The 113,053-nt window shown below is 69.2% G+C and carries 105 protein-coding genes and 1 tRNA gene (1 of these 106 cut by a window edge); 37 read left to right on the top strand and 69 right to left on the bottom strand.

All coding sequences use genetic code 11. The features are described from left to right. The 3 genes from ASF22_RS04380 to ASF22_RS04370 form a co-directional block, all read right to left on the bottom strand. Window positions 1-415 carry the 5' portion of a hypothetical protein gene (locus ASF22_RS04380; RefSeq protein ID WP_056261900.1) on the bottom strand. 92 nt of this gene lie to the left of the window's left edge, so the window shows 415 of its 507 coding nt (coding positions 1-415); the start codon lies at window positions 413-415; the stop codon falls past the left edge of the window. A gap of 128 nt (window positions 416-543) precedes the next feature. After that, a complete protein-coding gene (locus tag ASF22_RS04375; RefSeq protein WP_244472899.1) occupies window positions 544-1,011 on the bottom strand; it encodes a DUF192 domain-containing protein in 468 nt (155 codons plus the stop codon). An 85-nt stretch (window positions 1,012-1,096) separates the two neighbouring features. Continuing rightward, window positions 1,097-1,714, bottom strand: a complete 618-nt coding sequence (locus tag ASF22_RS04370; RefSeq protein ID WP_056174832.1) for a cold-shock protein — start codon at window positions 1,712-1,714, stop codon at window positions 1,097-1,099. Window positions 1,715-1,891: 177 nt separating this feature from the next. On the opposite strand from ASF22_RS04370, the gene ASF22_RS04365 reads away from it, so the two are divergent. Next, window positions 1,892-2,908: a heparan-alpha-glucosaminide N-acetyltransferase gene (locus ASF22_RS04365; protein ID WP_056261820.1), complete on the top strand. Its 1,017-nt coding sequence runs from the start codon at window positions 1,892-1,894 to the stop codon at window positions 2,906-2,908. Between the two features lie 4 nt (window positions 2,909-2,912). Here the strand turns inward: ASF22_RS04365 and efp are convergent, their stop codons facing one another. Continuing rightward, window positions 2,913-3,479, bottom strand: coding sequence for an elongation factor P (efp, locus tag ASF22_RS04360; RefSeq protein ID WP_056174827.1), 567 nt, complete (start codon window positions 3,477-3,479; stop codon window positions 2,913-2,915). A gap of 187 nt (window positions 3,480-3,666) precedes the next feature. Between efp and epmA the strand changes: the two genes are divergently transcribed. The 3 genes from epmA to ASF22_RS04345 are packed head-to-tail and all read left to right on the top strand — an operon-like array spanning window position 3,667 to window position 6,662. Then, window positions 3,667-4,716 (top strand): EF-P lysine aminoacylase EpmA, encoded by a 1,050-nt coding sequence (gene epmA, locus ASF22_RS04355; RefSeq protein WP_056261896.1) that lies wholly within the window; start codon window positions 3,667-3,669, stop codon window positions 4,714-4,716. Beyond that, a complete protein-coding gene (locus ASF22_RS04350; protein ID WP_056175085.1) occupies window positions 4,713-5,762 on the top strand; it encodes a lysine-2,3-aminomutase-like protein in 1,050 nt (349 codons plus the stop codon). Before epmA ends, ASF22_RS04350 begins: the two co-directional genes overlap by 4 nt. A 48-nt stretch (window positions 5,763-5,810) precedes the next feature. Beyond that, a complete protein-coding gene (locus ASF22_RS04345) occupies window positions 5,811-6,662 on the top strand; it encodes a YdcF family protein (protein ID WP_056261818.1) in 852 nt (283 codons plus the stop codon). Here the strand turns inward: ASF22_RS04345 and ASF22_RS24715 are convergent. The 7 genes from ASF22_RS24715 to ASF22_RS04310 all read right to left on the bottom strand — a co-directional run bounded on the left by ASF22_RS24715 (window position 6,605) and on the right by ASF22_RS04310 (window position 12,101). Beyond that, window positions 6,605-6,880, bottom strand: a complete 276-nt coding sequence (locus ASF22_RS24715; RefSeq protein WP_056175082.1) for a DUF3253 domain-containing protein — start codon at window positions 6,878-6,880, stop codon at window positions 6,605-6,607. The two genes, ASF22_RS04345 and ASF22_RS24715, sit on opposite strands and share 58 nt — an antisense overlap. 188 nt (window positions 6,881-7,068) lie before the next feature. Further along, entirely contained in the window at window positions 7,069-7,791 is a 723-nt protein-coding gene (locus ASF22_RS04335; RefSeq protein WP_056174824.1) for a DUF599 domain-containing protein, read from the bottom strand. Between the two features lie 90 nt (window positions 7,792-7,881). After that, window positions 7,882-8,160, bottom strand: a complete 279-nt coding sequence (locus ASF22_RS04330; protein WP_056261815.1) for an acylphosphatase — start codon at window positions 8,158-8,160, stop codon at window positions 7,882-7,884. Between the two features lie 13 nt (window positions 8,161-8,173). Then, complete coding sequence (locus ASF22_RS04325; RefSeq protein ID WP_056261812.1) at window positions 8,174-8,605, bottom strand: gamma-glutamylcyclotransferase; 432 nt, start codon at window positions 8,603-8,605, stop codon at window positions 8,174-8,176. A gap of 13 nt (window positions 8,606-8,618) precedes the next feature. Further along, window positions 8,619-10,622: an acetyl/propionyl/methylcrotonyl-CoA carboxylase subunit alpha gene (locus ASF22_RS04320; protein ID WP_056261809.1), complete on the bottom strand. Its 2,004-nt coding sequence runs from the start codon at window positions 10,620-10,622 to the stop codon at window positions 8,619-8,621. A 196-nt stretch (window positions 10,623-10,818) separates the two neighbouring features. Beyond that, window positions 10,819-11,256 carry a hypothetical protein gene (locus ASF22_RS04315; protein ID WP_056261806.1) on the bottom strand — a complete coding sequence of 146 codons (438 nt, stop codon included), beginning with the start codon at window positions 11,254-11,256 and terminating at the stop codon, window positions 10,819-10,821. Between the two features lie 209 nt (window positions 11,257-11,465). Continuing rightward, window positions 11,466-12,101: a L,D-transpeptidase gene (locus ASF22_RS04310; RefSeq protein WP_056261804.1), complete on the bottom strand. Its 636-nt coding sequence runs from the start codon at window positions 12,099-12,101 to the stop codon at window positions 11,466-11,468. A 208-nt stretch (window positions 12,102-12,309) separates the two neighbouring features. On the opposite strand from ASF22_RS04310, the gene ASF22_RS04305 reads away from it, so the two are divergent. Further along, window positions 12,310-13,239 carry a histone deacetylase family protein gene (locus ASF22_RS04305; RefSeq protein WP_056175080.1) on the top strand — a complete coding sequence of 310 codons (930 nt, stop codon included), beginning with the start codon at window positions 12,310-12,312 and terminating at the stop codon, window positions 13,237-13,239. 91 nt (window positions 13,240-13,330) lie between these two features. On the opposite strand, the gene ribB is transcribed toward ASF22_RS04305, so the two are convergent. The 4 genes from ribB to ASF22_RS04285 all read right to left on the bottom strand — a co-directional run bounded on the left by ribB (window position 13,331) and on the right by ASF22_RS04285 (window position 17,956). Beyond that, the gene (gene ribB, locus ASF22_RS04300; RefSeq protein ID WP_056261802.1) at window positions 13,331-14,407 is read right to left on the bottom strand and encodes a 3,4-dihydroxy-2-butanone-4-phosphate synthase; all 1,077 of its coding nucleotides are present in this window, start codon (window positions 14,405-14,407) and stop codon (window positions 13,331-13,333) included. Window positions 14,408-14,457: 50 nt separating this feature from the next. Beyond that, complete coding sequence (gene aroC, locus ASF22_RS04295) at window positions 14,458-15,561, bottom strand: chorismate synthase (protein WP_056261798.1); 1,104 nt, start codon at window positions 15,559-15,561, stop codon at window positions 14,458-14,460. Window positions 15,562-15,644: 83 nt separating this feature from the next. Then, window positions 15,645-16,736, bottom strand: coding sequence for a catalase family protein (locus ASF22_RS04290; protein ID WP_056261795.1), 1,092 nt, complete (start codon window positions 16,734-16,736; stop codon window positions 15,645-15,647). 80 nt (window positions 16,737-16,816) lie between these two features. Continuing rightward, window positions 16,817-17,956, bottom strand: coding sequence for an anhydro-N-acetylmuramic acid kinase (locus ASF22_RS04285; protein ID WP_200927094.1), 1,140 nt, complete (start codon window positions 17,954-17,956; stop codon window positions 16,817-16,819). 113 nt (window positions 17,957-18,069) lie between these two features. Here ASF22_RS04285 and tyrS point away from each other — a divergent pair, with 113 nt between their 5' ends. Then, entirely contained in the window at window positions 18,070-19,347 is a 1,278-nt protein-coding gene (gene tyrS, locus ASF22_RS04280) for a tyrosine--tRNA ligase (protein ID WP_056261792.1), read from the top strand. Window positions 19,348-19,371: 24 nt separating this feature from the next. Here the strand turns inward: tyrS and ASF22_RS04275 are convergent, their stop codons facing one another. After that, window positions 19,372-22,821 (bottom strand): DUF3971 domain-containing protein, encoded by a 3,450-nt coding sequence (locus tag ASF22_RS04275; RefSeq protein ID WP_056261789.1) that lies wholly within the window; start codon window positions 22,819-22,821, stop codon window positions 19,372-19,374. A gap of 138 nt (window positions 22,822-22,959) precedes the next feature. Between ASF22_RS04275 and ASF22_RS04270 the strand changes: the two genes are divergently transcribed. Both ASF22_RS04270 and ASF22_RS04265 read left to right on the top strand, forming a co-directional pair. Beyond that, window positions 22,960-23,427, top strand: coding sequence for a peroxiredoxin (locus ASF22_RS04270; RefSeq protein ID WP_056261787.1), 468 nt, complete (start codon window positions 22,960-22,962; stop codon window positions 23,425-23,427). Window positions 23,428-23,539: 112 nt separating this feature from the next. Then, a complete protein-coding gene (locus tag ASF22_RS04265; protein ID WP_056261784.1) occupies window positions 23,540-24,796 on the top strand; it encodes a M23 family metallopeptidase in 1,257 nt (418 codons plus the stop codon). Window positions 24,797-24,818: 22 nt separating this feature from the next. On the opposite strand, the gene prfB is transcribed toward ASF22_RS04265, so the two are convergent. Then, a protein-coding gene (prfB, locus tag ASF22_RS04260; RefSeq protein WP_156368860.1) for a peptide chain release factor 2 occupies window positions 24,819-25,947 on the bottom strand; the annotation gives its coding sequence in 2 pieces (ribosomal slippage) (window positions 24,819-25,877 and window positions 25,879-25,947; 1,128 coding nt in all). 165 nt (window positions 25,948-26,112) lie between these two features. Here prfB and ASF22_RS04255 point away from each other — a divergent pair. Beyond that, window positions 26,113-26,475, top strand: coding sequence for a DUF2809 domain-containing protein (locus ASF22_RS04255; RefSeq protein ID WP_056261891.1), 363 nt, complete (start codon window positions 26,113-26,115; stop codon window positions 26,473-26,475). Here the strand turns inward: ASF22_RS04255 and ASF22_RS04250 are convergent. From ASF22_RS04250 to ASF22_RS04235, 4 genes are all read right to left on the bottom strand, one after another. Beyond that, window positions 26,463-26,780, bottom strand: coding sequence for a hypothetical protein (locus ASF22_RS04250; RefSeq protein ID WP_244472897.1), 318 nt, complete (start codon window positions 26,778-26,780; stop codon window positions 26,463-26,465). The genes ASF22_RS04255 and ASF22_RS04250 overlap by 13 nt on opposite strands. Window positions 26,781-26,922: 142 nt before the next feature. Beyond that, complete coding sequence (locus ASF22_RS04245) at window positions 26,923-27,135, bottom strand: hypothetical protein (protein ID WP_056261778.1); 213 nt, start codon at window positions 27,133-27,135, stop codon at window positions 26,923-26,925. 172 nt (window positions 27,136-27,307) lie between these two features. Beyond that, window positions 27,308-28,555, bottom strand: coding sequence for an LL-diaminopimelate aminotransferase (locus tag ASF22_RS04240; RefSeq protein WP_056261887.1), 1,248 nt, complete (start codon window positions 28,553-28,555; stop codon window positions 27,308-27,310). 186 nt (window positions 28,556-28,741) lie between these two features. After that, window positions 28,742-29,089 (bottom strand): hypothetical protein, encoded by a 348-nt coding sequence (locus ASF22_RS04235; RefSeq protein ID WP_082483511.1) that lies wholly within the window; start codon window positions 29,087-29,089, stop codon window positions 28,742-28,744. A 148-nt stretch (window positions 29,090-29,237) separates the two neighbouring features. Here ASF22_RS04235 and phaC point away from each other — a divergent pair, with 148 nt between their 5' ends. Continuing rightward, window positions 29,238-31,040 carry a class I poly(R)-hydroxyalkanoic acid synthase gene (gene phaC, locus ASF22_RS04230; protein ID WP_056261773.1) on the top strand — a complete coding sequence of 601 codons (1,803 nt, stop codon included), beginning with the start codon at window positions 29,238-29,240 and terminating at the stop codon, window positions 31,038-31,040. A 744-nt stretch (window positions 31,041-31,784) separates the two neighbouring features. Here phaC and ASF22_RS04225 read toward each other — a convergent pair. After that, on the bottom strand, window positions 31,785-33,104 hold the full coding sequence (locus ASF22_RS04225) for an outer membrane protein transport protein (RefSeq protein WP_056261769.1): 1,320 nt from the start codon (window positions 33,102-33,104) through the stop codon (window positions 31,785-31,787). Between the two features lie 378 nt (window positions 33,105-33,482). On the opposite strand from ASF22_RS04225, the gene ASF22_RS04220 reads away from it, so the two are divergent. Both ASF22_RS04220 and bioB read left to right on the top strand, forming a co-directional pair. Then, on the top strand, window positions 33,483-34,367 hold the full coding sequence (locus ASF22_RS04220; RefSeq protein ID WP_056261767.1) for a fumarylacetoacetate hydrolase family protein: 885 nt from the start codon (window positions 33,483-33,485) through the stop codon (window positions 34,365-34,367). Between the two features lie 58 nt (window positions 34,368-34,425). Further along, window positions 34,426-35,448, top strand: a complete 1,023-nt coding sequence (bioB, locus tag ASF22_RS04215) for a biotin synthase BioB (protein WP_056261765.1) — start codon at window positions 34,426-34,428, stop codon at window positions 35,446-35,448. A 31-nt stretch (window positions 35,449-35,479) separates the two neighbouring features. Here the strand turns inward: bioB and ASF22_RS04210 are convergent, their stop codons facing one another. From ASF22_RS04210 to ASF22_RS04195, 4 genes are all read right to left on the bottom strand, one after another. Then, a complete protein-coding gene (locus ASF22_RS04210; RefSeq protein WP_082483509.1) occupies window positions 35,480-36,928 on the bottom strand; it encodes a HAMP domain-containing sensor histidine kinase in 1,449 nt (482 codons plus the stop codon). Window positions 36,929-37,275: 347 nt separating this feature from the next. After that, on the bottom strand, window positions 37,276-38,082 hold the full coding sequence (locus ASF22_RS04205; protein WP_244474196.1) for a VTT domain-containing protein: 807 nt from the start codon (window positions 38,080-38,082) through the stop codon (window positions 37,276-37,278). 199 nt (window positions 38,083-38,281) lie between these two features. After that, the gene (locus ASF22_RS04200) at window positions 38,282-38,683 is read right to left on the bottom strand and encodes a hypothetical protein (RefSeq protein ID WP_056174784.1); all 402 of its coding nucleotides are present in this window, start codon (window positions 38,681-38,683) and stop codon (window positions 38,282-38,284) included. Between the two features lie 105 nt (window positions 38,684-38,788). Then, window positions 38,789-39,661, bottom strand: a complete 873-nt coding sequence (locus ASF22_RS04195; RefSeq protein ID WP_244474195.1) for a hypothetical protein — start codon at window positions 39,659-39,661, stop codon at window positions 38,789-38,791. A gap of 265 nt (window positions 39,662-39,926) precedes the next feature. On the opposite strand from ASF22_RS04195, the gene ASF22_RS04190 reads away from it, so the two are divergent. The 4 genes from ASF22_RS04190 (at window position 39,927) to ASF22_RS23595 (ending at window position 44,133) form a co-directional block, all read left to right on the top strand. Continuing rightward, a complete protein-coding gene (locus tag ASF22_RS04190) occupies window positions 39,927-40,937 on the top strand; it encodes an LLM class flavin-dependent oxidoreductase (RefSeq protein ID WP_056261760.1) in 1,011 nt (336 codons plus the stop codon). Between the two features lie 246 nt (window positions 40,938-41,183). After that, window positions 41,184-42,215 carry an aspartate-semialdehyde dehydrogenase gene (locus tag ASF22_RS04185; RefSeq protein ID WP_056174782.1) on the top strand — a complete coding sequence of 344 codons (1,032 nt, stop codon included), beginning with the start codon at window positions 41,184-41,186 and terminating at the stop codon, window positions 42,213-42,215. Between the two features lie 759 nt (window positions 42,216-42,974). Beyond that, the gene (locus tag ASF22_RS23600) at window positions 42,975-43,376 is read left to right on the top strand and encodes a hypothetical protein (RefSeq protein WP_156647600.1); all 402 of its coding nucleotides are present in this window, start codon (window positions 42,975-42,977) and stop codon (window positions 43,374-43,376) included. 64 nt (window positions 43,377-43,440) lie between these two features. Next, entirely contained in the window at window positions 43,441-44,133 is a 693-nt protein-coding gene (locus ASF22_RS23595) for a hypothetical protein (RefSeq protein WP_156647599.1), read from the top strand. 83 nt (window positions 44,134-44,216) lie between these two features. Here the strand turns inward: ASF22_RS23595 and glgB are convergent, their stop codons facing one another. From glgB to ASF22_RS04140, 7 genes are all read right to left on the bottom strand, one after another. After that, complete coding sequence (gene glgB, locus ASF22_RS04170; protein ID WP_056261750.1) at window positions 44,217-46,511, bottom strand: 1,4-alpha-glucan branching protein GlgB; 2,295 nt, start codon at window positions 46,509-46,511, stop codon at window positions 44,217-44,219. Further along, window positions 46,512-49,769: a maltose alpha-D-glucosyltransferase gene (treS, locus tag ASF22_RS04165; RefSeq protein ID WP_056261747.1), complete on the bottom strand. Its 3,258-nt coding sequence runs from the start codon at window positions 49,767-49,769 to the stop codon at window positions 46,512-46,514. A gap of 169 nt (window positions 49,770-49,938) precedes the next feature. Beyond that, window positions 49,939-53,322 carry a maltotransferase domain-containing protein gene (locus ASF22_RS04160; RefSeq protein ID WP_056261744.1) on the bottom strand — a complete coding sequence of 1,128 codons (3,384 nt, stop codon included), beginning with the start codon at window positions 53,320-53,322 and terminating at the stop codon, window positions 49,939-49,941. Window positions 53,323-53,492: 170 nt separating this feature from the next. After that, window positions 53,493-58,400 carry a malto-oligosyltrehalose synthase gene (locus ASF22_RS04155; RefSeq protein ID WP_056261740.1) on the bottom strand — a complete coding sequence of 1,636 codons (4,908 nt, stop codon included), beginning with the start codon at window positions 58,398-58,400 and terminating at the stop codon, window positions 53,493-53,495. Then, window positions 58,400-60,211, bottom strand: a complete 1,812-nt coding sequence (gene treZ / locus ASF22_RS04150; protein WP_056261739.1) for a malto-oligosyltrehalose trehalohydrolase — start codon at window positions 60,209-60,211, stop codon at window positions 58,400-58,402. The genes ASF22_RS04155 and treZ overlap by 1 nt, the downstream gene beginning before the upstream one ends. 185 nt (window positions 60,212-60,396) lie before the next feature. After that, entirely contained in the window at window positions 60,397-62,493 is a 2,097-nt protein-coding gene (gene glgX, locus ASF22_RS04145) for a glycogen debranching protein GlgX (RefSeq protein WP_056261736.1), read from the bottom strand. A 76-nt stretch (window positions 62,494-62,569) separates the two neighbouring features. Continuing rightward, on the bottom strand, window positions 62,570-63,991 hold the full coding sequence (locus tag ASF22_RS04140; protein ID WP_056174763.1) for a trehalose-6-phosphate synthase: 1,422 nt from the start codon (window positions 63,989-63,991) through the stop codon (window positions 62,570-62,572). A gap of 382 nt (window positions 63,992-64,373) precedes the next feature. On the opposite strand from ASF22_RS04140, the gene ASF22_RS04135 reads away from it, so the two are divergent. The 7 genes from ASF22_RS04135 (at window position 64,374) to ASF22_RS04105 (ending at window position 68,972) form a co-directional block, all read left to right on the top strand. Next, window positions 64,374-64,967, top strand: a complete 594-nt coding sequence (locus tag ASF22_RS04135) for a hypothetical protein (RefSeq protein WP_244474198.1) — start codon at window positions 64,374-64,376, stop codon at window positions 64,965-64,967. Between the two features lie 10 nt (window positions 64,968-64,977). Further along, window positions 64,978-65,373 carry a phage holin family protein gene (locus ASF22_RS04130; RefSeq protein WP_056174762.1) on the top strand — a complete coding sequence of 132 codons (396 nt, stop codon included), beginning with the start codon at window positions 64,978-64,980 and terminating at the stop codon, window positions 65,371-65,373. After that, window positions 65,370-65,765: a DUF3618 domain-containing protein gene (locus ASF22_RS04125; protein ID WP_056174760.1), complete on the top strand. Its 396-nt coding sequence runs from the start codon at window positions 65,370-65,372 to the stop codon at window positions 65,763-65,765. Before ASF22_RS04130 ends, ASF22_RS04125 begins: the two co-directional genes overlap by 4 nt. A gap of 47 nt (window positions 65,766-65,812) precedes the next feature. Next, window positions 65,813-66,511 carry a hypothetical protein gene (locus tag ASF22_RS04120; RefSeq protein ID WP_082478810.1) on the top strand — a complete coding sequence of 233 codons (699 nt, stop codon included), beginning with the start codon at window positions 65,813-65,815 and terminating at the stop codon, window positions 66,509-66,511. A 100-nt stretch (window positions 66,512-66,611) separates the two neighbouring features. Further along, window positions 66,612-67,334 carry a 5-oxoprolinase subunit PxpB gene (gene pxpB, locus ASF22_RS04115; RefSeq protein WP_056261733.1) on the top strand — a complete coding sequence of 241 codons (723 nt, stop codon included), beginning with the start codon at window positions 66,612-66,614 and terminating at the stop codon, window positions 67,332-67,334. Beyond that, entirely contained in the window at window positions 67,331-68,380 is a 1,050-nt protein-coding gene (locus tag ASF22_RS04110) for a biotin-dependent carboxyltransferase family protein (RefSeq protein ID WP_056261730.1), read from the top strand. Before pxpB ends, ASF22_RS04110 begins: the two co-directional genes overlap by 4 nt. A gap of 40 nt (window positions 68,381-68,420) precedes the next feature. After that, complete coding sequence (locus ASF22_RS04105; protein ID WP_056261727.1) at window positions 68,421-68,972, top strand: alpha/beta hydrolase; 552 nt, start codon at window positions 68,421-68,423, stop codon at window positions 68,970-68,972. Here ASF22_RS04105 and ASF22_RS04100 read toward each other — a convergent pair. From ASF22_RS04100 to ASF22_RS04065, 8 genes are all read right to left on the bottom strand, one after another. After that, a complete protein-coding gene (locus tag ASF22_RS04100; RefSeq protein WP_056261725.1) occupies window positions 68,956-70,014 on the bottom strand; it encodes a TIGR01620 family protein in 1,059 nt (352 codons plus the stop codon). The two genes, ASF22_RS04105 and ASF22_RS04100, sit on opposite strands and share 17 nt — an antisense overlap. Before the next feature lie 7 nt (window positions 70,015-70,021). After that, complete coding sequence (locus ASF22_RS04095; RefSeq protein ID WP_056261722.1) at window positions 70,022-71,461, bottom strand: YcjX family protein; 1,440 nt, start codon at window positions 71,459-71,461, stop codon at window positions 70,022-70,024. Window positions 71,462-71,561: 100 nt separating this feature from the next. Then, window positions 71,562-72,743 carry a hypothetical protein gene (locus tag ASF22_RS04090; RefSeq protein ID WP_244474197.1) on the bottom strand — a complete coding sequence of 394 codons (1,182 nt, stop codon included), beginning with the start codon at window positions 72,741-72,743 and terminating at the stop codon, window positions 71,562-71,564. A gap of 156 nt (window positions 72,744-72,899) precedes the next feature. Then, window positions 72,900-73,424 carry a histidine phosphatase family protein gene (locus ASF22_RS04085; protein WP_056261717.1) on the bottom strand — a complete coding sequence of 175 codons (525 nt, stop codon included), beginning with the start codon at window positions 73,422-73,424 and terminating at the stop codon, window positions 72,900-72,902. 10 nt (window positions 73,425-73,434) lie between these two features. Then, window positions 73,435-74,415 carry an aldo/keto reductase gene (locus ASF22_RS04080; RefSeq protein ID WP_056174745.1) on the bottom strand — a complete coding sequence of 327 codons (981 nt, stop codon included), beginning with the start codon at window positions 74,413-74,415 and terminating at the stop codon, window positions 73,435-73,437. 79 nt (window positions 74,416-74,494) lie between these two features. Then, window positions 74,495-74,806, bottom strand: a complete 312-nt coding sequence (locus tag ASF22_RS04075; RefSeq protein ID WP_056261714.1) for a type II toxin-antitoxin system RelE/ParE family toxin — start codon at window positions 74,804-74,806, stop codon at window positions 74,495-74,497. Further along, window positions 74,796-75,095, bottom strand: a complete 300-nt coding sequence (locus tag ASF22_RS04070; protein WP_056261875.1) for a type II toxin-antitoxin system ParD family antitoxin — start codon at window positions 75,093-75,095, stop codon at window positions 74,796-74,798. Before ASF22_RS04070 ends, ASF22_RS04075 begins: the two co-directional genes overlap by 11 nt. Window positions 75,096-75,175: 80 nt before the next feature. Then, window positions 75,176-76,027 (bottom strand): MoxR family ATPase, encoded by an 852-nt coding sequence (locus ASF22_RS04065; protein ID WP_056174741.1) that lies wholly within the window; start codon window positions 76,025-76,027, stop codon window positions 75,176-75,178. Window positions 76,028-76,142: 115 nt separating this feature from the next. Between ASF22_RS04065 and ASF22_RS04060 the strand changes: the two genes are divergently transcribed. Together ASF22_RS04060 and ASF22_RS04055 are read left to right on the top strand one after the other, a co-directional pair. Beyond that, the gene (locus ASF22_RS04060) at window positions 76,143-76,445 is read left to right on the top strand and encodes a hypothetical protein (RefSeq protein ID WP_056174739.1); all 303 of its coding nucleotides are present in this window, start codon (window positions 76,143-76,145) and stop codon (window positions 76,443-76,445) included. After that, the gene (locus ASF22_RS04055) at window positions 76,442-76,888 is read left to right on the top strand and encodes a PIN domain-containing protein (RefSeq protein WP_056261711.1); all 447 of its coding nucleotides are present in this window, start codon (window positions 76,442-76,444) and stop codon (window positions 76,886-76,888) included. Before ASF22_RS04060 ends, ASF22_RS04055 begins: the two co-directional genes overlap by 4 nt. Before the next feature lie 6 nt (window positions 76,889-76,894). On the opposite strand, the gene ASF22_RS04050 is transcribed toward ASF22_RS04055, so the two are convergent. Beyond that, complete coding sequence (locus ASF22_RS04050) at window positions 76,895-77,545, bottom strand: hypothetical protein (RefSeq protein ID WP_056174735.1); 651 nt, start codon at window positions 77,543-77,545, stop codon at window positions 76,895-76,897. Next, a complete protein-coding gene (locus ASF22_RS04045; RefSeq protein WP_056261709.1) occupies window positions 77,542-78,762 on the bottom strand; it encodes a hypothetical protein in 1,221 nt (406 codons plus the stop codon). Before ASF22_RS04045 ends, ASF22_RS04050 begins: the two co-directional genes overlap by 4 nt. Window positions 78,763-79,009: 247 nt before the next feature. Between ASF22_RS04045 and ASF22_RS04040 the strand changes: the two genes are divergently transcribed. Further along, window positions 79,010-80,887 carry a cation:proton antiporter gene (locus ASF22_RS04040; protein ID WP_056174731.1) on the top strand — a complete coding sequence of 626 codons (1,878 nt, stop codon included), beginning with the start codon at window positions 79,010-79,012 and terminating at the stop codon, window positions 80,885-80,887. Between the two features lie 31 nt (window positions 80,888-80,918). On the opposite strand, the gene ASF22_RS04035 is transcribed toward ASF22_RS04040, so the two are convergent. Beyond that, entirely contained in the window at window positions 80,919-81,092 is a 174-nt protein-coding gene (locus tag ASF22_RS04035; RefSeq protein WP_056094491.1) for a metallothionein, read from the bottom strand. Between the two features lie 175 nt (window positions 81,093-81,267). Here ASF22_RS04035 and ASF22_RS04030 point away from each other — a divergent pair, with 175 nt between their 5' ends. Then, complete coding sequence (locus tag ASF22_RS04030) at window positions 81,268-81,519, top strand: hypothetical protein (RefSeq protein WP_056174729.1); 252 nt, start codon at window positions 81,268-81,270, stop codon at window positions 81,517-81,519. A 75-nt stretch (window positions 81,520-81,594) separates the two neighbouring features. Here the strand turns inward: ASF22_RS04030 and ASF22_RS04025 are convergent, their stop codons facing one another. Both ASF22_RS04025 and ASF22_RS04020 read right to left on the bottom strand, forming a co-directional pair. Then, entirely contained in the window at window positions 81,595-81,969 is a 375-nt protein-coding gene (locus tag ASF22_RS04025) for a DUF6481 family protein (protein WP_056174727.1), read from the bottom strand. A 205-nt stretch (window positions 81,970-82,174) separates the two neighbouring features. Beyond that, window positions 82,175-82,384, bottom strand: a complete 210-nt coding sequence (locus ASF22_RS04020) for a cold-shock protein (protein ID WP_056174725.1) — start codon at window positions 82,382-82,384, stop codon at window positions 82,175-82,177. Window positions 82,385-83,175: 791 nt separating this feature from the next. On the opposite strand from ASF22_RS04020, the gene ASF22_RS04015 reads away from it, so the two are divergent. Further along, window positions 83,176-85,113: an autotransporter assembly complex family protein gene (locus tag ASF22_RS04015; protein WP_244474194.1), complete on the top strand. Its 1,938-nt coding sequence runs from the start codon at window positions 83,176-83,178 to the stop codon at window positions 85,111-85,113. Beyond that, window positions 85,113-89,480 (top strand): translocation/assembly module TamB domain-containing protein, encoded by a 4,368-nt coding sequence (locus ASF22_RS04010; RefSeq protein WP_082483507.1) that lies wholly within the window; start codon window positions 85,113-85,115, stop codon window positions 89,478-89,480. The genes ASF22_RS04015 and ASF22_RS04010 overlap by 1 nt, the downstream gene beginning before the upstream one ends. A 22-nt stretch (window positions 89,481-89,502) precedes the next feature. On the opposite strand, the gene ASF22_RS04005 is transcribed toward ASF22_RS04010, so the two are convergent. After that, window positions 89,503-89,691: a hypothetical protein gene (locus ASF22_RS04005; protein WP_056261706.1), complete on the bottom strand. Its 189-nt coding sequence runs from the start codon at window positions 89,689-89,691 to the stop codon at window positions 89,503-89,505. Window positions 89,692-89,840: 149 nt separating this feature from the next. On the opposite strand from ASF22_RS04005, the gene ASF22_RS04000 reads away from it, so the two are divergent. From ASF22_RS04000 to ASF22_RS03985, 4 genes are all read left to right on the top strand, one after another. Further along, a complete protein-coding gene (locus ASF22_RS04000; protein WP_056174719.1) occupies window positions 89,841-90,338 on the top strand; it encodes a peptide deformylase in 498 nt (165 codons plus the stop codon). A 44-nt stretch (window positions 90,339-90,382) separates the two neighbouring features. Then, window positions 90,383-90,874, top strand: a complete 492-nt coding sequence (locus ASF22_RS24485) for a hypothetical protein (RefSeq protein WP_200927093.1) — start codon at window positions 90,383-90,385, stop codon at window positions 90,872-90,874. Further along, window positions 90,871-91,173, top strand: a complete 303-nt coding sequence (locus ASF22_RS03990; protein WP_056261703.1) for a hypothetical protein — start codon at window positions 90,871-90,873, stop codon at window positions 91,171-91,173. The genes ASF22_RS24485 and ASF22_RS03990 overlap by 4 nt, the downstream gene beginning before the upstream one ends. Window positions 91,174-91,288: 115 nt before the next feature. Further along, complete coding sequence (locus ASF22_RS03985; protein WP_200927091.1) at window positions 91,289-91,555, top strand: hypothetical protein; 267 nt, start codon at window positions 91,289-91,291, stop codon at window positions 91,553-91,555. 64 nt (window positions 91,556-91,619) lie between these two features. Here ASF22_RS03985 and ASF22_RS03980 read toward each other — a convergent pair whose 3' ends face one another. The 10 genes from ASF22_RS03980 to ASF22_RS03935 form a co-directional block, all read right to left on the bottom strand. Beyond that, window positions 91,620-91,829, bottom strand: coding sequence for a hypothetical protein (locus ASF22_RS03980; RefSeq protein ID WP_056174713.1), 210 nt, complete (start codon window positions 91,827-91,829; stop codon window positions 91,620-91,622). 190 nt (window positions 91,830-92,019) lie between these two features. Continuing rightward, window positions 92,020-92,694: an HAD family hydrolase gene (locus ASF22_RS03975; RefSeq protein ID WP_056261697.1), complete on the bottom strand. Its 675-nt coding sequence runs from the start codon at window positions 92,692-92,694 to the stop codon at window positions 92,020-92,022. A gap of 122 nt (window positions 92,695-92,816) precedes the next feature. After that, window positions 92,817-93,101 (bottom strand): hypothetical protein, encoded by a 285-nt coding sequence (locus ASF22_RS03970; protein WP_056175060.1) that lies wholly within the window; start codon window positions 93,099-93,101, stop codon window positions 92,817-92,819. 197 nt (window positions 93,102-93,298) lie between these two features. Next, window positions 93,299-93,748: a DUF2934 domain-containing protein gene (locus tag ASF22_RS03965; protein ID WP_056261696.1), complete on the bottom strand. Its 450-nt coding sequence runs from the start codon at window positions 93,746-93,748 to the stop codon at window positions 93,299-93,301. A 73-nt stretch (window positions 93,749-93,821) separates the two neighbouring features. Then, window positions 93,822-94,082 (bottom strand): hypothetical protein, encoded by a 261-nt coding sequence (locus tag ASF22_RS03960; RefSeq protein ID WP_056261692.1) that lies wholly within the window; start codon window positions 94,080-94,082, stop codon window positions 93,822-93,824. A gap of 47 nt (window positions 94,083-94,129) precedes the next feature. Further along, window positions 94,130-94,534: a hypothetical protein gene (locus ASF22_RS03955; RefSeq protein ID WP_056174705.1), complete on the bottom strand. Its 405-nt coding sequence runs from the start codon at window positions 94,532-94,534 to the stop codon at window positions 94,130-94,132. Continuing rightward, window positions 94,531-94,935, bottom strand: coding sequence for a hypothetical protein (locus ASF22_RS03950; protein ID WP_056174703.1), 405 nt, complete (start codon window positions 94,933-94,935; stop codon window positions 94,531-94,533). Before ASF22_RS03950 ends, ASF22_RS03955 begins: the two co-directional genes overlap by 4 nt. 236 nt (window positions 94,936-95,171) lie before the next feature. Then, the gene (locus tag ASF22_RS03945; RefSeq protein ID WP_056174701.1) at window positions 95,172-95,618 is read right to left on the bottom strand and encodes a hypothetical protein; all 447 of its coding nucleotides are present in this window, start codon (window positions 95,616-95,618) and stop codon (window positions 95,172-95,174) included. Window positions 95,619-95,659: 41 nt separating this feature from the next. Further along, a complete protein-coding gene (locus ASF22_RS03940; protein ID WP_056261690.1) occupies window positions 95,660-96,922 on the bottom strand; it encodes a methyltransferase in 1,263 nt (420 codons plus the stop codon). Beyond that, window positions 96,919-97,665, bottom strand: a complete 747-nt coding sequence (locus ASF22_RS03935) for a TlyA family RNA methyltransferase (RefSeq protein WP_056174697.1) — start codon at window positions 97,663-97,665, stop codon at window positions 96,919-96,921. The genes ASF22_RS03940 and ASF22_RS03935 overlap by 4 nt, the downstream gene beginning before the upstream one ends. Before the next feature lie 244 nt (window positions 97,666-97,909). Here ASF22_RS03935 and ASF22_RS03930 point away from each other — a divergent pair, with 244 nt between their 5' ends. Next, entirely contained in the window at window positions 97,910-99,463 is a 1,554-nt protein-coding gene (locus ASF22_RS03930; RefSeq protein ID WP_056261688.1) for a CYTH and CHAD domain-containing protein, read from the top strand. A gap of 10 nt (window positions 99,464-99,473) precedes the next feature. On the opposite strand, the gene rlmB is transcribed toward ASF22_RS03930, so the two are convergent. Further along, window positions 99,474-100,271 carry a 23S rRNA (guanosine(2251)-2'-O)-methyltransferase RlmB gene (gene rlmB / locus ASF22_RS03925; RefSeq protein ID WP_056261685.1) on the bottom strand — a complete coding sequence of 266 codons (798 nt, stop codon included), beginning with the start codon at window positions 100,269-100,271 and terminating at the stop codon, window positions 99,474-99,476. A gap of 336 nt (window positions 100,272-100,607) precedes the next feature. Here rlmB and ASF22_RS03920 point away from each other — a divergent pair. Further along, window positions 100,608-100,682: transfer RNA gene (locus ASF22_RS03920), tRNA-Glu, on the top strand. A 256-nt stretch (window positions 100,683-100,938) separates the two neighbouring features. On the opposite strand, the gene ASF22_RS03915 is transcribed toward ASF22_RS03920, so the two are convergent. The 10 genes from ASF22_RS03915 to ASF22_RS03870 all read right to left on the bottom strand — a co-directional run bounded on the left by ASF22_RS03915 (window position 100,939) and on the right by ASF22_RS03870 (window position 109,759). Beyond that, on the bottom strand, window positions 100,939-102,222 hold the full coding sequence (locus tag ASF22_RS03915; RefSeq protein ID WP_056261680.1) for a phosphatase domain-containing protein: 1,284 nt from the start codon (window positions 102,220-102,222) through the stop codon (window positions 100,939-100,941). A gap of 1 nt (window position 102,223) precedes the next feature. Then, window positions 102,224-102,523 (bottom strand): hypothetical protein, encoded by a 300-nt coding sequence (locus ASF22_RS03910; protein WP_056261677.1) that lies wholly within the window; start codon window positions 102,521-102,523, stop codon window positions 102,224-102,226. A 1,068-nt stretch (window positions 102,524-103,591) separates the two neighbouring features. After that, complete coding sequence (locus ASF22_RS03905) at window positions 103,592-103,837, bottom strand: hypothetical protein (RefSeq protein ID WP_056261676.1); 246 nt, start codon at window positions 103,835-103,837, stop codon at window positions 103,592-103,594. 731 nt (window positions 103,838-104,568) lie between these two features. Then, entirely contained in the window at window positions 104,569-104,847 is a 279-nt protein-coding gene (locus tag ASF22_RS03900) for a hypothetical protein (protein ID WP_082483505.1), read from the bottom strand. Between the two features lie 230 nt (window positions 104,848-105,077). Further along, on the bottom strand, window positions 105,078-105,518 hold the full coding sequence (locus ASF22_RS03895; RefSeq protein ID WP_156630222.1) for a BA14K family protein: 441 nt from the start codon (window positions 105,516-105,518) through the stop codon (window positions 105,078-105,080). A gap of 200 nt (window positions 105,519-105,718) precedes the next feature. Then, window positions 105,719-106,102 (bottom strand): CsbD family protein, encoded by a 384-nt coding sequence (locus tag ASF22_RS03890; protein WP_056261673.1) that lies wholly within the window; start codon window positions 106,100-106,102, stop codon window positions 105,719-105,721. A gap of 66 nt (window positions 106,103-106,168) precedes the next feature. After that, on the bottom strand, window positions 106,169-106,372 hold the full coding sequence (locus ASF22_RS03885; protein WP_056174681.1) for a CsbD family protein: 204 nt from the start codon (window positions 106,370-106,372) through the stop codon (window positions 106,169-106,171). Window positions 106,373-106,440: 68 nt separating this feature from the next. Beyond that, window positions 106,441-107,361: a hypothetical protein gene (locus ASF22_RS03880; protein ID WP_056261671.1), complete on the bottom strand. Its 921-nt coding sequence runs from the start codon at window positions 107,359-107,361 to the stop codon at window positions 106,441-106,443. Between the two features lie 128 nt (window positions 107,362-107,489). Further along, window positions 107,490-107,993, bottom strand: coding sequence for a CsbD family protein (locus ASF22_RS03875; RefSeq protein WP_056174677.1), 504 nt, complete (start codon window positions 107,991-107,993; stop codon window positions 107,490-107,492). Between the two features lie 305 nt (window positions 107,994-108,298). Continuing rightward, a complete protein-coding gene (locus ASF22_RS03870) occupies window positions 108,299-109,759 on the bottom strand; it encodes a PAS domain S-box protein (protein ID WP_056261668.1) in 1,461 nt (486 codons plus the stop codon). A gap of 205 nt (window positions 109,760-109,964) precedes the next feature. On the opposite strand from ASF22_RS03870, the gene ASF22_RS03865 reads away from it, so the two are divergent. Next, window positions 109,965-110,639: a sigma-70 family RNA polymerase sigma factor gene (locus ASF22_RS03865; protein ID WP_056261665.1), complete on the top strand. Its 675-nt coding sequence runs from the start codon at window positions 109,965-109,967 to the stop codon at window positions 110,637-110,639. Window positions 110,640-111,393: 754 nt separating this feature from the next. Here ASF22_RS03865 and ASF22_RS24595 read toward each other — a convergent pair. Continuing rightward, on the bottom strand, window positions 111,394-111,972 hold a 579-nt coding region (locus ASF22_RS24595; protein ID WP_244474193.1), incomplete at its 3' end, for a Crp/Fnr family transcriptional regulator. Between the two features lie 235 nt (window positions 111,973-112,207). Between ASF22_RS24595 and ASF22_RS03850 the strand changes: the two genes are divergently transcribed. Further along, window positions 112,208-113,017, top strand: a complete 810-nt coding sequence (locus tag ASF22_RS03850; protein WP_056261658.1) for an IS5 family transposase — start codon at window positions 112,208-112,210, stop codon at window positions 113,015-113,017. Window positions 113,018-113,053 lie beyond the last annotated feature (36 nt).

Genomic DNA, 113,053 nt, shown 5'->3' with positions numbered 1-113,053 from the left:
CGCTCCGCTTGCGCGCATCCGCCTGCTTGTTGCGCGTATCCACCTGCTTGCGGCCCTTGGGGCGGAGCACATCGCCGAGGGCCACGAAATCGTCGGCTGTTTTCGCGGGACCCTGGCCGGCCTTCAGACCGAAGCCGGTCGCAAAGGAGGCACTGAGACCCGCGTCCCGGGGGATCTCGAAGGCGCTGAGCGCCGCGAGGAACGCTTCACGGAACGGAAGGGCTCGGCACCAGCTCTTTTCCGAAAGGTGAAGCGGCCATTCCCACAGGTCGCCCCGACGCATGCCGAGCAGATCGCGGGCGATGAAATAACCGCTGGGGCGATGCTCCAGTCCTTCCGGCGAAACGCTCCATTCGGCGTTCTCGAACGGGGCTTCGGCGGTGACGCGGGTCTCGTCCAGATGCCGGCTGATCATGATGTCCCCCATCGGCGCCACGCGAATCACCCGGTCGGTGATGGGCGCGTCGTTTAGAACAATGAGGGAACATTGGCTCGAATCGAATCAAGCGTCAAGCGATGTTCTTGTTGTGTTCGATTGAGGCGTCAGGGTTTACGGAACAGGGGATGCTCGACACGGTCACCGGCGTGGATGCCGAGCCGCGCGGTGGTGCCGGCATTGAGCTCGAGCACGGACAGGACCGGCTCGCCGGAGGGAATGACCTTGGTCGAGAGCGGTTCGGTGTTCTGCGCGACGCGGGCAACGGATCCATCCTGGCGGATGAAAACCATATCGAGGGGCAGGTAGGTGTTCTTCATCCACATGGCCACGGGGGCGACGGCCTGGAAATCGAACAGCATGCCGTGGTCCGGCGCCATGGTGCGGCGATACATCAGTCCGCGCGAACGGTCGGCATCCGTGCGCATCACCTCCACGGCGAAGGCGTGGCGCCCGTTCCGGGATGCGATGGTGAGGGGTTCGGTCGGACCGGAGGCCGCGTCCTGCGCGGGTACGGCCTGAAGGCCCGAGCCGAGGAACAGAACGGCGCAGAGCGCACGCAGGAAGGCGGGCATATTCGACAACGCGGTACTCATTCGTCGGTGGCAAAATCTTCGGTGGGACGATCGTCGATCGAAGGTTCGTCGGTGGCGGGCGGTGTCAGTGCGAGGCGGGCAGCACACCGTCGGGAAAGCGGACTTCCGCCGCCATCTTGCCCTTAGAGCCGTCGCCGTAGCGGACGAGAACGGTCTCGCCGGGCTTGAGTTCGGCGATGCCGTAGCGACGAAGCGTCTCCATGTGCACGAAGATGTCGGGCGTGCCGTCCCCTCGGCTGAGGAAGCCGAAGCCGCGCAGGCGGTTGAACCACTTCACCACGGCCGTCTCGAGTCCGCTCGTCGGCGTGACGCTCACATGGGTACGCGGCATCGGCAGTTCGGACGGGTGCAGGGCGGTGGATTGATCGAGGGAGATCACCCGGAACGCCTGCCAGCCGCGCGGCCGCTCCGTGGCCTCGACGACGACGCGCGCGCCCTCGCTGGCGGATTGATGGCCGTCGCGGCGCAGGCAGGTGATGTGCAGCAGCACGTCGGCCGTCCCGTCGTCGGGAACAATGAAGCCGAAGCCCTTGGCGACGTCGAACCACTTGATGCGGCCGGCGACCTCGATGAGGTCGAGGGGGCGCTGGACCTCGCCACCCAGGCCTTCGCCGGAGCGGGCATCCGCGTGCGTGTCAGCCGAATGCCCCCCGTAGGAGCCCGCCCCGAAATCGTCCGACATTCAGCAACCCACACCCGAATCACGCCACGCGATCCGGAAGGGAGATTAACGAAGTCGTCACCTTCCGGAAGCCTAATTGATCACCCGCCGGGTTGATCCATGTTGCATTGTTCGGGACGCGGGTGCCGGTGCCACAGGGGATCGCGGGGGCGCCGGTTCGATGGTACGGCGAGCGGCATGGCTCCCTCCCCTTCCGATTCCGACGCGGCTCCCGTTCCGCCCCCGCGGATGCGGATCGACGCCCTCGACGTCGCCCGGGGCTTGGCGCTCGCGGCGATGGCGGCCTACCACGCCACTTGGGATCTCGGGTACCTCCGGCTGACCCCGGAGAATTACGCGCTCACGCCGCCCGGCCGGATCGCCGCCCACCTCATCGCCGGCAGCTTCCTGATCCTCGTCGGGGCGGGCCTCGTGCTCGCCCATGGCACCGGCATCCGGCGACGGGCGGTGCTGACACGATTCGCCCGCATCGGCGGGGCGGCGCTGGCCGTCACGGTCGCCACCTATCTGCTGTTTCCCGGGAGCTACGTGTTCTTCGGCATCCTGCACTGCATCGCGGTCGCCAGCGTGCTCGCCCTGCCGTTCCTGTTCGCCCCGGCCGTGGTCACGGCTGTCTGCGCCGCCCTGGTGATCGCGGCTCCCGGTGTTGCGGGGTGGGGCTTGGCGGACGGGAGCGCCCTCGACAGCCCGGTCCTGTTCTTCCTCGGCCTCGGCAAGACGTTGCCGCAGACCAACGACTACGTGCCGCTGTTCCCGTGGTTCGGATTGGTCCTCGTGGGGATCGTCGCCGAGCGCCTCGGCGGACCGCGCCTGGCGAAGACCCGCCTCGGCCGCTGGCGGGCCGTGCGGGGGCCCGGGCGGGCGACCGCCTGGGCGGGGCGACACAGCCTCGCCGTCTACCTCGTCCACCAGCCCGTGCTGCTGGCCCTGTTCTCCGGCATCGCCGCCCTCACCGGGCCGCATCCGCGCGCCGGTGAGGCGGAGTTTCGGACGGTCTATGCCCGCAACTGCGTCGCGACCGGGGGCGAGGCCGCGGCCTGTCGGGTCGCGGCGCGCTGCCTCGTCGGCGCGTTCCGCCGCGACGGATTATGGGCGCAGGCGCAGCGGACCTTCACGGTCGCCGAGCGTGCGAGGGCGCAGGCCCTGTCGCAGGGCTGCTACGAAGCCGCCGAGGGCACGGCCCCGGCGCCATGACGCCTCAATCCTTGGCGCGCTCCACGTAGGACCCGTCTTCCGTCATGATGACGACGCGGGTGCCGACGGCGATGTGCGGCGGCACGGCGGTGCGCACGCCGTTCGACAGGATGGCCGGCTTGTAGGACGACGACGCCGTCTGGCCCTTCATGGCGGGCTCGGTCTCGGTAATCTCGAGGGTGACGCGCTGGGGCAGCTCGACGGTGAGCGCCACGTCGTTGTGGATCGAGACCATCACCTTCATGCCCTCCTGAAGGTAGGGTGCGGCATCGCCGATCACGTCCTTCTGGATCGCCACCTGATCGTAGGTCTCGGGGTTCATGAAGTGGAAGCCCTCGCCGTCCTCGTACAGGAAGGTGTGCTCCCGGTCCTCGACGAAGGCGCGCTCCACCGACTCGGTGGTGCGGTAGCGCTCGGACACCTTCACCCCATCGGTGATGCGGCGCATGTCGAGCTGCGTCACCGGGGTGCCCTTGCCCGGGTGGATGTTCTCGATCGTCAGGATGACGTAGAGCTTGCCATCCTTGTCGACGACGTTGCCCTTGCGGAGCGTGGAAGCGATCACCTTCACGGGGTCAGGTCCTGTTCGTGTCTCGAGAAACGGGTCGGTCGCCCCGGCGCGGTTCGGGTCCGCGGGAGCGACATCGTCGTTCCGCCACTACCCTATCCGTGCCCTCGTTGCCAGCCGCAGGACCAGGTGGAGGAAGGAAGGCCTTGAGACGTGGAGACGCCCGGCCGCCCGTGATATGGCCCCGGCGATGACCGCTCCCTCCCCCTGGTGGCATCCGGACCGCCACGCCGACCGGCGTCCGGCCCTGATGGCGCGCAACCGCATCGCCGCCGCCCTGCGGGGCCATTTCGCGGCGGCCGATTTCATCGAGGTCGAGGCCGCCAGCCTTCAGGTGTCGCCCGGTAACGAGGCACACCTCTCCGCTTTCGCGACGGAGATCCTCGGTCCCGATGGCGTGCCCCATCCGCTCTATCTGCACACCTCCCCGGAATTCGCCTGCAAGACCCTGCTGGCGGCGGGCGAACGTCGGATCGTGAGTTTCGCGCGGGTGTTCCGCAACCGCGAGCGCGGCCCCCTGCACCACCCCGAGTTCACGATGCTCGAATGGTATCGGGCGGGCGAGGACTACACCGAACTCATGCGCGATTGCGCCGAGGTGCTGGCTCTGGCGGCCGAGGCAGCGGGCACCCGGCGCCTCGCCTATCGGGGCCGCGAGGCCGACCCGTTCGCGACCTTCCGGCGCGTGACCCTGGCCGAGGCCTTTTCGGAGGTCGGCATCGATCTCCTGGCCACCGTCGCGCCGGACGGAACGACGGATCGGGATGCCTTCGCGGCGGCCGTTCTGGCAACGGGCCTGCGGGTGGCGGAGGACGACACCTGGGCGGACCTCTTCAGCCGCGTTCTCGTCGCCCGCATCGAGCCCGGTCTCGGCATCGGGCGCCCGACGATCCTGTGCGAGTACCCGGTGTCCGAGGCGGCGCTGGCCCGGCCGAGCTCCCGCGACCCGCGCGTGGCCGAGCGATTCGAACTCTACGCCTGCGGCGTCGAACTCGCCAACGCGTTCGGCGAACTCACCGATCCGGCCGAGCAGCGCCGCCGCTTCACCCTGGAGATGGACGAGAAGGAGCGAGTCTACGGCGAGCGCTACCCCATCGACGAGGCGTTCCTCGCCGCCCTCGCCCTCATGCCCGAGGCCAGCGGCATCGCGCTCGGCCTCGACCGGCTGGTGATGCTCGCCGTCGGCGCGCCTCATATCGAGGATGTGCTGTGGACGCCCGTCACCGGGGGGCGCCGGTGAACCGCCCCCTGAAGAGCCCCGCCGACCTCGCGCGGGCCGGGCTGGTGGACGCCGCGGCCCTCCCCGCCCTGGAGGCCGTGGCCGCCCGCTACGCCGTGTCGGTGACGCCGGACCTCGCCGACCTCATCGATCCGGCCGACCCCCACGATCCCATCGCCCGCCAGTTCGTGCCGCGGGCGGAGGAACTCGCGACGCGCCCGGAGGAGGATGCCGACCCCATCGGCGACGACGCCCACAGCCCGCTCGCCGGCCTCGTCCACCGCTATCCCGACCGGGTGCTGCTGAAGCCGCTCCATGTCTGCCCCGTCTATTGCCGATTCTGCTTCCGCCGCGAGCGGGTCGGCCCCGACGGGCTCGGCACCCTGAGCGACGCCGAACTCGATGCAGTCTTCGCCTATATCGCCGGCCGGGCGGAGATCTGGGAAGTGGTGGTCACGGGCGGCGACCCCTTCGCCCTTTCGCCCCGGCGGCTGGCCCGGATCGCCTCGGCGCTGCGGGAAATCCCGCACGTACGGGTGCTGCGCTTCCACACCCGCGTCCCCGTGGTCGAGCCCGCGACCGTGACCGACGGCCTCGTCGCGGCCCTGAAGCAGTTCGGCGGCGCGGTGTTCGTGGCGCTCCACGCCAACCACCCGCGCGAATTCACCCCCGCGGCGGCGGCGGCCATCGCCCGCCTCGTCGATGCCGGCATTCCCATGGTGAGCCAGACCGTGCTGCTCGCCGGCGTCAACGACGACCCCGCCACCCTGGGCCGGCTGATGCGGACTTTCGTGGAGCATCGGATCAAGCCGTATTACCTCCACCACGGCGATCTCGCGCCCGGCACCGGCCACCTGCGCACCGATCTCGATGCGGGGCGCGCCCTCATGGGGCATCTGCGCGGCCGGCTGTCGGGCCTCGCCCAGCCGCTTTATGTCCTCGACATCCCCGGCGGCCACGGCAAGGTGCCGGTGGGGCCGGACTACCTCCGCGCCACGGCGGCCGGCTGGCGGGTCGAGGATCCGCAGGGTCGTGTCCATGCCTACCCGCCGATCCCTGAGGCATGAGGCCGGTCCGGGTCTCGCGTTCCCTCCCCTGAAGGCCGCCCTCGCGCCATGTTCTTTCCGCTCTCGAAGCTGATCTTTTTCGTCATCACGCCGTCCAACGCGCTGATTCTCGCCGTGGTCGCCGGGATGCTCCTCATGACCGTCGGGCGCTGGCGTCGCTTCGGACGTGTGCTCGCCGGGGCGGCGGGCCTCGGGCTTCTCGTCGCCGGTTTCTCGCCCCTCGCCCTCTGGGTCGCCTTGCCTTTGGAGGATCGGTTCCCGGCTTTCGTCGACGACGGAACCCCGGTCACCGGCATCGTGGTCCTCGGCGGCGGCGTCGAGACGCGCCTGTCGGCGGCGCGCGACCAGTTCGTCGTCAACGACGCCGGGGAACGCCAGCTCGCCCTCATCGATCTGTCCCGGCGGTATCCCGACGCGCGTCTCGCCTTCACGGGCGGAAGCGCCGCGCTGCGGCCGGGCGAGGTGTCGGAAGCCGAAATCGTCGGCCGCACCGCCGACGGCCTCGGCCTGCCGCGCACCCGTCTCATCCTGGAGAACCGCTCGCGCAACACCCGCGAGAACGCCGCCTTCACCGCCGATCTCGTCAAGCCGAAGCCCGGCGAGCGCTGGCTCCTCGTCACCTCGGCCTGGCACATGCCGCGCGCCGTCGGGTGTTTCCGCGCGGCGGGCTTCACCGTGGCCGCCTATCCCGTCGACTACCGCACCGCTGGGCCGCGCGACGCGGTGCGCTTCAACAGCTTCGCCTCCGACGGGCTCGCCCTCCTCGATGTCGTGGTCAAGGAGTGGATCGGCCTCGTGGTCTATCGGCTCSCCGGCTACACCGACGCCTGGATGCCGGCGCCTCAGGCTTCGTCGGTTCCGGCCGAATCGACGTCGGCCGCTGGCAGCGCCAGCCGGTAGATGCCGCGGAAATCGTCGACATCCTCCACGGGCTTGCCCTTGCGCATGATCGCGATCTGACCGGCCTTGGTCATCCGCACGGCGATGCGGCGCACCGGCTGCATCATCGGGCTCCACACTTCGGGCTGGGCGCCGCCGATGTCGCGGGCAACCTCCGAGGGGCAGACGGTCTTGCCGGGACCGCGCTCGGCCAGGAGGCGCAGGATGGTCTCGGCGATGAGTTCCTCGCTGGGGCCCTTGCGGACCGATGGCGCGGGGGGTGGTGGGGCTGCCGCCTTCGGGGCCGGCGGCGCCTTGGTGCCAGGTGCCTCGCTCGCCTTCTTGGCAGCGGCCTTCTTGCCCTTGAGGGCTTTTGCGGCGGCGATCCGGGCGATGGCGGTCTTGCGGGGTGGTTTCTTCGGATTGGTCATGGGTCCAACCCCTGCCCTGTCCCGTCGTCCTGCGCCAGGAGGGCGGCGCGAATTTTCGAACTGAACTGACGTCGCCACATCACGCAGACCACCGCCGTCGTGGTGAGAAACAGCAGAACCGGGCTCACGAACCATCCGAGATAGGCGAGCGCGAAGAAGAACGCCCGCTGCCCGCGCGCGAAATGGGACCCGGCCGCGATGTTCATCGCGGAGGCACGCCGCGCGGCGAGTTCCATCTCGGCCATGCTGGCGCTGGAGCCCTTGGGCGGCACCGCGCCGAGCAGGATCGCCCCGTAATTGAACAGCCGGTAGGCCCAGGAGAATTTGAAGAAGGCGTAAATGAACACCACCGCCAGCCCCGCGACCTTGATCTCCCAGGTCGTCCGGGTGGCGACGGCGCCGAAGGGCAGCGCCCCGAACAGGGTCAGTACGTCGTCGCCCGAGCGCGACAGGGTCAGGACGCCGCCGAGCGCGATGAGGGAGGTCGAAGCGAAGAACGCGGTACCGTTCTGGAGGGAGGCGTTGATGGTGGTGTCCACCACCCGGTTGTCGCGGTGGATGAGCTGCTCCGCCCAGATCTCGCGCTGGCGGTTCATGATCTGGCTCAGGCTCGTGCGCCGGCCCCGCATCCGCGAGACCGCCATGCCGTAGCCGGCCCAGGCCGCCACGAAGAAGCACAGGGCCGCGAAATCGAGGTAGGAGAAGTCCGCCGTGATCATCGGGTGCGCCTGATGCCGGGCCGATCGCGACCGCTCCGGCGCTAGCCCGGATGGCCGCTCCCTGTCCAGGGTCGGGCCCGTGCGGCCGTTTCAGTCGTGCAGGATCTGAAAGCCCGCCGCTGGGACCGGTCCCTCCGCCTCGGTGATCTCCGTCACGCGTGCCCCTGGAGGCCCCTGCCGGCAAGCGGCGAGCATGGCCGCGACGGCGTGGGCCTCCCCCGAAAAGGTCGCCGCCACGGTGCCGTCGGGCCGGTTGCGGACGTGGCCCGAGAGGCAGAGGCGCTCGGCCTCGCCCTTGGTCCAGAACCGGTAGCCGACGCCCTGCACGCGGCCGTGGATGATCGCCTCGACGGTTCTGATCCGGCTCATGGCAATGCTCCTGTCAGGCGGCCCGGCCCCGCAGCCAGCCGCGCAGTTCGGCGATGTAAGGGGTCGGCAGCTGCGCCGCATCCGCAGCCGCCAGGACCGATTCGAGGTAGCCTGGACGCGGTGCTCCCTGGGCGGCGCTGCCGCCGAGATAGATCAGGGCGCGCTTGGCTCCGCCTTTCAGTGTGATGGGCTGATAGGCCTTGATGTAGAGGCCGCCGGCGACCCCCTCGTAGCGATCGAGCGCCGGCACGTCGGCCAGCGCGAGTTCCCAGACCACGCCCCACACGGTGGCGCGCGGATCACGCACCACCGAGGCGTAGCCCTCGCGCATGACGATGAAGCGGTGGCGGTTGAGCCGGCCCTGCCCGATCAGGCGCGAGCCGGGGCAGCGCGCGGCCATGGCGGCCGCGTCCATGTTGGCCCCGTAGGCGAAGTAGAGCGGCACGGGCCGCGCCGCGTCAGGCGAATTCGAGGATCACCGCATCGACGGCGAGGCTGTCGCCCTCCTTCGCCGCGATCTTCGAGACGGTGGCGTCGCGCTCCGCCCGGAGCACGTTTTCCATCTTCATCGCCTCGACGATGGCGAGCGGCTCGCCGTTCTTCACCTCCTGGCCTTCACGCACCAGGATCGCCTTGACGAGACCGGGCATCGGGCAGAGCACCTGCTTGCCCGAGCCGGCATCGACCTTCACCGGCATCAGGGCGGCGAGTTCGGCCTCGCGCCGGGTGTAGACCCGGGCCTGCGCCGCCGCACCCGCATGCTGGAGCGCGACGCCGTTGAGGAGGCCGCGCACCTGCATCGCCACGCGCTTGCCGGCGATCTCGCCCTGCCACACGGGCTCGCCCGGGCGCCACTCGCTCTGCACGGTCCACGTGGTGCCGTCCTCGCCCGTGACGATGAGCGTGCCGCCCACCGCATCGACGGTCACCGGATAGGACGCATCCGCCAGGATCACGACACGGTCGCGCTCGAAGTGGAGCAGGGCCGGATCGCGCATCTGGCCCGAGATGCCGCGCTTGCGCTCGTTGAGCTTGTGATCGATGGCAGCGGCCGCGGCCGCCATGACCTGGGCGATCTCGCCCCTGGGCTCGGGGGCGGAGAAGCCCTCGGGAAACTCCTCGGCGATGAAGCCCGTGGAGATGTTGCCCGAGCGCCAGCGCGGATGCGCCATCAGGGCCGACAGGAACGGGATGTTGTGGCGGATGCCGTCGATGGCGAAGGCGTCCAGCGCCTCGCCCTGTGATTCGATGGCCTGCGCCCGGGTCGGCGCCCAGGTCACGAGCTTGGCGATCATCGGATCGTAGTGGATCGCGATCTCGCCGCCCTCCTCCACGCCGGTGTCGTTGCGCACGATCGCGTCGCCGAACCGACCCTCGGCCGGCGGCCGGTAGGTGGTGAGGCGGCCGATGGAGGGCAGGAAGTTGCGGGTGGGATCCTCGGCGTAGACGCGGCTCTCGACGGCCCAGCCGTTGAGCTTCACGTCCGTCTGCGCCAGGGGCAACGTCTCGCCGTAGGCCGAGCGGATCATCATCTCGACGAGGTCGAGGCCGGTGATCATCTCCGTGACGGGGTGCTCGACCTGCAGGCGGGTGTTCATCTCGAGGAAGTAGAACGACTTGTCCTGGCCGGCGACGAACTCGACGGTACCGGCGGAGTCGTAGTTCACGGCTTTGGCCAGAGCCACGGCCTGCTCGCCCATCTTCCGCCGTGTCTCCTCGTCGAGGAGCGGCGACGGCGCCTCCTCGATGACCTTCTGGTTGCGGCGCTGGATCGAGCATTCGCGCTCGCCGAGGTAGATCACGTTGCCGTGCTTGTCGCCGATCACCTGGATCTCGATGTGGCGCGGATCGGTGATGAACTTCTCGACGAACACCCGGTCGTCGCCGAAGGACGAGGCGGCCTCGGACTTGGCGCGGGCGAAGCCCTCGGCGACCTCGTCGGAGGAATAGGCGATGCGCATGCCCTTGCCGCCGCCGCCGGCCGACGCCTTGATCATGACCGGATAGCCGATCTCGTCCGCGATGGTGACGGCGTGCTCCGGGCTCTCGATGACGCCGAGGAAGCCCGGCACCGTGGAGACGTTGGCGGCGGAGGCGGCCTTCTTCGATTCGATCTTGTCGCCCATGGCCGCGATGGCGTGCGGGTTCGGGCCGATGAAGACGATGCCGGCGGCCTCGAGGGCACGCGGGAACGCTTCGCGCTCGGACAGGAAGCCGTAGCCCGGATGCACGGCCTGGGCGCCGGTCTGCTTGCAGGCGTCGATGATCTTGTCGATGAGCAGGTAGGACTGCGCCGCCGGGGCCGGTCCGATATGCACGGCCTCGTCCGCCATGGCGACGTGCACCGCGTCACGATCGGCGTCCGAGTAGACCGCCACGGTCTTGATGCCCATGCGGCGGGCGGTCTTGATGATGCGACAGGCGATCTCGCCACGGTTCGCGATCAGGATCTTCTCGAACATCGGTCCGGCACTCTGGTCGGTCAGGAAAGGTCGGGGCGCGCGGGACGCCCAAGCTCGTTCCCGTTAAAGCAGTTCTCCGACTTCGGAAAGCTGACCGGCCCGGCACGACGGGGTTTCTTCGGTTCGGTGCTCGCCCGGCGCGCCCGGAGCTTGCCCCGGTCGTTCGCGCTGCAGGAGGTTCGCGCCGCAGGACCTCTCAGGCCGCGGCGAGAAACTCCATCCGGGCCGGCTCGGCGGCGCGGCGCCGGTTGGCTTCCAGGGCGAAGGCGATGAGGGCTTCGTCGCACGACTGGGCCTCGCGGACCACGGCCTGGGCGATCTGACCGGCGAGGAGCGTCGGGCCGGTGCCGTTGCGCAGGGAGGCGGCGAGCCAGCGGGCGGTGCCGGCATCGATGGTGCCCGTGGGCCGCTCGCCCCAGACTGCGAAATCGACGATGGACGCGATGAGGAAGGGGCCGAAGGCGGCATCGATCTGCGGCACGGCCCGGTCGAGGGCGATGAGCATGTCGGCCTCGTCGCGGGTAAGGAAGCCGTCCGGCAGCACGTCGCGGGCGAGAGCCTGGACGTCGGCGGCCGTGATCCGGCCGGCGGCGACGGTACGGTTGCAGAAGAGCTGCAGCGAATGGTTGATCATGACTTGATTCCTCTCCGGTCTCGACTTTGCCGGTCTGTGCCCGTGTCTATGGTTGGACTATGCGGGCCGGGAGGCTTCAAGTAGTTAACGGCCAAATCTGAATCGACGTTCAGGTTAAAGCCTGATCACGAATGAGACTTATCGAAAGATGTCTAAACCCGAGGGACGCGGACGCCCGTCGGGCGGATGGCGGTGCGCTCTCCGTGCGATCAGCGCACGATGACCTTCGAGCCGATGGGCACGCGGTCGTAGAGGTCGACCACGTCGTCGTTGAGCATGCGGATGCAGCCGGACGAGACCGCCTGGCCGATCTTCTCGGGCTCGTTGGTGCCGTGGATGCGGAACAGCGTGTCCTTCTTGCCCTCGGCGAGGTAGAGGGCACGCGCCCCGATCGGGCTCGTCGGTCCGCCTTCGAGGCGCTTGGGCAGATCGGGCCGGCGCGCCAGCATCTCGGGGGGCGGGTTCCAGTCCGGCCACTCGCCCTTGCGGTCGACTTCCGCCGTACCGGCCCAGGCCATGCCCGCATGGCCGACCGCCACGGGGTAGCGCACAGCCTTGCCGTCGGGCAGCACGAAGTACAGCCGGCGCTCCTTCGTGACCACGATCACGGTGCCGGGCGCTTCCCGGCTAGGGTAATCGACGGTGGCGCGGGCGATCTTCGGGTCGATGACGGCAGTGGGCGCGAGTTTCATCCACGCCTTGTCGCGCGCCTCGCCCGTGAGGGCGGCCGGCGTCGCCGCGGCCGTCTGGGTCACCCCCGGCGCGGCGACGTTGGCGGTCTGCGTGTTGCAGGCGGTCAGGGAGAGCGCGCACGCGAGGGCGGCCAGGAGGGGAAGTGGGCGCATGGAACGGGCCTGTTGGCATGCCCGCGTCGTGCCGAAAATCCGGCGCGACACAAACTTGGTTGATGAGGAACTTGGTTGATGAGGTCTTGCGCAACCTAACCCGAGCGCGCATCCCAACGTAGGGTCACGCGACGAAGACGTGGCGCAATTGCATCGCCTGTTGCTTCAACGCAACGACAACGGCGGGCATCCGCTCGGGAGGGATGATGTGACGACGCTTTACGTGAGCCATCCCGCTGCCCTCGACCACGCCATGCCGGCCGGGCACCCCGAGAGTGCCGAGCGGATCCGCGCCGTGGACCGGGTGCTGGAGGACGAGCGATTCGCCGGCCTCGTGCGTGGGCTCGCCCCCCTCGCCGACGCGGCGGTGCCGACCCTGGTCCATCCCGTACCCTACGTGCAGGCTCTCATCGAAGCCGCCCCGCGCGAAGGCTTCGTCCAGATCGACGGCGACACCCTGCTGTCGCCCGGCACCATCGAGGCGGCCCTGCGCGGCGTCGGCGGGGCGGTCCATGCCGTCGACGCGGTGATGAAGGGCGAGTGCCGCAACGCCTTCGTGGCCATGCGTCCGCCCGGCCACCACGCCGAGCGCATGCAGGCCATGGGCTTCTGCGTGTTCAACCACGCCGCCATCGCGGCGCGCCACGCGCGGCAGGCGCACGGCGCCTCCCGCGTCGCCCTGATCGACTGGGACGTCCACCACGGCAACGGCTCCCAGGACATCTTCTGGGACGACGCGAGCGTCCTCTACGCCTCGACGCACGAGATGCCGCTCTATCCCGGCACGGGCGCCGCCTCGGAGCGCGGCAACCACGACACCATCGTCAACGTGCCCCTGCGCGCCGGCGACGGCAGCGAGCGCTTCCGGGAGGTGTTCGAGGCCGGCATCCTGCGCCGGTTGGAGGCGTTCGCCCCCGACCTTATCGTGATCTCGGCGGGGTTCGACGCCCACCGCCTCGATCCCCTGGCCCATATCCAGCTCGACGAGGCGGATTTCGGCTGGGCCACGCGCCGGGTCATGGAGATCGCCGAGAAGCACGCGGGTGGGCGCGTCGTCTCGGTGCTGGAGGGCGGCTACAGCCTCAAGGGCCTGGGCTTATCGGTGGCCGCGCACGTGGACGCGCTGATGGGGCGGTGAGCGTCCGCCGGATCACGGCGGACGAGGCTACGATCCGGCCTTCCTCCGTGTTGCGCTTCCCTGTGGTGATTCAGGATGGCCTCGCGGCATCTTACCCCTCCAGGCGCTCGTCCCCCAAGAACTCGATCCCGAAGCCCGACAGACCGACATAGGCCCGCGACGAGGTCGCGAGGTTCCGGATCGAGACGACACCGAGGTCGCGCAGGATCTGTGCGCCCAGGCCGACTTCGCGCCAGGCCCGCACGCGCTGGGCCTCCGCGCCCTCCTCGGCATAGGACTGGAGCGGAACACCCGCCGAGCCATCGCGAAGGTAGACGAGGATGCCCCGGCCTTCCTGGACGAAGCGGCGTTTCACCGCCTCGATCTGCCGGCCGCCCTCGATCACGTCGGCCACCACGTTGGAGCGGTGCAGGCGCACCAGCACGTCGCGCCCGTCGCCGATGTCGCCGTGCACGAAAGCGAATTGCTGCACGGTCTCGAACGGCGTGGTGTAGGCGTAGCCCGTCATCACGCCCGCCTCCGTGGTCACCGGGAAGGTCCCGACGCGCTCGACCAGCTTTTCACGAGCCTGCCGGTAGGCGATGAGGTCGGCCACCGAGACGCGCTTCAGATCGTGCGTGTCCGCGAAGGCCGTGATCTGCGGGCCCTTCATCACGGTGCCGTCGTCGTTGGCGAGCTCGCAGATCACGCCGACGGGCGGGAGACCGGCGAGCTTGCACAGGTCGACGGCCGCCTCGGTGTGGCCGGAGCGCATGAGCACGCCGCCATCTTTGGCGATGAGGGGGAAGACGTGGCCGGGCCGTACGAAGTCCGACTCGCCCATGTTGCCGTTGGCGAGCGCCCGTACGGTGTTGCAGCGCTGTTCGGCGGAGATGCCGGTGGTGAGCCCGTGCTTCACGTCCACCGTCACGGTGAAGGCGGTGCCCAGCGGCGCATCGTTGGCCGCCACCATGGGATCGAGGCGCAGGCGCCTGGCCTCGGCCCGGGTAAGGGGCGCGCAGACGATGCCGCAGGTGTTGCGGACGATGAAGGCCATCTTCTCCGGCGTGCAGAGGGAGGCGGCGACGACGAGATCGCCCTCGTTCTCGCGATCGTCGTCGTCGGTGACCACGACGATTTCGCCGCGGGCATAGGCCTCGATGGCCTGCGTGACATGGGTGTGGGGCACGGGCAAATCTCTCGGAATCACGATGGCGGGTACGGCGGGGTGGGGCGGGCTCAGGCCCGCTCGCCCACCTGCCCCCGGTGGCGCAGATAGTGATCGGCAAGGACGCAGGCCATCATGGCCTCGGCCACCGGTACGGCGCGGATGCCGACGCAGGGGTCGTGGCGGCCCTTGGTGACGAGGTCGACGTCCCGGTTGTCGTTGGTCACGCTCATGCGCGGCGTCAGGATCGACGAGGTCGGCTTCACGGCGAATCGGCAGACGATCGGCTGGCCGGTGGAGATGCCGCCCAGCACGCCGCCGGCATGGTTGGCGAGGAAGGTGGGGGCGCCGGCATTGCCCGAGCGCATCTCGTCGGCGTTGTCCTCGCCGCGCAGGGCGGCGGCCGCGAAGCCGTCACCGATCTCGACACCCTTCACGGCGTTGATGGACATCATCGCGGCGGCGAGATCCGCGTCGAGCTTGCCGTAGATCGGCGCGCCGAGGCCGGGCGGCACGCCCTCGGCCACCACCTCGATCACCGCGCCGATGGACGAGCCGTCCTTTCGGATCTCATCGAGGTAGGTCTCGTAGAACGCCGCCGTCCCGGCATCGGGGCAGAAGAACGGGTTACGGGCGACCTCGTCCCAGTCCCAGAGCGACCGGTCGACGGCGTGCGGGCCCATCTGCACCAGGGCGGCACGGATGACGACGCCGTCCGGCAGGACCCGGCGCGCGATGGCCCCGGCGGCGACGCGGGCGGCGGTCTCGCGGGCCGAGGAGCGTCCGCCGCCGCGATAGTCGCGGATGCCGTACTTGGCGTCGTAGGCGTAGTCGGCATGGCCCGGCCGGTAGCTGTCGCGGATCTCCGAGTAATCCTTCGAGCGCTGGTCGGTGTTCTCGATCTCCAGGGCGATGGGCGTGCCGGTGGTGAGCTGCCGGCCGCCGGTGCGGTCGTCCGAGAACACGCCCGAGAGGATGCGGACCTGATCGGGCTCGCGCCGCTGAGTGGTGAAGCGCGACTGGCCGGGCTTGCGACGGTCCAGCTCCGCCTGGATGTCGGCGGCCTCGATGGGCACCCCGGGCGGGCAGCCGTCGACGATGCAGCCGAGGGCGACGCCGTGGCTCTCGCCGAAGGTGGTGACGCGGAAGAGGTGGCCGAAGGTGTTGTGGGACATGGTGCCCCCGCTCTAGCGCGGGTCTTCGCGAGTCACAAATGCCGGGCCGGCGCCCGTCCCATGCGGCGCCGGCCCGGCGGTCTTCAGGCCGGGACGTCAGCGATTCCCCGGGGTTCCACCTCGGACACGGCGTTGCGCTCGTGCCGGAAGCGCGAGAGGGCCGCGTAGGTCTTGAGGCGTGCCCGCATGAGGGAGCCGAGCGGCCGGTGCGCGGCGAGGCTATGGGCGGGGCGGAATCCCAGCACGTCGTCGGCGTAGGCGAGGCGCGCCGGGCTGTCGGCCACCTGCACAGGCAAGACGAGGCGGGCCACCGTGCGATAGGGGCTTTTCGTGTCGGACCATTCCTTCGAGGCGTCCTCGATGGGCATGGCGTCGAGATCGGTGCAGAGCTGGACCCGGATCTCGAACACCGCCTCGGCCTCGCGGAACTGCGCCGTCACGGCATGGCGGAACACGTCCGGGTCCGCCCCGGGGTCGAGGGTCGCGTCGGCCAGGGCGCCCTGGGCCGCCGTCGCCGGGAAGGCGCCGAGCTTGGCGACGTGGTCACCGTACCGCAGGGCCGCCTGACTGTAATACGGCTCGGCCAGGGGATGTTTCGGGGCGTGGCCGAAGAAGTCGAAGATCGGCGTGTCCTTGCCGGTGAAGGTCTTCACTAGGGTGTTGGCGGCCTGGGCCATCTTCGAGACGATGACCTTCACATCTTCCGGCGCTTTGGTGCCGAGCTCGAGCTGCTTCATGCTGCCGAGGAAGCCCGCCGCGTCCGGGTTGGGGAAGACCGGGCCGGTGGCGAGGACGAAGTCCTGCGTCGGGGCGTCGTGACCCGGGAGTTTCTCGCCCTCGACGCCGAACACCTTGATGGCCATGCCGCGGTGGGTGGACACGGAATCCTTGAGGAGCTCGCCGGGGCCTTGGGCGAATCGCACCACTACCGGATGGGTGCCGGGCCTGGCGAACAGGCCCTGCGCCAGTTCCGGCGGCAGGTTGTCTGGAATGTGCAGCTCGCCCACGACCACGCCGCTGACCTTGGCGTGGGAGGCACGCACGGCGTGGCCGTAGCGCTTCGCCGTGGTCTCGCTCTCGCGGATCATCGAGGCGATGATCTTGTCGATCACCGCATCCTCGTCGGGTTTCGGCGTCTCGATGCCGTGGTGATAGCGCAGGTAGGTCTCGCCCATGGTTCTCTCGTCTGGAGGAATTCCAGGAGAGAACGCGCGCCGCCGCCACCGTGTCCGGTCACGAATCGGTGTGAATGCCTTCAGTCCTCCGGCCGCGCCAGCACGCCGCCCGTCATCGCCTCGCGCACCCCCGTGGTCGACGGGAAGGTGATCGGCAGGCCTTTCAGCGAGCGCACGGCGAGATGCGCGAAGGCCTGGGCCTCGAGATAGGCCGAGGACCAGCCGATGGCGTCGGCCGTCGTGATCTCGGCGCGCAGGTGGTAGTTCAGGAGGCGCACCAGTTCGCCGTTGCGCGCCCCTCCGCCGGCGACGATCCAGCGGGCCGGAATCTCGGGCGCGTGGTCCAACGCCCGCGCCACGGCGCGCGCCGTGAAGGCCGTGAGCGTCGCCGCGCCGTCCTCCGTCGAGAGCTGCCCGGCGAGCTTGTGCGAGAACCAGTTGCGATCGAGCGACTTCGGCGGCCGGCGCGCGAAGAACGGGTGGATGAGGAGCCAGGCCAACAGCGGCTCGTCCGGGCGCCCCCGCGCGGCGGTGCGGCCGCCGTCGTCCAGGGGGCGGCCCGTGCGCTCGCGCATCCAGTCGTCGATGAGCGCGTTGCCCGGCCCGGTGTCGAAGGCGATGACGTCGCCGTTCGAGGCGATGAGGGTGGCGTTGGCGACGCCGCCGATGTTGAGGATGCCGAGCGCGCCCTCGAAGCCCGAGGCGCGGGCGAGCGCCTGATGGAACACCGGCACCAGGGGGGCGCCTTGTCCGCCCGCCGCGATGTCGGCGTGGCGCAGGTCCGACACCACGGGGATGCCGAGGCGACGGCTGAGCGCCGCCCCGTCGCCGATCTGCACGCTCATGCGCTGGTCGGGCCGGTGCACCACGGTCTGGCCGTGGAAGCCGATGACGTCGATGTCGGCGGGCGTCAGGCCGTTGTCGGCGAGGAAACTCTCCACCGCTTCGGCATGGGCAGCGGTGACGAAGGCTTCCGCCTCGGGAAGGCACCCCGGCCGATCCTCCCGCGCCGTGACGGCCTCCGAATCGGCGAGCGCGCGGCGCAGCAGATCGCGATCCTCGTCCGAGTAGCCGCGATAGCCCGTGGGGCCGAGGGGTTCGAGGTAGCCGTTGTGGCTCTGCACCACCCGCACGTCGTGCCCGTCGGTCTCGATGAGGGCGACGTCGACGCCGTCGAGGGACGTTCCGCTCATCAGGCCGATGGCGCGCATCATGGTCATGGTCGTGCCTTCCTCGGTCAGCCCTGCTAAGAGCCGGCGCAATGACGCGCGGTGCTATCACGCCGGTCCGCGCCGTGTCCCACCCCCGTGATCCTCCGACACCGGAACCGTCCATGTCCCCCGCGCCCGACGCCTTCGCTCCGAAATCCGATTTCCTCCGAGTGCTGTCCGAGCGCGGCTTCATCCATCAGGGCTCGGACCTTGCCGGCATCGACGCGGCGGCGCTGGAAGGCCAGCTCACCACCTATGTGGGCTACGATTGCACGGCGGCCTCGCTCCATGTCGGCCACCTCCTGTCGATCATGATGCTGCACTGGCTCCAGGCCACGGGCGGCACGCCCATCACCCTCATGGGCGGCGGCACCACCCGGGTCGGCGACCCTTCCGGCCGCGACGAATCACGAAAGATCCTCACCCTCGCGCAGATCGAGGAGAACAAGCTCGGCATTCAGAAGACGTTCGCGCGGTTCCTCAAGTTCGAGGGCGGCCGCAACGCCGCGACCATGGTCGACAATGCCGAATGGCTGACGAAGCTCAACTACATCGAGATGCTGCGCGATATCGGCCGGCATTTCTCCGTCAACCGGATGATGTCCATGGACAGCGTCCGCATGCGGCTGGAGCGCGACCAGGAACTGTCGTTCCTCGAATTCAACTACATGATCCTCCAGTCCTACGACTTCGTCGAGCTGAACCGCCGCTACGGCTGCACGATGCAGATGGGCGGCTCGGACCAATGGGGCAACATCGTCAACGGCATCGATCTCGGGCGCCGGATGGGCACGCCGCAACTCTACGGCCTCACCTGCCCGCTCCTCACCACGGCCTCGGGCGCCAAGATGGGCAAGACCGCCGCCGGGGCCGTGTGGCTCGATGCCGGCATGCTCTCGCCGTACGATTACTGGCAGTTCTGGCGCAACACCGAAGATGCCGATATCGGCCGCTTCCTCAAGCTGTTCACCCTGCTGCCTATGGGGGAGATCGCCCGGTTGTCGGCGCTGCAGGGCGCCGAGATCAACGAGGCCAAGAAGGTCCTGGCAAGCGAGGCCACGGCCCTGATGCACGGACGCGAGGCGGCGGACAGTGCCGCCGAGACGGCGCGGAAGACCTTCGTCGAAGGCAGCGTGTCGCAGGATCTGCCGACCGTGATCGTCTCGGCCGACCTCCTCGATGCCGGGCTCGGCGTGCTCTCGGCCTTCGGTCCGGAATACGCCAAGCTGGTGCCGTCCACGAGTGAGGCCCGCCGCCAGATCAAGGGTGGCGGCCTGCGGGTGAACGACGTAGCGCTGACCGACGAGCGGGCGGTGCTGCGCACGGGCGACGTGACGGCGGACGGGGTGATCAAGCTGTCCTTCGGCCGCAAGAAGCACGTGCTGCTGAAGGTCGGGTAGACGCCCCGGCCCGGGCTGCGCGGCCTATCGTTCGGTCTCGCCCATGGGCGCGGCCCCCATGATCCCGTCGTTGCCCCCGCCGGCGCTGAAGAGCTTGCGCAGGATGCCGGGCGCCAGGGCGGAAAGGGGATTGACGCTGACATCGGGCTTCGACAGCCGGCCGGCGACGCGGAAGTTGAGGGCGAACAGACCCTCGTTGTGCCCGCCGCCGAGGAGCTGTCCGAGGATCGGCAGTTGCGACACCACGTTGTTCAGGCCGTAGAGCGGCACGAAGGTGCCGTTGATGTCCGTGCGTTCTTTCGCCGTGTCGAGGTAGCCGTTCAGGGTGAAGCCCATGGCGGCGTTGGAGATCGCCGCGTCGGTGAAGTCGACCCGCGCGCCGGTGCGGACGAAATTGGCGCGCAGGCGGTCGAAGGTCACGTCGTTGCCGGCGTTCTGCACGATCTGCTTGCGGCCGCGCGCATCGACGATCTCGCTGCTCGCCGGTCCCTGCGCCATGATGCTCGACAGGGCCGGCTCGTTGCGCAGGACGAAATTGCGGATCTGCACGACGCCCGCCTGCGGTCCGTCGTTGAGAGCGGTGCTCATGATCAGCCGGCCGCCATACATCCGCTTGTAGATGTCGGCGAACCGTAGGGTCGCGCCGGCATCCTGGGTGTCCAGCGTCAGGGTCGGGCCCTGGTCCGAGCGGCCGATCTGAGCGGTGAACGGAGCCGCTCCGAAGCGGCCCTGGACCCGGCCGGAGCGTACGTCTTTCCCCTTCAGGACGAGCTTGACGGAGGCGTTGGTCAGAGCCTCTCCGTTGAAGCCCGTGAGGATGGCGAGGGAGAGGTCGGCGTCGATGTCCTTCGGGGCGGCGTCGGCCTTGCCTTTGCCATCCGGGCCGGTGAGCCCGCGCAGGATCGGGCGGGCATCGGCCACGGCGCCCTTCACGCCGATCCGATAGGTGTTTCCGGAGCGTTCGAGCTGCAGGCGCATGTCGTCGCCCGGTGAGAGCTTCAGGCTCGACAGATCGGCCCGCTCGAACTGGCCGTCCGCCCCGAGGCTCGCCGTACCCCGCGCCGCAGCCGGGGCTGCGTCGAGGACGATGTCGCGCAGCTCGAACCCGCCACCCGACGCGTTCTCGATCAACGTGAAGGCGAGGCGGCCGGGTTTTCCGGCGGCCTTGGTGAAGCCCGGCACGATGCCGTCGATCCCCGCACGGGCCAGATCGGCCTCGATCCGGATCGGCGGCTTGCCCGAACCCGGGCGTCCGATGGGCACGGCGATCCTCACCGGAATGGCGCCGGTGAGCTGGGGCGCGACGGGCAGGCCCTTCTTGGCGCGCAGGGCCTCGTCGAGGCTCAGACCGACGAGAACTTCGCCGGGCGCCCCGGGCTTGGGCTGACGCAGATCCACCGTGAGGGGCGAGCCCATGACGCGGGCATCGCCCTTGAGGGCGAAGGCGCCGCGATCGTAGGACACCGTGAACCGCCCGGCGTCGAGGCGCTCCTTGCCGAAGGCCTTGTCGACGCCGACATCCGTGAGCGTGCCCCCGATGGTCACCGGCAGGTCCGGCAGGTCGGGGATCTGCTTGAGGTTCAGCGGGAAGTCGATGCGTAGGTCGGCCGTGCCCTTCACGCTGGCCGGATCGATGTCGACGCCGGTCAGGGTCTTGAACATCTTCGTCTGCATCAGGGAGACGAGGGCATCGGCCCCGCCTCCGAGGCGCATGCCGATCTGCGCCACCACCGCCTCCGGGGTGATCTTCGGGATGACGAAGGATCCGTCGGTGATGGACAGGACGCGGTTGTCGGCCATGCGCAGGTCGGCGGTCACGTTGCGGATGGTGGTGGTGAGGCCGGTGATGACACCGGTGACGCGGCCACGGCTCAGGGGCGGCGCGTCGTCCGAGACCGCGAGCGTCGCGTCGGAGACGGCGAAGGCGATGTGCACGGCATTGTCGGGCATCGGTTCGCCGCGCGTCGCGGCGGCGAGTTCGCTGCCGCTCATGTCGACGGTGATGTCGACGCTGTCGACTTTTCCCCCGCGCAGGTAATCGACGAGGTAGTTGCGCGCCGCCGGCGCCACGTGTTCGGGCCACAGGCGCATGGCCATGCGCCCATCGGTGTTGGCCGCGGCGATGCGCAGGGTCAGCCCGTCGTCGTCGGCGGTGGTGCCGAGGGTGCCGGTGATCCGCCCGCTCGCCGGGCCGGCCTTGACGGAGAAATCGTCGATGGCGATGCCGCCGGCCCGCCCCGTGAGATGCGCCGACAGGGATTCGATCGCGACGGGGCGGTCCTGCGCGTTGGCGCCCCGCAGGGTGGCGTCGCGCCCGGCGAGGCTCATGGTCCAGGCGATGTCGGAATCCGGAGCCCCTGCGGTCCAGGCCCCGGTGAGACGAGCCGAGTTGCCGGCGCCGCGATAGTCGAGGGCATCGAGCTTCATCGCCCGGCCCGCCTCGTCCCAGCTCACCTTCGCCGCGAGGCTGTCGATGGTGACGGGGTTGAAGTCCTTCTCCTCGATGAGGAAGTTGCCGTCGCTGGTTCGGATCGTGGCCGCCATCGACTCGATCCGTCCGGCGTCGAGGGCGACGTCGGCCTTGGCCGAGAGCTTGAGGTCGGTCTCCACCGGCAGCTTCGACTGACCGGAGAGCAGCAGCAGGTCGGTGATCGGCAGATCGTCGAGGGTGATGATGCCCGTGCGGCGGGTGCCGCCGGCCTCCTGCACGTCGCCGCCGAAACGCCATTCCCCGTGCGGACCGTCGATGCGCAGTTCGAACACGCGGGCGTTGCGGGTGGCGTCGCGCCGGAACAGGCCGTTGACGTGCTCGAACACCGCGCGCTGGCGGGCGTCGTCGTCGATGAGGGTGAGGCGGCCGTTGGTGATGCGCGCCCGGTCGAGCGCCCCGACGATCCCGGCGGAATCCAGCACCACTCCGAAGATCGACGCCACGGTGGCCGAGATCGGCGAAACGGCCCCTTGCGTGGCGTCGACGCTCGGCAGGGTATGGGGTTGGACGGCCCCGGCCTGATCGGGGTCGTTCGCCGCGAACGCGATGGCGCCGTTGCGGTGAACCAGGGCGGTCATCTGGAGGTCGCGGAATTCGATGGCGCGCGGCTGGACCGAGAGGCGGGCGAGGCCCCAGGTGTCGAGGCTCACCACGGCCTGCGGCGCCCGCACCACGAGGGCACCCTCGGAGTTGTAGATGTCGAGCCCGGCCACCCGCAGGGCCAGGGAATTTTCCGAATCGAGCTCCAGGGCGCTGTCGCGCAAGGTCACGCGCCAGCCCGTGCCGATGCTGCCGGCGATGGCCGATGCGACACGCTCCGACATGCCGTCGATGCGCAGGGGACCGTTGGACAAGCGCCAAACCAGGCCGGCGAGCCCGAGGCCGACGCCGAGCACGAGGATCAGTACGGGCCAGAGGACCCAGCGCCGCCGCCGTCCGGCCACGCGGCCCGGCCGCAAACCCGTGACCGTGTCCTGAACCATCAATCCGTGAGCCGCTGGATCGGAACGCACCCTCGGGCTATCGAGCGGCGGTCCGTGGAGGAAAGGCTTCTCGGGCATTCGACCCGGGCCATGGCGTTGGCCCCAGGCACACCATCAATCGGCCGAAAGGAAGGCATCATGCCCCTCGTTACCGGAGATCAGGCTCCCGACTTCGATCTGCCCGGGGCTGGCGGCGACGCCATCCGCCTGGGCGATCTCACCGGCCGCAAGGTGGTTCTGTACTTCTACCCGAAAGACGACACGAGCGGGTGTACCCTGGAAGCGCAGGGATTCAACGCCCTCGGGCCCGCATTCGCGGCTGCCGACACGATCGTGATCGGAGTCTCGCCCGATTCGGTGAAGAGCCACGACAAGTTCAGGGCGAAGTACGACCTTACCATTCCGCTGGCCTCGGACGAGTCGAAGGCCATGCTGGAGGCCTACGGGGTGTGGGTCGAGAAGAGCATGTACGGCCGGAAGTACATGGGGGTCGAGCGTACGACGATGCTCCTCGACCGCTCGGGCCGCATCGTCCGGATCTGGACGAAGGTGAAGGTTCCGGGCCATGCCGAGGAGGTCCTGGCGGCGGCGCAGGGCGAGGCCTGAGCCGGCAACGGCGTGACGCCCCTGACCCGCATGGTGAATCCCAAGGCGTGATGGTGAGCCTTCGTTAACCCTGATCCGGCCAGATGGTGCGTGTTGGATCAGGTTCACGTCGATGCCCTTCCTCACCCGTCAGCCCCACGACACGGCGAAGCCTAAGGCCGTGGCCGGATCGGGAGCCGGTCCCTTCGGGCGGGGACCCGGTCTGCGGGTCCTCGGAGCAGCGTTGGCACTCTCGACGGCCTGGGCCGGTGGAGCCACCTACTACCTCGTGTTCCACGACGAAGTGCTGGCTCGCTTCGTGTCGCAGCAGAGTACGATGCAGTACGGCTACGAGTCGCGCATCGCCGCCCTCCGCTTCGAACTCGAACGGGCAACCGTGGAGCAGGTGACGACGCGCGACGGCCTCGCGACGCGTCTGGCCGATCTGTCCCGGCGCCAGGCTGCCCTCGAATCGCGTCAGGGCGTACTCTCGGCTTTGGCCGGCGACCCCATGGCGTCCCGCCTGCCCGAATTGCCGGCCCAGGTACCGGCCGAGGACGAGATCGTGCGTGAGGCCGCCCAGCGGCGTCCCGGCGCCACGGCCAAGCCGTTCCCGACACCGGAACCGGGGCCGGCTGTAGATTCCCCGGTCGAGCCCCTGGATCTGCGCGGCGCCCGGGAATCCTTCCGCCGCACCGGCCTCGTCGTGGCCCATCTGGCGCGCCGCCTCGACGGCTTGGCCGAGGCTCAGTCCCGAGCGGTCGCCGGCATCGGCGCGAGTGCCGGACGCACGGCTCAGCGCCTACGCGGACTCGTTGCCCGAACAGGCCTGGATCCGTCGCGGTTCGAGTCGCGCGAGCCCGGCCTCGGCGGCCCCCTGGTGCCCCTCGGCGACGATCCGTTCGGGATCGCCGCTGCTCAAGCGCAACGGGCCGTCACCGAGGCGGCCGCCCTTCGCCGCATCACCGAGACCTTGCCCCTGCGACGGCCCATCGCCGGCGACATGCCGGTGTCGAGCACCTTCGGCGCCCGCCTCGACCCGTTCACGCGGGGCTACGCCATGCATACGGGCCTGGATCTGCGCGCCGAGACCGGTGAGCCGGCCTACGCCACGGCGGCCGGACGCGTCACGGTCGCCGACTACAACGGCGGGTACGGCAACATGGTGGAGATCGATCACGGCCACGGGCTGGCGACACGCTACGCGCATCTCTCAGCCTACGCGGTGACACCGGGGCAGTGGGTCGCAGCCGGGGCCCTCGTCGGCCGCGTCGGCTCGACGGGCCGCTCGACGGGGAGCCATCTGCATTACGAGACCCGGATCGACGGGGAGCCCGTCGATCCGCAGCGCTTCCTTCGATTGGCCGACGCCCTCGCTCAGGTTCCTTGAGAGAAGGGTCGCCCGAAAAGTCTCAGTCGAGATCCTCGACCGCGTCGGCGCCGCCGTAGACACGCTGGGCCAGGGATGCCTCCATGAACGGATCCAGCGCCCCGTCGAGCACCGCGTCCGGATCGGTGGATTGCGTCCCCGTGCGCAGGTCCTTCACCAGCTGATACGGTTGCAGCACGTAGGATCGGATCTGGTGGCCCCAGCCGATATCCGTCTTGGCGGCGGCCTCGGCGTTGGCCTTCTCCTCCCGCTTCTTCAACTCGGCCTCGTACATGCGGGCGCGCAGCATGTTCCAGGCGGTGGCCCGGTTCTTGTGCTGCGACCGCTCCTGCTGGCACGCCACCACGATCCCGGTGGGATTGTGGGTGATGCGCACGGCGGAATCCGTGGTGTTCACGTGCTGGCCGCCGGCGCCCGACGAGCGGTAGGTGTCGATGCGGCAGTCGGATTCCTTGATCTCGATGACGATGCGGTCGTCGATCACCGGATAGACCCACACGGAGGCGAAGCTCGTGTGCCGGCGCGCGCTCGAATCGTAGGGCGAGATCCGTACCAGCCGGTGCACGCCCGACTCGGTCTTGAGCCAACCGTAGGCGTTGTGGCCCTTGATCAGGAGCGTGGCGCCCTTGATCCCGGCCTCGTCGCCGTCCGACCACTCGACGATCTCGACCTTGTACTTCCTGCGCTCGGCCCAGCGCCCGTACATGCGTTGGAGCATGTTGGCCCAGTCCTGGCTCTCCGTGCCGCCGGCCCCCGAATGGACTTCGAGATAGGTGTCGAAGCCGTCGGCCTCGCCGGACAGGAGGGTCTCGATCTGGCGGCGCGCGGCCTCCTTCTCGACGGCGCGGACGCCGTTCTCGCCTTCCAGAACCGTGTCCTGGTCGCCCTCCATCTCACCGAGTTCGATGAGGGTGGCGGCGTCGTCGAGGTCCTGGGACAGGCGCTTGATGGAGGTGAAGGCCTCGTCGAGCTGCGTGCGCTCGCGCATGACGTTCTGCGCGGCCTCGGCATCGTTCCACAGGGCCGGGTCCTCGGACGCCGCGTTCAGCTCCGCGAGGCGTTTTTCGACGGTATCCCAGTCAAAGATGCCTCCTCAGCAGTCCGATCGACTGCTTGGCGGCATCCGAGAGTTGTTCGATCTCGGCGCGCATCTGGTGTTTCGGGCTCGTGTGCGAGGTGTGAGCGCGGGTGATACCGACCCGCCCGCATGGTGTAAACGCCGGAGCGCTCCCCGATGACGACCCGGACCATGAACCGCGACCGCCCCGCCCCAGGAACGCCCGACGCTCCTCGCCGCCACCGTCGCGGTTGTGGCGATGGGCACGGTCCTGCGCCTCGTGCCGTTGGGCTTGCCGCCGGCCCTGGTGAAGTATGGCGGGTCGATCCTTTGGGGCGCGATGGTCTACGGCCTCGTGGCGACCGTCCTGCCGCGCCCGCGCCGCCGCATCGTCGTCCTGGCCGCCCTCGTGGCGCTTGCCGTCGAGCTGGTGCGCCTCGTCCACGCGCCGGGGCTCGACGCATTCCGGGCAACCCTGGCCGGACAGCTCCTGCTCGGACGGATCTTCTCCCTGTGGAACCTCACGGCGTACGCAGCTGGCATCGCCGGCGCCGTCCTCGTGGATTCACGCCTGCGGCGCACGCCCACCCGGGGCGCGCCGTCCGATCCTCAGCGGCGATAATCCTGCGGGCCGATGCGGGCCGGGTTGAGGACGTATTCGCGCGGACGGGTCGAGCCGTCGAGGCGGCCTTCGCTGTGGCTGTCGCTGAAATACTCGGTGCCGGTGAAACCGAACCCCCCACCGTTCATCACGCTCGGAACCGGGATGGCGCGCGGATCATCGGGGAACGGACGTCCCGTGGCGAAGTCTGTGGGTAGGACCACCGGTCCGTCGGCGGCGTGGTAGCGGGTCTCGGCCACGGCCGATGCGGTGAGTCCGAGCCCGACGAGGCCGGCGGCGAGGATCGTTCGCGAGGTCAGCGACACGGGCAGGCTCCAGGGAGAGAGGATCGGAGGGATACGTCTGCCGCCCACCATGGCGCAAACCCGGCGCCCTGTCCGTGGCCCTTCGGCGTCACCACGCGACTGCGCGGCCTCGCCCTGTGGGAAACGGAAAGGCGCGTTGCCGTCAGCCCTTGGAGTGGATCACCACCTCGGACTCGCGCTGGATCGGGGTGCAGTTCGAGTAGAACGCGTTCAGCACCACCGGGCGCGAGCCGCAGGCATAGCCGAGGCCCGGCGCCGGCGCCGGGACGGGGTCACGGGCGACGATGGGCTTCGGGGCGCAGGCGCCGGCCGACGCGGCCAACGCCAGCGCGGCAATCAGGGTCAATCGGCGCATGCGATCCTCTGCGAATGAAACTCGCGACATCGCCCGACCCTGCGGATGCCGGCCACGGGTGACAAGCCGCGGCGGCCGGCCGTGCACCGCTTTGCCGGTGCCTGTCGCCGCCGCGCAACAAGTGCGGCGGCGTACGCCTCAGTCGGCCTTGCGCTTCAGCCGGCCTTGCGCCTCAGCCGGCCTTGGCGAGGGGGGGCGATCCGGCCGGGGCGGCGACCGGGGGCACCACATTGTGGAGCGTCCGATCGGAGCTGTCGAAGAACCGCCGGATGTTGCGGGCGGCCTGCCGGATGCGCTGCTCGTTCTCGACCAGGGCGATGCGCACGAAGTTGTCGCCGTGCTCGCCGAAGCCGATGCCGGGGGCCACCGCCACGTCGGACTTCTCCAGGAGGAGCTTGGAGAATTCGAGGCTGCCCAGCGCCTGGTACTTCTCCGGGATCGGCACCCAGGCGAACATCGAGGCGGAGGGGCTGGGGATCTTCCAGCCGGTCTTGTCGAACGACTCGATGAGGGCGTCGCGGCGCTTCTTGTAGATGGAGCGCATCTCGGCGATGCAGTCCTCCGGTCCGTTCAGCGCGGCGGTCGCCGCCACCTGGATCGGCGTGAACGCGCCGTAATCGAGGTAGGATTTCACCCGGGTCAGCGCCGCCAGCAGCCGCTCGTTGCCCACGGCGAAGCCCATGCGCCAGCCGGCCATGGAGAACGTCTTCGACAGGGACGTGAACTCGACCGTGCAGTCGATGGCGCCCGGCACCTCCAGCACGGAGGGCGGCGGCTCGCCGTCGAAATAGACCTCGGCATAGGCGAGATCCGACAGGATGATGATCTCGTGGCGCTTGGCGAAGGCGACGAGGTCCCGGTAGAAATCGAGGCTCGCCACGTAGGCCGTCGGGTTCGAGGGATAACAGACCACGATCGCCACGGGCTTGGGGATCGAGTGCTGCATCGCCTTCTCGACGGCGGGGAAGAAGGCTGGCGTCGGCTCGGCCGGCACCGAGCGGATCACGCCGCCCGCCATGAGGAAGCCGAAGGCGTGGATCGGGTAGCTGGGGTTGGGCACCAGCACCACGTCGCCGGGCGCCGTGATGGCCTGGGCCATGTTGGCGAAGCCCTCCTTGGAGCCCAGCGTCGCCACCACCTGGGTGTCGGGGTTCAGGCTCACGCCGAAGCGGCGCTTGTAGTAGTTCGCCTGGGCCCGGCGCAGGCCGGCGATGCCCTTGGATGACGAATACCGGTCCGTGCGCGGACGCCCGGCGGTCTCGACCAGCTTGGCGATGACGTGACGCGGCGCGTCGAGGTCCGGGTTGCCCATGCCGAGATCGATGATGTCGGCGCCGTTGGCGCGGGCCTGGGCCTTGATCCGGTTCACCTGCTCGAAGACGTAGGGAGGCAGGCGCTTGATGCGATGGAAGTCGGTCATGGCCTTCACGGTGTCCATGGGCGCGGATCGGGACCGAGGCGCGCGAAAGGTAAAGGGCTGTCATCACCCGGAGATGCCGGCGTGGTCTAACACTTCGCGCGTTTCGCGCCGACCGTTATCTTTTTGGCCCCGCTCCCAAGGAAAGTTCGTCTCGGGGTGGTCCGCAGGGTGGTCCCGGCGGATGCTTCAGGGCGTCGCGGAGGCCGGGCGGGTCGCACGGCCGGCACTCTCGGCCGAGCGTCCCTGAGCCTCGTTGCGGCCGCGCGCGCCTTCGAGTTCGGCCTCGAGGGCCTTGGTCCCCTCCGCGGATTTCGCCCGGATCGTGCGGGCCGGCGCCGAGACGCCCACGGGCAGGAAGTCCCCGCCGGGCTTGCGCGACTCGGCCACGAAGGCGGGGGCGGCCGGGCCGGGCTGATAGGCCGCCTTCAGGGGATTGAGGTCGCTCGAGCACGCCCCGGCGAACCCCGCCACGGCGACGAGGCAGGCGGCGGTCGCGACGATGCGCGCAGGGGCGATCATGGAGAGCCGGAGCATGACGGATGTTGGCCGATGAAATGCGATGCGGTCTGGCGTAAGCTCCCGATGCCGCGTTAATTTGTCGGAAACGAGGCCCCGCGCCGCCGTCGCCCACCCCGGTGCCGGTCCCCCGCGAATGCGCCTTCGGCCAGGGAGAGATGACCGCGTGACGACCGAACGGACGACACCGCTGCCCGACATCGACGCCCTGTCGCGCAATGCCAGCCGGTTCATGGAGGAGTTCGGTCGGGCCGCTGCCGTCTACATGAAGCCCGCCACCGAGATCGATGTGCTGAAGGCGCCCCCCGAGCCGCCGGAGGAAGTCAACGACGTGGTGCGGACCCTCGGGACCGTGGCCGAACGCTGGCTCGTCGATCCGAAGAAGACCGTCGAGGCGCAGGCGAAGCTCAGCGAGGCCTTCATCAACCTGTGGGGCCAGACCTGGAACCGCTTCCAGGGCGAGGCAGCCCAGCCCGTCGCCGTGCCGGAGGCCAAGGACACGCGCTTCGCCCACGCCGAATGGTCGACCAACCCGATCTTCGATTTCATCAAGCAGAGCTACCTCATCACCTCGCGCTGGGCCGAAGGCCTGGTGGAGGAGGCCGACGGGATCGACGAGCACACCCGGCACAAGGCGCAGTTCTACCTGCGCCAGATCGTCGGCGCCCTGTCGCCGTCGAACTTCGTGATGACCAACCCCGAGCTCCTCCGCCACACCCTGGACGAGAACGGCGCCAACCTCGTGCGCGGCATGAAGATGCTGGCCGAGGACATCGAGGCCGGAAAGGGTCAGCTTCGCGTGCGCCAGACCGACCCGGCGGCGGGCTTCGAGGTCGGCGTCAACGTGGCGGTGACGCCCGGCGAGGTGGTGTTCCGCAACGACCTGATGGAGCTGATCCAGTACGCGCCCACCACCGAGACGGTGATCAAGCGCCCGTTCCTCATCGTGCCGCCGTGGATCAACAAGTTCTACATCCTCGACCTCAACCCGGCCAAAAGCCTCATCGCCTGGATGGTGTCCCAGGGCCTGACGGTGTTCTGCATCTCGTGGGTGAACCCCGACGAGCGCCACGCCGACAAGGACTTCGAGGCCTACATGCGCGAGGGCATCGAGGCGGCCATCGACGCCATCGGCATCGCCACGGGCGAGAACGAGGTGGCGGCGGCGGGCTACTGCGTCGGCGGCACCCTGCTCGCCGTCACCCTGGCGATGCAGGCGGCCACGGGCAACAAGCGCATCAAGAGCGCCACCTTCCTGACCACCCAGGTCGATTTCACCCATGCGGGCGACCTGAAGGTGTTCGCCGACGAGACCCAGATCCGCCTCATCGAGGCCCGCATGAAGAAGCGCGGCTACCTCGAGGGCACCGGCATGGCCACCGCGTTCAACATGCTGCGGCCCAACGACCTGATCTGGTCCTACGTCGTGAACAACTACGTGAAGGGCAAAACGCCGATGCCCTTCGACCTCCTGTACTGGAACGCCGACGCCACCCGGATGCCGGCGGCCAACCACTCGTTCTACCTGCGCAACTGCTACCTCGAGAACACCCTGGCGCAGGGGAAGATGATGCTCGGCAACGTCCGCCTCGACCTGAAGAAGGTCGAGGTGCCGGTCTTCAACCTCGCCACCCGCGAGGACCACATCGCCCCGGCCCTGTCGGTGTTCGAGGGCTCGACCAAGTTCGGCGGTCCCGTCGACTACGTGCTGGCCGGATCCGGCCACATCGCCGGGGTGGTCAACCCGCCGGCCAAGCCGAAATACGGCTTCTGGACCGGAGGCCCCGTGAGCGGGACCCTGGACCAGTGGATCGCGGCGGCGACGGAGACCAAGGGCTCGTGGTGGCCGTACTGGTTCACGTGGCTGGAGCATCAGGCCCCGGCCCGCGTGCCGGCGCGTGTACCCGGCGAGGCCGGTCTTCCCTCCCTCGGGCCCGCGCCCGGAACGTATGTGCGGATGAAGGCCTGACCGCGCACGCGCCAGCGCCCCGCCGCCGGTTCGGCGCGGGGGACGGCTGGCAACGGGAGACGCGGGACGCCGCGAAACCACGTTTGTAAAGGTTTGAGCCGGTTTCCCGGCGTCCCTCGGTCCGGCCCCGTCTGGCGGAGCCGACCCTCTTCGACGTCACGGCGTCCAACACGGCACGACACGACTCGGCTAGTAGCGGCCCACCTCCGCGCGACGCGACGCCCCTTTTCGGGAACGCCGGTGCGGCAGCCGACTGATCAGGGTCAAGCCCCGAGCCCGCCTCGTAGTGGGCGGACCGTCCGTTGTCTCGGTGCGCCCCAGGGTCCCGGAGTCAGCCTCAACACGGCCTCCCCGTCCAGGGCACCTTGCGTCGCGTGTGCCGCCCGGGGCGATGGCGAACCGGGCCATCGACGCAGGCGCCGTCTCCTCCCCCGAGCCCCCCGACCCGGTCCGCCGGGGGACCTCCCGTGTGGGAGGCGAGTGACCGGACTGAACCACGAAATAGGAATATTGTCAAGAAATTTCGGTGTCGGGCGCCGGCGACGCACCGAAGAATCCTTCTCCCCCTGTGCGGGAGAAGGTGGCCCGCGCAGCGGGTCGGGCCGGGACGAAGTTCCTTATGAGGGGAGCGCCCCATCCGGAGAGGTCGCCCCTCTCCTGCCTGCTCCGCAGGCACCCTCTCCCGCACAGGGGAAAGGGTTGGCCCAGGTGCTCCGCGCGACGGTCGGGGATGGGACGCGGCGCTCAATACTTCCGGATGATCGGTGCGGCGGCCGGCACCGCCACGTCCCCGAACACGTAGCGGAAGCCGACGGAGACGAGGTCGGCGCTGCCCTCGGCCACGCCCGCGAAGGCGATGTTCTGGACGTTGTAGTCGCGGCCCGCGCCCGACAGGATGCGGCCCTTGTCCAGGAAGAGGTGCGAGTAGGCGACGTTCAGGGTCAGCTTCTCGCTCCAGCGGTAGCTCGCGCCCACCGAGACGTTGACGCGGTCGTTGTCGGGCAGGCGCACGGAGCGGTTCGAGACGTCGATGGGCGATTCCTCGTAAGCCACGCCGGCCCGCACGGTGAGAGCGGGCGACCAGTCGTACTCGCCGCCGATGGAGTAGGTGAACCCGTCCTTGTAGTTCAGGGGCAGGAAGCTCACGGGCACGCCGCGGGTCTTCGAGACGATGCCGACGGTGCCCAGCCGGCTCCAGTTGTCCCACTCGAAGCCGAGGCTGACGCGCGCCACGGGCGACACCGCCTGGGTGAGGCCGACGCTGAGCTTTTCCGGCGTGTTGAGGTTGGCCCGGACCTGACCGCCCAGGGGCGCGAGGGCCAGCAGCGGCACGCCGATGGAGCCCTCGATGTCGTGATGGACCGAGGAGCGGTAGCCGACGCCGAAGATCGTGCCGTCCCGCGGCGTGATGAGCGCGCCCGCCGTGAAGCCGACGCCCCACGAATCGCCCTTGAGGAACGAACTCGGCAGGGCGGCCGGGTTGATCGGCAGCGGCACCGCCTGACGCAGGGTGAGGCGGAAATACTCGATGTTCGGACCGGCCGCGACGGACAGCCACTCGTTCACCTTGAAGCCGATCACCGGATTGAAGGCGAGGGTGAAGATCCGGTTGGAGCGGCCGTAGAGCTCGCCGGCCCAGACGTTGCGCGGCTTGGTCACGAGGCCGAACGGGGCCCCCGTCTGGATGCCGATCCAGAGCCGATCGTTGAGCTGGTACGAGGTCGCGCCCGAGGGCACGATCGCGCCCTGGCCGATGTCGTTGCTGCCGCCGAGCGGCAGGAAGCCCGGATTGGTGCCGGTCTGCGGGGTGATGTGCCCGGACAGGCCGATGAAGGTGAGGTTCTGCTCGGTCACCCAGCCCGGACGCATGGTCACGGCCGCCGGGTTCCAGAACATGGACGAGACGCCGCCTGAGCCGGATGCGGCGCCGGCGAAGGCCTGGCCCTGGGCCAGGGTGCTCTGCTCGCGGATGCCGAAGGCGCCGGCGGACGCATGCGCGATTCCGCCGAGGAGCATCGCCGACGAGACGCCCGCGAGGGCGATGGAACGCAACGTGATTGCCATGGATGTCTTCCCCGCCCTGGAATGATGCTCGAAGCCGGCATCTTGAGGGGCAGAGTGGCGGACTGTTCGCGACTTCGCAAATCGGATCGTTGCTTGAATTGACTAGTATATTTTCATGAATGACCTGTCGAATGATTGTCGTTCTCGTGCGCTTCACGTATCGCCCCGACGACGGATAATTTTAGTTCAGATGTGAACCGTCTCGTCATCGTTCCCCGATTCGACGCAAAAGTGATCGGGGCTCGGTTTCCGTCGACGGGTGTCGCATTCCTGTAACAGCGGGCCGTGGGGTTTCGGTCTGGCCGCGTCTGCGTCACCCTTGCGGCGGCGCCCTCGGTGAGCGATGGCGTCTCTGGGTTCATGCGAGGGAGTTGCGCGATGAAGCTGATGCGGCACGGTGCGAGCGGGGACGAGAAGCCGGGGATGGTGGACGCGGGGGGCGGTCTCCGCGACCTGTCCGGGCACGTGCGCGATCTCGGCGGTCTGGCTCTCTCGCGGGAAGGGCTCGACCGCCTGCGCATCATCGACCCCGAGAGCCTGCCCCTGCTGCCGCCCGACACGCGCCTCGGCCCCTGCGTCGCCGGCACCGGAAACTTCATCGCCATCGGCCTCAACTACGCCGACCATGCCGCCGAGATCGGCGCCAGCATCCCGGCCGAGCCCATCGTCTTCAACAAGGCGCCGTCCTGTATCGTCGGTCCGAACGACCGGGTGATCCTACCGAAGGGGTCGGCCAAGACGGACTGGGAGGTGGAACTCGCCATCGTGGTCGGCGCGCGCGCCTCCTACGTCCACGCCAACGAGGCCCTGTCCTACGTGGCGGGCGTCTGCGTCTGCAACGACCTGTCGGAGCGCGAATACCAGCTCGAGCGCGGCGGAACCTGGACCAAGGGCAAGGGCTGCCCGACCTTCGGACCGTTGGGTCCCTGGCTCGTCACCCTGGACGAGATCCCGCGCCTCGACGCCCTCGGCCTGTGGCTCGACGTCAACGGCGAGCGGATGCAGACCGGCTCGACGGCAACGATGATCTTCGGCGTCGCCCAGATCGTCGCCTACCTGTCGCACTTCATGATGCTGATGCCCGGCGACGTCATCACCACGGGCACGCCCCCCGGCGTCGGCATGGGCGCCAAGCCGCCGCGCTTCCTCAAGAGCGGCGATGTGGTGACGCTGGGCATCGACGGCCTCGGCAGCCAGCGCCAGGAGGTGGTGGCCTTCGACGACTGGACCGCCAAGGTCGCGGCGGGCGAGCCGACCCACTGAGGGCGCGGGAATTCGGCGGCCGGCTTGATTTTCCGGCCGGGATTCGTCTTCTGGAGCCATGATCGAGACGATGACCGCGCTTGCCGCACCCCGCCCCGCCCTGGCGACCTCCGCCATCCGGCACGATTGGACCGTGGCCGAGATCCAGGCGATCCACGACCTGCCGCTCCTCGACCTCGTCTATCGGGCGGCGGAGGTTCACCGCGCCCACAACGACCCGGCCGACATCCAGCGGGCGGCGCTCCTGTCGATCAAGACCGGCGGCTGCCCCGAGGATTGCGCCTACTGCCCGCAATCGGCCCACCACAAGGAGGCCGGCGTCCCGCGCGAGCGGCTGATGCCCGTGGACGCCGTGCTGAAGGAGGCCGCCGCCGCCAAGGCCTCCGGCGCGCACCGCTTCTGCATGGGCGCGGCCTGGCGCCAGCCCAAGGACGGGCCGGAGTTCGACGCGGTCCTCGCCATGGTGCGCGGCGTGCGCAATCTCGGCATGGAGGCCTGCGTGACGCTGGGCATGCTCAACCCCTCGCAGGCGACGCGTCTGGCCGAGGCCGGGCTGACCTCCTACAACCACAACCTCGACACCGGGCCGGATTTCTACGGCGACATCATCTCCACGCGGACCTACGCGGACCGTCTGAACACCCTTCAGAACGTGCGCGACGCCGGCATCGGCCTGTGCTGCGGGGGCATCGTCGGCATGGGCGAGGGCGTGACGGACCGCGCCGCCATGCTGCAGGTGCTGGCCAACCACGCACCGCACCCGGAGAGCGTGCCGATCAACGCCCTGGTGGCGGTCGCGGGCACGCCCCTGGCGGAGCGCCCGCCCGTCGATCCCCTCGACCTCGTGCGCATGTGCGCCACGGCCCGCATCGTGATGCCGCGCGCCCGCGTGCGCCTCAGCGCCGGACGCAAGGACCTCACCCGCGAGGCGCAGATCCTGTGCTTCCTCGCCGGGGCCAACTCGATCTTCTACGGCGAGCGCCTGCTGACCACGGCCAACAACGAGACCGATGCCGACGCCGAACTGCTGCGCGACATCGGCATCACCGTCCCGGGTCTCACCCTGGCGGCGGCCGAGTAGGCCTGCCGGGGCGTCGGCGCAGGGCCTTAAGTCAGGCCCGCTTCTCCGCCGGAAGGGTGATCCGGAACCGGACGCCGGTCTCGCTCTGATCGAGGGTGATCGTGCCGCCGTTGAGGCCGATGAGCTCCGCCGCGATGGCGAGGCCGAGGCCGGTACCGCCGGGCCGGGTCGACCCTTTGAACGGGGCGAACAGATGCGCGCGCGCGCGCGCCGGCAGGCCCGGACCGTTGTCGCTGACGAGGATCATGACGGTGTCGCCGGTCCGGCTCGCCTCGAGGATGATCCGGGGAGCATCGTTCGATTTCTCGTCCGCCATGGCCTGGACCGCATTGCGCACGAGGTTGGCGAGCGCCCGCGACAGCTGTTCGGGGTCGGCATGCACGGTGAGGTCCGCTGTGCACCGCTCCTGGATGACCACGGGCGAGTCCGGCGCGCATCCGGACAGATCGGCCTGATCCGCGAGGAGCGGCGCGAGCGGAACCGTGCGTTGCTGGGGATGGCGTTCCGTCGCCCGCCCGTAGGCCAGGGTCTCCTCGCAGAACCGGATCGCGCGGCCGAGGGTGGCGACCAGGCGCGGGGCGACGCGCTGCACCACCGGATCGGTGACCCCTTCGAGGCGATCGCCGAGCAGTTGCGCGGTGGTGAGAAGGTTGCGCATCTCGTGGTTGATCTTGCTGACGGAGAGGCCGAGATCGGCCAGGTGCCGCTTGGCCCGCAGCTCGCCGGCCAGGGCCGTCTCCATTCGCGCCAAGGCCGTCTCGGCGTCGCCGAGCTCGTCGTTGCGCCCCGACGGAACGATGACCCGGGCGGTCTCCTCCGGATCGTCGGCGAAGGCGGTGATGTTCGAGACGAGCAGCCGCACCGGCCGTACGATGACCCGCTGCAGCACGAAGAAGACGAGGCCGGCGACGACCGCCGCGATGATCAGCGAGGTGCCGAGCAACTGCAGGCAGAACGCCACCATGGCGCGCCGCAGGGGGGCCTCGTCGAGGATGACCTCCACCGGATCGAAGCCCTCCTGGGGCTTGCCAACGACCCGGATCGGCGTTGATGCCGGCAGGAACAGGGTCGACCAAGTGCCCGCGATGGAGTGCCCCCAACTGTTGGCCCCGAGATCGACGACGCGGGACACGGAGTCCGGCAGAGGCTCACGGGCGATGACCTTGCGGGCGTCGCTGCCGGACACGATCACCGCGCGGGCGCCGACGCCGCGCAGAAGCCGTTCGGTGAGGTCGTTCGAGACGCCGGAACGGGGCGAGACATCGACCACGAGGGCGGCCACCCGGGCCGCCGCGATCCGGTCCGACAACCACATCACCCGGTAGTTCGCCACCGTCGGAACGTAGATCAGGACCTCGCACAGGCCGACGAGGGCGACGGTCAGCAGGAACACCCGGCCGGAGAGGCCGATCCTCCGGCGGATCCACCAGGGATGGACCGGTTCCGCGTCCGCCGCCGGGGCGGTGACGGACGTGCCCATGGAGAGAGTCTCGGGTTCGGAGCGAGACCTGGTCAAGACTTTCAACCTCGGCAATAGGAATTTCGTGTGAAAAGCTCTCAATCGTGATCGTTGTTCCGGATCGAAGTCTCGATCCATCGAACATCACGTATCATGCCCAGCAAGGTCCATCGGAACAGCGACGCGAAATTCGATGCTCGGATCGCCGTTCTGAATAAAATATACGAGGCGACAGTCCAGGTTTTGGCGGGATGTCTCCCCGCCGTTATGCTTCTTCCGCATCATGACAGGAATGTGGTTGGCTTGGACGCCGTTTCTAGTACGATTCTACATGAACGAAAACCGGGCTGCGCTTTCGGCCGCGCGCGTCAGATGCCGGAACCGATTTCCGCGTCGCCGTCTCGATCCCGTCCCGGTCGTCGGGCCAGGCGGCGGCGCAGCACGACGGACAGGAGCGCGAAGGCCGCCAGGGCACCGAGGCCGGCGAGCATTTTCGGAGTGATCAGGCTGCGCAGGGTCAGGGTCTGCCCGCAATCCGCGCCGTCCGCCAGGATGCAGGCGGCCTTCGCGGTCTCGTGCGCCGCCACCACTTCCTCGATGGCGGCACCCGTGGTGGCGTAGACCAGGGCACCGGGGCTGAGGCCGACGATCGTGGCGAGCAGAAAGGTGCGCAGGGGAACGCCGAACGCGGCCGGCGCGAGGTTGGTCAGCCAGAACGGGAAGATGGGCAGGAGCCGCAGGAAGGCGACGTAGCCGAAGGCGTCGCGGCGGAACCCTTCGGCGAGGCCGGCTAGGCGTGGACCCGCCCGCCGTTGCAGCAGTTCCGAGGCGGGCCCGCGGCCGATGGAGAAAACGATGGCCGCGCCCGTGCTCGCCGAGGCCACGGCGATGAGCGCACCCGGCACGATGCCGAACAGGAAGCCGCACAGGACCGTGAGAAACAGGCTCGCGGGGACGGAGACGACCACAGCAGTCACGTAGGCGAGGGCCGCCACCGCCATGGCGCCGATCGGATTCCCTGCCACCGCCGTGGTCAGCCAGGCGCGGGAGGCCAGGAGCGTGTCGAGGTCGAGGAGGTGTGCGACCCCCGAGACGAGGATCGCCAGCGATACGGTGACCAGCGACGCGATCGGCAGCCAGCGCAGGGCTCGGCGCCAGCCAGACCCTCGGGGCACGTCGCGAGCCGTCTCCTCTGTGATCATGTGCGGCGCGTCCGACCCGGCGGGCGACGGTGCGGCCGGAGATTCGCCGTTGTAATCGCGACGCGACGGGAATTCGACATGTCTTCGAGGCGAACGAAAGCTCTTCGAGGCGAACGAAAGCGGCGCCGTCCCGGGGGACGACGCCGCTCGATTCACGTCGCGATCGGATCGCTCAGTAGCGACCGGCCAGGGGCGAGGTCGGATCGAGGATCGGGTCGAGCGGCGAGAAGTCGATGTTGCGGATCGCGCTCGACCGGGCTCCGATGAAGGGACCGTTGGTGATCGGATCGGCCAGGATGCCGGTGCCGAAACGATCGTTGCGGCCGTAGGGCGGGGAGTTCAGGTAGCTCGCCGTGATGAGCTGCGGGTTGGTGGCCGGGTTGCTGACCGAACCGTTGTTGGCTTCGACGACGTTGCCGGCATCGAGCCAGCTGCGCGGACGAATGCGGATCGGAAGCGGCTGGCTCACGCGCACGCCGGCGGGAGCGTAGCGGCCCTGGGCCTCGGCGGCGGTGTTGAGTCCGACGCCGGAGAGGGTCAGGGCGCCCATCAGGGCAATCGTGGCAGCGCGCATGATGCACCTTGTTCAGATGAGAGGAGGATGTGTAGGCCGAACTGATTAAGAAACTCGGCCGTCCTTATGGGGATACGACGTGCGAGCCCAGGGCTGGTTCCACAATTATGGCCGCGCTTGCGTGTTCCGCCGCACTTGAGCCTCATTTTTTCGTTTGCCCACCACCGCCAGGGAGCCGGTTCGGGTGTCGGGGGCCGGGCGGCAGGCCGGATCGCGCGGACCATCGAAGCCGGGAACGCCTGGCGCCAGGGGCACCAGGGCGTCGAGGGCACAGGCCACGGCGCGGGGCTCCGGTGCCTGCCCGAGGGGAGCGCAGAGCCAGCCTTCGAAGCGGAGCGCCGCGCCGGCCGATCCGGCAAAACCGGTGCAGACCCGGTCGAGGGGGCCGCTGAAGGTCGCCTCCAGGGTCTCGATCAGGCCGAACTTGGTCGCGAGGCGTCCGCGCTCGCCCGTGCGGATCACCGACAGGCCCGGCCCGTCCGCCGCGCGCCGCACCAGGGTGACGAACAGGCCGGGGGTGGGGTCCCCCTGCCCCGTATCGCCGACGGTCAGGCGCAGATAGGGCGCCTCGATGTTCGGGAAGGCGCCCTGGTTCAGGGTCTCCTCGCGACGCCCGCTGGCGGGATCGATGCGGGTTCCCTCGGCACGGGCCGGCTCCAGGGCATCGGGATCGTCGAGGCGGAAACGCGGCGCTGCCATGGCGGTGGGTACGGCCGGCCGGACGGCGACGCCCACGCTCGGCACGAACGGCTTCGGCGCCTCGGACATGACCGTCGGGGCATCGCCCGCCATCGCCCCGGGCGGCGGGCCGGTCCTGCCGTTCTCGCGACTCTCGCGGGCGAGCAGGCTGAGCGCTGCGATGGCGGCCGCCGCGCAGGCGAGGCGCGCGGAGATCCGCAGGGCCGTCGAGGGATGCCGCTGGCCGCCGGTCGAACCGGGTCTCTCCGCCGTGTCGTCGCTCGTGGTGATCCGCCGCAACCGCACCCCTCCGCCGGACGAGCGGCCCCCCTGGACGACCCGTGGCGTCGACCCTCGCGGATCACCCGGTACGATCCGGTTTCCCACGCGGGGATCGGCGGCGGATTTCTCGGTCTCGGTGAATCGCACCTTAAAGGTCGGGGGCGCCGACCCATGCGGCGGCCGCATGGGAGCCCCGGCTTGTCTCCGCGCTTCCCCGTCGCGATCTCTCGAACGGGGGACGTTCAGGTCCGAGCTCGGGCGCGATCAGGGATACCGACACGCTATGATTCCGCTCTCCGTCCTCGACCTCGCCCCGGTGCCCGAGGGCTCGACCCCCGGGGATGCCCTGCGCAACGCCCTCGCGCTCGCCCGACACGCGGAGGATCTCGGCTACCGGCGCTACTGGGTGGCCGAGCACCACAACATGATCGGCATCGCCAGCGCGGCCACGGCGGTGGTGGTCGGCTATCTCGCGGGCGGCACGCAGCGCATCCGCGTCGGTGCCGGCGGCATCATGCTGCCGAACCACGCGCCTCTGGTGGTCGCCGAGCAGTTCGGCACCCTCGAGGCGCTGTATCCCGGCCGGATCGACCTCGGCCTCGGCCGCGCGCCCGGCACCGATCCGCGCACGTCGCGGGCCCTGCGCCGCATGCCGGAGGCAGCCGACACCTTTCCGCAGGACGTGCGTGAACTCCAGGCGCTGTTCGGCGATCTCCAGCCGGGTCAGGCGGTGCAGGCCGTGCCGGGCACGGGGCTGAAGGTGCCCCTGTGGATCCTGGGGTCGAGCCTGTTCGGGGCGCAACTCGCCGCCGCCTTCGGGTTGCCCTACGCCTTCGCGTCGCATTTCGCCCCGGACGCCCTGCTGCCGGCGCTGGCGACGTATCGCGCCAACTTCACCCCCTCCCCGCACTGCCCGAAGCCCCACGCCATGATCGGCGTGAACGTGGTGGCGGCCGACACCGACGCCGAGGCGCGCCGCCTGTTCACCTCGGCCCAGCAGCAGTTCACGCACCTGTTGCGCGGCACGCGCGGCCTGCTGCAGCCCCCCATCGACAGCATCGAGACCTACTGGTCGCCGGCGGAGAAGGCCCAGGCCTCGCGGATGCTCGCCCGCGCCCTCGTCGGGTCGCCCGAGACCGTCGCGCGGGGTCTCGTCGATCTGGTGGCCGAGACCGGAGCGGACGAGCTCATGGTCGCGAGCGCGATCCACGATCCGGCGGCCCGCCGGCGCTCCTACACGATCCTGGCCGAGATCCGCGAAGGGCTCGCGCAGCGGCCGGCGCGGGTGGCGTAGGCGCCCTTCCCCGGGGCTCCGAACCCTTGACAGGTTCGGGAGCAAGGCGTCTTGCTCCCGCCCTTGACGAATCATGCCGCGCTGCGGTGTGACCTCCGCGGCCGGCAGGCGACCGCGCCACCCGAAGGGGCGGCGCGGCGCACGGCGGGGAGGGTCTGGACACGGCGTCCGATCCCGAATGGTGCCGCCGCGCTCGTGCCGGGCGCCGGCCCCGGGCCGGGCGCATCGAGCGGATTGGTGAGGATCATGGGTTACAAGGTCGCCGTCGTCGGTGCCACGGGCAATGTGGGCCGCGAGATGCTGGATATCCTGTCCGAGCGGGCGTTTCCCGCCGACGAGGTGGTGGCCATCGCCTCGCGCCGCTCCATGGGGCAGGAGGTCTCATTCGGCGACAAGATCCTGAAGGTGCAGGCGCTCGATTCCTACGATTTCTCCGACACGGACATCTGCCTGATGTCGGCGGGCGGCGAGACCTCCAAGGAATGGTCGCCGCGCATCGGCCAGACCGGCTGCGTCGTCATCGATAACTCGTCGGCGTTCCGCTACCATCAGGACGTGCCGCTCATCGTGCCCGAGGTGAACCCGGACGCGATCCTGGGCTTCTCCAAGCTCAACATCATCGCCAACCCGAACTGCTCTACGGCCCAGCTCGTCGTCGCCCTGAAGCCCCTGCACGATGTGGCGAAGATCACCCGGGTGGTGGTCTCGACCTACCAGTCGGTCTCCGGCGCCGGCAAGGACGCCATGGACGAGCTGTTCCAGCAGACCCGCTCGGTCTTCACCGCCGGTCAGATGGTGCAGGAGAAGTTCCCCAAGCGCATCGCCTTCAACGTCATCCCTCAGATCGACGTCTTCATGGAAGACGGCTTCACGAAGGAAGAGTGGAAGATGATGGCCGAGACGAAGAAGATGCTCGACCCGAAGATCAAGCTCACGGCCACCTGCGTGCGGGTGCCGGTGTTCATCGGCCATGCCGAGGCGGTCAACGTCGAGTTCGAGAGCCCGATGTCGGCCGACGAGGCCCGGGCGATCCTGCGCTCGGCCCCCGGCATCCTCGTGGTCGATAAGCGCGAGCCGGGCGGCTACATGACCCCGCACGAGGCGGCGGGCGAGGACGCCACCTACATCTCGCGCATCCGCGAGGACGCCACCGTGGAGAACGGCCTCGCGTTCTGGTGCGTGTCGGACAACCTGCGCAAGGGTGCCGCCCTCAACACCGTGCAGATCGCCGAGATGCTGGTGAACCGCAAGCTGCTGCCGCGCCATCAGGCCGCCTGAGTCCCCTCCCCCGGTCCGTCGCGGACCGGGTTCTTTGCAGTGTTACTATCACGCCGTCCCGTTTCCGGGGCGGCGTTTTTCGTTCGGGCACTCGCCAGCGGTCGCGCGGGCAGAGCCGATTTATCTTCAATAATTTCCTATTTTGTGCATCTTACGGTAGAACATTTCATGGACAAAGGTGTTCGCCATGCCAGCGCGCGACCGAGCCACCTATCCCCGGACGACCCATGATCTCGAAGCGATGCGGCTTCGCCTCGCCCTTCTGACCACGCAGACGAAGCTGCTCCGCGTCCGCCACCTGATGCGGAAGGACGACCCAAATCAGCCCCGCGTTCCGGCGGGCCAGGGCGGCGGCGGGCAGTGGAGCCCGTCCGGAGGCGGGGGCGGTGCACCGACGCAGACGCAGCAGCGGACGTTGCTGGACGGCGGTGGCGAAGTCCTGTCGATCCGGGTCCGCTCCGGACGTGGCGACTGGGACGAGCAGCACCGGGTCATCACGCCCGACGGCGAGAGCCGCCTGTTCGAGACCGAGGGCGACGTCCAGACCATCCGCGACGGACAGACCGGCGAGGTGCTCTCGCGCGCGACGTTCGCGGGATCGGGGACCCCGCCCGAGGCGACGATTCGGCCGGTCTTCCTGCCGGTCGTGCCGTTCGTCGTCGCACCCGCCGTGGCGGCGACTTTGGAAGCGTCGGCGTTCCTGTACGCCTACCTCGCCGCGCGGGGGCCGAGTTTCGGTAAGGCCCCGGAACTACGGCCATGCGCTACCATTTCGAACCGTATGCGGGAAAGGACTACCCGCTCGCTTGGGTCGGCAGGGTCGACCAGGCGACCCTCGACCAAGAGTGCCCTCTCAATCGCGAGGTGCAGGCGACGACGGACGAAGCGGCCAAGCGGTTAAAGGCTCTGAACCCGCTTCTGGATAATACCAGACTTGGGAGTATGATCCATCTTGATGCTGGACGAACAATCCTTGCTCGAATGTATCCTAACGTGAAGGTCGAATTTTCTTTGAATGATGATGGAGAAGAGCTGAAATATGGCAGATTGGATGCAATACGGCTGGATATTTATGAACTAACTCGAAAAAATATGGTTTGTATCTACGATATTAAAACAGGGAATACGTATCTGGAGCCCGGCGGGCATTGCGTCTGGTGAGAGCTGCCAAGCTCAACTATCCTGAGTCCCGAAGTATCATCATGAACCAGATCAAGCCGCAGCCATGACGACGAAGCGTCAGATCAAGAGCCTGGTGCAGCCGCTTCTTGAAAGGAACCCGGACCTCGTCCTCGTGGGACACCAGACACTCTGGCTTCGCCCGGTGGGATCGGTTGGGCGACTCGTTTTGATCGACCGAACCAGCGATCCGGATTGGTGTGTCGTCAGGTGGCATCTGTCCGAGTTCTTTATGCCCAGTACTTGGTCGTGGGAGGGACTCGGCCGCTGCAGTGACCGGATATGGCGATCGGCTGGTTTCGCGGGAGGGCAAGGTTGGTTCTGGTCTGATCCGACGATGTACGCTGACTTTGTCACGCGGGTCGAAGCCGATGCGATCGCGACGCTTCGACCCCTGGATACGACACGCAAGTGCCTGAACTTCGCTCGTACGCGCCCTGCCACGATTGGGCATCTCCATCCGTATTGGCATCTCATCACCGCCATTGCCCTTGGCGAACTCGACGCAGCGCGGGCAATGTGGGCGAAGACCGACGGCTACTATCGCCCGGACCGCATCCTGGACGAAGCGCGCCGCCAACCGATGTATGACCGCCTCTGCCTGATCGGCGAACCATTGATGGCCGACGACCGGGCGGGGCTGGCGGCGCTCCTGCACCGGTGGGAGGCGGAGAACATCGTCGGCAGCCCCCTCGAACCCTATTGGGTCGCCGAGCGGTTTCCCCTGGAGAATGGCTGAGGCGGCGATCAACGCACGAAAAAGCCGGCGGCGTCGCGAGGACACCGCCGGCTTTTCATATCGAACTGCCTCGAAAGCCCGACTCAGTCTTCGCGAACGAAGATCGTCGTGGCGAGCGGCGGAATCGTCAGGTTGAGAGAATGGCTCTGGCCGTGGCTCGGCACCGCCTCGGCCCGGACACCGCCCATATTGCCGACGTTGGAGCCGCCGTAGCGTTCAGCGTCGGAGTTGATCGCCTCGCGATAGAAGCCCGCCTCCGGCACGCCAATGCGGTAGCCCTCGCGCACCACGGGCGTGAAGTTCGAGACCACCACGGCGACCTCGCCGGCCTCGCGGCCCTTGCGGGCCCAGGCGATGACGCTGTTGTCCTGGTCGTCCGCCACCAGCCACTGGAAGCCGGCGGCCTCCGTGTCGCGGGTGTGGAGGGCCGGCACGGCGGCGTAGAGGTGGTTGAGATCGCGGACCAGATCCTTGACGCCCTGGTGGTGGGGATCGTCGAGGAGGTGCCAGTCGAGGGACTGGTTGTGGTTCCACTCCTTCTCCTGGCCGAACTCGCAGCCCATGAAGAGCAGCTTCTTGCCGGGGTGACCCCACATGAAGCCATAATAGGCCCGGAGATTGGCGAATTTCTGCCAGCGGTCACCGGTCATCTTGCCGAGCAGCGAACCTTTGCCGTGCACCACCTCGTCGTGGGACAGGGGCAGGATGAAGTTCTCCGAGAAGGCGTAGAGCAGGCCGAAGGTCAGGTCGTGGTGGTGGTAGCGCCGGTGGATCGTCTCCTTCGAGACGAAGTTCAGGGTGTCGTGCATCCACCCCATGTTCCACTTGAAGCCGAAGCCGAGGCCGCCGGTGTAGGTCGGGTGCGAGACGCCCGGCCACGAGGTCGATTCCTCCGCCACCGTCAGGGTGCCGGGGGCGTGACTGTAGGTGGCCTCGTTGGTCTTGCGCAGGAAGTCGATGGCGTCGAGGTTCTCGTTGCCGCCGTAGCGGTTGGGGATCCACTCGCCCTGCCGGCGCGAATAGTCGAGGTAGAGCATCGACGCGACGGCATCCACGCGCAGGCCGTCGAGATGGTAGTGCTCGAGCCAGAACCGGGCATTGGCGGCGAGGAAGGTCGAGACCTCCGTGCGGCCGAAATTGTAGATGTAGGTGCCCCAATCCTGGTGGAAGCCCTGGCGCGGGTCGGCGTGCTCGTAGAGGTGCGTGCCGTCGAACTGGCCAAGCCCGTGGGCGTCGAGGGGAAAGTGGCCCGGCACCCAGTCGAGCATCACGCCGATGCCGGCCGCGTGCGCGGCGTCGACGAAGGCCGCGAAGTCGTCGGGCGTGCCGAACCGGCTCGTCGGCGCGAACAGCGAGACCGGCTGATAGCCCCACGAGCCGTCGAACGGGAATTCCGTGATCGGCAGCATCTCGATGTGGGTGAAGCCCATTTCCTTCACGTAGGGGATGAGGCGGTCGCCGAGCTCCTTGTAGGTGAGGTAGCGGTTGCCCTCCTCGGCCACCCGCGCCCACGACCCGAGATGGACCTCGTAGATCGAGATCGGCACGTAGCGCGGGTCCTTGACCCCGCGCGTCTCCATCCACTTCGCGTCGCTCCAGGTCGGGGTGCTGGTCCCCTGGAGCACGGAGGCGGTCTCGGGCGGGTGCTGCGCCGCGAAGGCGACGGGATCGGCCTTGAGGGGCAGGACCGTACCGTCGGGGCCGCGCAGCTCGAACTTGTAGTGCGCGCCGGCCTTCAGACCGGGGATGAACAGCTCCCACACGCCGCCGTTCTGCCAGAGGCGCATGGGGTGGCGCCGGCCGTCCCAGGCGTTGAAGTCGCCGACCACGCTGACCCGGCGGGCGTTGGGGGCCCATACGGCGAAGCGGAAGCCCTGGATTCCGTCGACGTCGCGCGCCTGGGCTCCGAGGATGCGGTAGGTGACGTTGCTGCCGACCTCGCGCAGGGCGTCGATGTCGTGCTGCTCCAGGGACGAGCCGAAGCCGTAGGGGTCGTGGCGGGTGCGCTCGGTGCCGTCCCAGTCCTCGACGGCGAGTTCATAGAGGGGGCGGCCCTGGGATTCGACCCGGGCGACGAAGAAACCGTCCGGGTGCTTGCGCTCGAACGGAATGCGCTGGCCCGCCGTCAGCAGGGTGGCGCCCTTCGCCTCGGGTAGCACGGCCCGAACCTCCCAGGTGCCCGGCCCGACCTCGTGGGGGCCGAGCACCGAGAACGGGTCGCCGTGGTTCGCCGACATGATGGCGGCGACCGCGTCGGGGTGCACGCCACGCGTTTCAGGCGCCCGCGTGCCCGTGGCAACAGGCGTTACGTTCGCGGCCCCCGAGGTTGCCGATGCGTGCCCGGTGCGGCCCGCGAACGTCTCGTCGATGCCCGTCATTCAAACGCCTCTCTTGATGTCGTCCAGAATGGTCAGAACCCCACGTGCGGGGATTTCGATCCAGTCGGGACGATTGTTGGCCTCGTAATCGACCTCGTAGAGGGCCTTGGTCAGGAGGCAGAGCTTGAGCAGCCGGCTCTCCGTCTCCGCGTCCGTCACGGCGGCGCGGCTGACCGAGACGGCCTCCCGGTAGCCGTCGAGGAAGGCTGCATCGATCATGCCGCGCCAGGCGATGGAGGCCCGGCGCGCCCGCTCCTCGGAATCGGCGAAGCGCACGGCGATCTCGCGGGTCACGGTCTCGGCGCCGTAGGCGAACGAGCGCATCATCCCGGCGACGTCGCGCAGGGGCGTCGACTTGAGGCGGCGTTCGTCGGCCGGCCGCGAGGGCTCGCCCTCGAAGTCGACGATGATGAGGTCGTCCTCCGCGGCCAGGACCTGGCCGAGGTGGTAATCGCCGTGGATGCGGGTCTTCATCGCGCCGACGGGTGCCCGGGCCGTGAGCGCCTCGATAGCGTCCTCGACCTCGCGGCGGCGGCCGGCGAGTTCCGTGCTCGCCACGTTGGCCGCCCGTCCCGCCAGGGCGTCGAGGCCCCGGAAGGCGCGCTCGGCCTGACGGCGGGTGTCTTCGCCGAGCGCCTGCAGGTCGGCATGCTCGAACGGCTCGGCCGCGAAGGCCGGGTCGTCCGTCTCCACCGCGAAGGCGTTGTGCATCTCGGCCGTGCGCCGGCCGAGCAGGACCGCCCAGCGCAGGTGGGATTCGAAGGCCTCGTCCGGCGTCGGCGCCTCGCTCTCGGGGGCGAGCACCACCGTGTCGAAGTCGCGGCGCAGGCCCTCGAGCATGAGGGTCCAGGCGTCACCCTGGTTCGGCACGAACTTCTGCAGAACGGCGATGGCGGTGCGGACGCCGTCGGGATCGACATGCTCGACCACGCCCAGCAGCGCCGGCGTGTTGGAGAAATGTGCCGTCTCCGTGAGGAAGCGCCCGACCTCGATCTCGGGATGCACGCCGGTCTGGAGCCGCCGGAGCAGCTTCAGCATCATCTTGGAGCCGATGGCGATGGAGGTGTTGCTCTGCTCGGCGCTGAGGTTGCGCACCTCGCCGGCATCGAAGGTGATCGCCGGGTCGAAGGCGGAGGTGGTCGAGAACACGAGCTTGCCCGTCTCGGTGGGCAGTTCGCGGCCTTCCCGCATGCCTTCCACCATGGCGACGGCGAAGGCCGGCGAGGCGGAGGCGCCGAACAGCAGGCCCGTGCGCGGACCGCGCCGGACGCGGGCCACGGCGAACGGCATCAGGGTCTCGTCCTCGCGGCCCTCGTCGACGGCCACGGGCACGAAGTAATCCTGCCGCTCGCCGTTGGCGAGGTGGACCGCCACGCGCGGCAGGAGGAAGCGCGCCTCGCCGGTGTCGTCCTTGAGGGCGACGCTGTCGATGACCTGCACGGACTTGATGCGCGAGCCCTTGGCGCCGAACCAGCGCCGGGTGGCGATGAAGCGCGGCGCCACGGTGCGCTCGAAGGCGGTGCGCTCGCGGCCCGCCATCAGGGTGTCGATGCCGCCGGTGAGCACGAGGGTGAACAGTTCCGGCGTCTCCGGCTGCGGGCCGATGCTGCCGGTGTTGGCGGCACTCAGGGAGAACCAGTAGAAGCCGTAGCTCGGTAGCGTCAGCAGGTAGGGCAGTTCGCCGATGGCCGGGAATTCCGAGCCGCCGGTGAGCTCGATGGGCACGGCGTTGCGCAGTTCCGACAGATCGAGCTGCACCGCCTGCGGCGCCCGCGACAGGTTGGCGACGCACAGAACGCGCTCGCCCTCGAACTCGCGGATCCAGGCCAGCACCTTGCGGTTCGACGGATACAGGAACTGCATGCCGCCGCGCCCGAGGGCGACGGAGTTGTTGCGGATGGCGATCATGCGCCGGGTCCAGTTCAGCAGACTGGTCTGCGACTGGGTCTGCGCCTCGACGTTGATGGCGTCGAACCCGTAGATGGGGTCCTGCACGGAGGGCAGGAACAGCTTCGCCGGATTGGCCCGGGAGAAGCCGCCGTTGCGGTCGGGCGACCACTGCATCGGGGTGCGCACCCCGTCGCGGTCGCCGAGATAGATGTTGTCGCCCATGCCGATCTCGTCGCCGTAGTACAACACCGGCGTGCCCGGCATCGACAGGACGAGGGACTTCATGAGTTCGATCTTGCGCCGGTCGTTCTCGAGGAGCGGCGCGAGGCGGCGCCGGATGCCGAGATTGATGCGGGCGCGGCGTTCGGCGGCGTAGAACGACCACAGGTAGTCGCGCTCCTCGGCGGTGACCATTTCCAGGGTCAGCTCGTCGTGGTTGCGCAGGAAGATCGCCCACTGACACCCCTCGGGGATCTCCGGGGTCTGGCGCATGATGTCGGTGATCGGGTGCCGGTCTTCCCGGGCGATGGCCATGTACATGCGCGGCATCAGGGGGAAGTGGAACGCCATGTGGCATTCGTCGCCGTCGCCGAAATACTGCGCCGTCTCCTCCGGCCACTGGTTGGCTTCCGCCAGCAGCATCCGGTCGGGATAGCTCGCGTCGAGGGCGGCGCGGATCGCCTTGATGACCGTGTGGGTCTCGGGCAGGTTCTCGCAGTTCGTGCCGTCGCGCTCGATGAGGTAGGGGATCGCGTCGAGGCGCAGACCGTCGACACCCATGTCGAGCCAGTAGCGCATCACCTCGATGACGGCCTCCAGCACGACCGGGTTGTCGAAGTTGAGATCCGGCTGGTGGCTGTAGAACCGGTGCCAGAAATACTGCTTGGCGACGGGGTCCCAGGTCCAGTTCGACGTCTCGGTGTCGAGGAAGATGATGCGCGTGTCGGAATACGGCGTGTCGGTGTCCGACCAGACGTAGAAGTCGCGTTCCGGCGACCCGGCCGGCGCTTCGCGGGCGCGCTGGAACCAGGGGTGCTGGTCGCTGGTGTGGTTGATGACGAGCTCGGTGATGACGCGCAGGCCACGCTCGTGCGCGGCCTCCACGAACTTCCGGAACTCCTCCATGGTCCCGTAGGAGGCGTTGACCTCACGGTAGTCGCCGATGTCGTAGCCATCATCGCGCAGGGGCGACGGATAGAACGGCATCAGCCAGATCGCCGTGACCCCGAGGTCGCGGACGTAGTCGAGCTTCTGCGTCAGGCCCTCGAAATCGCCGATCCCATCGTTGTTCGAGTCGAAGAACGACTTGACGTGGATCTGATAGATGATGGCGTCACGGTACCATTGCGGATCGCTGCGATCGATCATCGCGTCGTTGCCTCATGCATCGAGTTCAAGGGCGTGGTCGGAGTGTGCGCACCGGGGCCCGTACGGGGATCGCCGGGTGCGGCGTCCGTCGGAGGGATAGGCGCCGACACTGAGGCGACACCGCGACGATCGGGTCCGATCGCCGGGGTTTCTGCTGACATGGGTGCGTTCAAGGCGCAACCCGGCGCGGGGCCCGAAGGCGCCAGACGATGGCCGAACGCTCGGCCGGATCGAAGGCGATGCGGTGGGATTTGCCCCGCAGTTCGAACGTGTAGCCCAGCAACAGGTCCTCGACCTCGACGGCGCCGTCGTCGGGTTGGCCGAGAAGCCAGAGCGGCACCTCGTAGGTACATTCCTGGCGGTTCTTCGGGTCGAGGTTGACCATGGTGAAGATGCAGTTGTCGCCCTCGGGCGTCGTCTTGGCGTAGGCGATGATCTCGTCGTTGTAGGCGCCCGTGAACACCACATTGCGGAAATCCCACAGGGCCGGGTTGTCCTGGCGGATGCGGTTGAGCTTGACGATGTGCTCACGGATGTTGCCGGGCCGGTCGTAGTCCCAGGCCTTCAGCTCGTACTTTTCGGAGTTGAGATACTCTTCCTTACCGGGATAGGGCGCGGCCTCGCAGAGTTCGAAGCCGTTGTAGATGCCCCAGACGCTCGACAGCGTCGCGGCGAGGGTGGCGCGCACCACGAATCCGGCCCGCCCGCTGGTCTGCAGGTAGATCGGGTTGATGTCGGGCGTGTTGGCGAAGAAGTTCGGCCGGTAATACTCGCCCATCTCGCCCGCCAATTCGGTGGAGTACGCGATGAGGTCGGCCTTGGTGTCGCGCCAGGTGAAGTAGGTGTAGCTCTGCTGGTAGCCGGCCTTGGCGAGCTTCTTCATCATCTTGGGCCGGGTGAAGGCCTCGGCGAGGAAGATCACGTCCGGGTAGCGGCCGTTCACCTCCCCGATCATCCACTCCCAGAACGGGATCGGCTTGGTGTGCGGATTGTCGACGCGAAAGATGCGGGCACCCAGGGCGGCCCAGCCGAGCACGATGTCGCGCAGCTCGATCCACAGGGACGGCAGGGCACCGCCATAGAAGTGGACGTTGGAGATGTCCTCGTACTTCTTCGGCGGATTCTCGGCGAACTTGAGCGTGCCGTCGGGGCGCCACTCGAACCACTCGGGGTGGTCCTTGATCCAGGGGTGATCGGGCGAGCACTGGATGGCGAAGTCGAGGGCGATCTCCATGCCGTAGGCGTGGCTCGCCGCCACCAGCCGGCGGAAATCCTCGAGGGTGCCGAGGTCGGGATGCACCGCCTCGTGCCCGCCCGCCTCCGAGCCGACGGCGTAGACCGAGCCGACATCGCCTTCCAGCGCCTTAAGGGTGTTGTTCTTGCCCTTGCGGTTGGTCTTGCCGATGGGGTGGATCGGGGTGAAGTAGAGCACGTCGAAGCCGAGCTCGCGGATCTCGGGCAGGCGGGCGATCACGTCGTCGAAGGTACCGTGGCGGCTGACGTCCATGGACTGCGAGCGCGGGAAGATCTCGTACCAGGCCGAGAACCGGGCTGCGAGGCGGTCGGCGATGACGGGCACGTTGACGGGATAGCGCGACAGGTTCACCCGCGGTGCGTAGCGGCGGACGAGGCGGGCGTTCTCCGGCGCCAGCATGAGATCGAGCTGGGCCGCCGAGCCCGTGGTCTCGGCGTCCAAGGCGGTGGCCAGCGCCTTCAGGCGTTCGCGATCGGCGCCGTCGGCCTCGTCGGTGGCGTCGACCACGAAGGCGATGCCCTCAACGGTCTCCAGCTGGACGTCGACCCCGGCGTCGCGCTTCTTCAGGGTGTCGCGCATCCAGGACGAGAAGGCGTCGCGCCACGCCCGGATGGTGAACTCGTAGCGGCCGTTGCGCTCCAGGGGAAAGTGCCCGCCCCAGCGGTCGTTCTCGATGAACGCCATCGGGTCGGAGGCCCAGATCTCCTCGCCGACGACGCGGGACAGGATCTCGGCGTCGATGATCTCGTGGCCGTCGCTGAAGATGTCTGCGGTGACGTGGACGCTCTCGCCGACCACGCGCTTGACCGCCGAGCGGCCGCCGTCGATCTCGGGCGACACCGCCTCGATCACGACGCGGCCCTCGCCCGTCGGCGTAGTGAGCGGCGGCTCCTTCGCGACCGTGTCGCGGGTGGCGCTCAGGATGCGGACCTCGCCGGGCTGCAGGTCGATGCTGATGCCGGGCGTGAACGCGATGGGGGCGACGTCCGGCGTGCGGTCGGTGAAGGCACCAAGCATCCCGCCCGTGCGGGCGACGAGGGGGGCGGAGTCCACCGTCACGGGCGTCGCGCCGGGATTGTGCAGCACCAGCACGGCGTTGCGGGCCGAGGCGCCGTGGCCGGTGTCGAAGCGCAGGAGGGCGACGAAATCCGCGTCTGGAGCCGAGATCCGTGCCTGCGCCCCCTCGACGTTGGCGGCCGAGAGCTCGGCCCGCAGGGCGTTGATGGCGGTGACATAGGTGGAGATATCGATGCCGGTGCTGGATTCACGGGCCTCGGGGGTGGTCTCGACCACGTGCAGGCTCTTGGCGTAGCCCCACTCGTACCCGATGGGCATGAGCACGCCGGCCGAGAAGAAGGCCGCGAGCGCGTAGCGGGCCCTGAGGTGGCGGGCGACGGCCTCGGCATCGCCGTCGAGATCCGCCGCGAGGCGGGCCATGTCGTGGTTCTCGGGGAACGCGATGGAAGGGGCGACGACGCGCAGGCGGTCGTACTGTTCCAGGGCCCAGGGAGCCCGGAGGTCCCACCAGGCGAAGCTGTTGAACAGGTAGTCGAACCCGGCGCCCGCCGTCGCCTGCGCCTCCTCGAAGGTGCAGCCGAGGGTCTCGGCGGCGAACAGGCACCCGGGCTCCACCGCCTTGGCGGCCCCGATCAGGTCGCGCCACACGGGGGCCGGCACCTTGTAGGCGGCGTCGCAGCGGAAGCCGGCGACGCCGAGATCCTGCAGGCGGTTGACGTAGCCCGACCACAGGGCGGTCAGCTCCGTGCGGCTCTTGTCCGTGTGATAATCGAGCTCGGCGAGATCGCCCCAGACCGTGCGCTTGCTCGGATCGTCGGGATCGACGGCGTAGGGGCTCTCGATCTCGCCGTCGGCGTCGCGGAGGAACAGGTCGGGCCGGTCGCGGGCGAGCGCGCCGTCCCGGGCGGTGTGGTTGACCACGAGGTCGGTCATCACCGAAAGGCCCTGAGCGCGGGCTGCGGCGCAGAACCGGCGGATCTGCTCGTCGTCGGAGGTGCCGTCCTGGTCGCGGAAGCGCTCGTCGAGGCGGTCGGTGTCGGCCACCGCGTAGAGGCTGCGCGAGCCGCCGGTCTGGTGGAACGGGTTGAGGTACACCCAGTCGAACCCGAGGCCGGCGATGCGCGGCAGTTCGGCGGTCCAGGCCGAGACCCGTCCGACGAGGAGCGGGAACAGGTTGTAGATGCGCGGTCCCTCGGCGCGGGGTGCGAGGCTCTGCGGGAGCGTCACCACGCCGGCGTCGGTCCGCGGGGCGGTACGCGTTGCGGGGCTCGGTGCGTTCATGCGTGCTCCATTGGGGTTTGGTGTCTGGCGCCTTCCCTCTCCCCTCTGCGGGAGAGGGTGGCCCGCGAAGCGGGTCGGGAGAGGGGAGCGCGGTGTCCGGAGGGGGCGTCCCCTCTCCCGCCTGCTCCGCAGGAACCCTCCCCCGCAGGGGGGAGGGTTGTGAAAGGCGTTTAAGCCGTCCGCTTCAGGACCGCGTAGGGCAGACGCGCGAACAGGCGGTCGAGTTCGATTCGTCCGTCCGTCGCCTCGGCGGTCTCCCCGGTGACGAGGTCGATCCAGGCACTTTCAGCCATCACCGGCAGGTATGTTCCAGCGAACCCCGCCCCGCTCCACACCGCATCCCCGACGAGGTCGGAAACGAGGCGCGGCACGGCCACCAGAAGGTCGCCCGCGCCACTCGTCGCATCCGAACGTGTGAACGCGATGACATGGGCGGCGCGCCCGCCGGTCGGCACCACGGCCTGGTAGTCCGCCTCGGCGTAGAAGGCCGGCCGCTCGGTGCGGTCGGCGAGCAACCGGGCGAGGGTCGCCTGCTTCACCCGTCCGTCGCTCCAATGCGCCAGGAGGTCGGCGACGTCGCCGCCCTGTTCGAGGGACCGGGCCAGCGCCGGATAGTCCACCGGGCGACGATTGTCGGGATCGACGAACGAGAAGTCCCAGAACTCCGTGCCCTGGTAGGTGTCGGGCAGGCCCGGCAGGGTCGCCTTCAGCACCGTGCGGCCGAGGCCCGCGATCATGCCGAGATGCGCCAGACGCTTGGCGAAGGGCCGCATCCGCGCCAGGAACTCCGACCCCGGGACCACGAGCTTGGCGAAGAGGGCGTGGACGGCGCCCTCGTAGGATTCGTCGACGTTGACCCAGCTCGACCGGCGCTTCGCCTCGCGCAGGGCTTTCTCGGAATAGGCGTCGAGGCGCGTGCGGAAGTCCTCGATGGCGGTGGCCTCGTCGCGTTCGAGAAGTTCGAGGGGCCACGCGCCCAGGATCGCCTGGAAGAACATCCACTGGTCGTTGGCATCCGGCACCGCCTCGCCGTCGATGGTGGTGAGGTGCGGCCCGGCCAATTCCCGCCACGTGGTCCAGGCCTCGGCCCAGTCCCCGGGCATCTCCGAGAGGGCGAGCAGGCGCGAGCGGGCGTCCTCGCCCCGCTTGGTGTCGTGCGTCGCCGTCGCGATCATGGCGTTGGGCCAGTCGCGGGCCCGGGCCGCCTGGAGGGCGTGGAAATGCTCCGCGTCGATGCCGTACTCGCCCGGATCGCCGCCGACCTCGTTCAGCGCCAGCAATTCGGAGAAGCGGTAGAACAGCGTGTCCTCCAGGCTCTTCGCCATCACCGGGCCGGTGAGCTGCTGGAAGCGGCGGCGGAAGCGCAGGATCACCGCCGGATCGGGGCGGCCCGGTCCGGTGACGTCGATGCGGCCCAGCATGGCGTCGGCGGCGAAGTCGTGCACGGAGCGGTCCGGCAGGGCGCTCCAGCGCTTGGCCTTCTTCACCGCGTTCTCGATGAGGCGGACATCCTCGTCCTCGACGTCGCTCTCGTCGAGGTCACCCGGCAGATAGCTGCGATAGGTGGGGAAACGCGCGATGATCTCGATGAGCGCCCGACGGATGGCATTGACGGAGAAGTCTCGGGTGCGCCGGTCGGCATCGGCCACGGCCTTGAGGTCGGAGGTCATCACCTCGAGTTCGGAGGCGAAGCTGATCTCCAGGATCTCGGCCTTGGCCGCGCGAAGCTGAAATTTGTAGGGCTCGTCGAAATGCGTGCGCGCCTCGTAGAGGTCGCGGATCGCCGCTTGCTTGCTCCTATCGACCAGGATGCCGTCGAGCTGGTTCAGCACGTCGTAGCCGGTGGTGCCGGCGACGGGCCATGGCCGCAGGCGCTCGCCGGGCTCCAGAATCTTCTCCACGACGACGTAGAAGCCGGGGCCGACGGCGGCCTGCAGGGCGCGGGCGTAGCCCTGCGGATCGGCCAGACCGTCGATGTGGTCGATGCGCAGCCCGTCGATGCGGCCTTCGCGGATATGGCGGAACACCGTCTCGTGCGAGCGCTGGAACACATCCGACTTCTCAACGCGCAGGCCCGCGAGCCCGTTCACGTCGAAGAACCGGCGATAGTTGATGTCGCTCGCCGCCACCCGCCAATGGGCGAGCCGGTAGGATTGCTGTTCCAGCAGGCGGTGCAAGGGCCCGAAGCTGTCGGGATGGCCCTTGGCGCCGTTCAACAGGCGAAGGGTCCGCCCGATGGCCTCCGCGATGGCGGGCGACGCCGCCACCGCTTCGACGAGTCGCTCCTTCAGGTCCTCGGCCTCGGCCGGGAAAGCCATGCGGCGTTCCGCATTGGTCTCCTCGCCCATGAGGCGCAGGCGTTCGGAGATCCCCAGCACTTCGAGGGCCGCCGCGTCCTCGATGTCGCCCAGCGCCGCCAGCGAGCGGTTGAGGATGGTCGGATATTGCTGCGGGCAGATCGGGAATTCGTGCTCGTAGTGCCAGACGCTGAAGGCGCCTCTCTGCGGGTCGAACTTGAGTTCGAGCGTACCCTTCTCCAGGGCCTCGCCGTAGCGGTCGCCAAGGAACGGCACCACGAGCTTGTTGTTCGCGCCGAGGCGCGACCAGTCGATGTCGAACGCGTCCGCGTGGGGCGACAGGCCGCCCCATTCGAGCACCGAGAGCCACCACGGATTGTCGGCCCCGCCGACGCCCATGTGGTTCGGAACGATGTCGAGGAGCAGCTTCAGTCCGGCCGCGTGCAGGGTCTCGGAGAAGCGCACGAAGCCCTCTTCCCCGCCGAGCTCCGGGTTGATGGTGGCGTGATCGACGATGTCGTAGCCGTGGGTCGAGCCCGGCCGCGCCTTCTGGATCGGCGAGGCGTAGACGTGGCTGATGCCGAGCTTCGCCAGGTACGGAACGATCTTTTCCGCGTCCGCGAAGGTGAAGTCCTTGTGGAACTGCAGGCGATAGGTGGCGCGCGGCGGGGCCGAGGCGAGGCGCGCGGCACCCGAGCGCGGCCCGCGTTCCTCGGCCGCCAGGGAGGCGGCGAGCTTGGCCAGCGGCCCGCCCGGGGCCGCGATGGCCTCGAGGGTCCGGTCGAGCTTGCGCCGCCAGTTCGGGTAGCCCTCCGTCGAGCCCGGCACGTTGGCCTGAGACAGTTCGGAGACCACGTCCTCGTACTGCACGGCGGTCAGCATCGACGGCGCGCGGGCGAGGTAGCGCGCGGCGGCCTCCAAGGGCGCGGCTTCCGGCGGATCGTAGCTCGGCAGCAACTGCTCGGCGGCCAACGCCTCGGTGAGGCGGGTGCGCTCGTCAACGCGCTCGCGCCGCTCGGCGTCGGCGCGCTCGGAATCGTAGAGGCCGAGCGCCTGGCGGGTGTCGGTGTCGACGCCGCGCCACCAGCCGAGGAAGGTCGGCAGGTCGTGGGTGGTGATGGCCGTCAGCGCCTCGCGCGGATAAGCGGCCGGCGGCTTGAAGCGGGCGCCCTGCTCGCGCTCGAAGGCGAGGATGCGGTAGCTCAGGACTCCGGCCTGCATCAGGGCATCGGAGAAGCCCTCGGGTGCCGTGCCGAGATCCTCGGCGATGACGAGGCACTTCGCCCGGTGGCTCTCGAGGCGCAGCACGGCCAGCATCGGCTCGAACGGCATCGCCACGTAGGCGCCGGCCTGGGCCGTGGCGCCCAGCGGGATCAGGAACAGGCGGGCGAGCTGGAACGCGTGGTCGATGCGGATGGCACCGGCGTGGCGCATGTTCGCCTGGACCAGCGCCCGGAAGGCGGCGAGCCCGTCCCGCTCCAGTTCCAGCGGATGGAAGGCCGGGAGGCCCCAATCCTGGCCCTTCGGGGCGAGCAGGTCGGGCGGGGCGCCGATGGAGACGCCGTTGGCGAAGCGCTCCGGGTGGGACCAGATCTCGGACCCGCCGCGATCGGCGCCCACGGCGAGGTCGCGGTAGAGGCCGAGACGCATGCCGGTGCCCAGCGCAATCTCGGATGCCTCTTCGAGCTGCCGGTCGGCGAGGTACTGGAGCCACACGTGATAAGTCACGGCCTCGGCGTGCTCGACCGCGAAGGCCCGCACGGCCTCGGTGCCGTTGCGCTGGAACTCTTCCGGCCAATCGCCGAGCCATTGGGCGCCCTGGCCCTGGAAATGTTCGGCCAGCGCCTCGAACGTGCCGTGGGCTTCGAGATCGGCCCCCCCGGCGGTGCGGAAGGCGGCAAAGCGCGCATCGGTGCCGTCGCGGACGGCGGATTCCTGCCACAGGGCGCGGAGCACCGGCGAGAGCACGCCCCAGATACCGGCGTGGTCGACGAGCTTCGATTCGCGCAGGGCCTCGACGCGGGCGGACATGGAATCGAGGAGGGCGGCCGCCTTCGAGCCGACGAAGCCCGGCAGGACACCGGGCTCGATGAACAGGGTCTCGAGGAACAGGCGCGAGGACGGCGAATAAGGCGAGATCTTGGTGCGGTCGGTGGCGAACAGGGCGTGGACCGGGCTGAGGCCGAGGAACGACGCGCCGCGCAGGCCGGCGTCGCGGGCGGCCCGCCCGGCATCCGCGTAGGAGCCGATGCCGAGGTTGTCCGGCGAGCGCAGGCCGTAGAGCTGGGCCGCGAGCCCCCAATCGCGCGCACCCTCGTCCGCATAGGCGCGCGGACGCCAGCAGCGCTGCGGCGCGGCGATGACCCAGGACTCGGCGCGGTGCTCGCCGAGGGTCGCGGTCAAACGGTGGTAACCGGGCGTGAGCGGGGGAAGCTCGAAGCCGGCGTCACCTGAGGCCGAAACCGCGACGCGGCCCTCGCGGACATGGCCGCGCTCGTCGACGAGGCGCCACGCCAGGGTGCCTGCCGACGACGCCCGCAGGGGTACCCGCGTGGCCCGTCGGGCCTCGACCGGCAGGAGCGACGGAACGAGGCCCTCGCGGACCGCCGTCACTTCCGCGAGACTCCCGGCGATCTCGGCATCGGTGCCCACCGGGAAGCCGAGGGCGGCGATCATGCCGGCCCGGGTCTCCAGGCTCGTCTCGACGGGCTGCCCGAAGGCGTCGGTGTAGCCGGGGGCGACGCCGAGGAGATCGGCGAGGCGTTCGAGGTCGCGGCTCATCAGTTCACACCCGTCAGGAAGATGCCCGTCCAGGACGGGAGTTCGATGGTCTGCCCGGTGACGACGTCGGCGCCGTTGCACCAGACGATCTGGCCGCCGCCGCGCGCCGTCTGGAGCGGCGCGTCGCCGAAGTTGGCAACGAAGCGAAGCCAGCCGCCGTCGTAGCGCCACGTGCACTCCACGGCGTCCGCACGCGGCAGGGAAGCCGTTGCTCCCCGATAGGCGGTCTTGGTGAGCGGCACGACGGTCTGATGCCGGATCTGCAGCAGGTTGCGGGTGTCGGCCCAGACCCCGCGATGCGGCGCACGCTCGATCTCCGACCAGTCGATCCGCGAATCCGTGAAGGTCTTCTCCTCCGTCGGATCGGGAATCACCGAGGTGTCGTCCGCGAACGCCGCGAAGCTCTTGAACTCGCGCCGCCGGCCCTCGCGGACGGCCTTGTTCAACTCCTCGTCCGGCGCGAAATCGACGAAGAACAGGAACGGCGCCGTCGCCGACCACTCCTCGCCCATCCACAGCATCGGTATCTGCGGGCTGAGCAGCAGGCCGGCGCGGGCGAGGGCCAGCTTGGCCGGGTCCGAGAGCGCGCTCAGGCGCTCGCCGAGGGCCCGGTTGCCGACCTGATCGTGGTTCTGCAGGAAGGTGACGAAGGCCGACGGCGGCAGATGCGCCGAGGGTTCGCCGCGCGGGTGGTTGTCGAGGGTCGGGAACGGCTCGCCCTGGTAGGCGAAGCCCTCCGACAGGCAACGGGCGAGATGCGCGACGGGTTTGTCCGCGAAACTCTCGTAGTAGCCGGCCTCTTCGCCCGTCAGCAGCACGTGCCAACAATGGTGCAGGTCGTCGGCCCACTGCGCCGTGTGCTGGGCCGGCTGGCCGTCGTCCTTGCGCTCCAGCCACTTGGCCTGATTGGCCTCGTTCTCCAGGACCAGATGGATATGGCGGCCGGGCAGACGCGCCCGGATGGTCTCGGCGAGCTCACCGATGAAGTGTTTCTCGGAATCGTCGAGGATGGCGTGCACCGCGTCGAAGCGCAGGCCATCGAAGTGGTACTCTTCGAGCCAGTACAGGGAATTCTCGATGAAGAAGTCCCGCACCGTCCGGCCGCTGGTCTCGCCGTCGAAGTTGATGCCCGCACCCCACGGCGTCTGGTGCCGCTCCGTGAAGAACGTCTTGGCATAGGCGTGGAGGTAGTTCCCGGCCGGCCCGAAGTGGTTGTAGACCGCGTCGAGGAAGACCATCAGGCCGAGCGAATGCGCCTTGTCGACGAGGCGCTTGAGATCGTCGGGGCGGCCATAGGCACCGTCCGGCGCGTAGGGCAGCACGCCGTCGTAGCCCCAGTTGCGGGTGCCCTTGAAGTCGGCCAGCGGCAGAAGTTCGATGGCGGTGACGCCGAGGTCGCGCAGCTCCTCGAGCTTGCCTTCGAGGGCCGCGTAGGTGCCCTCTCGCGTCGCCGTCCCGACATGGAGTTCGTAGAGGACGGTTTCCTCCCACGGACGTCCGGTCCAGTCGGAATCGCTCCAGTCGAAGCTGCGCGGGTCGATCACCTCGCTCAGGCCGGACACGTCGTCGGGCTGAAACCGCGACGCCGGGTCGGGCACCACGAGATCGTCGTCGATGCGGTAGCCGTAGCGTGCCCCGGCTTTCACGCCCGGCAGGGTGACGCGTCGCCAACCCTCGCCGGCATCCGGGATGTCGTGGTCCGTCCCATCGACCACCAGGGCGACGCTCTGTGCCGTGGGGGCCCAGAGGGCGAATCGCACGCCGTCTTTTCCCGCCTCGCCGCCGAAGGCCATCGCATGGGCTCGCCGCATTGCGGTTCGTCTTTCGTGATCACGTGAGGGGCGACGGGCGGACGCAGCCGCCGACCCTTCAAAAGGCTACGGGCCGCGCTCTGGTTCCATCGTTTCGAGGTAAGGCGGACCCGCGCTCCGGCAACCGCCCACCCCAAGAGAATTGTGCGGTGCGGGATCGGTTCCTCGACCAAGTGGACGTGGCCTTAACGCCCGTACGTCGCCGGTCGTGTCCGCAGGACATAGAGCGCACGCGGCTCGAGATGCACGCGCGCCCCGGCCGGAAACAGGGTCTGCCCTTCGGGTACGGCACCGGTCGCCCGTGTGGTGTCGAACATCAGGCTCCAGGGTCCGTCGATGATCGGCGCGAGGGTGAAATCGCACGGGGACTCGGCGGCATTGACGAGGAGCAGGAGGCGGTCGGCATCGGGCAGATCATTGCCGATCTGCATGCCGAAAGTCTGGCGGCCGTCGTCGGCCCAGGCCGCGCCATCCATCTCCGCCCCGCAGGGCGACAGCCAGTGCACGTCGCGCAACGGGCCCTCACCGACGGTACCCCCGGTGAGGAAATCGCGTCGGCGCAGGGCCGGCTGCTCCCGGCGCAGGCGGGTGAGGTTCGCGACGAAGGCCGTGAGCGCCGGATCGGGGTCGCTCTCCCAATCGACCCAGTTCGTGGCGTTGTCCTGGTTGTAGGCGTTGTTGTTCCCATTTTGGCTGCGCGAGCGCTCGTCGCCCATGAGCAGCATCGGCACGCCCTGCGCCAGGAAGATCGTGGCGAGGATGTTGCGCTTCTGGCGGGCCCGTACCGAGAGAATCGCGGGATCGTCGCTCGGACCCTCGACGCCGTAATTGCGCGTGAGGTTGTGGCCGTGGCCGTCGCGGTTGTCCTCGCCGTTGGCGAGGTTGTGCTTGTCCTCGTAGGCGACGACGTCCGCCAGGGTGAAACCGTCGTGCGAGGCGGCGTAGTTGATACTCGCCAGCGGCGTGCGGCCGGAGGCGGCAAAGATCTCGCGGGAGCCCGACAACCCCTGCGTGACCTTCGACAGCACGCCCGGGTCGCCGCGCCAGAACCCGCGCACGCTGTCACGGAACTGGTCGTTCCACTCGCTCCAGCCGCGCGGATAGGCGCCGAGCTGGTACCCGCACTGGCCGATGTCCCACGGCTCGGCGATCATCTTGACCCGCGAGAGGATCGGATCCTGGGCCACGGCCTGGAAGAAGGCAGCCTTCGCCGAGAAATCGTGCGGTACGCGCCCGAGACTGGTGGCGAGGTCGAAGCGGAAGCCGGCGACGCCGTAGGCCGTCACCCAGTGGCGCAGGGAATCGAGGGTGAGCTGCATCACCCGGGGATGGTCGAGGTCGAGGGTGTTGCCGCAGCCGGTGCAGTCGATCTCCCGGCGCGGGTTGGATGGGTCGAGCTTGTAGTAGCTCGCGTTGTCGATGCCGCGGAACGACAGGGTCGGGCCGGAATGGTCGGCCTCGGCCGTGTGGTTGTAGACCACGTCGAGGAACACTTCGATCTCGGCCGCGGCCAATTCGCGGATCGCCGCCTTGAGGCCGCCGATCCCGGCCGGCCCGCGATAGCGCGGATCGGGGGCGAAGTAGTTGAGCGGCGAGTAGCCCCAGAAATTCACCAGCCCCTTGTCGACGAGGAAGCGGTCGTCGGCGAAGGCCTGGATCGGCAGGAGCTCGACGGCGGTGACGCCGAGCTTCAGCAGGTGCTCGATGATCGCCGGATGGGCCAGGGCGGCGTAGGTGCCGCGCGCGGCCTCGGGAACGTCGGGGTGGAGCTGCGTCAGCGCCTTGACGTGGGCCTCGTAGATCACCGTCTGCGACACGGGCCGGCGCACGGGGTGGATGGCGAGGTCGGGCACCTCCGGCGCGGTGACGACGCCGCGCGGCATGTAGGCGGCACTGTCGCGCCGATCGATCTGGTCCTCGCGCAGGAGACCGCGGCGGTGGCCGTAGAGGGCGTCGTGCCAGCGGATACGGCCCTGGATCTCGCGGGCGTAGGGGTCGAGGAGGAGTTTCGCCGGATTGAACCGGTGCCCACACGCCGGGTCCCACGGTCCATGCACGCGGTAGCCGTAGAGTTGCCCGGGAAACACCCCGCGCAGGTGCCCGTGCCAGACATCGTCCGTGCGGCAGGGGAGCCGGATACGACGCGTCTCGAGTCGCTCGCCCGGCTCGAACAGGCACAGGTCCACGGCGGTGGCATTCTGGGAGAACAGCGCGAAGTTGACGCCGCGGCCACCGAAGTGGGCCCCGAGCGGCGCAGGCACGCCGTCGTCGAGGCCGATCATGCTGTCAGTCACAGAAACGTCCGGGATAGGGAGAGCCAGACGAGCGGCAGCCGCTCGTCATGGGGGCCTGCAAGGCTTATTCCGCAGCGGCCGCCGTGCGGGTCGGCTCACGCTCGACGCTGCGAAAATTCTCCAGCTCGGTCATGAAGTTGCGCGCCCACCAGTCGACGTCCTCGCGCGTCATTCGCTCGACCATCGGCTTCCACCGCTCCAAGCGTTCGCCGCGCGGCATGTAGAGGGCCGTACGGATGGCCTCGGCCACCTCGAACCGGTCGTAGGGATTGACGAGCAGCGCTTCCGGCAGCTGCCGCGCGGCGCCGGCGAACTTCGACAGGACCAGCACGCCCGGATCCTCGTCGGACTGGGCGACCACGTACTCCTTGGCGACGAGGTTCATGCCATCGCGCATCGGCGTGACGAGACCGACGCGGGCGGCGCGGTAGAGACCGGCGAGCACCGGCCTCGGATAGGCCTTGGTGACGTACTGGATCGGGGTCCAGTTCGGTTCGCCGAGCGCCCCGTTGATCTCGCCGACGGTCTCGTTCACCTCGCGGCTGAGATCCTCGTACTCGGGGACCTCCGTGCGCGATTTCGGCGTGATCTGGATGTAGACGACGTTGCCGCGCTGGTCCGGGTTCGAGGCGAAGAAGCGCTCCACCGCCTCCATGCGTTCGGGCACGCCCTTGGAATAATCGAGGCGGTCGACGCCGATGAGGAGCTTGCGGGTGCGCAGGCCCGCCATGGTCTCGCGCACGGTGCGGTTGGCGCCGGCATTCTCCGCCGCTTCCTTGAAGCCCGCCACATCGATGCCGATGGGGAAGCTGCGGATACGGGTCCGGCGTCCGTCCACCATCAGCGAGCCGCCGCCGAGGGGAATGGCGCGCAGCTCGTCGATGAGGTTGCGGGTGAGGTTGTGGACGTCGGGGTCTGTCTGCAGGCCGATGAGGTCGTAATCGGCGATGCCGCGCAGGAGGTCGTTGCTCGCCGGCAGGGTGTTGAACACGTCCGCCGCCGGCCACGGGATGTGGTGGAAATACCCGATGGGGTTGGCGATGCCGAGGCCGCGCAGCTCGGAGGCGAGCGGCAGCAGGTGGTAATCGTGCACCCAGATGATGTCGTCGGGCTGGATCAGGTCGGCGAGCGCCCGGGCGAAGATCCGGTTGACGCGCTGGTAGCCGGCATAGTCCGATCGGGAGAAGGCGCCGAGGCCGAGCCGGTAATGCATGATCGGCCACAGGGCGCGGTTGGCGAACCCGCTGTAATACTCCCGGTGGTCCTGGGGCGAGAGATCGACGACGGCGTATTGCACCCGCCCCCGGTCGATCAGAGTCGGCTCCGTCGAGGGATTCTCGACGACGTTGCCGCTCCAGCCGAACCAGAGACCCTCATAGGCCGTGAAAGCCTCCTTGACGGCAACGGCGAGACCACCGGCAGCCACGGCCTTGCCCCCATCCTCGGGGACTGCAACGCGGTTCGATACGATGACGAGACGTGCCACGAAGCCGGCTCCGGTCCTCAGGGCGCTGCGCGGGAATCGCGCGCGCTCAGACTGATACAGTGGGTGAACGCGCGGAAGCCGAGCGCGATCCGTTGCTCGCAGCCAAGCGCGTTAAGACTGGTGCGGTCAAGGGGCACTCAACCCGGCCTCACGGCAAAATACGCAAGCCGGCCGGCTTAGGCCAGACCGGTCGACCCCCCACTCCCACGTTCGGAACTATCGCCACTGTCATGCCCTCCGGCCGAGCTTTCCCTAACCTAGGCGAATCGAGCTGAACACGGACTGACACGCCCGCCGCGGCCGTTCGGAACCCTGTCTCCGCACACGCTGTTGAACTGCGGCAACAGCGCATCGATCAGCGCCGAGGAGTAATACCGTGACCATCAATCAACCCACAGGATCGCCCGCCACAGGATCGCCCGCCACAGGACCGCTCGGCGCCGAGTCCGCCGCGACGCGCGAGACGGCGGATTGGAAGGCCCTGCGCGGCGATGTCGAGGGGATCGCCGACGTGGCGGTGGAACGCGGCCGCGGCTTCGTGTCCGCCGCGCGCGGACACGCGGAAGAGTATGTCGAGCGCCGCAAGGGCGACGCCGCCCAGTCGGTCAACGACCTCGCCCGGACCGTGCGGGATTCGAGCAAGACCTTCGAGGACCGTCCCAACATCCGTGCCTTCTTCGACAGCGCGGCGGAGGGCCTCGAGCACCTCGGCACGCAGATCGAGAACAAGAGCTTCTCGGAATTCTACGAAGACGCCGAGGCGCTGGCCCGTCGCGCGCCCGTGGCCGTCGCGGTCGCCACCTTCGTGACCGGCTTCGTGGTGGCGCGCTTCATCAAGTCGTCGAGCGTGTCGGCGGTGCGTGATCTCGATCGCGACCTCGGTTTGCGCGATGCGCCGATCCGGGACGGCTCGCTTCGTGGCGGAACCCTCCGCGACGTGCCCGCCCCCGGGCTTCAGCGCGATCACGGCGTCTGAGGCGGCGCGCATGTCGAACGGACCCAATTCCAGCATCCAGGGCCTCATCGGCGACGCCCTGCGCGAGACAAACGAACTCGCCCGCAAGGAAATCGCCCTCTTCCGCAACGAGATGACGAGCAACGTGCGCTCGCTCTTCGTCGGGCTCGGGCTCCTCGTCGGTGCCGCCGTGTTCGGCGTCGTCGCCCTGTTCGTCCTCGTGGACGCCCTGGTGAAATGGCTCGCCACGGTCGTGCATTCGGAAGCGCTGGCCGCGCTCATCGTCGGCGGTGTGCTCCTCGTCGTCGCGGTGGTCCTCGCCCTCGTCGGCCGGAACGCCATGTCGCTCTCGACCCTCGCTCCCGTGCGGACCTCGCGTCAGGTCCGGCAGGATGCCCGTGCGTTGTCTGAAAGGGTCTCCGGATGAGCGGATCGTTGAACGAACTCGAGAAGGACATCGAGGCGAGCCGCGCCCGCCTCGACCAGACCATCGACCAGATCCAGGAACGGCTCTCGGTGTCGAGCATCGTCGACGAGATGCTCGGCAACGCGCGCCGCACGCCCCTGAGCGGGGTCTACGACGGCGCCCTCGACGCCGTGCGCCGCAACCCCGTGCCGGTCCTGCTCATCGCCGCCGGCGTGGGTTGGCTACTCCACCGGATGTCGTCCGACGCGGCCTCCGCCGTGGTGGCCCGACGCCGGGTGCGCCAGGCCGATGACGGCCTCCCCGTCGTCCAGACCGGTGCCGACCGGGTCTACGATCCCGACCTGCCGACGCGCCATCCCGTCAAGGATCTCGGCCAGGAAACCCAGATCTGAATCCGATCCGGGCCGCCGACGCGGCCAACCCCTACGAGGAACCTGCCATGACCCACTCCCCCAAGCCCGGCGACGAATCCCGCTCCCTGCCCGACGACATCGCTCTCAAGGCCGGTATGCCCCGCGGCCACTTCGACGATCGTCCGTCCGCGTCGGGTGTCGACGACCTTCGCTCCGGCGACCTGCAGTCCCGAGCCGGCGACCTGCGCGACGCCGCCCTGGAAACCGCAGACAACCTGACCAACCGCGCCGCCGGGATCGCCGGGGACGTACGCGCACGGGTCAGCGACACGGCTCAGGATCTGCGCGACCGGGCCTCCGGAGCCTACGGCGATGCCCGGGACTGGGCTTCGGACGCCCGCGACACCGGCCGCCGCCGCATCGGCGACCTCACAGACCGGGGGACGGAGCGTTTCCGCGACGGCCGTTCGGCGGTCGAGGATTTCGTCACGGAGAATCCGCTCCTCGTCGGCGTCGTCGGCCTCGCCGCCGGCCTTCTCATCGGCGCGCTCCTGCCGCGCACGCGCCGCGAGGACGAGACCGTCGGTCCGTGGGCCGACGAGGTTCGCGACCAGGGCTTGCGTTACGCCCGCGACGTGACCCATCGGGGCCGTGAATTCGTTGCCAGCGCCCTCGACCCCGAGAATCTCCAGGCCGCTGCCCAGCGCGCCACGGCTCCCGAGGGTTCGACGGCGTCCAACGAGTCCTCCGCCTCCCGCGAAGGGTCGGCAACACGTCCGCACTGACCCGCGTTCGCCTCGGAGGTCGATGACCGGGGTGGTGTCCGCAAGGGCGCCACCCCTCTATCGTTTGAAACGATCCCCCGGTGCGTGAGGCTGTGGACCCGTGACTCCTCCGGCGATCCGCCTGCTCTGGTGCGGCGATACGGCCCTGACCGTCGAGTTCGGTGACCGGATCGATCCGGCCCTCAACGCGGCGGTGCTCGCCCTCGACGCCCGAGTACAGGCCGCGGATCTGCCCGGCATCGTCGAGACGGTGCCAACCTACCGGTCGCTGACGATCCACCTCGACCCGCTCGCTGTGGATCCTGCCAGTCTGGAGACGACCCTGCTCGATCTGGCCGGACGTCCCGCGCCCATTCGACCACCCGCCCGGGTCTGGCGCGTGCCCGTCGTCTATGGCGGGGCGTTCGGGATCGACCTCGACGCCGTGGCCGCGCAGCACGGCTTGTGCCCGTCCGCCGTGGTCGAGCGGCATGCCGCGCCCGAGTACCGGGTGGTGATGATCGGGTTCCTGCCGGGCTACGCCTATCTCGACGGTCTCGATCCGAGCCTCGCCCTGTCGCGCCGCGCGAGCCCGCGCCCGACGACGCCGGCGGGCACCATCTCCATCGGTGGCGCCCAGGCCCTCGTCGCCAGCATCGCGGCGCCGAGCGGATGGCACCTCCTCGGTCGCACGCCCGTGCGTGCCTTCCTGCCGGGGCGCGATCCGGTGTTCCTGTTCGAGCCTGGCGACGGCATCCGGTTCGTGCCAACCGACCCCACTCGCTGGGACGAACTCGACCGTGCGGCGGCGGCCGGCGAACCCGTGGCCGAGGGGGAGCGGTGAGCGCCCGTCTGGTCGTCGAGGCCTGCACGGGCGCCTTGAGTTTCCAGGATGGTGGCCGGCGCGGCTACCAGCGTCAGGGCCTGTCCGGCTCCGGTCCCATGGACAGGCTGGCGCTGGCAGCGGCCAACGCCCTCGTGGGCAACGCGTTGGGGATCGTCGCCCTCGAACTCGGCTTGGGCGGCGGGCGCTTCCGCCTGGAGGGCGGCGACCTTTGGATGGCGCTCGCCGGCGCGCCCTGCGCCCTGCGGATCGACGGCGTGCCGGTGCCCGACCATCGGGCGTTTCCCCTGAGCGAGGGCTCCACCCTCGCCATCGAGGTGCCGCGCCGGGGCGTGTTCGCCTATCTCGCCTGCGCGGGCGGGTTCGCCGTGCCGTCGATCCTCGGCAGCGCCGCCCTGCACCAGCGCGCCGGCCTCGGCGGTCTCCATGGCCGTGGCCTGCGCACCGGTGACGTCATCGACGGCGAGAATGCGTCCCGCGGTGAACTGGGGTCGTTCGGCATCCCGGGATCCTTGGATCCCCTGCCCCTCGAAACGGATGCCCCCGTGCGGGTGGTTCTCGGTCCGCAGGCGGACCGGTTCACCCCCGAAGCCGTCGCGCTGTTCACCGATGCGGCCTTCGCCGTCTCCCATCGGGCCGACCGGATGGGCATCCACCTCGATGGGCCCGCCCTCGCCCACGGACCGCACGGTTACAACATCGTCTCGGACGCCACCGTGATGGGCTCCGTGCAGGTGCCGGGCAGCGGCCGGCCCATCGTGCTCATGGCCGATCGGCAGACCACCGGCGGCTACCCGAAGATCGCCACGGTGATCTCGGCCGATCTTCGAAGAGTCGCCCAGCGCCGGCCGGGCGAAGCGATCCGGTTCCGGGCGATTCCCTTGGCGGAGGCCTTCGCCCTGGCGCGCGAGCGGGCCGCCCTCACGGCCGCCCTCCCCGGGGCGGTCCGGGCCCATGCGGCTTCGGCGGGGGATCGGCTCGCGGGGGCCAACCTCGCTGGGGCGGCCGTCGATGCCTTCGCCGATCCCCTGTGCGACGGGCCGTGAAGGCTCGACGGGTCTGGACCGACGCGGTATCGCGATGCCCATGAAGATCGGCGATTGCGACATCCTCATCCTGCCGGGCTATGCCGGCTCCGAAGACGGCCACTGGCAGGCCCGCTGGGCCGAGCGCCTGTCCACCGGCCGCATCGTCGAGCAGGACGATTGGCACCATCCCGACGCCCCGGCCTGGCGCGCCCGCATCGTCGCCGCCGTGGCGGAGGCGACGCGCCCGGTCCTCATCATCGCCCACAGCCTCGGCGTGGTGGCGGCCGTCCAGGCGGCCTCGGACTTCCCGCCCGGCGTGGTGCGGGGCGCGATCCTGGTGGCGTTTCCCGATGTCGAGACCACGCCGAACCTGCCGGCGAGCGTCACCGCCTTCGCGCCGGTGCCGCGCGATCCCCTGCCCTTCCCGTCCCTGGTGGTGGCGAGCCGCAACGATCCCTACTGCACCTACGAGCGGGCCGAGGATTTCGCCTATGCGTGGGGCGCCGTCGTGGTGGATGCGGGCGAATCCGGCCACATCAACGTGGCCTCGGGCCACGGCCCCTGGCCGGAGGGCCTGATGCGCCTCGCCGGGTTCATGAAGACCCTCTGACGCCGCCCTCCTCCGCCGCCTCGGCGGACTTGAACAGGGAGCCCGCCACGTCGGACAGGCGCGGCGCCGCCTCGCGTACGAACGGCAGGGGCCGGCAGACCGCGAGGGCCGCGAGGCCGAACCGGGCGGTCATCAGGCCGTTGAGCACACCCTCCCCGAGCTTGGCCGAAACCTTCGCCACCAACCCCAGCCCGAGGGCCTGCTGGATCATGCTCTCGCCCACCGCCATGCCGCCCGTGACGGTGAGGTGGGCCAGCGCCGAGCGGGCGAGCCGCAGGAAGCCGAGGAAGCCGGGGCGCCCGCCGTAGATGGTGGCGATCCGGCGCAGCAGCCGCACGGCGGCAAAGATCACGAACGCCACGTCGACGATGGCGCGGGGGCTGAGCGCCGTGACGCCCGAGACCTGCTTCGCCGCCGTCGCGATGGCCTGGCGGGCCTGCCGGTCGAGGGGGGCCAAAAGTTCGTGTTCGGCGAGCCCGAGGCGGTCGTCGACGTCGAGGATGGCGTCGCTCAGGGTGTCGAGGCGGGTCCGGCCGGCCGCCAGGGCCGCCCGTCCAGCATAGAGGGCGCTGAGATCCCGCACCACCGCCTGAGCCGCGCTGTGGTCGCGGGCGGCGAGCGCCTCGACGGCTCTGGCCCGCAGACGCTCGATCTGCCGCTCGCGCCAGATCCCGGACAGTTCGCGCACGACGAGTCCCAGAAGGCCGAGGGCGGCGACTCCGAGGAGAACCAGCGCGACGGCGCCGAGCCACGGGGCGGCGCTGAACAGGTCGGCGATGAGGCGCTCGACGGAGAGGCCGACGCCGAGCGACACGAGGCCGCCCAGCGCCACGAGCAGCATCGACAGCCACGGCGCGCGGGATTTCGGCGCCACCGGAACGGGCGTGCCGTCGGCGGCCTCGACGATCTCGAACGGCTCCTCGACGATGCGGACTTGGGCAGGCGAAGCCGAGGGCGGCACGAAGCCCTCGGCCACCCCGGCCGGTTCAGCGGCGGGGATGCGGAAGGCGCGGGGGCGGTTCGGCGGGGGCGTGGAGGTCATGCGGGCCTCAAGTGAGCTTGTCGCCGAGGAGAAATTGCATCGCCCGGTCGAGGCGGATCTGCGGCAGGTGACCGGGGCGTCCGAGGGCGTCGGGCTTCACCAGGGGTGGGCGAAAGCGCGGGAAACGTAGGGAGCCGGGCGGCACCGCGCCCTCCAGCACCGCCTCGGGTCGCTCGGGGAGTTCGCCGGGGAAGATCGCGGCTTCGCTCAAGCCGTCGAAGGTCTCGTCGCCGACGGATTCACCGGCCTCCGGCGTGCCCGAGACGGCGCGGAGCACTTCCGGCCCGTCGTGGATCGTGGTCTCGCGGGTGGCGCGCACGGAGGCGAGGGCCACGGTGCCGACGCGGGCGCCCGCGGCCTCTGTCCGGCGCATGGCCCGCGACACGAGGAGGCGCAGGAGCGCGTCCAGGCGGTCGTGACTGGTCTGGTGGAGATGGTCCGCCTTCGTCGCGGCGAACAGGATGCGTTCGGCGCGCGGCGCGAACAGCCGCGACAGGATGGTGTTGCGGCCGATGCGGAAGCTGAGGAGCACCGAATCCAGCGCCTCCTCGAGCTCCGCCAGGGCGGCCGGGCCGGCATCGACGGCGGCGAGGACGTCGACCAGCACGATCTGCCGATCGACCCGCTGGAAGTGGTTGCGGAAGAACGGCTCGACCACCTTGGCCTTGTAGGCCTCGAAGCGCCGCTCCATCAGCCCCGCGAGGCTGCCGGGATCGAGGGGATCCGTGAGGTCGTCCAGCGGCGCGAAGGTCAGGGCCGGCGAGCCGGCGAGGTCCCCCGGCATGAGGAACCGACCCGGCGGCGTGGTCGCCACGGATTCCGGCCCGGCCCTGAGGGCGGAGAGGTAGGCCTTGAACGCCGTGCTGGCGCGCTCGGCCACCATCTCGTCGAGCGGCGCCTTCGGGTCGAGGCCCTTCAGGGTGTCGAGCCAGGGGGCGGCCATGGCGGCGCGACCGCTGCGGCGGGTGCCTGAGATGGTGGCGCGGGACCACGCCGTGTAGCTCTGGTCGATGAGAGCGAGGTCGAGGAGCCATTCGCCGGGATAATCGACGACGTCGAGCATCAGGGTGCCCGGCCCTGAGCGCCAGCCGCCCTTGCGCTCGTACTCGATGGCGAGGCGGAACTGGCTGATCCGGTCGGTGGAGCGCGGCCACAGGCGGTCCCGCGTCAGGGCCGTGACGTGCTCCTCGAAGGGAAAGCGCGGCAGGTCGTCGTCGGGCTGGGGCACGAGGCGGGCGCGACGCAGGCGGCCCTCGTGGGCCGGGGCGAAGGCCGGCAGGGCATGGGCCTCCACGAGGTGGTGGATCAGGGCCGTGGTGAACACGGTCTTGCCCGAGCGGGCGAGGCCGGTGACGCCGAGCCGGAGCGTCGGCTGGATCAGGAGGTCGCTCGACGCCTCGGCGAAGGCCTTGACCGCGGAACCCGCACGCGCGGCAAAGCTGTTCATGAACGACTCGATGGTGGGCGGGGAGAAACGGCGGGAAGTCCAACAGAAGATCCGGTAGGGCTGAAGTGGCGCCGGGGCACCCGGCCCGCAAGGTCACGGCTTACGGCGTCGGGGCCGGCGGGCCGATGGCCGCCAGGGTTCCGGCATCCAGGCGGGCGACGGCCGCGTCCACGAGGGCCGGGCCGGCCCGCAGGGTGCCGAGCTCGACGTTCGACATGGCGAGCATCACCGCGCGCAGGGCGGGCAACGGGCGTCCGTCCGGCCCGAACAGCTTTAGATCGTCCTCGACCTTCAGGCCGACACTGCCGGCGATGCGCGCGGCGTAGTTGCGGATGCGGGTCTCGTCGTTGCTGCACAGGGGTGCCGGCACGGTGAGATCGAGGGGGCGCAGGGCGCCAAGGCCCGCGGCAATGGGCGGGAGCGCGGCGGATTCCGTGACGAACCGCTTCTGCAACTGAGCCGTCGCAGTCTCCACCGCACGGGTCGCGTTGCCCAGGACCGCACTCGGTTCGACGAGGAGCACCGACGGCTTGGCAATCAGGACGGACGGTTTCACCAGGAGTTCGGAGGGGCGGACCAGTAGCCCGTGCCGCGGCGTGGGGGCCGGTCCGGCCGCGATGGAGCCCTGGACCCTGGAGCTTCGGCCTCCGGTAGCCTCGGCTTTCGGAGCCGGTCCTCTCGCGGGCTGAGCCTTGCGATCCGGTGCCGGCGGCACCCGTCCGCCCATCCGCGCCAGGGGCGACCACGGCTGGACCCTGAGGGGGCCGCCGCGTGATGCCAGCGCCCGGCGCGGCATCCCCGCCCGGGTGTTGCGGGCGAGGAAGCGCGCCCGAAGGGTTCCGCCGAGGCCGCGCGGCGCCACCGGACCCGACACCCACGGGCTTGCGGCAGGCGTGCCCCGGCATTCCGCGGGAGCCCAGCGCCTGACGATGGAAAGGGCCGTGCGCCGGTTGAGATCGCGGTAATAGCGTCGAAGCAGGCCGGCCGCCGCATCCGCACCGTCGGCGGCGGTGGCGAAGCCCGTATGGCCTTCGGCATCGGCGCCGATCTCCCCGGACCAGCGCGCCGACTTGATGCACCAGTAGTTATTGAGCTTGACGCAGCGTGCGACGAAGGCCGGCTCCGTCGTGGACCAGCGTGCCGCCAGGGCGAGGGAGACCGGGCGAAGTGCCTCGCCCGCCTCGATCCGCCAGTTCGAAACGGCACGGCTCTCGGGCACAAAGCGCGGCGCTTCCACGGGCTTCGCCGCGACGGCCGCACGATCCCGCGCCGGTCCGGACAGGCCCTGACGCACGGTTTCGAGGCCGCCCGCGAGGGACGACGCCAAGCTTGTCAGGATCAGGAAGGATGCGAGGAGCACGACACGCGAAAAGCTTGACCGGGGATCGGGGAAACGGCCCGGCGCCGCAACGGTTCAATGAGAGGTGGAGGCTCGGGTTCAGGCCGCCTCGTCGGCATCGAGATCGCGGGGCGCCACGAAGCGCTCCAATCGCCCTGCGCCGGCGCGGACCTTGGCCCAGGTCTCGACGTCGAAATCCAGGACGGCCAGTGCCCCGGTGGGGAACCCCTCGGCGAGGCGGTCGCGCGCCGCGGCCGGGCCGGACCCGACGAGGCGAAGCGCCACGTCCTGCAGGCCGGGATTGTGGCCGACCACGAGGAGGCAGCGTGCCGAATCGGGCGTCGCGCGGACAACCTTCAAGAGGGCCGAGTCGGGCGCCTCGTAGATGTCCGGCACGATGGTCGCGTCCGGGGCACCCAGGGCGGCCTGCACCGGTTCCCAGGTCTCCCGCGTCCGACGGGCCGGCGAGACGGCCACGTGGTCGGGCCGCAGGTTCTCGGTCACGAGATAGCCGGCCATGAGCGGCGCGTTCCGCCGGCCGCGGGGGTTGAGGGGCCGGTCGAGGTCGATCACCCCGGCCGGGCGATCGGACTTGGCATGGCGCAGGAGCAGGACACGGAGCATCGTCGATCTCTCAGTTGAAGCCCACCACGGCGTGCGGAACGTAGGGACGCTCCAGGGTTGCCATCTCCTCGGGCGTCAGCGCGAGGTCGAGGGCCGCCGCGGCATCGTCGAGGTGCCCGGGCTTCGAGGCGCCGACGATGGGGACCGTCACGGGCGATTTCTGGGCGACCCAGGCCAGCGCCACCTGCGCCCGGGGAACGCCGCGCGCCTCGGCGATGGCCGCCACCGCTTCGACCACGGCGCGGTCGGCGGCTTCCGTCGCGTCGTAGAGGCGCTTGCCGACCAGATCCGTCTCCTGGCGGGCGCTCGACACGTCCCAGTCGCGGGTGAGACGCCCGCGTGCGAGGGGGCTCCACGGCAGCACGGCGATGTCCTGATCGGCGCAGAGCGGCAGCATCTCGCGCTCCTCCTCGCGGTGGAGGAGGTTGTAATGGTTCTGCATGGTCGAGAACCGCGTCCAGCCATGGCGGTCGGCGAGGAACAGGGCCTTGGCGAACTGCCACGCATACATCGACGAGGCGCCGATATACCGGGCTTTCCCGGCCTTCACCACGTCGTGCAGCGCCTCCAGGGTCACCTCGATGGGCGTGGCGTAATCCCAGCGGTGGATCTGCAGGAGGTCGACGTAATCCGTGCCGAGGCGCGTCAGGCTGGCATCGACGGCGGCGAAGATCGCCTTGCGCGACAGGCCGCCGGCATTGGGACGGTCGCTGAGGCCGTAATAGCACTTCGTCGCGATGACGAGGTCGTCGCGGCGCGCGAATTCCTTCAGCGCCCGGCCGACGATCTCCTCGCTGGTCCCGTCCGAATAGTAGTTCGCCGTGTCGAAGAAGTTGATCCCCATCTCGACGGCCTTGCGCAGGAGCGGCCGGCTCGCCTCCTCGTTCAGGGTCCACGGATGGGGGCCGCGCTCGGGAATGCCGTAGGTCATGCAGCCGAGGCAGAGCGGCGAGACGTCGAGGCCGGTGCGGCCGAGTTTCTTCATCTTCATGGAAGCGGGTCCGCTGCTGGGGATGGAACGCGGCGATGGGCGCTATCTGGGTCGCGAAGGCGTGTTCGGAAGGGCTGCCTCAGAACAGACGTTCGAGATCGCGCCGCCCGTCGATGACGCGGACGATTTCCCCCGTGACGACCGGTCCCTCGTCGCGGTCGGGCGAGGTCTCGTACAGGATGAGAAACGGCGCTTCCACGAGAACCCGCGTCGACGGGCGAATGTCCGGTCGGCGTGGCCCCATGCGCGGATGGTCCATGAGCTGCAGGGACCGGAGTTCGATGCGGTCGTAGATCCGTTCGGCGGCCAGCCGGTTCTCGGCGCCGATCGCGAGGTAATGGTCGAGCAGATCCTGCCGCGCGAGGATCGACCAAACGACCTCAACCGGCATCGGACGTCCGGAAGCCTTGTGCGTGCGTGGCCGCGAGCCGGTCGCGGGCCTCGCGGCGAAGATCCTCGAAGTCCAGCTTGCCGTGCGTCCCACCGGCCTTGCCGGCATCCCAGGCCCGCCGCAAATCCGCGACGTCCCGTTCGCCGCGAACGCGCCGGTCGGACCAAAGGCGCACGGCATCCTGCACGGCGTCGCTCATCGACGCGTACTCGCCAGCCCGCACGGCCGAACGAATCTGGGTCGCGAGGGGTTCGGGAAACGAGACCGTCACGCGCTCGCCCTCGGCCATTGCGATGCACTCCCACTCGGTGACGGCCATAGGTCCGCTGGAGGCAGCTTAATCCCGAACGCGATCGGACGTGAGCGCCTTCAGCCGCTCCGCCCTTCCCGCCGCATCATGAAGGCGAGTTTCTCGAACAGGCTCACGTCCTGCTCGTTCTTGAGGAGCGCGCCGTGGAGCGGCGGGATCAGCTTGCGGCCGTCGCGCTCGCGCAGGGTCTCCGGCGTCACGTCCTCGGAGACGAGGAGCTTGAGCCAATCCAGCAACTCGGACGTGGAGGGCTTCTTCTTCAGGCCCGGCACCGCGCGGGTCTCGAGGAAGACCCGCAAGGCCTCCTCGACGAGGCGGTGCTTGATGCCGGGGTAGTGGACTTCGACGATGGCTTTCAGCGTCTCGGCATCCGGGAACTGGATGTAGTGGAAGAAGCACCGGCGCAGGAACGCGTCGGGCAACTCCTTCTCGTTGTTCGAGGTGATGATGACGATGGGCCGGCGCTCGGCCCGGATCGTCTGCCCGGTCTCGTAGACGTGGAACTCCATCCGGTCGAGCTCGGTCAGGAGGTCGTTGGGGAACTCGATGTCGGCCTTGTCGATCTCGTCGATGAGCAGCACCGGCCGCTCGGGATGGGTGAACGCCTCCCACAGCTTGCCGCGGCGGATGTAGTTGCCGATGTCGGACACGCGCGGGTCGCCGAGCTGGCTGTCGCGCAGGCGCGAGACGGCGTCGTATTCGTAGAGCCCCTGCTGGGCCTTGGTGGTCGACTTGACGTTCCAGGTCAGGAGCGGCGCGCCCAGACCCTTGGCGATCTCCTCCGCCAGGACCGTCTTGCCGGTGCCGGGCTCGCCCTTCACCAGCAGCGGCCGCTCGAGCACGATGGCGGCGTTGACGGCCGTGGTGAGGTCGGAGGTCGCGACGTAGTCGGCGGTGCCGGAAAAGCGCATGGGATCGGTCCGTGGCGATGGTGCGGGTCGAGGGAGGCGAAAACGGCGCCGGGTCCGCTTCTTGTCTCGCTCGGGCGTGCCGGATATATATCTGGATATAGAGTGGAGACCGGCCATGGACAACACGTCCCAGAAGCGGGCGCTCGGCGCCTACCGGGCTCGCCTGACCCAGCGCGGCATCGCCCGCTTCGAGGTGATGGGTCGCGAGGCCGACCGTGCCCTGATCCGCTCCCTCGCCCGTCGCCTCACGGAGGATGGTCCTGCCGCTGTCCGGCTGCGCGCCACGCTGTCCGCGGTCCTGGACGAACCGGCGCCGAAGACGGGTGGGATTCTGGCCGCCCTGCGGCGCTCGCCCCTCGTTGGGCTCGACCTCGACTTGACGCGGTCCGACGAGGAAGGGCGCAGGATCGACCTGTGACGCGCTACCTCCTCGATACCAACATCCTCAGCAACCTCGTCAAGCCGGTCCCGTCCACATCCTTGATCGCCTGGATGGCCGAACGGCCCGACACGTCCCTCTTCATCAGCGCCCTGACCGTCGCGGAGATCCGGCGCGGCATCCTCGAACTGCCGGTCGGACGCCGGCGCGACGGGTTGGAGGCGTGGTTCGCGGGGCCTGAGGGGCCGCTGGCCTTGTTCGCCGGCCGGGTCCTGCCGTTCGATGGGGCGGCCGCTCTCGCCTGGGCGGCCCTGATGGCCGAGGGCCGGCGTCGAGGCCGGCCCCGCAGCGCCCTCGACATGATCGTCGCCGCCATCGCGGAGGTCCATGCCTGCCTTGTCGTGACAGACAACGAACGGGACTTCGCCGACCTCCCCTTCCTCAATCCGATACGCGCCGATGACGCCCACAAATCCGACTGATCGCGCTCACAGGGTCTTCCCGTCGTGCCACACGCAGTTCGAGGCCAGGATGCCGAGGTTCACGTCGGACTTCTGCGGCTGCGGCAGGGTCTTGCCGTCCATGGCGAGATCGATCTTGATCTCGACCTGACCCTTGGCCTCGTTGGTGCGGCGGGAGAAGTAGCAATATTGCTGGAACGGCTGGTCCTCGTTGGCCCTGAAGTTCCAGCCGGTGACGATCTGGCCGTCCATGTAGGGCACCTGCTTGAAGACCGTGAAGGTGGTGTTCACGATGGCCTTCGAGGCGGGCGCCGCGTCGTTGCCGAGCTGGGCCTTCGTCGGGGTCGGCGTGGCGGCGGGCTTCGGCATCCCGCCTTCGAGCTTGAGGACGTTGTCGGTGAGGGTGACCTCGCCCTTGGTCTTCAGGGTCACGTCGGAGAGGGCCGCCTGCATGGCGGCGGCGATCTTTTCCGCCGCCGTGTCGAACTGGTTCATCGTGGCGTAGCCGTAGGAGGCCGCGCCCAGACCGATGCCGGCGAGCGCGCAGAAGGCGCCGAAGCCCAGCGACCGAAACAGGAAGGCGCGGGCGGCGATGATCTTCGTCTCCGCGCGCAGGCGCCCGTTGACGTTCTGCGCCAGGACGACGTTTTCCGGCGTGCCGGTGGTGTGGATGCTCATGCGCCCGCTCCCGCGCTGGCCGGCAGGGTCACCTGGGCCGGCGGACGCCGGTCGATGGGAATGACTTCGCCGGAGGCGGCGTTCGCTTCACGCTGGGGCTCAGGTGCCTCGCGCGGGGGCTTGGGCTGGGCCAACCCGATCTCCTGCCGCAGGGCGTCGGTGATGGAGTCCAGCATGTAGGGCGTCGCCGCCGGATCGACGGTGGCGCCGAGGTCGTCCTCGTCCATGAAGGTCTTGCGGACCGAGACGGCGCAGAGGGCGAGGATCGTCGACGCGAAGGCGGCGCACAGGGCCGGCACGAACACGAAGATGCGCAGGAAGGCGTGCACCTGCGCATCCGTCACATCGATGGGATCGACCCCGTACACCATGGCGGTGAACGAGTGCAGCTGCGAGCGGTTGACCGAGTTGCGGTAGGCCTGCTCCGCATCCGCGACCTTGCGGTCGACCACACCCCGGTCGAGGGCGCTGCGGGCCTGCCGGGCCTCCTCCAGGGCTTTCGTCACGCCGGCGCGGTCGCTGCCCGCCTTGGCGACGCTGGCGTTGAGGGTCGCCGTGCGCGGGTCGGTGACGCATTTGAGGTTCGAGTAGCGCTGGCCCCGGCTGTTGGTGCCGGAGACCCGCTCGCAGCGCTGGGCCGGCAGGGCCAAGAGCTGGCTGGCGTTCTCCGCCGCGCGCTTCTCGATCTGGTCGAGTTCCGTGGTGTATTGGGTCACCCGGGCATCGGCCGCCGCGATCCGCCCGTCGATGGTCGCCCGGTCGGCCTGCGCGTCCTTGAGGGCGGTCTTGGCCTTGGCCGCGTCCATGAGGCGGGGGTGGAACATCATCTCGCCGAGCTGCGAGACCGATTTCGTGGTCACGCCGGCGGCGAAGACGATGCCGATGATGGCCATGATCCGGATGGCGTAGGAGCGCTGCGTCCGCGCCAGGATGCCGAGCGGAACCCGGCACAGCTCCACCGCCGCGTAGACCAGCGGCGCGAGCAGCATGAAGTAGAACGCCTTCGAGTCGCCGTCGCTGTAGACCCCGGCGAACAGCCAGGCGCCCCACAGGGATGCGCCGATGACCATGAACTCCACCAGGTAGGCGATGCCGACGTAGCCCCACTTGATGCGGTAGCCCTTCTCGACGTGGCGCTCGTGGATCCACCGGTCGGATTCCCGACGCCATTCGCGTCGCTCGCGCTGGACATCCCGGCTGGGCGGCGTCTTTCGCATGGGGCACTCGTGTCTCGAAACGCGACGAACGTGGGACTTAACATTCCGTTACGCCCCCGGCTAAGCGGCCATTGTGCCGATTTTGCGCCGCGCTGTGGGGTGCGTCTTCGGTGCAACTCTGCCGGGCGTCGGTTTCGACGAATTCGGAGGACAATCCGATTGCGCGTCCGCGCCCTCCCCCCGCATGATCTGCGGGGCCGACGATCCTCCGGCCACCCATCACGGCTCAAGGAAATCCACAGCCTCCATGACGGACATGCACGCCGGTTCCTACAAGGAAGCGATCCTGTTCCTCGTCACCGCTGGCGTGGTGGTGCCGCTGTTCCATCGCCTGCGCATCTCGCCCGTACTCGGCTTCATCGGCGCCGGCGCGCTTCTGGGTCCGTTCGGTCTCGGCCGCTTCGCCGAAGCGATGCCGTGGCTGTCCGCCGTCACCATCGCCAACCGCGCCGAGATCGCGCATCTGGCCGAGTTCGGCGTGATCTTCCTCATGTTCATGATCGGCGTCGAGCTGTCGTGGGAGCGCCTGCGCACCCTGCGCCGCCTCGTCTTCGGTCTCGGCTCGATCCAGGTGGTGGCGTCCGCGGTGGTGATCGGCGCGATCCTGTTCGCCCTCGGCGTGCCCCTCGCGGCCACGATCATCGTCGGGCTTGCCCTCGCGCTGTCCTCCACCGCCGTGGTGCTGCCGGTGCTGGCCGAGCAGAAGCGCCTCAACACGCCCGCCGGCCGGGCGAGCTTCGCGGTCCTGCTGTTCCAGGATCTCGCCGTCGCCCCCGTGCTCTTCGCCATCGCGGTGCTCGGGCGCAGCGACGGCGCCGATGTCGGGGCCGCGCTGGCCTTCGCCCTCGGTCAGGCGGTGGTGGCCCTCGTGGTCATCGTGGTGGCGGGGCGGCTCGCCCTGCGGCCCCTGTTCCAGCTCGTGGCGCGCACGCGTTCGCCCGAGCTGTTCATGGCGGCCTGCCTCCTCGTCATCATCGGGACGGCCCTGACCGCTGCCGCCGCCGGCCTGTCCATGACGCTCGGCGCCTTCGTGGCCGGCCTGCTGCTCGCCGAGACCGAGTACCGCCGGGCCATCGAGGCCACCATCGATCCGTTCAAGGGCCTGCTGCTGGGCGTGTTCTTCGTCTCCGTCGGCATGAACCTCGATCCGGCCCAGCTGATGTCGGCGCCGGGCGCCATCCTGGGCCTCGCCCTGGGGCTGATCCTGATCAAGGGGGCGATCATCGTCGCGGCCGCCCGGTTCCTCAGGCTGTCGCGCGCCGTCGGCCTCGAGGCGGCGCTCCTGCTCGGCCCGGGCGGCGAATTCGCCTTCGTGCTCATCGGGGGCGCGCTCGCCGGAAACCTCGTGCCCGAGGAGGTCGGGCAAGCCGCCCTCATCGTCACCACCGTGACGATGATTGCGATTCCGGCGCTCGCCGTGCTCGCCCGGCGGCTCGGCAAGCGGATGTCGCGCGGCCCACTCGGGCGGGCGCGGGCCGAGCCGGTGCCGGACAAGCAGCAGAACCGCGTGATCATCGCGGGCTACGGCCGGGTCGGGCGCCTCGTCGGTGAGATGCTGGCCCGCCACAAGATCCCGTACCTGGCCCTCGATGCCGACGCCGCCCGGGTCTCGGAGTACCGCCGCCTCGGCAATCCGGTCTATTTCGGCGATTCGGCCAACGCCGAACTCCTGCGCCGCTGCGACATCGCCAATGCGCGCGCCCTCGTGGTCACCCTCGACAACCCGCGTGCGGTGGAGGCCGTGGTCGAGGCGGCGCGGGCGGAGCGGGCCGACATCACCATCGTGGCCCGCGCCCGCGACGCGCGCCACGCCACCGCCCTCTACGAAATGGGCGTCGACGACGCGGTGCCGGAGACCATCGAGGCGTCCCTGCAACTGTCGGAGGCCGTCCTCGTCGATGTCGGCGTTCCCATGGGCCTGGTCATCGCCTCGATCCACGAGCGACGCGACGAGTATCGCGCCATGCTCAAGCGCAAGGAGACGGAGGTGCGTCCGGCCTTCCGGGCACGCCGCACCGTGGGCAAGGGAACCCTCGGCAACGCGGCGGGCGGGAAAGGAACGGAGACGGCCCGCGAGGCCGGCCTGCCGAAGGAGGCGGCCGACCCCGTGATCAGGAGCGCGTAGGGCGGCGACCCGCCCCACGCCGTCCGGTCGTTCAGCCGTGGCAGGCGCAGCCCGAATGTCCGCAGCCGTCATGGGACGCATGGCCGTCGGCGCAGGCTTCGCAACAGAAGGTCTTTCCGTCCCGCTCGATCCCGGTGCCGGTCTTCACCTTGCAGACGCAGTCGGCGCAGGCACAGGGAACCATCTCGGCGGTCGCATCGGCCATGGGAACAATCCTTCGTTCGCTGAGGGGAGTGAGGACAGTTTCGCCAACGGGACGCCCGGCCGCAAGGCGCGCACGGCCACTGTCGCGAAGATAGTCCCCACCAATGGGGCGAAGCGTGCTAGGGAATGGCCAACCCCGCACGACTCCGTGCCCTGGGCAACTCCATGAGGCCCCAGTGGCGAACGCGTTCAAGAGCGGTGCATCCCAGTCGCGCACGACCGACGATTTCAACGAGCGCGCGAAACGCCTCTCGGAGCGGCTCGGCGCCATCGAGAAGCCCGCCCAGATGAAGCGCGGAAACGCGCCCCGGCGTTCGTTCAAGGCCGGACCGCGCCCCGAGGCCGACACCGAGCCGAAGGGCGAGGTTGCCGAGGGTCAGAACGAAGCCGTCGAGACCAACGAATCCGAGACCGAAACCGAAGCCTGAGCGACGCCGGATCGGACACGAAAAAGGGGCCGATGACACCATCGACCCCTTCCTCTCGATGTCCGAGGCACCCGTTCAGCGGCGCGCCTTGGCTTTGCGGGCGGCGTAACGCGCGTCGCGCGCGGCCTTCTTCTCGACCAGTTCCGCTGCCTTCCGCTCTGCGGCGGCGAGTGCTTCCGCTTCTTCGCGAGCGATCTGCGCCGCGAGTTCGGCCTCTTCGCGGGCCCGCTTCTCTTCCGCGGCCTGGCGCTCGGCGGCGATCCGGGCGGCTTCGCGTTCCCGGGCCCGCTCTTCGCGGGCACGTGCAACGGCGGCTCGGGCCTCGGCCTTCGCAATCATGTCCGGGTCATCCGCCGGGGTGCGGGCCTTGAATTTTTCCAGCAGCATCTGCTTGGCGCTGGCGGAGTTCTTTCGGCGGTCGTCGAAATTCCTGTAGTCGAAGGCGCTCATCTGACCTTTCTCGTGGCATGTCGCGGCCGGACGCACCGCATGGGGTGGGCGACCGTAGGGTGAAACAGAACAGCTGAAAATTCGGGTCGATCGGGGGTGCCAATGCCCCAACGCAGGTGCGGAATCAACAGAAGCCGCCCGGTGACGAGCGGCTTCCCGTCGGTATGTTGAATCGATGCCTCACCGGGAGGCATCGACGGGAGCCTCAGGCCGCCTGGAGGTTGCCCGCTGATTGCTTGCCGGTGCGACGGTCGCTCTCGATCTCGTAAGAAATCTTCTGCCCCTCGATCAGGTTGCGCATTCCGGCCCGCTCGACGGCGGAGATGTGCACGAACACATCCTTGCTGCCGTCATCCGGCTGGATGAAGCCGTAGCCTTTGGTCTCGTTGAACCATTTCACGGTGCCCGTGCTCATGGCTTATCCTTTCGTCCAGTGAAGTCGTATCTGCCCTTCCCGCACGATGACGCGCGGAACCCAGACCGCAGGTTCAGTGAATTGTGGCGGATCGAGGCAGCATCCCCGCACGGTCCGAAAAGGACCGAAGGAATGCACGAACCCTTTGGTGCGGCCTTGGATCGACGGATCGGATGTATGAAGCCTGCGACGCACAGACAAGGCGCGAAGGCTTGTCGGGTTCCCCGCCGATCCGGGTTTTCGCCTCCACCGACGGAGGCCTCATGGTCTTCCCGCACGACCGCACAATTGTTCGGGCTGGTCTCGGCCGCATGGCGTGTCGTCGTTTCTCGGCGTTGCGCGCAGAACTTCCAAGGATGACTTCCCGAGGATGGTGGCCATCCACCCCAGAGTTGAGGCCTCCCGTTGCGGTTGCCCCGGTGTGGCATGATGGCTACGCTGGATGGCTTCTGCACGACGACGCGCCGAACGGCGTATCTGCCGGGGAACCACGACGATCGGCGGCACGTCACCGATCGGGCAGGATGCTTCACAGCAGGATGCTTCACGATCGTGCGGAGACGGCCATGTCGCGCCTGTTTAACCGCGCGGAGACGGATCGACACGGTTAGTATGGACCGGCATCGAAGCGGGGGCGGGATGACGGCAGCGAACAGGACCGGTCCGAGACCAGTCCGGGAAACGATCGACATGGCAGGACGAACCGGAAGACGGAACGGGATGTGCCGTTCGTGAGAATCGTCTGGTCCGGTTCGCGTCCCGCCGTTGCGCGCGCGCTGGCGTATGCTGCCTTGCCCGTTCTGCTCGGACTCGCCGGCGGTGGGATCGCGGCGCGGCCGGCGGCCGCGTTCGATCTGTTCGGCCTGTTCGGATCCGAAGAGGAGCCCCCGGTTCCGAGCGCCGGTGCCCTGCCCTACACGGTCAAGTTCCAGGGGATCGACGACGACGACGTTCTGCGGGCACTGCAGGACACCTCGACCCTCTATCGCCTGCGCCAGGACGCACCGCCCGACGGCGAGGGGTTGGTGCGCCGGGCCGAGGCCGACCAGCGCCGCCTCGCCGACGTGCTCTCGGGCTACGGCTACTATCAGGGCACGGTGCAGATCCGCATCGATGGGGTCACGCTGACGGGCGAGTCGAGCGTCGCCGCCGCGGCCGGTGCCGCGGAGGGCTCCCGCGCCCGCGCCCTCGTGCCGGTTCGGATCTCCGTCACGGCCGGTCCGCTCTACACCCTGCGCACCGTCGGCGCCCGCGATCCCTCCGGCAGGTCTTTTCCCGAGGAGGTGCTGCCGCCCCGTTTCACCCGTGTGGACAGCGACGTGCCGGCGCGTTCCGCGACGGTGCTCGCCCGCGAAGCGAAGATCGTCGATCGCTTCCGGGCGCTGGGTCACCCCTTCGCCAAGGCGGTCTCGCGCGATCCCGTGGTCGACGACACGGCCCACGTCATGGATGTGGGGTTCACCATCGATCCGGGTCCCATCGCGGGCCTCGGGGAGGTCGCGGTGCGGGGCACCACGGGCCTCGATCCGGCGGTGGTGCGCTCGTTCATCTATGCCGAGCCGGGCGATCCCTACTCGCCCAAGGCCATCGCCGACATCCGCCGGTCGGTGGCCAAGGTCGAGGCCCTGGGCTCGATCCGGGTGCGCGAGGGCGAGGCCCTCGATCCCGCCGGCAACCTGCCGATCTTCGTGGACGTGACCGAGCGCGACCACAATCTCATCGGTGTGGCGGCCCGCTACTCCACCGTCGACGGTCCGGGCATCCGTGCCTACTACGCCAACCGCAACCTCTTCGGTGGCGGCGAGACCCTGCGGCTCGACGCCGACGTCTACTACCTCGGCAACGACCTCTACGCGACGCAGCGCAAGCTCGCGGGCATCGATTCCAACGGCCTCGGCGGTCGCCTCTCGGCGACCTTCGTCAAGCCGGCCCTGTGGGGCACCCGCAACGACCTCGTCGCCAACCTGTTCGTCGGCCGCGAGGCGCAGCAATCGTACGTCAGCGACGCGGCCGGCGGCACCGTCGGCATCCGCCACCGCTTCTCCGACGCGTTCTTCGCCCAGGTCGGCATCGACGGGCAGGCCGGCCGCTCGCAGGACGCCCTCGGCAAGGTCGACTACCGCCTCGTCGGCGTGCCGGTCTCGGTGAACTACGATTCCACCGACAACCTCCTCGACCCGACGAAGGGGTTTCGCGTGATCGCGTCGGCGACGCCCTATGCGGGCTTCCTCGGCTCGGACCCGTCGATCTTCGTGGCGAAGGCGCAGGGCTCGACCTACTACGCGCTCGACGACGAGGCCCGCTACATCCTCGCCGGCCGCATCGGTTTCGGCTCGATCTCGGGCGCGAACCTCGACGAGATTCCCGCCAACATCCGGTTCTTCGCCGGCGGCGGCGGCTCCGTGCGCGGCTTCCCCTACCGGACGCTCGGTCCGCGCGGTCCGTTCAACCTGCCCATCGGCGGCCGCAGCCTGTTGGAGGCCTCGTTCGAGGCCCGGATCAAGGTCACCGACACCATCGGCGTGGTGCCGTTCTTCGATGCCGGCACCGCCTTCGCGTCGAGCGTTCCCGACTTCGAGGAGCGCATCCGCTACGCGGCGGGGCTCGGCTTGCGCTACTACACCGGTATCGGCCCGATCCGCGTCGACGTCGCCTTCCCCCTGGACCGCATCAAGGGCAACCGCGAGCGCCCCGTGGCCCTCTACATCAGCCTGGGACAATCGTTCTGATGGGATTTTTCGGGGGAGTCCGCGGCCGTCCGACGGCCCATTCCGCGCGCGGCGGAAAAGCACCGGTCCGCGCCGTCCTGGTGGTGGTGGCCGTCGTGACTCTCGGTCCCGCGGTTCCGACCCACGCGGACGAAGCCGAAAAATCCGTCCTCGGCGGCCTGCTCTCGAAGGCGCTCTCCACCCCCGGCTCGCAGGTCGCGATCGGTGCCGTCGACGGCGCCCTGTCCTCCGACGCCACCATCCGCGATGTCGTCATCAGCGACGCCAACGGCGCCTGGCTGAAGCTCGACAAGGCGCGCTTGGTCTGGCGGCGCCTCGCCCTGTTCTCGGGCCGCCTCGAGATCGACAGCCTCGAGGTCGGCCGCCTCGAGGTTCTGCGCCGCCCCCTGCCCGCTCCCATCTCGGCCAAGCCGGAGCCGGACGGCTCGCTGCTGCCCGACCTGCCGGTGAAGGTCGAGGTGAAGGCGTTCAAGCTCGCCGAACTCGTGCTCGGCGAGGCGTTGGCCGGCCAGCCGGCGCGCCTCGCCGCCGACGGACGGGCCAAGCTCGGCGCCCCGTCCGAGGGGCTCGATCTCGATTTGAAGGTTCGCCGCCTCGACGCGGCCGGCGATTTCACGGCCCGGTTGCTGTTCGTGCCCAAGGGCGAGACCCTGGAACTCAAGACCACCCTGATCGAGCCGGCGGGCGGGCTGCTCTCGAAGGGCGCCAACCTCCCCGGTCATCCGGCGATCAACCTCGACCTCGACGGGCGCGGGACCCTCGATTCGTGGAACGCCCGCCTGGACTTCGATGCCGGACCGGACCTCGGTGCCAAGGGTACGGCCCGGATCTCGCGCATCGGCACCGACCGGCGCCTCGCCCTGGACCTCGCCTCGCGCATCGAGGGTCTGCTGCCCGGCCCGGCCGCCGCCGTGTTCTCCGGCACGACGAAGCTCGAAGGGGGCCTGCGCTTCTCCGACAGCGGCGCCTTCGGCATCGACCGGCTCGATCTCACCTCGCGCACGGCGCGCCTCGAAGCGCGCGGGTCCCTGACCCCCGACCGCATCGCGGATTTCATCGTCGCGGCGCGCGCCGTGCCGACGGAGGGGGGCACTACAAAGGCGGGGGACGCCGAACTCGACACCCTCGTGTTCGACGGCAGCCTCAAGGGGCCGATCGCCCGTCCGGCCGTTAACGGCGTGCTGAAGGCCGCCGGCCTGCGCGCCGATGGCAACGCCCTCGACCGGATCGACGCAACCGTCGCCATGGCGCCGACGGGGCCGGATGTCGCGGCGACGCGCTTCGCCCTCAGCGCCGACGCGACGGTCGAGGGCCTGTCCCTCGCCGACCCGGCCCTGCGCCGCGCCATCGGAGCGCGCGCCGCCCTCGTGTTCCGCGGCACGCTCCAGCCCAGCGGGATCGTCGACGTCGCCCGGTTCGAGATCGACGGACCGACCGCGCGCGCGACGTATGCGGGCAGTGTCGGCCAGAACACCCTGACGGGGACCGTCGATGCGACGCTCTCCGATCTCGCCGCGTTCTCCGAGGTCGCCGGCCGCTCCCTCGCCGGGAGCCTGACCGCGCAGGCCAAGCTCGGCGGCGACCCCGCCCGCAAGGCCGTGACCGCCGATGTCGATGTCCGGGCCGATCGCCTCGCCCTCTCGGTGCCGGCCCTCGACGGCCTGCTCGGCCGCACCCCACGGTTCACCGGCCGCCTCGCCCAGGTCTACGACGGCTACAGCTTCGACGGCGCACGCCTGGAGGGCGCCGAGATGGTGGCGCGCCTCGACGGCCGCGCCACCGCCCGGATGGCCGACGCCAAGCTCCTGGTCGATCTCAAGGACCTCTCCGTCGTCGATGCCAACCTGTCCGGCCGGGCGCTTCTCGACGGCCGGCTGACCGGCACCCTGGAGAAGCCCGACCTCACCGCGACGGTCACGGGGGACGATCTGCGCGCACAGGGGCGGCCCATCCGCGACCTGCGCCTGGAGGCGACGCTCCGCGACCTCACCGGCGCCCTGGACGGAACCGTGAAGCTGAACGGCGACGTCGCCGGAAAGGCCCTGCGCGGCGACGCCCACCTCGCCCGTCTCCCCCAGGACTGGTCCCTCGACCGCCTCGCCTTCAGCCTCGGCTCCGTTTCCGTCGCTGGGAAGGCCACCGTCGATGCACGCTCCTTTCTCACGGAAGGAAACCTCAGCGTGACGGCGGCGAACCTCGACGACCTCTCGCCCCTGGCCCTTACCGCCCTCGGCGGAAGCCTCGAGGCCGCCGTGAGCCTGTCGCGCATCGGTGGCCGCCAGGATGCCGCGATCCGTGCCAAGGCCGCGTCGCTCCGGGCGGGCACCGTCGGCCTCGCCCGCCTCGATGCCGACCTCACGGGCCGTGACCTTCGCGCCCGCCCCGTCGTCGACGGCCGGGTCGACGCCGACCGGGTGGTGGTCTCCGGCGAGACCCTCGACACCGTGCGCCTCGCGGCCGTCGGAACTCCGAGCGCCAGCGACATCACCTTGACGGCGAAGGCGCGCGGCTTCGACCTCGACGGCGCCGCGCGCCTCGTCCCCGCCGATCGGACCCGGATCGAACTCGCCCGCTTCTCGGCCACGCGCGGCGGCGACCGTCTCGCCCTCGCCGGGCCCGCAACCATCACCCTCGCGAACGGCGGCGCGCTCATCGACAACCTCGTGATCGCCGCCGGGTCGGGTCGGGTCAGCCTGTCGGGCCAGGCCGGATCGCGCCTGGACCTCAAGCTCGGCCTCCGCGCCGTACCGCTCGCCATGGCGCGCATCGCAGCCCCGAGCCTCGCCCTCACCGGCACCCTCGACGGCGAAGCGGATCTCCGGGGCACGTCGCAGCGGCCGGAGGGACACTACGCCCTGACCCTGTCCCGCCTCGTGACGCCCGAGACCCGCAAGGCCGGCCTGCCTCCCATCGACGCCAAGGCGAGCGGGGCCCTCTCGGACGGGCGCGCCGGCATCGAGGGGCGCGTCTCGGCCGGGCGCGGCGCCGAGATGACCGTCTCGGGGTCTGTCCCGGTGGCGGCCGGCGAGGCCATCGCGCTGAAGCTCCGCGGCACCCTGGAGGCCGCCCTCGCCAATTCGATGCTTAGCGTCGGCGGTCAGCGCGTCACGGGTCGCGTCGCCCTCGATGCCGGGGTGTCCGGCACCCTCGCGGCCCCCCGCGCGGACGGCACCGCGACGCTCACGGGCGGGTCCTTCACCGACCCGCTCCAGGGCATCCGGCTCACCAACATCGAGGGCCGCGTCACCGGACGCGGCGACACCCTGGTGGTCGAGCGCCTGACCGCCCTGACCCGCAACGGCGGCACGTTGCGGGCCGATGGACGCGTCGCCCTCCAGCCTGCGGCGGGCTTTCCCGGCAGCCTGCGCCTCAATGCCGAACGGGCCGAACTCGTCTCCAGCCCGCTGATGACGGCGGTGGCGAGCCTCAACCTCGCCCTCACCGGTCCCCTCGCCAGGACCCCGAAGGTGTCCGGCCGCGTCGATCTCGTCTCCGTCGATGTCACGGTGCCGGATCGCCTGCCCGCGAGCGTGAAGCCCTTGGAGGGGGTACGCCACGTCAACACCCCGCCGGACGTCCGCGCCCGCCTCGCCGCCCGGGCCGACCGCAAGGCCGCAGTCGCTGCGGCCGGACGCCGGCGGGGCAAGGCCGCCCCCCCCTTCGACGCCATCCTCGATGTGGCGGTGAACGCGCCCAACCGCATCTTCGTGCGGGGACGCGGCATCGATGCCGAGCTCGGCGGGGCGCTGCGCCTCACCGGATCCTCGCGCGACCCCGTCGCGACGGGCGATTTCGAGATGCGGCGCGGCCGTCTCAGCGTCGTCGGCCAGCGCCTCGATTTCACCCGGGGACGCCTGACCTTCGGCGGCGAGATCGCGCAGCCGGATCTGGATTTCCTGGCCGAGACCAAGGCCGCCGAGATCACCGCCCGCATTGCCGTGACGGGCCCCGCGAGCCAGCCGGTCTTCGCCATCACTTCGGACCCGACCCTGCCGCAGGACGAGGTGCTGTCGCGCCTGCTGTTCAAGAAGGCGTCCGGCGGCCTGTCGCCGTTCCAGGCCCTGCAACTCGCCCAGGCCGTGGCCCAGTTCTCGGGGGGCGCCGGCGGCGTCGATGTGTTCGAGCAGGCCCGCAAGGGGCTCGGCCTCGACAGCCTGGACATCTCGACGGGGGCGAGCGGCGGGCCGGCCGTCGGTGCCTCTCGCTATCTCAGCGACCGGCTCAGCGTCGGCGTGAAGGCCGGTGCCAAGCCGGCCGACACGGCGGCCACCGTCGATTACGACGTGACGCGCCGCATCAAGATCCAGGGCGAGGCCGGCAGCGACGGCCGTACCGCCGTCGGCGTTGGGGCCGAGTGGGAGTACTGACCGGCGGAGTCGCTCGCCGGCGCTAGCGCATCAGCCAGAGCGACTGCCCGAACCCGCTCAAGGGCGCGTGGAAATGCGTCACCAGCACGATGACCCAGAGCAGCCCGAGCACGCTGGTCAGGCTGAGGAGGATCACCTCGCCGTACTCGTGGGCGCCGCGCCGGGCGCCGTTCGTCGTCGGAGCTTTTGCATCGTGCCGGGTGCGCGCCATTCGGTATCCTCATCGTTGCCCCGTCACCGTCCGAAGCGGTGACGTTCGGATACCGCCGCAAGGGCCGCGCCATCACACCGGCTCATCCCTACGTCGAGGGCAGGTGAGATCAGCCCTGCCTGCACCCCTTCTCGCACCGGAGTCGCGCCGTGCCCGCTCGATCCCTCCTGTTCTACCCGGACCCACGCCTGCGCCTGCCCGCCGAACCGGTCCGCGTCTTCGACGATTCCCTGCGCAGTGCCGCCGCCGATCTGTTCGAAGCTCTGAAGGCCGTGTCGGCGCTCGGTCTCACGCTGCCCCATCTCGGACGCGCGCAACGGGTGATGGTGGTTCGACTGGAGCCCGGTGATCCCGCGACCACCTACGTGAATCCCGAGATCGTCTGGACTTCGCCCGAGCGCGCGCCGCAGATGGAGGGCAGCGTCTCGATGCCGGGCGTCACCGATCTGGTCGATCGCGCGACCCAGGTCCGCCTTCGCTACCGGGACCTCGACGGAGCCGAGCAGGAGGAGAGCGCGGCCGGGTTCCGCGCCGCCTGCCTCCAGCACGAGGTCGACCAGCTCGACGGCATCTTCTGGATCGACCGTCTGTCGCGCCTGCGCCGGGAGCGCGCGGTGAAGCGCTTCGGCAAGCTTCGGCGGCCCTGATCCCGATGTTCCGCCCGCGCCGCGCCCATGATACGCCGTTGGCCATGCGGTTCGCCCTTTCGATGCTCCTGCTGTGCTCGGCCGCCGTTGCGGCTCCCGCCCCCGTCGCGGCCCCCGCGGCGCCGGCCGTCATCGGCTGCGCCTCGCTCGCGAATTTGCGCATTCTGTTGCGGCAGACCGCCAACGATCCGGCGAAGGCGGCCGCCCATCTCTCCGACGACAAGGCCGATCACCTCGGGTGCGCGATCCTCGGGCGCGAGACCGTGGTGGCCCTCGCGGATCATGCCGCCCTCAACGGACACGCCTACGACTGCGTCACGGTGCGCGGAACGAGCGTGTGCCAATGGACCATCGCCGGGTCCGTCGCACCGGCCGAGCCGACGCGTCCGGGCCGCCGGACCCAATCCGAGACCGGCAAGGCCGCATCCGGCAAGACCACGATGGACAAGACCACGATGGACAAGACCACGATGGACAAGACCACGATGGACAAGACCGCGACGGACAAGGGAACACAGGACAAGGCACCGCGATGAGACGAATCCTCGGAGCCATGGGCGGCCTGATGCTGGTTCTCGCGGGAAGCGCACGGGCCGCGCCCGAGCCCGCACAGCCGGTCGTCGCCTGCGAGACCCTGGTCGGGCTCCGTCTGTTGATGGGCGATGGCGGCACCGACCATGCGGCGGCCGTCACGCGCCTCCCCCGGCATTCCGGCTGCCGCCTCGTCGCGCGCGACAAAGTGGGGGCGGCCGAGCAGAGGGCGATGATCGGTGGGGCGCCGTTCGAATGCCTGACACTTTCGGACGCGGGTCGATGCGCCTGGGTGATGCCCTGATCCTGCGGTGTCAGTGATCCGCACTCGGTTGCGGCCAAGGTTCTGCTACGCTCGTTCCGAACGACGGGGGAACCTCACAATGATCAGGATCGGCGGGCGTGTTGCAGGGATCGTGATGGCTGCGGCCATTCTCGGCGGATTTGCCGGATCGGGGCATCCAGCCCTCGCCCAGGGGGCGTCTACGCCGATCCAGAGCCCGCAGGATGCGGCGTGTCGCAACGAGGCCCGGGCGAAGGTGTTCGTTACGCCGGACCCGAAGGGACTCGGTCTCTATGCCATCGGCCGCCAGATCTACATGTCGTGCATGCGGCGCCTGCAACCCGCCGCCACGCGGCGCCTGCAACCCGCCGCCACGCGGCGCGTGCGTGATCGCAGACGCTAGGAGTGGACTGTATCCGGGACGGCTCGGCCGCGCCGCAGGATGGCGCGGACCCGGATCGAATCGATCAGGCGCTCAAGGGGGCACCGATGCGGGCGCGGAGCTGATGACGCAGATTCTGGTTCGCCGTCGCGTCGGCGTCGAGGGCGGACATCAGACGCAGGAGGCGGCTGATGGGCGTCGAACGATCCTCGACCGCCGCAGCGATCAGGTCCTGCAGCGGCGTCTGCTCGCAGGGAAATTGGGTGGTCTCGCTCGAAAGGGCCGACTGGAGCATGGGTCCACGAATCCGTCGCTGTGATCAGGCTAATCCCGCGCGGCTCGCTACGCCATGACGCGGTGCGGCGCCACCCCCTTTTTGCCGCCTATCCATAGCCGGCATGGAATTTCGGGCGCGCACACCCGTACACGCGTGAAATCCGTGGATATCCATGTGTGGGAAAGCACGCGAACCCCGTCCGTCCGCCTCACCGCGCCAGGGGCGATTCGGCGTAGCGATCGCAGAGGTCCTGCGGATCGGATGCGACGGCGATGCAGCCCGACGCGCGCAGCTCGGCCTCGGAGACACCACCGCACAGGACGCCGATGGTGGGCAGGCCGGCCTTTGCGGCGGCCTGAACATCGTAGGCCGTGTCGCCCACCACCATGCTCTGCCAGGCGTTCAGAGGCGCGAGCTTGGCGAGCGCCGACGCGAAGATGTCCGGAAACGGCTTCGAGCGTTCGGCGTCGTCGGAGGTGGTGGTGACGGAAACGAGATCGGCAATCCCGAGCAGATCCTTGTAATGCGCCACTTCGTCCGCCTTTCCCGACGACGCCAGCGCGATGGTCTGACCTTCGGCCCTGATCCGCTCGAACAATGGGCGGACGCCCGGAAACGGCCGGACCTTGTCGAGGAACGCGCGCTTGAACAGGTCGGACCGATAGGCCTCCATGGCTTCGCCCTCGCGCTTCACCCGGATCCGATCGACGAACATCGGGAGAAGCTGATCGCCGCCCTTGCCGATCTGGGCTCGGACCTTCGCGTGCTCCGTCTCGATGCCGAAATGGGCGAACGCCTCGACCCAGGCCTGGGCGTGGAGATCGACGCTATCGAGAAGCGTCCCGTCGATATCGAAGATCACCGCCTTGACCGCCGACGCCATCTATTCTGCCCCCAAACGATCGGCAGGGCGCGCATCCGAGCGGGACGCGCCGGCCGAGCCGTCGATGCAGCCGAACGGCTGGCGTGGGCCGACGTTCCGTCGCGACGCGAAGATCGACCGTTTCAGCGCGGGACGATGTGCAGGCCGTCATCCGGCAGGAGGTTGCGGGCCGGCCCCCCGGTCTGCTGGCCACGGCCCTGCTGATAGTAGGGCAGCTCGGGACGACGGTCGTTGTCGCTGCCCGAGTCGTATTCGTAGGGCCGGCTCCACGGCGCGCGACCGCCGACGCCCGCCACGGTTTCGACCTCGCCGGGGATCGGGGCGGTGCCGTAGCCATACGGCGTCGCCTGCGCCGCCACCGGGACGACGATCGCCGCGGCGACGAGGGTGGACAGCAGAGCCTTCATGATCGACCTCGCATGCCGGGCCGTGGCCTGGAGCCCGGCCAAGGATCGTTCGAGGGCTCAACGCCACGCTTGATCCCGGTGTTCCCGAGTCGGTGAAACGGCGAAGCCCGCCACCCTGGTCGGGCAGCGGGCTTCGAGGATGTCGGGAATGGGGGCCGGTTCTCGGCACGGGCCGATGCCGACATGAAGACGCGTCGTTAGTGCATGACCACGCTGGTTTCGGCGCTGAACGCCTTGGAGCGGGCCGCGGCCACCTTGGACGTGGTGGTCTTCGGGGCGGTGGTCCGAGCGGCCGCGGCCTTGGCGGAGGCCGTCTTCGTCGCTGCCGTCTTGGTGGAAGCCGGTTTGGTCGAAGCGGTCTCCTTGCCGGGTGCCTTGGCGACCTTGGCGGCGGGGGCCTTCGCCGGCTTTGCCGTCTCGACTGCCTTGGCGGCGGCGCTGCGGGTGCCGGTCTTGGGCTTCAGGGCGCGGGCGGGGCTCGGAGCGAGGCTGATCTCGGCGGCAACCGGACGAACCTGGACGGGCCTGTCGGCGACGAGTTCACGCTCCGCCCGGAGCCAATGATCGGTGGCGTGGCCGTAAACCCGGCCCTCGCCCTCCCAGATGAAGTAGGCGCGCTCGCGCACCTGCTGCTCGAAAGGATGCATCGCGTTCTCCTCGTGGATTCGACGAGAACGATGAAAGGGCACGGTTAACGCCGGGTTAACCGTGCCGCGCGCCTCACCCCTTGGCCAAGCGCCGGGCATTGGCCCGGACCTTCCGCCGATACCCGGCCATCACCTTGGCCGTCGAACCACCGCGAGCCAGCAGCAGCGCCGCCTCGTTCGCGGCCGTGATCTTCTCGCTGACCATGCGATGCGCTTCCACCTGAGCGGAATTCCCACCCGCAGCGAGCTTGGCCAGCCGAAGGCCGATCACCTGCTGGGATTCCATCGCCAGCAGGGTCACGTCGAGACCGAGTTTCCACCAAGCGCCGAACATGCCACCCACCCCAGTCAAGTCTTCGACGGCGAGAGCCGCTCCAGGTTTCAGTCGAACGAACGGCCCTTCGCGGCGGAGCCGCCGAGGCTGATCTTCTTCGGGGGCGATCCGGCGAGGCTGATCTTGCGGGCGGGCGCGGGGGCGGCCTCCGTTGGGACGGCCGGACGCGCCGGCTTCATGCGTGACTGGCCGTAGACCACGGAGCCGATCTCGCCGGCGACGCGCACGAGATCCTCGCGCTCGCAGGCCCGGGCCACGGTCAGGCCGAGCTGGTGCATGTGGCTCTTGCCGTAGAGGTAGACGGCGAGCTTGGAGCGTGTCGGTTCGGCGATTGTGGCGAGCAGTTCGGGCAGATCGTCGGCGTCGGCCCGATAGACCTCGCCGAGAAGGTCGAGGGAGACCGGGCAGGCCGGATCCGCGACGGGACCGCTGGTGGGATGGGATTGCGTCATGGAGCACCTGTCTGTGCGAAGGGGGAAGACGTGGCCGGGGCCGCCGCGACGGGAGCCGGGGTTGCCTCGACGGGGGTCGGAGAAGGTGGTGCGGCGGGCGGGCGAACCGGGGCGAGGCAGCCGGTGCAGACCGACGCGATGGCGATACGGGCGCGCTGATCGGCCCGCGCCCACACTGCCTCGTTGCGGGCCCGGGCCTGTCGGACCTCCTCGTCCGTCATCGGTCCCGATCCCGCGCCGAGATGGCGCGGCGCCTCGCCGGGCGGTCGGATCCGGAGAAGCAGCGGCGCCTGCTCCCGGGCGTCGAGCGCTTCCTGCGCGGCCGCAGGCGGGATCGCCGCGACGAGACCGATGCTTCCGGTCGCCAGGAGGGTGAAGCGGGCGAGGATCGAACGGCGCATCGGCTCCCCGTCGGCGGCTGTAAGGGCGGACGATCGCCACCCTATGGTTAACAAGGACCTACCGCGACGCGCTGGGTGGTGACGCAGCGGCAACCCGCCCGATCGACTGCACTGCAGCATGGTCTTACCGTTGCAGCATGGACACCACAATCTGGCTCTGGATGGCTGCGGCCGTTACCTATTCCGGTTACATGGTCTTTGCCATGCGGTCATGACCGCATCGGGACCGGCCCGCCTCAGGTCCGGTCGTCCTTGTCGATGGCCGCGCAGATCGTCACCAGATCGCTGCCGGAATTCGCGACCGAGCACGTGACCAGGGCCCTGCCCGCGTCGACCTTGCTATGGCGCTTGGTTTCCGCACTGGTCCGCGCCGTGCGCCCGGCCTCCGCGAGGGTGTCGGCGGGAAGGCCGTTGACCGCCTGCCCGGCCCGTCCGAACAGCGGGAAGTAGCCCGTCGGCAGGGTCGCCCCCTTGAATTGGGCACCCACGGCCGAGAGGTCGCCACAGGCCAGGGTCAGGCCGATGCCCTCCCCCGCCGAGAATTCCGCGAAATCGACGGTGCGCCGGACGAGGGTCGCCTGCGTCGCCGCCGTCACGCGATCGATGAGATCGCCGCAGCGATCCGCCCGCGCCGGTGTCGCAAGGGCGAGGGATAGGCCGAGGAGCATCAGGGAGGTGCGCATGGCTTCTCAGCTAGGGGAAGGTCGGCACTTGTCGAGCGGGCTCACGCGAGGGATGCCCGCCGGCGGCGCACCACCGTTCGACGGAACACACCCACCACCTCGACGTGGCTCGAATACTTGAACTGGTCCACGGGCGTCACGCTCTCCAGCCGGTAGCCGCCCGCCACCAGGGTGGCGGCATCGCGCGCGAAGGTTCCGGCATCGCAGGCGACGCCTACCACCAGCGGTACCTTGCTTTCGGCGATGCGCGCCGCCTGCGCCTGGGCGCCGGCCCGGGGCGGATCGAACACCACGGCGTCGTAGAGGTCGAGCTCGATCGGCAGGAGGGGGCGCCGGAACAGGTCGCGCCGCTCCGTCGTCACCCGGCGCAGGGACGGCGTCGCGCGCACGGCCCGGTCGAGGCTCGCCAGCGCCGCGGCTTCACCCTCGACGGCATGGACATCGCAGCGTTTGGCCAGCGCGAGGCTGAACGGTCCGCTGCCGGCGAACAGATCGACGACGCGCTTCGTCTTCTTGTCGAGGGCGGCGAGCACCAGGGCCGTGAGGGCCGACTCGCCGGCCTGCGTCGCCTGGAGGAAGCCGCCCGGCGGCGGGCTGAGGCGAATGCCGTCGGTCTCGATCACGGGTAGGCGGCGCTCGACTAGGATCTCGCCGTGCAGGGACAGGCGCGCGAGGTCGAGGTCGTCCGCGAGGCGCACGAGGACGGCCCTTACCCCTTCGGCCACTGGGCCGTGGCCCCGGATGTCGACGTCGAGCCCGGCATCGGTCGAGGTGAAGGCGACATCGAGGGGTTTTCGCCCGTGCCCGAGGGGCGCGCTGAGGGCTGTCGCCACCGTGGGGGCCCGGTGGAGCGCTTCCACGGTGATCGGGCAATGGTCGATGGCCACGAGGTCGTGGCTGCGAGCCGCCATCAGGCCCGCCCTGGCCCCCGCCTCCCCGGACCGGACATGCAGCGTCAGGCGTCGGCGGCCCTCGCCGTGGGCGTCCTGCAGCGCCCCCGGATCGGTATCGAGGCCGGCCTGCGACAGGGCCTGGCCGACGAGGGCCCGCTTCCAGGCAGCGTAAGGCTCATGCGCCCAATGCTGGACGGCGCAGCCGCCGCAGGTTCCGAAATACGGGCAGAACGGGTCGATCCGGTCCGGCGAGGCGGTCTCGACGGAGACGAGTTGACCGCGACCGCCTTCGCGCCGGATGGCGACGCGTTCGCCCGGCAGGGCGTAGGCGACGGCCGCGCCATCGGTCGCCATCCCGTCGCCACGCGCACCGAGTTTGGCGATGGTGACGATGTCGGGGGAATCGGTCATGGAACTGCTTTCCGGCGCGCTCCGATGAGGAACTCGCGATTGCCGTCGCCGCCGGTGACGGGCGACGGGATCAGGTCGAGGCCGGTGAAGCCCGCGCCCGCGATGAAGGTGTGGATCTCGGCGCAGACCGCTTCGTGCACGGCCGCGTCGCGGACGATGCCGCCGCGTCCGATCCGGTCTCGGCCCGCCTCGAATTGCGGTTTGACCAGGGCGGCCAGGGCCGCCCCCTCCCCCATGAGGGCCGCGATGGGTGGCACCACCAGTCTGAGGGAGATGAAGCTCACGTCGATGGCGACGAACATCGGGGCCACCGGGATCGTCGTCCGGTCGAGGGCACGCGCGTCGTGCCCCTCCAGGCTCGTGACCCGGGGATGCGTGCGCAGCGAGGCATGCAACTGATCGTGCCCGACATCGACGGCGTAGACATGGGCGGCCCCGCGCCCGAGGAGCGCATCGGTGAAGCCGCCCGTCGAGGCGCCGATATCGAGGCAGGTCAGGCCGGCGGGATCGAACCCGAAGGCGTCGAGGGCCGCCACGAGCTTGAGCCCGCCGCGGGAGACGAAGGGATGCGGGGCCTGCGCCTCGATCCGCGCGCCCGGCGCGATCAGGTCGGAAGGCCGCGCCACCACCCGGCCATCGGCCCGCACCAGACCGGCCGCGATGGCGCCCTGCGCCCGCGCCCGGCTCTCGAAATGGCCACGCTCGACCAGGAGGCGATCGGCCCTGATCCGGTCCCGCGTCATTCCCAAACTCAAAACTTCGGCGCCCGGCTGCCCGCAGGCCGGCGCGAATTCCCCTCCGCTACACTACAAAGTGGCGCGCGCGAACGAAAAATCGTGCGTGTTCGGCTCGCGTCGACGGCGCCGCCTGTCGCATACAGGAACCCCGAGGCCCGCTCTGCCCCGGGGGAACGGATGCCGGGCGACGGCTTTGAGATCGCGCAAGTCGGCCGTTCCCTCAGCCCCGACCGCGACAACAGGACGAACCATGGCCACGCCGCGCGAGATCGAGTTGAAGCTGGAATGCGGGGTCGCCGACCTCGCCGCGCTCGCGAACCACCCCCTGTTGCGGGCGGACGGGACGCCGGAGGCGGTGGTTCTCAGCTCGACCTACTTCGACACGGCAAAGGGCGACCTGCGCAAGGGCGGACTGACCCTTCGCGTGCGCCGCGAGGGCGACCGCCGCATCCAGACCGTCAAAGCCGCTTCCGCGAGCGTGGGCCTGTTCGACCGGGCGGAATGGGAGGCCGAGATCTTCGGGGAGGTGCCGGACGCCGAGGCGTTCGCCGAGACGCCCGTCCCGGCCCTCCTGGGCGACGCGGCCGATCCCGCCCTCGTGCCGGTCTTCACCAGCGTGGTGGATCGTACGACCCGTCTCGTGGTCCACGGCGCCTCGCTCATCTCCGTGACCCTCGATCAGGGGCGCATCGAGACGGCCGAGGGCGCCGTACCGCTCTGCGAAGTCGAACTCGAACTCGACGAGGGCAGCCCTGGCGACCTGTTCGGCCTCGCCCAGGCCTTGGCCGAGACCATTCCTCTGCGCCTCGGTGCCCTGAGCAAGAGCGCCCGTGGCTGGCGCCTCATCGACGGGACGTTGCGCAAGTCCAGCAAGGCCAGTCCCGTGCGTCTCGAGCCCGGCGCCACGGCCGGCGGGGCGTTCCGGGCCGTCGCCCAGGCCTGCCTGCATCACCTGCGCCTGAACGAGGACGTGTTCCTGCACGGACGCCACCCGGAGGGTTTGCACCAGATCCGCGTGGCGCTCCGGCGTCTGCGATCGGCCCTGACCCTGTTCAAGCCGATCCTGACGAGCGATCCCGCCGCCGCGCACCTGCGGGACGAGATCAAGCGCGTGACGGAGCCGTTCGGCCGGGCTCGCAACCTCGATGTCTTCCTGGAAACGACCTTGCCGGCGGAACTCCAGAAGCGCCCCGAAGAGGCCGGCCTCCAGGATCTGCGCACCCGCCTCGAAGCCGAGCGCGATCGAGCGCACGATGCCGTGATCGCCACCCTCGAATCGCCGGCCTGGCGCAGCCTGATCCTCGATGTCGCCGCCTGGATCGAGACGGGGGCGTGGCGAACGCAAGGACCCGCGGAGGGTGGGACACCCGCCCGCGATGCCCCGGCGGAGGATTTCGCCGCCGACATCCTCTACCGGATCCGCCGCCGCATCCGCAAGCGCGGCCGCCGCCTCGAACGTCTCGACCCTGAGGCGCGCCATCGGGTGCGCATCGAGGGCAAGAAGTTGCGCTACGGCGCCGAGTTCTTCGCCAGCCTGTACACGGACAAGAAAGCGCACAAGCGCCACAAGGCCTTCGTCTCGGCGGTGTCGGATCTCCAGGACCATCTCGGGGCCCTGAACGACATGGCGACCGCCCACGAGGTGTTGTCGAGCCTCGCCACCGCGGGCGATGGGGTCCCGGCCGAGACGCTGTTCGCCGCCGGCCTCACGGCGGGGGACAACGAGGCCGAGACCAAAGCCCTGCTCGCCAAGGCGGCGGACGCCCATGCCGATCTCGTCGATCTCAAGCCGTTCTGGCGCTGAAGGGCTCGCCTCAGCGTCCGACGCTGAGGGCGTAGAGGGTGATGGCCGCGGCGTTCGAGACGTTGATGCTGCGGATCTCACCCCGGAACGGGATCCGCGCGAGCACGTCGCAATTGTCGCGGGTCCGCTGGCGCAGGCCCTTGCCCTCGGCACCCAGCACGATCACCGCCGGACGCTTGGCAGCGATGGTGTCGAGATCCGTCCCGGCCTCGGAATCGAGGCCGATGCGGGTGAAGCCGCGCTCGCCGAGATCGATGAGCGCCTCCGACAGATTGCGGACGATGACCAGGGGCACGTGCTCGAGGCCACCCGACGCCGATTTGGCGAGGACGCCGGTGGCGGTCGGCGAGTGCCGGGCCGTGGTGATGATGCCGGCGACCCCGAAGGCGGCGGCCGTACGGACGATGGCCCCGACATTGTGCGGATCGGTGATCTGATCCAGCGCCAGCAGCAGGGCATCGTCGGGCAGGTCTTCGAGGTCCGGGCCCGGCAGCGGATCGGCTTCGAGATAGAGGCCCTGGTGCACGGCATCGGCCCCGAGAAGCGCATTGATGGCGCTCGGCCGCACCAGCTCGGGATCGATGCGAAGCTGCCCGATCTCCTCGGTGAGGCGCAGCATGGCGTTCTCCGTGGCGAGGAGCCGGTGCAGGCGCCGGCCCTCGTTGGCCAGCGCCTGGGCAACCGGATGCCAGCCGTAGAGCACCACGTGGTCGCCGTCCGGCCCTGCCGGGCGGGGGCGGAAGCGATCGCCGCCGGGGCCGGGCCGTCTCGCCTGCCGGTTCGGCGGGCCGTCGCGTCGCGTGGTCATGGGGGCTGTCCGCTCGTGCCGGGCGGGGCCGGGGAACGCCCGCCGCTGTCCTGCGCGACAAACCGGCCACCGGCGTTTTCGTCAAGCGGCAAACTTGTCCGGAAACGCCCGTTGCCCCCGCCTCCGATCCCGCCTATAGAGGCCTCGCTCCGACCAGCGCCCTTCGTCTAGCGGTCCAGGACGCCTCTATTCCCCTACCATCCTACCGAGTACGTGGTTGCGAGGGTCAGGCATGGTAGGCATCCGAGGCCTGTCAACGAAGGATGCTTCTCGGCCGGTACAGGCGGTTGACTGCCCGGCTGTGCGAACGTAGAAAACTGGTATTGGTGAACCAAAGCGCCTATCGTCTATCGGTTAGGACAGGTCCCTTTCAAGGATCAGAGCGGGGTTCGACTCCCCGTAGGCGCGCCAATACAGTATCGAACCCCATGGCGACTGCCGCAGAGCTCAATCAAGCTTTTGTTTATCGACGGTAGGGCGTGGTTTTTCCGCACTGAAAGATGGGGTCGCCCTCTGTAGAGCGAGCCATTACCGTCCAGGACCGGGAAACGTCTCGCCGGGTTATTCTCGGTCGCCACCTTCAGCGTTAGCCCTCGGAGGTGCGTAAGACACTGCATCGGAACCGCCGAGGCCGGGTCCTGGATCGTGTCGAACGCTGCGTGCGCGATCAGCCTGGATCCTGACGCGTGCTCCGGCCGTTCCGATCCGCCGGTTCGACGACGATGTTCGGAGGGACATCGGACCCGGACCCGAGGAGGCTTCTCAGATGCCCATCGGCGACCGTTTGCGTGGTGTTCGCGGGTCCTGATCCGCCGACGCGGTGGGTCCCGACTTCGGTATCGCTCGCGGTTTCACGCTCGGAGGACACCGCTCCACCGCTCTCGGGTGCGATGAGGCCGAGACCGATCGCATGATCGGCCATCACCGCACTGTCGGCTGCGAGGACGAGGCTGCTTCCGGCGGCACCGACCGCAACGGCGAGGCGCTCGATCTCGACGATGCGGCTCTCGCCGCGCGAGACGTTGCGGATGTAGACGGCGAGCACACGCCCCGGGTGATCCGCCACGACCTGCGCGTAGACCTCCGGGTCGTGCTGACCGCTGTCGCCGAGCAGGACGACGGGCAGGTCGCGGTAGAGTGCCAGCATGTGGCCGATGAGCCCGCGTTTGTGATGCTCGGCCTTCCGCGGCAGGGGATGCCGCCAGGACAGCCCCCATTCCCGCAGGAACAGCACCGGTCCCACGGGGATCGCATGCTGGCGGAAGAACTCGCCCAGCATTTCGTAGATGCCCCATGGCGCCCGGGATACGTAGAGCATCGGGTTGGCCTCATGGCCGCTCGCGCCGTCGTGGAACGCGCGACAGAGGGCGGCGGCGCCCGGAAACGCCACGCGGTTCTCGGCGTCGGCCACGAAGAGGCGCCAGAGCATCTTGAATTTGTTGGCGACGCCCGTGTGCATGATGGTGTCGTCGATATCGCTGATGACGACGAACCGGCACCCCGTCGGCGGGATGTAGACCTGCCCCTGTGCGATCACCGGTGGATCGGCCTCGAGGGTGAGGGCGACGGGATGCCAGGCGATCCCGCCGGGAAGTGCCTCGCGTGGGCGGAGGTGGACACGAAAGTACCCGTCCCGGTCGGTCGCGACGCGAACCTCCGCCCCGCCGAAGCGTGCCGTCACGGTGGCCCCGGCGATCTTTCGACGGCGGATGCGGCGCGCGATATCACGCAAGCTCGCCCGGAGATCGTCGCCGTTCGCCGTTCGATCGGGGTGCGATTGCCGGAACACGCGGCCGATCAGGAAGATCTCCCGGCTCGTTCCGTAGCCGCGGTAAGCCTCGACGACCGTTCCGCCCCGGCCTTGCGCCTTGCGTACGGGACGGGCCGCGAGGGCCAACAGGCGGACGACAGCCGTTCGCCAAGTGGGCTTCGTCGAGGTGGGGCTCTCCATGTCAGCGGCGCACCGCCTCGACGTCGTCGACGTAGATCGAATCCGGCCCGCACGGGTGCCACGCCTTCTTCGCGTCGGTCTGTCCCTTCCTGCCCCAGCAATAGCCGGCCTGGGCCAGGCGACCACTCAGACGGTCGCGCAGCACGCACTGCTCGCGGATCGCCGCAGGATCGCCGCTTCCCTCACAGCCTTGCGTCGCCTTGGTTTCGGCGGCGAGTAGGTCACGCACCGTCGGCACCGGCTGCCCGAAGGCGCTGCCGGCGACAAGAAGCAGAGCGAAGGCGGCCGAGGTGGAACGCATCCCCACAGGATAGCCGCAAGCCGGTCGTTGTCGAGGAGAACCCTGCTGGCCGGCACGGGAGGCCGTCGAGGATGCTTCCCCGACGCATGGGGCATGACGCGGAACCGGGTCGCACCGCCCACGATTCACTTCCGAGAACGGATTTTGGGAAGAGCGCAATGGTCTCTCAGGACAAGACACCGCCAGCCGGCCTAGACGTACCCGCCAAGGGAAAATCCCTGGTCGAGCCCAGGATCACCGAGGACCCGGCGGAAGCCGGACCGACATCCCCAGGGCACGTCGCGCCGGCGGATGATCCGAGCCCGGAGACGGGCGGATACGACGATCATTCACCGAGCCGCCACCCGACGAACGAGGAGGGTGGCTACGGTGCAGGTTGAACCACCCGCCGGGCTTCGGGCCCGCTGATCGCCACGATCCAGCACTCCTCCTTGGGGTGCCGTCATCGTGGATGAGCAGCGCCCTCCGAGGACCGACGGTGAGAGCACCGCGAGACGGGCGATGCGACGTACGGATGCATCCGACGCGCGGGGTTTGCGGGATCGCTGGTCCGAACGTCGAGCCGATGGTGTGGCGAGAGCAACCCATGCGATCGCCGACCCCCGATCGAATGCCCGAAATAGCACTCCTCATTCAGAGCCCGGCCTCGAACCGTCCGGCTTCGGCGGTGGGTCATTCGGTGTTGCGTGAAACTCCCGGGGCCTGCTGCTCGTACCTCCCATCACCTCGCGATGGCGCGGCAGGGAGACCGTATTGTCGAGAACCAAGTCTTTCGCCGCGGGACATCACCGTCGCCCGCTGCGATCCTACCGTGCCATCACCCGCCACAACGACGGGTGCATCATCCATGTGCGAGACATCCAGGCGGACAGCGACGAGGAGGCGATCCGGATCGTGACCGAGCCCGGCGCGGATGTCTGCACCGACCTTTGGAGCGAGAGGGGGCTGGTCCAGCGCTTCGGGATGAAAACCGGGTAGGGTGGAACCCCGCGGATGCTGGGCCGTTCTCCAGTCCCAACGAGACCCAACCTTCACCCGCCCGGAGCAATCCGCGGCGGGCTTTTCATGTCAGGACTTGGGCAGCCGCTTCTCCGGGGCGGGATGACGCAAGCGTGCCTTGGCGTGCCGGGTCGCCTGTTCCGTACGACCGGCGCCTGCCGTCTGCGAAGAACCGTAATAGTCGTGTCCGGTCAGCCCGAACGATCCGCCATGCACCACCCCGGGCGCATCAGGAATGCCGCCAAGAAATTCGAATGGCCCCGCCGAAGCAGCGGAGGCGTAGGCGACGAGGAGGGCGACGAGGGCGTAACGCATGCGCCGCTTTTACGATCATATGCTGCACAGCACCTTAACGGCTTTCGCGGATCGCAGAGCCACCGGGGGAGGATCACTACCGCCGAGGTAAGCATCATAGCCGATCGCAGGTGCAAAGCCGTGAGATACTGCCGGCGGATCACCCCATCGATAGCGTTGCCCGCTCGGATAAGCGCTCGGTTGATTTCTTGGCCGATCCGGCGGTGGCGTTGCGGGCAGCAATCCGCTGACCGGAAAACGATCGGACCTGCGGCGTTCCCGGAACACCAAGAAGGCCGATGCCACGATTCGCATGTATGCCTCCAGGTGACGATGACGCTGGAAACAAGCACGCAGAAACGACGTTCCATCACCAAAATGTCAGTCGAACGATAGAAAGATAGAGTAAGCGGTGGTTTCCCATGTCGGCAAAGCGGATCATGGAAGATCCAATGGTTCCGGAATACGTGTAAATGGGCGGCCCCTAAGAACTTGCGAGCATCCGCGTCGATTGAAGAACCACGAGGATCAGCGTCGCGAAGGCCGCCGTGGCGACCAGATAGGTGATGATCTTGGTGAACTTGGTCATGATTCCCGTTTCTTCGGCCGTATGACCTGGGTCGCCCGCCCGGCGGTTTGCCTTCGTTCGGTGGCGCGCGGACAGGGTCGGGTAAGTTCAGGCTCCGGCGCTGGTCGGTGCCGGAGTTCGTGATGGCGCGCCCGTGCGGACCCTGGATCGCTCCTTGTGGGGCTCAGTCGTCCGCTTCGTCGGACGGGCCGCCATGCGATCGTTCATAAGCGGCGATGGCCCGGGAGCATCCCTCCGACAGGTTCGGGCGATTGCGCTTGAAGCAGGCTTTCACCTCGGGGCCGCCCGGTTTCATACCCGCGCACAGACGGAGGTAATCACCGCCGCAACTCGCGCGCATCGCCTCCATCTCAGGCCCTTCCTGCGCTCCGACCGCTGATGGGGGCAAGGCGAGTGCTCCCGCGAGCGTCAGTGCCTGCAGGGCCATTTTACGAAGGTTCATTTCAGGTTCTCTGTTTGCCTTGAGTCCGAGGGCGTTCCACGCGGAGCCACGTGGAGGTCCGCCTTGCACGGCTCGGGCATGCGATGATCGACACCGAGGCCTTGGGGGCCGGCACGTGTCCGCGGTGCGCAGCGTTCGCGAAAGCATCGGGCTCCGGAAACCCCGCCGTCGCGAGCCCGGGGCCGCCATCAAGGCGGGCCCGATGTAGGCTGGGATCGGGCGCGACCGTGTCAGGGGCAAGCGTGACGGTCGCCGTCGTTGCCCAGATAGGTCCCGCTGGCCGCATCGTAGGAACGAAAGCGGCGAGCGCAGGCTGCGACGGCCTCGGGATTGGGGCCTCCCTGCACCACCACCGGAGCGGCTTGCGCTTGCGCGTTGGCGATGGCGCCACCGATGATGGCGCCCGCGGCCAAGCCGGCTACGCCCGCCCCCACCGCAGCGCCGACGCCCGGACCACGCCGATGGCCGTAGCCGCGCCGATAGCCGTAGCCTCGGCCATACCCGCGTCCACCGCGCCAACCGTGGCGAGGACCGAACCGCCGGTACTGAGCGTACGTGGTCGGCAGATCGCCTCGCTCGAGCGCCGCGATCGGCGCGGCGGTTGCCTGAGAAGCTTGGGCCGGTAGCCCGACCAGAGCGGCGACGACGGTGGTCGCGAAGGCGAGAATCAGTCTCATGTGAACGTCGTTACCTATCGAGTGAGGATTGGTCCTATCGATCGACGTCAGTAGCCCCGGCGGTTCGACGGAGCGGAGGTCCGACCGCGAAAGCGGCGGCTGACGTAGGCGATGATCTTCGGAAGCACGAACGCGGTCAGCAGCTTGCGGATCATGGGTGGTCTCCGGGGTTGGGGTGCGTCACGGCGCGAAATTCAGTGCCTGGAACGGGACAGCCAACCGACCGCGAACGCGATGGCGGCAAGGCCGAGCAGGGCGGAGGCGCGATGGTCGTCGGTGTAGCGGGCGGCTTGGCGGCCATAGGCCGTACCGCGCTCGCGGGCGTCGCGAGCGACGCCGCGTCCCTCCTCGATGAGATGAGCGGCCCGGCTCCGGACTTCACGCGCGAGATCCCGTCCGTCGTCGACGTAATCTTCGGCCCGATCGCGGGCGCGGCCGTAGGCGTATTGCGCACCGCCGGCCACCTGGTTGACGGCGCCACGCACCTGCCGGGCCGGATCACCGGTGAGGCCGCCGACGGCGGTCTGGGCGCGACCCTTGAGGTGGCGGGACGCGCCGCGGAACTGGTCACCGTTCATGGGTACTCCTGGGTTCGAATGGTGGGGCGGCGGGACCCGGTCGGTGCACCGGCCGCCCGTATGGGATCAGTGCTTGCCGGTGACCTTGTCGACGAGCGAGGCGACGCCGTCCTTGGCCTCGCCGACGGTGCGCTGGGCCTCGCCCTTGAGTTCCTGGGCCTTGCCTTCGACGACGAGCTTGTCGTTGCCCGTGACTTTGCCCGCGGCCTGCTTGACGTTGCCGGCCGCCTCGTTGGCGAGGCCCTTCAGCTTGTCCGTGGTGCTGCTCATGGGATGGATCCTTCGGTTCGAGGATGAACGGGAGGCCGGCCGGTCGCAGTGACCGACCGGGGATCGTCTCAGACGCGGCGGGCGTCGTAGCTGTCGGCGAGGGTGTGGAGCTTCGGGGCGCCGAGGCGGCCACCGAAGAAGCCGGCGAGCGCACCGAGGATCAGGGCGAGCGCACCGTAGAAGGCGCCCTGGGTGGCAGCCGACTTGGCGGCGACGGCCGCAGCTTCGGCCTTCACCTTGGCGGTGGCGACGGTCTCGTCGTACTGCTTCTTGTAGTCTTGGATCTGCGTCTTGGCCTGATCGACCGGGATGCCCTGAGCCTTGGCCAGCGCGTCGGCGGCACGGTTCTCGGCCTGGGCCTTCTGGGCCGGGTCACCGGTGAACAGGGCGCGGATCGCGGCGACGGCTGCATCCTTGGCGGCCTGCGGGTCCTGACCGGCGGCCTGGTTCCGAACCGACTGCTCGATCCCGTCGAAGGGGTTCGAGATCTTCGACAGCGACGGCGCGGCAGCCTGTGCCGCTGTCTGCACGGTGCCGCCAACCAGCGAGCCGGCGCCGCCGAGCGTGCTGGTCACGCCCGAGAAGGCGCCGCCGATGAGGCCGCCGGCCGCCGAGGTCAGCAGGTACAGAACCACCAGGGTGGTCACGGCCCACGAGACGAGGCCGTGCAGGCCGGCGGCACCCGTGACGGGCTTGCCCGACAGGCGACCGGCGATGAAGCCGCCGGCCAGCGCTGCGACGATGCCCGAGCCGACGAACCAGACGCCGGCACTCATCGACAGGGTGGAAGCGGCGGGGTTGTCGGCGGCCACGGGGCCGACGCTCGACAGGCCGACGCCGACGCCGACCATGTTCAGGATAACCTGGGTCACCAGGGCGGTGACGGCGCCGGCGAAGATGGCGCCCCACGAGACCTGGTTCAGCAGAACGGTGCGAGTGTCGGCCGAGGCCGTGGTGGTCGAGGTCGCGAGAAGGGGGGAAGTGGACACGTACAGGTACTCCGGGTCGTCGGTCGTCCGAAAAGTTCGGTCGTTCGAGGGGGCAGTCTGGGGTGGAACTCAACGGTCCGACCGAGCCGTCGCGGCGCGGTCGGACCGATCGATGCCGGCTCTGCGGATCAATCGCGGCCGTGGATGAGGAGGCCGAGGCCGTAGCCGACGAGGCCGGCCACCAGGAGGGCGGCAACGGGGTGCTCCGCGATCTGGCTGGCGGCATCGTTGCCGTTCCGACGAAGGGAACGGGCGCCGGTCTCGTAGGCGTCTTCCGCCCGGTCGTACGCTTCGCGGCCTGCACTGCGGACGGAACGCTCGGCGCGCTCGTAGGTATCGCTGGCGGCACCCTGCGCCCGGCGTGCGCGGTCCTCGACATCGCCGGACCCGATCAGATTGCCGACGGTGTCGCGAACTTTGCCGCCGATCTCGCGGGCTGTCTCGGCCACGTGGTCGGCCGCATCGCGCGCGGTGTCCTTGGCTTGGCCGTACAGGTTCTCGGCGGCACCCTGCGCCTCCCGGGCGCGGCCCTCGACCGAGTCCCGGTTCGAGCCCGTGAGGTCGCCCACCGCGCCCTGCACCTTGCCGCCGAGTTCCTTCGCGGCGCCGGTGATCCGATTCGTGTCGACCATGATGGTGTTCCTGTTCTCGTTTCGATGACGTTCGTCGGCTGCGACGTGCGAGCGAAGCTACGTTTGGACGGCAATGTTCGGTTTCAGTTCGAGCTTCGGTAGTGACTACTGAGAGGTTTCTCGCCCACGACTTCGGATATGAGCGCCGATGCTCCGGCGGCTTCGTTCTCCGGGCCTTCCAACTACGAAGAAATCTAGATCGCCTTCCGCATGCACTGGCTTCGCGAAGTCCGGTGCGAACCCGTCCCTCAAGTGGTCCGGCGTGGCCCGTGAGCAATGGTGCAAATATACTGGTAAGGCAGTTTTTATTTGCTAGCCTCCGAAATCGGGAACCCGTTGTTGCGACCCCACACGATGGCTTCCGAGCGCTTGTGGACCGCGAGCTTCCGGTAGAGCGATGCGGCGTGGTTGCGGACCGTGTTGCGCGAAAGCCCCAATCTCTGTGCAATGCCATCGTCGTCCAGTCCTCGGCAGATGAGGTCGAGGATCTGGCGCTCGCGACCCGTCACGTTCGGAACGACGGCGTCACGGGTCTCGCTCGCCGGCCGGCGAAGGGTCGTGAGCTTCTCGATGAGCCCGCGACTGAACCAGGAGGTGTCGGCCATGACGGTTTCGATGGCTTCGAAAAGCTCCCGCTCGGTGCGCTTGCGCTCGGTGATGTCCTGCAGCACCAGAAGGGCGAAGGTCTGGTCGCCGATCTCCACGCGCTCGGCCGAGACGAGGCAATCGAAGTTGGTGCCGTCTTCGTGCCGGAGGCAGACCTCCAGGCCGAGGACATAGCCGGTGCGCGCCACCGCCGTCTCGAACCGGGTTCGTGCGGCGTCGTGCACCCAGAGACCAAGTTCCGCGGGCGTACGTCCCGTGACCTTGTCTGCGCTGTAACCGAACACCCGGGTGAAGGCCTCGTTGACGCCGGTGATGGAGAATCCCTCGGCCCGTGCCAGCAGGGTCGGCACGGGAGTGAGGTGGAACGCCTTGGCGAAGCGCTCCTCGCTCTGACGAAGGGCCTTCTCCGCCTTGCGGCGCAATTCCAGGTCGGCGAAGGTGAAGAGCATGCAGGGCTCGTCGCCGAACTCGATGGGCTGGCCGGCGACGATCACGAAGCGCGAACTGCCATCGGGCAGATCGAGGCTAGCCTCCATCTGCGGGATGGTGGCGCCGGTATTGAGCCGGGCGATCGCCAGATCCCGGCTGCGGGCGCCTGCCAGCACGTCGACCTCGTAGACACTGCGGCCGATCACGGCGTCGCGGGTATAACCGGTCATCTCCAGAAAACCGTGGTTCACCTTGACGTGACGCAGGTCCGACAGCCGGCAGATCACTGCAGGTGCCGGATTGGCGTTGAAGGTGGCTTCGAAGCGCTCCTCGGCCTCGAACTGCTCCGAGACGTCCTTGAGGATGAGTGCCAGACAGCTCGGATTGCCCTCCCGGTCGGTGGCGACGAGGCTGCGTAGGGAGTGCACGAAATCGACCTCTGGCCGGTCCGTTCGGGTCACCTCGACGATGACGTCGTGGAAACGTTCTCCCGAGACGACGCGCTCCATGGGGTATTGGTTCGGAGCGTGGTTGTTGCGGTAGCGCAGTGTGAAGCGCCCACGATAATCGTCCACGGTCTCGCCGAGTTCGCCGATGGTTTCCGCGCCATGCATCGCGAGGGCCGCCTCGTTGGCATAGGCAATGGTCTGGTCGGGCTCGACCAGGATCACGCCCTCGCTGAGGCCGGCGATGATCTGCCGAAGCTCATGCCTGTCGACGGCAACCACCACGTCCCACCGCCTTCCGTACCGCTCGATTCAAGCCAGGCCGTAACAGCGGTCGTGGACGGACGGTTCCGGGCCGGGAGGGCCGCAGACCGGTATATCTGGATCATTGACGTGAATGTGAACGATCATCCAGAACCGGCCCGGTAGAATCTACCGTAGAGGGGCAGCCTGCCAGGGCTGATATCCCGAACAAGGACTCCTCCCCAGAATGCTGACAAGCATCGTCACCGACGAACCTTCGCCGAGCGAGGGATTGCCCCGTCATGTCCAGGATCAGATCGGGGCACGGCTGAACGAACTCATTCCCAGCGTGAACACGGTCGATGCCGATACGAGGCTCGGCCGAGTTCTGCTACGTCTGCGAGCCGCCCTGCTCGACGCCGAGGCCGAACGTCAGATCACGAAGGCGTTCGGCGACGAACTCATCGCCGTGGTGCCACGTCTCCGACGCTTCGCTCTGCTCCGTACCGGCAATTCGGCAGAGGCAGACGACATGGTTCAGGCGACCCTCATGCGGGCATGGGAGCACCGATCCCAGTTCCGCACTGGGACCAACCTCGTCGCGTGGCTGTTCACGATCCTGCGCAACATCCATCTGAACCAGCGCAAGCGTTTCCGCCGGGAGGTCGAGGACGTCGACGGCGTCATCGCCGGTTCGGTCTCCGCGCCGCCCGAGCAGGAACACCGCGTTGCCCTCGCCGAGCTACAGTTCGCCTTGAACGACCTCCCGCCGGAGCAACGCGAGACCCTGTTGCTCGTGATGGTCGACGGCCTGCTCCACACGGAGGCCGCGATGGTGCTCGGGTGTCAGGTCGGTACCGTGAAGAGCCGGGTGAGCCGGGCACGCGAACGTCTCGCCCTCGCCCTCGGCCTATCGGGATGACACCGTCGGACACTTCGGGGCCAACCAGGGCTTTCACCTTGTGGGTCTTGCGTTCAGCGCCCGATGATCCGTTGTCTTCCGGGCGTTCGAGGGGCCGAACAACGTTCGTTTTTCCCGAGTTAGGAGGTCGTATCGTCGGTGGTGGCGAGGCGGTGCGTGATCCAGTCCTGGGCGGCGTCGAGGCTGGCGAAGGTCGGCGGGTTCGGGTGGTCGACGCGGCCGAATCCGGCTTCGAGGAACCACCGGCCGGCGTCCGACCCGTGCTGCTCGCACAGGNCGAGGCTGGCGAAGGTCGGCGGGTTCGGGTGGTCGACGCGGCCGAATCCGGCTTCGAGGAACCACCGGCCGGCGTCCGACCCGTGCTGCTCGCACAGGTGAACCAGGATCGCCACGAGGAACCCATCGTCGAACACGAGATGGCTCTCGGTATCGTTGCTGCCCGTCGCGACCTGCACAGGCTGGAGGTGGAGGCTCATCCGTCAGCCTGCTTCTTCAGATGGAGGTAGGTGGGATCGAACTCCGCGGAGCGGCACAGGTCGTTCCAGGCGTTGACCACCAGGGTGCTGCTGCGCAGGGTGATCAGCCCCTGGCCCCGCATCTCCTGCAGGGTGCGGTTCACGTGCACGGTGGTGAGGCCGAGCGCATCGCCGAGTTCGGTCTGGGTGATCGGCAGGGGGCAGCGGTGATCGCCGGCGAGGCCCACCGCTTCGAGCTTGAGGTACATCTCGCAGAACAGGTGAGCGATCCGGCCATNCGCATCGCCGAGTTCGGTCTGGGTGATCGGCAGGGGGCAGCGGTGATCGCCGGCGAGGCCCACCGCTTCGAGCTTGAGGTACATCTCGCAGAACAGGTGSGCGATCCGGCCATAGGCCGACTTGCGRCCCATGCCGGTCATCCATTCCCGAAAGATCGCCGCGTCGATCAGGGTGTCGCGCCACAGCACCGCCCCGAGGCGCGGGAAGCGCAGGGTCAGGTCACGGACGCTGTCGTGCGGGATGAACGCGACCGTGGCCACGGTCACGGTGCCGAGGCTGTGATCCATCACCGGCAGGTGGAGGCTCTGTAGATCGGGGGTGTCGCCGGGAATGTGGAACGAGAAGATCTGGCGGCGACCCTCGCCGAGGATCTTGTAGCGGCACAGCCAGCCTTCGAGGACCAGGCAGCATTGCGAGGGCTTGTCGCCTTCCCGCACGATATCCTGCCCGGGCTCGAGGGTCCGCGTCCGCGCCGGCAAATTGCGAACGGCTTCCTGCTCCTCATCCGAGAGGGTGGCGATGCTGTCGAGCTTGCGCAGCAGCATGGTCATGGGAGCGTTGTTGGAAACCGGGTGCATAGCAACTTCGCCTTTCACTTGTGGCGCGAGCGCTCTGCTCTTCAAGGCACCCGCCTCTCTTATTGCTCTGCCGACGCTGGAAGCGTTTCTAGAGGCTGTTATGGACCTGAGCGGTCTGGAATCCAGATGAGGAGGCATGACCTCTTCGCGCCAAGCCTACCCGTCCGATGTTTCCGATGATGAATGNCTAGAGGCTGTTATGGACCTGAGCGGTCTGGAATCCAGATGAGGAGGCATGACCTCTTCGCGCCAAGCCTACCCGTCCGATGTTTCCGATGATGAATGGGCGCTGGTCGCGCCGTACCTGACGCTGCTGCGCGAGGATGCGGGGCAGCGYGAGTATTCACTTCGCGAGGCGTTCAACGGATTGCGCTACGTGGTGAAGACGGGTGCACCCTGGCGGTGGATGCCCCACGACCTCCCGCCCTGGGAAGCCGTCTATCAGCAGGCGCARCGCTGGCTGGCGGCAGGCTGCTTCGAGCAACTGGCCGACGATCTGCGTGCGCTCCTGCGCTTAGCTTCCGGGCGTTCTCCTGAGCCAAGCGCAGCCATCCTCGACAGTCGGACCCTTCGCTCGACGCCCGAGAGTGGCGAGCGGGCYGGCTACGATGGGGCCAAGCGCAAAAAGGGCTCGAAGGTCCATCTGGCCGTCGACACCTTGGGCCATCTCCTGGCCTTGCACGTCACCCCCGCCGATGTCGACGACCGTGCCCAGGTCGGGCATCTGGCCGAGGCCGTGCAGGCCGCCACCGGGGATAGCGTCGATCTGGCCTATGTCGACCAGGGYTATACCGGGGAAAAGCCAGCCAAGGCTGCCCGCGAGCAAGGCATCGAACTGGAGGTCGTCAAACTCCCGGAGGCCAAGCGCGGCTTCATCCTCCTGCCGCGCCGCTGGGTCGTGGAGCGTTCCTTCGCCTGGGCGACGCGCTTCCGCCGCCTCGTCAAGGATTACGAGCGCTATCCCAGCACACTCGCCGATCTCCACATCGTCGCCTTCGTCTGCCTCATGCTCAAACAGGCCGCTCAACTGGCAAGCGGTTCATAACAGYCTCTAGRTGTGCGTGATACCGATGCATTATCA

It is taken from the genome of Methylobacterium sp. Leaf87 (assembly GCF_001422775.1).
In the GTDB taxonomy this organism is placed as follows: Bacteria; Pseudomonadota; Alphaproteobacteria; order Rhizobiales; family Beijerinckiaceae; genus Methylobacterium.
This window is presented reverse-complemented; position numbering and strand designations above follow the sequence as displayed.

Coding starts and splice junctions, on each gene's coding strand:
- ASF22_RS03960 (WP_056261692.1), bottom strand. CDS start 94,082: ATGTTCGGCGCTTGGTGGAAACTCGGTCTCGACGTGACCCTGCTGGCG.
- ASF22_RS04285 (WP_200927094.1), bottom strand. CDS start 17,956: ATGACCATGATGCGCGCCATCGGCCTGATGAGCGGAACGTCCCTCGAC.
- ASF22_RS04185 (WP_056174782.1), top strand. CDS start 41,184: ATGGGTTACAAGGTCGCCGTCGTCGGTGCCACGGGCAATGTGGGCCGC.
- ASF22_RS03865 (WP_056261665.1), top strand. CDS start 109,965: ATGCTGACAAGCATCGTCACCGACGAACCTTCGCCGAGCGAGGGATTG.
- ASF22_RS04235 (WP_082483511.1), bottom strand. CDS start 29,089: ATGCTCCGGCTCTCCATGATCGCCCCTGCGCGCATCGTCGCGACCGCC.
- ASF22_RS04210 (WP_082483509.1), bottom strand. CDS start 36,928: ATGGGCACGTCCGTCACCGCCCCGGCGGCGGACGCGGAACCGGTCCAT.
- glgX (WP_056261736.1), bottom strand. CDS start 62,493: ATGATCGGCCTCGACGACGGCGTGCCTGCGCCGCTCGGGGCCCACTTC.
- ASF22_RS04155 (WP_056261740.1), bottom strand. CDS start 58,400: ATGAGCCGCGACCTCGAACGCCTCGCCGATCTCCTCGGCGTCGCCCCC.
- ASF22_RS04275 (WP_056261789.1), bottom strand. CDS start 22,821: ATGGTTCAGGACACGGTCACGGGTTTGCGGCCGGGCCGCGTGGCCGGA.
- rlmB (WP_056261685.1), bottom strand. CDS start 100,271: ATGACCACGCGACGCGACGGCCCGCCGAACCGGCAGGCGAGACGGCCC.
- ASF22_RS03965 (WP_056261696.1), bottom strand. CDS start 93,748: ATGCATCCTTTCGAGCAGCAGGTGCGCGAGCGCGCCTACTTCATCTGG.
- ASF22_RS23595 (WP_156647599.1), top strand. CDS start 43,441: ATGACGACGAAGCGTCAGATCAAGAGCCTGGTGCAGCCGCTTCTTGAA.
- ASF22_RS03935 (WP_056174697.1), bottom strand. CDS start 97,665: ATGACGCGGGACCGGATCAGGGCCGATCGCCTCCTGGTCGAGCGTGGC.
- ASF22_RS04320 (WP_056261809.1), bottom strand. CDS start 10,622: ATGTTCGAGAAGATCCTGATCGCGAACCGTGGCGAGATCGCCTGTCGC.
- ASF22_RS04365 (WP_056261820.1), top strand. CDS start 1,892: ATGGCTCCCTCCCCTTCCGATTCCGACGCGGCTCCCGTTCCGCCCCCG.
- ASF22_RS04095 (WP_056261722.1), bottom strand. CDS start 71,461: ATGAACAGCTTTGCCGCGCGTGCGGGTTCCGCGGTCAAGGCCTTCGCC.
- ASF22_RS04245 (WP_056261778.1), bottom strand. CDS start 27,135: ATGCGCCGATTGACCCTGATTGCCGCGCTGGCGTTGGCCGCGTCGGCC.
- ASF22_RS04330 (WP_056261815.1), bottom strand. CDS start 8,160: ATGAGCCGGATCAGAACCGTCGAGGCGATCATCCACGGCCGCGTGCAG.
- ASF22_RS03940 (WP_056261690.1), bottom strand. CDS start 96,922: ATGACCGATTCCCCCGACATCGTCACCATCGCCAAACTCGGTGCGCGT.
- ASF22_RS04035 (WP_056094491.1), bottom strand. CDS start 81,092: ATGGCCGATGCGACCGCCGAGATGGTTCCCTGTGCCTGCGCCGACTGC.
- ASF22_RS24485 (WP_200927093.1), top strand. CDS start 90,383: ATGCGGTTCGCCCTTTCGATGCTCCTGCTGTGCTCGGCCGCCGTTGCG.
- ASF22_RS04255 (WP_056261891.1), top strand. CDS start 26,113: ATGGGCACGGTCCTGCGCCTCGTGCCGTTGGGCTTGCCGCCGGCCCTG.
- glgB (WP_056261750.1), bottom strand. CDS start 46,511: ATGACGGGCATCGACGAGACGTTCGCGGGCCGCACCGGGCACGCATCG.
- epmA (WP_056261896.1), top strand. CDS start 3,667: ATGACCGCTCCCTCCCCCTGGTGGCATCCGGACCGCCACGCCGACCGG.
- ASF22_RS04120 (WP_082478810.1), top strand. CDS start 65,813: ATGACCCACTCCCCCAAGCCCGGCGACGAATCCCGCTCCCTGCCCGAC.
- ASF22_RS04075 (WP_056261714.1), bottom strand. CDS start 74,806: ATGCCGGTTGAGGTCGTTTGGTCGATCCTCGCGCGGCAGGATCTGCTC.
- ASF22_RS04085 (WP_056261717.1), bottom strand. CDS start 73,424: ATGCTCCGTGTCCTGCTCCTGCGCCATGCCAAGTCCGATCGCCCGGCC.
- ASF22_RS04065 (WP_056174741.1), bottom strand. CDS start 76,027: ATGCGCTTTTCCGGCACCGCCGACTACGTCGCGACCTCCGACCTCACC.
- treZ (WP_056261739.1), bottom strand. CDS start 60,211: ATGCGGCGAGCCCATGCGATGGCCTTCGGCGGCGAGGCGGGAAAAGAC.
- ASF22_RS03910 (WP_056261677.1), bottom strand. CDS start 102,523: ATGCGTTCCACCTCGGCCGCCTTCGCTCTGCTTCTTGTCGCCGGCAGC.
- ASF22_RS04060 (WP_056174739.1), top strand. CDS start 76,143: ATGGACAACACGTCCCAGAAGCGGGCGCTCGGCGCCTACCGGGCTCGC.
- ASF22_RS04105 (WP_056261727.1), top strand. CDS start 68,421: ATGAAGATCGGCGATTGCGACATCCTCATCCTGCCGGGCTATGCCGGC.
- tyrS (WP_056261792.1), top strand. CDS start 18,070: ATGTCCCCCGCGCCCGACGCCTTCGCTCCGAAATCCGATTTCCTCCGA.
- ASF22_RS04315 (WP_056261806.1), bottom strand. CDS start 11,256: ATGATCAACCATTCGCTGCAGCTCTTCTGCAACCGTACCGTCGCCGCC.
- ASF22_RS03990 (WP_056261703.1), top strand. CDS start 90,871: ATGAGACGAATCCTCGGAGCCATGGGCGGCCTGATGCTGGTTCTCGCG.
- ASF22_RS04160 (WP_056261744.1), bottom strand. CDS start 53,322: ATGAACGCACCGAGCCCCGCAACGCGTACCGCCCCGCGGACCGACGCC.
- ASF22_RS04200 (WP_056174784.1), bottom strand. CDS start 38,683: ATGCGCGCTGCCACGATTGCCCTGATGGGCGCCCTGACCCTCTCCGGC.
- ASF22_RS03980 (WP_056174713.1), bottom strand. CDS start 91,829: ATGCTCCAGTCGGCCCTTTCGAGCGAGACCACCCAATTTCCCTGCGAG.
- treS (WP_056261747.1), bottom strand. CDS start 49,769: ATGATCGATCGCAGCGATCCGCAATGGTACCGTGACGCCATCATCTAT.
- ASF22_RS03955 (WP_056174705.1), bottom strand. CDS start 94,534: ATGACGCAATCCCATCCCACCAGCGGTCCCGTCGCGGATCCGGCCTGC.
- ASF22_RS04310 (WP_056261804.1), bottom strand. CDS start 12,101: ATGCGCCCACTTCCCCTCCTGGCCGCCCTCGCGTGCGCGCTCTCCCTG.
- ASF22_RS03875 (WP_056174677.1), bottom strand. CDS start 107,993: ATGGTCGACACGAATCGGATCACCGGCGCCGCGAAGGAACTCGGCGGC.
- ASF22_RS04290 (WP_056261795.1), bottom strand. CDS start 16,736: ATGGGCGAGACCTACCTGCGCTATCACCACGGCATCGAGACGCCGAAA.
- ASF22_RS04335 (WP_056174824.1), bottom strand. CDS start 7,791: ATGATCACGGCGGACTTCTCCTACCTCGATTTCGCGGCCCTGTGCTTC.
- ASF22_RS04100 (WP_056261725.1), bottom strand. CDS start 70,014: ATGACCTCCACGCCCCCGCCGAACCGCCCCCGCGCCTTCCGCATCCCC.
- ASF22_RS04080 (WP_056174745.1), bottom strand. CDS start 74,415: ATGAAGATGAAGAAACTCGGCCGCACCGGCCTCGACGTCTCGCCGCTC.
- ASF22_RS03905 (WP_056261676.1), bottom strand. CDS start 103,837: ATGCGTTACGCCCTCGTCGCCCTCCTCGTCGCCTACGCCTCCGCTGCT.
- ASF22_RS04190 (WP_056261760.1), top strand. CDS start 39,927: ATGATTCCGCTCTCCGTCCTCGACCTCGCCCCGGTGCCCGAGGGCTCG.
- ASF22_RS03915 (WP_056261680.1), bottom strand. CDS start 102,222: ATGGAGAGCCCCACCTCGACGAAGCCCACTTGGCGAACGGCTGTCGTC.
- ASF22_RS03945 (WP_056174701.1), bottom strand. CDS start 95,618: ATGCGCACCTCCCTGATGCTCCTCGGCCTATCCCTCGCCCTTGCGACA.
- bioB (WP_056261765.1), top strand. CDS start 34,426: ATGATCGAGACGATGACCGCGCTTGCCGCACCCCGCCCCGCCCTGGCG.
- ASF22_RS04240 (WP_056261887.1), bottom strand. CDS start 28,555: ATGACCGACTTCCATCGCATCAAGCGCCTGCCTCCCTACGTCTTCGAG.
- ASF22_RS04040 (WP_056174731.1), top strand. CDS start 79,010: ATGACGGACATGCACGCCGGTTCCTACAAGGAAGCGATCCTGTTCCTC.
- ASF22_RS04125 (WP_056174760.1), top strand. CDS start 65,370: ATGAGCGGATCGTTGAACGAACTCGAGAAGGACATCGAGGCGAGCCGC.
- ASF22_RS04050 (WP_056174735.1), bottom strand. CDS start 77,545: ATGAGCATCCACACCACCGGCACGCCGGAAAACGTCGTCCTGGCGCAG.
- ASF22_RS03975 (WP_056261697.1), bottom strand. CDS start 92,694: ATGGCGTCGGCGGTCAAGGCGGTGATCTTCGATATCGACGGGACGCTT.
- ASF22_RS04220 (WP_056261767.1), top strand. CDS start 33,483: ATGAAGCTGATGCGGCACGGTGCGAGCGGGGACGAGAAGCCGGGGATG.
- ASF22_RS03900 (WP_082483505.1), bottom strand. CDS start 104,847: ATGAACCTTCGTAAAATGGCCCTGCAGGCACTGACGCTCGCGGGAGCA.
- ASF22_RS04270 (WP_056261787.1), top strand. CDS start 22,960: ATGCCCCTCGTTACCGGAGATCAGGCTCCCGACTTCGATCTGCCCGGG.
- ASF22_RS03930 (WP_056261688.1), top strand. CDS start 97,910: ATGGCCACGCCGCGCGAGATCGAGTTGAAGCTGGAATGCGGGGTCGCC.
- ASF22_RS03985 (WP_200927091.1), top strand. CDS start 91,289: ATGGCTGCGGCCATTCTCGGCGGATTTGCCGGATCGGGGCATCCAGCC.
- ASF22_RS04370 (WP_056174832.1), bottom strand. CDS start 1,714: ATGTCGGACGATTTCGGGGCGGGCTCCTACGGGGGGCATTCGGCTGAC.
- ASF22_RS03970 (WP_056175060.1), bottom strand. CDS start 93,101: ATGAAGGCTCTGCTGTCCACCCTCGTCGCCGCGGCGATCGTCGTCCCG.
- ASF22_RS03885 (WP_056174681.1), bottom strand. CDS start 106,372: ATGAGCAGCACCACGGACAAGCTGAAGGGCCTCGCCAACGAGGCGGCC.
- ASF22_RS04025 (WP_056174727.1), bottom strand. CDS start 81,969: ATGAGCGCCTTCGACTACAGGAATTTCGACGACCGCCGAAAGAACTCC.
- ASF22_RS04375 (WP_244472899.1), bottom strand. CDS start 1,011: ATGCCCGCCTTCCTGCGTGCGCTCTGCGCCGTTCTGTTCCTCGGCTCG.
- ASF22_RS04265 (WP_056261784.1), top strand. CDS start 23,540: ATGCCCTTCCTCACCCGTCAGCCCCACGACACGGCGAAGCCTAAGGCC.
- ASF22_RS03890 (WP_056261673.1), bottom strand. CDS start 106,102: ATGAACGGTGACCAGTTCCGCGGCGCGTCCCGCCACCTCAAGGGTCGC.
- ASF22_RS04045 (WP_056261709.1), bottom strand. CDS start 78,762: ATGCGAAAGACGCCGCCCAGCCGGGATGTCCAGCGCGAGCGACGCGAA.
- ASF22_RS03950 (WP_056174703.1), bottom strand. CDS start 94,935: ATGCGCCGTTCGATCCTCGCCCGCTTCACCCTCCTGGCGACCGGAAGC.
- aroC (WP_056261798.1), bottom strand. CDS start 15,561: ATGTCCCACAACACCTTCGGCCACCTCTTCCGCGTCACCACCTTCGGC.
- ASF22_RS04005 (WP_056261706.1), bottom strand. CDS start 89,691: ATGGCGCGCACCCGGCACGATGCAAAAGCTCCGACGACGAACGGCGCC.
- ASF22_RS04010 (WP_082483507.1), top strand. CDS start 85,113: ATGGGATTTTTCGGGGGAGTCCGCGGCCGTCCGACGGCCCATTCCGCG.
- ASF22_RS04070 (WP_056261875.1), bottom strand. CDS start 75,095: ATGGCCGAGGGCGAGCGCGTGACGGTCTCGTTTCCCGAACCCCTCGCG.
- ASF22_RS04225 (WP_056261769.1), bottom strand. CDS start 33,104: ATGGCAATCACGTTGCGTTCCATCGCCCTCGCGGGCGTCTCGTCGGCG.
- ASF22_RS04130 (WP_056174762.1), top strand. CDS start 64,978: ATGTCGAACGGACCCAATTCCAGCATCCAGGGCCTCATCGGCGACGCC.
- ASF22_RS04020 (WP_056174725.1), bottom strand. CDS start 82,384: ATGAGCACGGGCACCGTGAAATGGTTCAACGAGACCAAAGGCTACGGC.
- ASF22_RS23600 (WP_156647600.1), top strand. CDS start 42,975: ATGCGCTACCATTTCGAACCGTATGCGGGAAAGGACTACCCGCTCGCT.